At 42.2% G+C, this 115,343-nt stretch carries 113 protein-coding genes (1 of these 113 running past the window's edge); 72 read left to right on the top strand and 41 right to left on the bottom strand.

Going from position 1 to position 115,343, the window contains the following annotated elements; all coding sequences use genetic code 11:
- From ACFFGT_RS25645 to ACFFGT_RS25590, 12 genes are all read left to right on the top strand, one after another.
- On the top strand, positions 1-733 hold the 3' portion of the coding sequence (locus ACFFGT_RS25645; protein ID WP_377025367.1) for a sigma-54-dependent transcriptional regulator. It extends 614 nt beyond the left edge of the window; the window shows 733 of its 1,347 coding nt (coding positions 615-1,347); its start codon lies beyond the left edge, outside the window; the stop codon is at positions 731-733.
- A 546-nt stretch (positions 734-1,279) separates the two neighbouring features.
- On the top strand, positions 1,280-1,357 hold the full coding sequence (gene kdpF, locus ACFFGT_RS25640) for a K(+)-transporting ATPase subunit F (protein WP_373695595.1): 78 nt from the start codon (positions 1,280-1,282) through the stop codon (positions 1,355-1,357).
- Positions 1,358-1,366: 9 nt separating this feature from the next.
- Positions 1,367-3,082: a potassium-transporting ATPase subunit KdpA gene (gene kdpA, locus ACFFGT_RS25635; RefSeq protein ID WP_377025366.1), complete on the top strand. Its 1,716-nt coding sequence runs from the start codon at positions 1,367-1,369 to the stop codon at positions 3,080-3,082.
- A 92-nt stretch (positions 3,083-3,174) separates the two neighbouring features.
- Entirely contained in the window at positions 3,175-5,205 is a 2,031-nt protein-coding gene (gene kdpB / locus ACFFGT_RS25630) for a potassium-transporting ATPase subunit KdpB (RefSeq protein WP_377025365.1), read from the top strand.
- 108 nt (positions 5,206-5,313) lie between these two features.
- Entirely contained in the window at positions 5,314-5,880 is a 567-nt protein-coding gene (locus ACFFGT_RS25625; RefSeq protein ID WP_377025364.1) for a K(+)-transporting ATPase subunit C, read from the top strand.
- A 196-nt stretch (positions 5,881-6,076) separates the two neighbouring features.
- Positions 6,077-7,204 (top strand): sensor protein KdpD, encoded by a 1,128-nt coding sequence (locus tag ACFFGT_RS25620; RefSeq protein ID WP_377025363.1) that lies wholly within the window; start codon positions 6,077-6,079, stop codon positions 7,202-7,204.
- Positions 7,205-7,206: 2 nt separating this feature from the next.
- Positions 7,207-8,928 carry a HAMP domain-containing sensor histidine kinase gene (locus ACFFGT_RS25615; RefSeq protein WP_377025362.1) on the top strand — a complete coding sequence of 574 codons (1,722 nt, stop codon included), beginning with the start codon at positions 7,207-7,209 and terminating at the stop codon, positions 8,926-8,928.
- 205 nt (positions 8,929-9,133) lie between these two features.
- Positions 9,134-9,694, top strand: a complete 561-nt coding sequence (locus ACFFGT_RS25610; RefSeq protein ID WP_377025361.1) for an NUDIX domain-containing protein — start codon at positions 9,134-9,136, stop codon at positions 9,692-9,694.
- A 39-nt stretch (positions 9,695-9,733) separates the two neighbouring features.
- On the top strand, positions 9,734-10,465 hold the full coding sequence (locus ACFFGT_RS25605) for a lysophospholipid acyltransferase family protein (protein WP_377025360.1): 732 nt from the start codon (positions 9,734-9,736) through the stop codon (positions 10,463-10,465).
- Between the two features lie 800 nt (positions 10,466-11,265).
- Positions 11,266-11,739 (top strand): ribonuclease H-like YkuK family protein, encoded by a 474-nt coding sequence (locus ACFFGT_RS25600; protein ID WP_090533971.1) that lies wholly within the window; start codon positions 11,266-11,268, stop codon positions 11,737-11,739.
- Positions 11,740-11,798: 59 nt separating this feature from the next.
- The gene (locus ACFFGT_RS25595; RefSeq protein ID WP_377025359.1) at positions 11,799-12,635 is read left to right on the top strand and encodes a sulfurtransferase; all 837 of its coding nucleotides are present in this window, start codon (positions 11,799-11,801) and stop codon (positions 12,633-12,635) included.
- Between the two features lie 153 nt (positions 12,636-12,788).
- On the top strand, positions 12,789-13,256 hold the full coding sequence (locus ACFFGT_RS25590) for an SRPBCC family protein (protein WP_377025358.1): 468 nt from the start codon (positions 12,789-12,791) through the stop codon (positions 13,254-13,256).
- 56 nt (positions 13,257-13,312) lie between these two features.
- On the opposite strand, the gene ACFFGT_RS25585 is transcribed toward ACFFGT_RS25590, so the two are convergent.
- From ACFFGT_RS25585 to mnmL, 4 genes are all read right to left on the bottom strand, one after another.
- The gene (locus tag ACFFGT_RS25585; protein ID WP_377025357.1) at positions 13,313-14,161 is read right to left on the bottom strand and encodes a hypothetical protein; all 849 of its coding nucleotides are present in this window, start codon (positions 14,159-14,161) and stop codon (positions 13,313-13,315) included.
- Positions 14,162-14,180: 19 nt separating this feature from the next.
- Complete coding sequence (locus ACFFGT_RS25580) at positions 14,181-15,557, bottom strand: acetylxylan esterase (protein WP_377025356.1); 1,377 nt, start codon at positions 15,555-15,557, stop codon at positions 14,181-14,183.
- Positions 15,532-16,764: an acyltransferase family protein gene (locus ACFFGT_RS25575; protein ID WP_377025355.1), complete on the bottom strand. Its 1,233-nt coding sequence runs from the start codon at positions 16,762-16,764 to the stop codon at positions 15,532-15,534. Before ACFFGT_RS25575 ends, ACFFGT_RS25580 begins: the two co-directional genes overlap by 26 nt.
- Positions 16,765-17,154: 390 nt before the next feature.
- The gene (gene mnmL / locus ACFFGT_RS25570) at positions 17,155-18,111 is read right to left on the bottom strand and encodes a tRNA modification radical SAM protein MnmL/YtqA (RefSeq protein ID WP_377025354.1); all 957 of its coding nucleotides are present in this window, start codon (positions 18,109-18,111) and stop codon (positions 17,155-17,157) included.
- 270 nt (positions 18,112-18,381) lie between these two features.
- Between mnmL and ACFFGT_RS25565 the strand changes: the two genes are divergently transcribed.
- Positions 18,382-18,699, top strand: a complete 318-nt coding sequence (locus tag ACFFGT_RS25565; RefSeq protein WP_377025353.1) for a hypothetical protein — start codon at positions 18,382-18,384, stop codon at positions 18,697-18,699.
- Here the strand turns inward: ACFFGT_RS25565 and ACFFGT_RS25560 are convergent.
- The 4 genes from ACFFGT_RS25560 to ACFFGT_RS25545 form a co-directional block, all read right to left on the bottom strand.
- Positions 18,683-19,504 (bottom strand): DUF5995 family protein, encoded by an 822-nt coding sequence (locus tag ACFFGT_RS25560; RefSeq protein WP_377025352.1) that lies wholly within the window; start codon positions 19,502-19,504, stop codon positions 18,683-18,685. The two genes, ACFFGT_RS25565 and ACFFGT_RS25560, sit on opposite strands and share 17 nt — an antisense overlap.
- Before the next feature lie 67 nt (positions 19,505-19,571).
- On the bottom strand, positions 19,572-20,318 hold the full coding sequence (locus tag ACFFGT_RS25555) for a sulfite exporter TauE/SafE family protein (protein ID WP_377025351.1): 747 nt from the start codon (positions 20,316-20,318) through the stop codon (positions 19,572-19,574).
- A gap of 74 nt (positions 20,319-20,392) precedes the next feature.
- The gene (locus ACFFGT_RS25550; RefSeq protein ID WP_377025350.1) at positions 20,393-20,875 is read right to left on the bottom strand and encodes a DoxX family protein; all 483 of its coding nucleotides are present in this window, start codon (positions 20,873-20,875) and stop codon (positions 20,393-20,395) included.
- A 205-nt stretch (positions 20,876-21,080) separates the two neighbouring features.
- Positions 21,081-21,473, bottom strand: coding sequence for a hypothetical protein (locus ACFFGT_RS25545; protein WP_377025349.1), 393 nt, complete (start codon positions 21,471-21,473; stop codon positions 21,081-21,083).
- 210 nt (positions 21,474-21,683) lie between these two features.
- Here ACFFGT_RS25545 and ACFFGT_RS25540 point away from each other — a divergent pair, with 210 nt between their 5' ends.
- The 5 genes from ACFFGT_RS25540 to ACFFGT_RS25520 all read left to right on the top strand — a co-directional run bounded on the left by ACFFGT_RS25540 (position 21,684) and on the right by ACFFGT_RS25520 (position 26,804).
- Positions 21,684-22,448, top strand: coding sequence for a hypothetical protein (locus ACFFGT_RS25540; RefSeq protein WP_377025348.1), 765 nt, complete (start codon positions 21,684-21,686; stop codon positions 22,446-22,448).
- A gap of 620 nt (positions 22,449-23,068) precedes the next feature.
- Positions 23,069-23,998 carry a hypothetical protein gene (locus ACFFGT_RS25535; RefSeq protein ID WP_377025347.1) on the top strand — a complete coding sequence of 310 codons (930 nt, stop codon included), beginning with the start codon at positions 23,069-23,071 and terminating at the stop codon, positions 23,996-23,998.
- Positions 23,999-24,184: 186 nt separating this feature from the next.
- On the top strand, positions 24,185-24,760 hold the full coding sequence (locus ACFFGT_RS25530; protein WP_377025346.1) for a hypothetical protein: 576 nt from the start codon (positions 24,185-24,187) through the stop codon (positions 24,758-24,760).
- 222 nt (positions 24,761-24,982) lie between these two features.
- Entirely contained in the window at positions 24,983-25,900 is a 918-nt protein-coding gene (locus ACFFGT_RS25525; RefSeq protein ID WP_377025345.1) for a bacteriophage abortive infection AbiH family protein, read from the top strand.
- A gap of 253 nt (positions 25,901-26,153) precedes the next feature.
- Positions 26,154-26,804 (top strand): hypothetical protein, encoded by a 651-nt coding sequence (locus ACFFGT_RS25520; protein ID WP_377025344.1) that lies wholly within the window; start codon positions 26,154-26,156, stop codon positions 26,802-26,804.
- Positions 26,805-27,177: 373 nt separating this feature from the next.
- On the opposite strand, the gene ACFFGT_RS25515 is transcribed toward ACFFGT_RS25520, so the two are convergent.
- The gene (locus tag ACFFGT_RS25515; protein ID WP_377025343.1) at positions 27,178-27,696 is read right to left on the bottom strand and encodes a hypothetical protein; all 519 of its coding nucleotides are present in this window, start codon (positions 27,694-27,696) and stop codon (positions 27,178-27,180) included.
- Between the two features lie 442 nt (positions 27,697-28,138).
- Positions 28,139-29,389, bottom strand: a complete 1,251-nt coding sequence (metK, locus tag ACFFGT_RS25510) for a methionine adenosyltransferase (RefSeq protein ID WP_377025342.1) — start codon at positions 29,387-29,389, stop codon at positions 28,139-28,141.
- A gap of 216 nt (positions 29,390-29,605) precedes the next feature.
- Here metK and ACFFGT_RS25505 point away from each other — a divergent pair, with 216 nt between their 5' ends.
- From ACFFGT_RS25505 to ACFFGT_RS25355, 31 genes are all read left to right on the top strand, one after another.
- Positions 29,606-30,493, top strand: a complete 888-nt coding sequence (locus tag ACFFGT_RS25505) for a diacylglycerol/lipid kinase family protein (RefSeq protein ID WP_377025341.1) — start codon at positions 29,606-29,608, stop codon at positions 30,491-30,493.
- Positions 30,494-30,498: 5 nt separating this feature from the next.
- The gene (locus tag ACFFGT_RS25500) at positions 30,499-30,834 is read left to right on the top strand and encodes a translation initiation factor (RefSeq protein ID WP_377025340.1); all 336 of its coding nucleotides are present in this window, start codon (positions 30,499-30,501) and stop codon (positions 30,832-30,834) included.
- Between the two features lie 429 nt (positions 30,835-31,263).
- On the top strand, positions 31,264-32,100 hold the full coding sequence (locus ACFFGT_RS25495; RefSeq protein WP_377025339.1) for a MotA/TolQ/ExbB proton channel family protein: 837 nt from the start codon (positions 31,264-31,266) through the stop codon (positions 32,098-32,100).
- A gap of 92 nt (positions 32,101-32,192) precedes the next feature.
- Entirely contained in the window at positions 32,193-32,804 is a 612-nt protein-coding gene (locus ACFFGT_RS25490) for an ExbD/TolR family protein (protein WP_377025338.1), read from the top strand.
- 6 nt (positions 32,805-32,810) lie between these two features.
- Positions 32,811-33,356, top strand: coding sequence for an ExbD/TolR family protein (locus ACFFGT_RS25485; protein WP_377025337.1), 546 nt, complete (start codon positions 32,811-32,813; stop codon positions 33,354-33,356).
- Positions 33,357-33,396: 40 nt separating this feature from the next.
- Complete coding sequence (locus ACFFGT_RS25480) at positions 33,397-34,227, top strand: energy transducer TonB (protein ID WP_377025336.1); 831 nt, start codon at positions 33,397-33,399, stop codon at positions 34,225-34,227.
- 223 nt (positions 34,228-34,450) lie between these two features.
- Complete coding sequence (locus ACFFGT_RS25475) at positions 34,451-35,377, top strand: PstS family phosphate ABC transporter substrate-binding protein (RefSeq protein ID WP_377025335.1); 927 nt, start codon at positions 34,451-34,453, stop codon at positions 35,375-35,377.
- Positions 35,378-35,387: 10 nt separating this feature from the next.
- Positions 35,388-37,082: a tetratricopeptide repeat protein gene (locus ACFFGT_RS25470; RefSeq protein ID WP_377025334.1), complete on the top strand. Its 1,695-nt coding sequence runs from the start codon at positions 35,388-35,390 to the stop codon at positions 37,080-37,082.
- A 176-nt stretch (positions 37,083-37,258) separates the two neighbouring features.
- The gene (locus ACFFGT_RS25465) at positions 37,259-37,630 is read left to right on the top strand and encodes an NADH-quinone oxidoreductase subunit A (RefSeq protein ID WP_090533920.1); all 372 of its coding nucleotides are present in this window, start codon (positions 37,259-37,261) and stop codon (positions 37,628-37,630) included.
- 123 nt (positions 37,631-37,753) lie between these two features.
- Positions 37,754-38,296 carry an NADH-quinone oxidoreductase subunit B gene (locus tag ACFFGT_RS25460; RefSeq protein WP_091175781.1) on the top strand — a complete coding sequence of 181 codons (543 nt, stop codon included), beginning with the start codon at positions 37,754-37,756 and terminating at the stop codon, positions 38,294-38,296.
- Complete coding sequence (locus ACFFGT_RS25455; protein ID WP_377025333.1) at positions 38,296-38,799, top strand: NADH-quinone oxidoreductase subunit C; 504 nt, start codon at positions 38,296-38,298, stop codon at positions 38,797-38,799. The genes ACFFGT_RS25460 and ACFFGT_RS25455 overlap by 1 nt, the downstream gene beginning before the upstream one ends.
- Positions 38,800-38,917: 118 nt before the next feature.
- Positions 38,918-40,129: an NADH-quinone oxidoreductase subunit D gene (locus ACFFGT_RS25450; RefSeq protein WP_208644902.1), complete on the top strand. Its 1,212-nt coding sequence runs from the start codon at positions 38,918-38,920 to the stop codon at positions 40,127-40,129.
- Entirely contained in the window at positions 40,122-40,646 is a 525-nt protein-coding gene (locus ACFFGT_RS25445) for an NADH-quinone oxidoreductase subunit NuoE family protein (RefSeq protein WP_377025332.1), read from the top strand. The genes ACFFGT_RS25450 and ACFFGT_RS25445 overlap by 8 nt, the downstream gene beginning before the upstream one ends.
- 3 nt (positions 40,647-40,649) lie before the next feature.
- Positions 40,650-42,008 (top strand): NADH-quinone oxidoreductase subunit NuoF, encoded by a 1,359-nt coding sequence (gene nuoF / locus ACFFGT_RS25440; RefSeq protein WP_377025331.1) that lies wholly within the window; start codon positions 40,650-40,652, stop codon positions 42,006-42,008.
- A 168-nt stretch (positions 42,009-42,176) separates the two neighbouring features.
- Positions 42,177-43,166: an NADH-quinone oxidoreductase subunit G gene (locus tag ACFFGT_RS25435; RefSeq protein ID WP_377025330.1), complete on the top strand. Its 990-nt coding sequence runs from the start codon at positions 42,177-42,179 to the stop codon at positions 43,164-43,166.
- Positions 43,166-44,209, top strand: a complete 1,044-nt coding sequence (gene nuoH / locus ACFFGT_RS25430) for an NADH-quinone oxidoreductase subunit NuoH (protein ID WP_377025329.1) — start codon at positions 43,166-43,168, stop codon at positions 44,207-44,209. The genes ACFFGT_RS25435 and nuoH overlap by 1 nt, the downstream gene beginning before the upstream one ends.
- Positions 44,210-44,213: 4 nt before the next feature.
- Entirely contained in the window at positions 44,214-44,711 is a 498-nt protein-coding gene (locus ACFFGT_RS25425; protein WP_112575919.1) for a NuoI/complex I 23 kDa subunit family protein, read from the top strand.
- 57 nt (positions 44,712-44,768) lie between these two features.
- Positions 44,769-45,272: an NADH-quinone oxidoreductase subunit J family protein gene (locus ACFFGT_RS25420; RefSeq protein ID WP_377025328.1), complete on the top strand. Its 504-nt coding sequence runs from the start codon at positions 44,769-44,771 to the stop codon at positions 45,270-45,272.
- The gene (gene nuoK, locus ACFFGT_RS25415; RefSeq protein WP_377025327.1) at positions 45,272-45,601 is read left to right on the top strand and encodes an NADH-quinone oxidoreductase subunit NuoK; all 330 of its coding nucleotides are present in this window, start codon (positions 45,272-45,274) and stop codon (positions 45,599-45,601) included. The genes ACFFGT_RS25420 and nuoK overlap by 1 nt, the downstream gene beginning before the upstream one ends.
- A 192-nt stretch (positions 45,602-45,793) precedes the next feature.
- The gene (nuoL, locus tag ACFFGT_RS25410; protein ID WP_377025326.1) at positions 45,794-47,707 is read left to right on the top strand and encodes an NADH-quinone oxidoreductase subunit L; all 1,914 of its coding nucleotides are present in this window, start codon (positions 45,794-45,796) and stop codon (positions 47,705-47,707) included.
- Between the two features lie 25 nt (positions 47,708-47,732).
- Positions 47,733-49,208, top strand: a complete 1,476-nt coding sequence (locus tag ACFFGT_RS25405) for a complex I subunit 4 family protein (RefSeq protein WP_377025325.1) — start codon at positions 47,733-47,735, stop codon at positions 49,206-49,208.
- Positions 49,209-49,230: 22 nt separating this feature from the next.
- Positions 49,231-50,613 carry an NADH-quinone oxidoreductase subunit N gene (locus tag ACFFGT_RS25400; RefSeq protein ID WP_377025324.1) on the top strand — a complete coding sequence of 461 codons (1,383 nt, stop codon included), beginning with the start codon at positions 49,231-49,233 and terminating at the stop codon, positions 50,611-50,613.
- Between the two features lie 55 nt (positions 50,614-50,668).
- Positions 50,669-51,313, top strand: a complete 645-nt coding sequence (locus ACFFGT_RS25395; RefSeq protein WP_377025323.1) for a DedA family protein — start codon at positions 50,669-50,671, stop codon at positions 51,311-51,313.
- A 32-nt stretch (positions 51,314-51,345) separates the two neighbouring features.
- A complete protein-coding gene (locus ACFFGT_RS25390) occupies positions 51,346-51,894 on the top strand; it encodes an inorganic diphosphatase (RefSeq protein WP_112575925.1) in 549 nt (182 codons plus the stop codon).
- Between the two features lie 4 nt (positions 51,895-51,898).
- A complete protein-coding gene (locus ACFFGT_RS25385) occupies positions 51,899-53,239 on the top strand; it encodes a hemolysin family protein (protein WP_377025322.1) in 1,341 nt (446 codons plus the stop codon).
- Between the two features lie 14 nt (positions 53,240-53,253).
- On the top strand, positions 53,254-53,964 hold the full coding sequence (locus ACFFGT_RS25380; protein WP_377025321.1) for a 16S rRNA (uracil(1498)-N(3))-methyltransferase: 711 nt from the start codon (positions 53,254-53,256) through the stop codon (positions 53,962-53,964).
- Complete coding sequence (locus ACFFGT_RS25375; RefSeq protein WP_377025320.1) at positions 53,961-54,623, top strand: DUF4159 domain-containing protein; 663 nt, start codon at positions 53,961-53,963, stop codon at positions 54,621-54,623. The genes ACFFGT_RS25380 and ACFFGT_RS25375 overlap by 4 nt, the downstream gene beginning before the upstream one ends.
- Positions 54,624-55,034: 411 nt before the next feature.
- The gene (locus tag ACFFGT_RS25370; RefSeq protein WP_377025319.1) at positions 55,035-55,196 is read left to right on the top strand and encodes a biotin/lipoyl attachment domain-containing protein; all 162 of its coding nucleotides are present in this window, start codon (positions 55,035-55,037) and stop codon (positions 55,194-55,196) included.
- A gap of 191 nt (positions 55,197-55,387) precedes the next feature.
- Positions 55,388-58,444: a SusC/RagA family TonB-linked outer membrane protein gene (locus tag ACFFGT_RS25365; protein ID WP_377025318.1), complete on the top strand. Its 3,057-nt coding sequence runs from the start codon at positions 55,388-55,390 to the stop codon at positions 58,442-58,444.
- Positions 58,445-58,459: 15 nt separating this feature from the next.
- Entirely contained in the window at positions 58,460-59,866 is a 1,407-nt protein-coding gene (locus ACFFGT_RS25360) for a RagB/SusD family nutrient uptake outer membrane protein (protein WP_377025317.1), read from the top strand.
- 163 nt (positions 59,867-60,029) lie between these two features.
- On the top strand, positions 60,030-60,413 hold the full coding sequence (locus ACFFGT_RS25355) for a nuclear transport factor 2-like protein (RefSeq protein ID WP_377025316.1): 384 nt from the start codon (positions 60,030-60,032) through the stop codon (positions 60,411-60,413).
- A 473-nt stretch (positions 60,414-60,886) separates the two neighbouring features.
- On the opposite strand, the gene ACFFGT_RS25350 is transcribed toward ACFFGT_RS25355, so the two are convergent.
- On the bottom strand, positions 60,887-62,545 hold the full coding sequence (locus ACFFGT_RS25350; RefSeq protein ID WP_377025315.1) for an SUMF1/EgtB/PvdO family nonheme iron enzyme: 1,659 nt from the start codon (positions 62,543-62,545) through the stop codon (positions 60,887-60,889).
- 241 nt (positions 62,546-62,786) lie between these two features.
- On the opposite strand from ACFFGT_RS25350, the gene porV reads away from it, so the two are divergent.
- The 4 genes from porV to ACFFGT_RS25330 all read left to right on the top strand — a co-directional run bounded on the left by porV (position 62,787) and on the right by ACFFGT_RS25330 (position 69,056).
- Positions 62,787-63,956, top strand: coding sequence for a type IX secretion system outer membrane channel protein PorV (gene porV / locus ACFFGT_RS25345; protein WP_377025314.1), 1,170 nt, complete (start codon positions 62,787-62,789; stop codon positions 63,954-63,956).
- Positions 63,956-64,438 carry a 2-C-methyl-D-erythritol 2,4-cyclodiphosphate synthase gene (gene ispF, locus ACFFGT_RS25340; RefSeq protein ID WP_377025313.1) on the top strand — a complete coding sequence of 161 codons (483 nt, stop codon included), beginning with the start codon at positions 63,956-63,958 and terminating at the stop codon, positions 64,436-64,438. The genes porV and ispF overlap by 1 nt, the downstream gene beginning before the upstream one ends.
- Positions 64,439-65,046: 608 nt before the next feature.
- Complete coding sequence (locus tag ACFFGT_RS25335) at positions 65,047-68,826, top strand: T9SS type A sorting domain-containing protein (RefSeq protein ID WP_377025312.1); 3,780 nt, start codon at positions 65,047-65,049, stop codon at positions 68,824-68,826.
- Positions 68,827-68,831: 5 nt separating this feature from the next.
- Entirely contained in the window at positions 68,832-69,056 is a 225-nt protein-coding gene (locus ACFFGT_RS25330) for an Fjoh_0651 family PID-CTERM protein (protein WP_377025311.1), read from the top strand.
- A gap of 81 nt (positions 69,057-69,137) precedes the next feature.
- On the opposite strand, the gene ACFFGT_RS25325 is transcribed toward ACFFGT_RS25330, so the two are convergent.
- From ACFFGT_RS25325 to ACFFGT_RS25290, 8 genes are all read right to left on the bottom strand, one after another.
- Positions 69,138-69,296, bottom strand: coding sequence for a hypothetical protein (locus tag ACFFGT_RS25325; RefSeq protein ID WP_377025310.1), 159 nt, complete (start codon positions 69,294-69,296; stop codon positions 69,138-69,140).
- Positions 69,297-69,429: 133 nt separating this feature from the next.
- Entirely contained in the window at positions 69,430-72,885 is a 3,456-nt protein-coding gene (locus ACFFGT_RS25320) for a trifunctional glycoside hydrolase family 18/polysaccharide deacetylase/glycosyltransferase family 2 protein (protein WP_377025309.1), read from the bottom strand.
- A 65-nt stretch (positions 72,886-72,950) separates the two neighbouring features.
- The gene (locus ACFFGT_RS25315; RefSeq protein WP_377025308.1) at positions 72,951-73,112 is read right to left on the bottom strand and encodes a FeoB-associated Cys-rich membrane protein; all 162 of its coding nucleotides are present in this window, start codon (positions 73,110-73,112) and stop codon (positions 72,951-72,953) included.
- Positions 73,113-73,171: 59 nt separating this feature from the next.
- Entirely contained in the window at positions 73,172-74,365 is a 1,194-nt protein-coding gene (locus ACFFGT_RS25310; RefSeq protein WP_377025307.1) for a hypothetical protein, read from the bottom strand.
- A 118-nt stretch (positions 74,366-74,483) separates the two neighbouring features.
- The gene (locus ACFFGT_RS25305) at positions 74,484-75,311 is read right to left on the bottom strand and encodes a type 1 glutamine amidotransferase (RefSeq protein WP_377025306.1); all 828 of its coding nucleotides are present in this window, start codon (positions 75,309-75,311) and stop codon (positions 74,484-74,486) included.
- Positions 75,312-75,427: 116 nt separating this feature from the next.
- Positions 75,428-76,525, bottom strand: a complete 1,098-nt coding sequence (locus ACFFGT_RS25300; RefSeq protein ID WP_377025305.1) for a carboxylate-amine ligase — start codon at positions 76,523-76,525, stop codon at positions 75,428-75,430.
- A gap of 140 nt (positions 76,526-76,665) precedes the next feature.
- Positions 76,666-77,847, bottom strand: a complete 1,182-nt coding sequence (locus ACFFGT_RS25295) for an ATP-grasp domain-containing protein (protein ID WP_377025304.1) — start codon at positions 77,845-77,847, stop codon at positions 76,666-76,668.
- Positions 77,848-77,926: 79 nt separating this feature from the next.
- Positions 77,927-78,634 carry an esterase family protein gene (locus tag ACFFGT_RS25290; protein WP_377025303.1) on the bottom strand — a complete coding sequence of 236 codons (708 nt, stop codon included), beginning with the start codon at positions 78,632-78,634 and terminating at the stop codon, positions 77,927-77,929.
- A 164-nt stretch (positions 78,635-78,798) separates the two neighbouring features.
- On the opposite strand from ACFFGT_RS25290, the gene ACFFGT_RS25285 reads away from it, so the two are divergent.
- On the top strand, positions 78,799-79,587 hold the full coding sequence (locus ACFFGT_RS25285; RefSeq protein WP_377025302.1) for an alpha/beta hydrolase: 789 nt from the start codon (positions 78,799-78,801) through the stop codon (positions 79,585-79,587).
- Positions 79,588-79,595: 8 nt separating this feature from the next.
- Here ACFFGT_RS25285 and ACFFGT_RS25280 read toward each other — a convergent pair whose 3' ends face one another.
- Positions 79,596-80,102, bottom strand: a complete 507-nt coding sequence (locus tag ACFFGT_RS25280) for a hypothetical protein (RefSeq protein WP_377025301.1) — start codon at positions 80,100-80,102, stop codon at positions 79,596-79,598.
- A gap of 208 nt (positions 80,103-80,310) precedes the next feature.
- Here ACFFGT_RS25280 and typA point away from each other — a divergent pair, with 208 nt between their 5' ends.
- From typA to ACFFGT_RS25265, 3 genes are all read left to right on the top strand, one after another.
- Entirely contained in the window at positions 80,311-82,122 is a 1,812-nt protein-coding gene (typA, locus tag ACFFGT_RS25275) for a translational GTPase TypA (RefSeq protein ID WP_377025300.1), read from the top strand.
- A 499-nt stretch (positions 82,123-82,621) separates the two neighbouring features.
- Positions 82,622-83,233: a YdeI/OmpD-associated family protein gene (locus ACFFGT_RS25270; RefSeq protein WP_377025299.1), complete on the top strand. Its 612-nt coding sequence runs from the start codon at positions 82,622-82,624 to the stop codon at positions 83,231-83,233.
- Positions 83,234-83,300: 67 nt separating this feature from the next.
- Positions 83,301-83,594, top strand: a complete 294-nt coding sequence (locus ACFFGT_RS25265) for a YciI family protein (protein ID WP_377025298.1) — start codon at positions 83,301-83,303, stop codon at positions 83,592-83,594.
- Positions 83,595-83,597: 3 nt separating this feature from the next.
- On the opposite strand, the gene ACFFGT_RS25260 is transcribed toward ACFFGT_RS25265, so the two are convergent.
- Positions 83,598-84,683 carry an alpha/beta hydrolase gene (locus tag ACFFGT_RS25260; RefSeq protein WP_377025297.1) on the bottom strand — a complete coding sequence of 362 codons (1,086 nt, stop codon included), beginning with the start codon at positions 84,681-84,683 and terminating at the stop codon, positions 83,598-83,600.
- A 410-nt stretch (positions 84,684-85,093) separates the two neighbouring features.
- Here ACFFGT_RS25260 and msrA point away from each other — a divergent pair, with 410 nt between their 5' ends.
- A complete protein-coding gene (gene msrA / locus ACFFGT_RS25255; RefSeq protein WP_377025296.1) occupies positions 85,094-85,585 on the top strand; it encodes a peptide-methionine (S)-S-oxide reductase MsrA in 492 nt (163 codons plus the stop codon).
- 239 nt (positions 85,586-85,824) lie between these two features.
- On the opposite strand, the gene mtgA is transcribed toward msrA, so the two are convergent.
- The 4 genes from mtgA to rpsF form a co-directional block, all read right to left on the bottom strand.
- Positions 85,825-86,586 (bottom strand): monofunctional biosynthetic peptidoglycan transglycosylase, encoded by a 762-nt coding sequence (gene mtgA / locus ACFFGT_RS25250; protein WP_377025295.1) that lies wholly within the window; start codon positions 86,584-86,586, stop codon positions 85,825-85,827.
- Positions 86,587-86,705: 119 nt separating this feature from the next.
- Complete coding sequence (gene rplI, locus ACFFGT_RS25245) at positions 86,706-87,149, bottom strand: 50S ribosomal protein L9 (RefSeq protein WP_377025294.1); 444 nt, start codon at positions 87,147-87,149, stop codon at positions 86,706-86,708.
- 15 nt (positions 87,150-87,164) lie between these two features.
- On the bottom strand, positions 87,165-87,428 hold the full coding sequence (gene rpsR / locus ACFFGT_RS25240) for a 30S ribosomal protein S18 (protein ID WP_022833472.1): 264 nt from the start codon (positions 87,426-87,428) through the stop codon (positions 87,165-87,167).
- On the bottom strand, positions 87,428-87,796 hold the full coding sequence (gene rpsF / locus ACFFGT_RS25235) for a 30S ribosomal protein S6 (protein ID WP_377025293.1): 369 nt from the start codon (positions 87,794-87,796) through the stop codon (positions 87,428-87,430). Before rpsF ends, rpsR begins: the two co-directional genes overlap by 1 nt.
- Positions 87,797-87,955: 159 nt before the next feature.
- On the opposite strand from rpsF, the gene ACFFGT_RS25230 reads away from it, so the two are divergent.
- From ACFFGT_RS25230 to ACFFGT_RS25220, 3 genes are all read left to right on the top strand, one after another.
- Entirely contained in the window at positions 87,956-88,195 is a 240-nt protein-coding gene (locus ACFFGT_RS25230) for a hypothetical protein (protein WP_377025292.1), read from the top strand.
- 410 nt (positions 88,196-88,605) lie between these two features.
- Positions 88,606-90,060: a capsule assembly Wzi family protein gene (locus ACFFGT_RS25225; protein ID WP_377025291.1), complete on the top strand. Its 1,455-nt coding sequence runs from the start codon at positions 88,606-88,608 to the stop codon at positions 90,058-90,060.
- Between the two features lie 108 nt (positions 90,061-90,168).
- On the top strand, positions 90,169-91,959 hold the full coding sequence (locus ACFFGT_RS25220) for a DNA polymerase III subunit gamma/tau (RefSeq protein ID WP_377025290.1): 1,791 nt from the start codon (positions 90,169-90,171) through the stop codon (positions 91,957-91,959).
- A gap of 60 nt (positions 91,960-92,019) precedes the next feature.
- Here ACFFGT_RS25220 and ACFFGT_RS25215 read toward each other — a convergent pair whose 3' ends face one another.
- Both ACFFGT_RS25215 and ACFFGT_RS25210 read right to left on the bottom strand, forming a co-directional pair.
- Positions 92,020-92,454, bottom strand: coding sequence for a hypothetical protein (locus tag ACFFGT_RS25215; RefSeq protein WP_377025289.1), 435 nt, complete (start codon positions 92,452-92,454; stop codon positions 92,020-92,022).
- 86 nt (positions 92,455-92,540) lie between these two features.
- Complete coding sequence (locus tag ACFFGT_RS25210; protein WP_377025288.1) at positions 92,541-93,251, bottom strand: hypothetical protein; 711 nt, start codon at positions 93,249-93,251, stop codon at positions 92,541-92,543.
- Between the two features lie 213 nt (positions 93,252-93,464).
- Between ACFFGT_RS25210 and ACFFGT_RS25205 the strand changes: the two genes are divergently transcribed.
- From ACFFGT_RS25205 to ACFFGT_RS25185, 5 genes are all read left to right on the top strand, one after another.
- Positions 93,465-94,694 carry an NADP-dependent isocitrate dehydrogenase gene (locus ACFFGT_RS25205; protein ID WP_377025287.1) on the top strand — a complete coding sequence of 410 codons (1,230 nt, stop codon included), beginning with the start codon at positions 93,465-93,467 and terminating at the stop codon, positions 94,692-94,694.
- Between the two features lie 80 nt (positions 94,695-94,774).
- Positions 94,775-94,990, top strand: a complete 216-nt coding sequence (locus ACFFGT_RS25200) for a type II toxin-antitoxin system HicB family antitoxin (protein ID WP_377025286.1) — start codon at positions 94,775-94,777, stop codon at positions 94,988-94,990.
- Complete coding sequence (locus ACFFGT_RS25195; RefSeq protein WP_377025285.1) at positions 94,990-95,178, top strand: type II toxin-antitoxin system HicA family toxin; 189 nt, start codon at positions 94,990-94,992, stop codon at positions 95,176-95,178. Before ACFFGT_RS25200 ends, ACFFGT_RS25195 begins: the two co-directional genes overlap by 1 nt.
- A 168-nt stretch (positions 95,179-95,346) precedes the next feature.
- On the top strand, positions 95,347-96,327 hold the full coding sequence (locus ACFFGT_RS25190; RefSeq protein WP_377025284.1) for a type I phosphomannose isomerase catalytic subunit: 981 nt from the start codon (positions 95,347-95,349) through the stop codon (positions 96,325-96,327).
- 23 nt (positions 96,328-96,350) lie between these two features.
- On the top strand, positions 96,351-96,824 hold the full coding sequence (locus ACFFGT_RS25185; RefSeq protein WP_377025283.1) for a hypothetical protein: 474 nt from the start codon (positions 96,351-96,353) through the stop codon (positions 96,822-96,824).
- A gap of 20 nt (positions 96,825-96,844) precedes the next feature.
- On the opposite strand, the gene ACFFGT_RS25180 is transcribed toward ACFFGT_RS25185, so the two are convergent.
- From ACFFGT_RS25180 to ACFFGT_RS25145, 8 genes are all read right to left on the bottom strand, one after another.
- Positions 96,845-97,288: a response regulator gene (locus tag ACFFGT_RS25180; RefSeq protein WP_377025282.1), complete on the bottom strand. Its 444-nt coding sequence runs from the start codon at positions 97,286-97,288 to the stop codon at positions 96,845-96,847.
- Between the two features lie 16 nt (positions 97,289-97,304).
- Positions 97,305-98,786 carry a PAS domain-containing sensor histidine kinase gene (locus tag ACFFGT_RS25175; RefSeq protein ID WP_377025281.1) on the bottom strand — a complete coding sequence of 494 codons (1,482 nt, stop codon included), beginning with the start codon at positions 98,784-98,786 and terminating at the stop codon, positions 97,305-97,307.
- A 448-nt stretch (positions 98,787-99,234) separates the two neighbouring features.
- Positions 99,235-99,891: a DNA alkylation repair protein gene (locus tag ACFFGT_RS25170; protein ID WP_377025280.1), complete on the bottom strand. Its 657-nt coding sequence runs from the start codon at positions 99,889-99,891 to the stop codon at positions 99,235-99,237.
- Positions 99,892-100,350 carry a YciI family protein gene (locus ACFFGT_RS25165; protein ID WP_377025279.1) on the bottom strand — a complete coding sequence of 153 codons (459 nt, stop codon included), beginning with the start codon at positions 100,348-100,350 and terminating at the stop codon, positions 99,892-99,894. It abuts the gene before it with no gap.
- Positions 100,351-100,386: 36 nt separating this feature from the next.
- Complete coding sequence (locus tag ACFFGT_RS25160) at positions 100,387-100,686, bottom strand: type II toxin-antitoxin system RelE/ParE family toxin (RefSeq protein WP_377025278.1); 300 nt, start codon at positions 100,684-100,686, stop codon at positions 100,387-100,389.
- Positions 100,671-100,910, bottom strand: a complete 240-nt coding sequence (locus tag ACFFGT_RS25155) for a hypothetical protein (RefSeq protein WP_377025277.1) — start codon at positions 100,908-100,910, stop codon at positions 100,671-100,673. Before ACFFGT_RS25155 ends, ACFFGT_RS25160 begins: the two co-directional genes overlap by 16 nt.
- A 128-nt stretch (positions 100,911-101,038) precedes the next feature.
- The gene (gene hppD / locus ACFFGT_RS25150; protein WP_377025276.1) at positions 101,039-102,163 is read right to left on the bottom strand and encodes a 4-hydroxyphenylpyruvate dioxygenase; all 1,125 of its coding nucleotides are present in this window, start codon (positions 102,161-102,163) and stop codon (positions 101,039-101,041) included.
- 141 nt (positions 102,164-102,304) lie between these two features.
- Entirely contained in the window at positions 102,305-103,462 is a 1,158-nt protein-coding gene (locus ACFFGT_RS25145) for a homogentisate 1,2-dioxygenase (protein WP_377025275.1), read from the bottom strand.
- Positions 103,463-104,043: 581 nt separating this feature from the next.
- On the opposite strand from ACFFGT_RS25145, the gene ACFFGT_RS25140 reads away from it, so the two are divergent.
- Both ACFFGT_RS25140 and ACFFGT_RS25135 read left to right on the top strand, forming a co-directional pair.
- Positions 104,044-105,039 (top strand): fumarylacetoacetate hydrolase family protein, encoded by a 996-nt coding sequence (locus tag ACFFGT_RS25140; protein ID WP_377025274.1) that lies wholly within the window; start codon positions 104,044-104,046, stop codon positions 105,037-105,039.
- Positions 105,040-105,161: 122 nt separating this feature from the next.
- Positions 105,162-106,052, top strand: coding sequence for a flavin reductase family protein (locus ACFFGT_RS25135; RefSeq protein WP_377025273.1), 891 nt, complete (start codon positions 105,162-105,164; stop codon positions 106,050-106,052).
- A gap of 261 nt (positions 106,053-106,313) precedes the next feature.
- On the opposite strand, the gene ACFFGT_RS25130 is transcribed toward ACFFGT_RS25135, so the two are convergent.
- From ACFFGT_RS25130 to ACFFGT_RS25110, 5 genes are all read right to left on the bottom strand, one after another.
- Positions 106,314-107,012 carry a L,D-transpeptidase family protein gene (locus ACFFGT_RS25130; protein ID WP_377025272.1) on the bottom strand — a complete coding sequence of 233 codons (699 nt, stop codon included), beginning with the start codon at positions 107,010-107,012 and terminating at the stop codon, positions 106,314-106,316.
- 325 nt (positions 107,013-107,337) lie between these two features.
- Positions 107,338-108,084: a LytR/AlgR family response regulator transcription factor gene (locus ACFFGT_RS25125; protein WP_377025271.1), complete on the bottom strand. Its 747-nt coding sequence runs from the start codon at positions 108,082-108,084 to the stop codon at positions 107,338-107,340.
- The gene (locus ACFFGT_RS25120) at positions 108,081-109,115 is read right to left on the bottom strand and encodes a sensor histidine kinase (RefSeq protein WP_377025270.1); all 1,035 of its coding nucleotides are present in this window, start codon (positions 109,113-109,115) and stop codon (positions 108,081-108,083) included. The genes ACFFGT_RS25125 and ACFFGT_RS25120 overlap by 4 nt, the downstream gene beginning before the upstream one ends.
- A 26-nt stretch (positions 109,116-109,141) precedes the next feature.
- The gene (locus ACFFGT_RS25115) at positions 109,142-109,477 is read right to left on the bottom strand and encodes a DUF4288 domain-containing protein (RefSeq protein ID WP_110583047.1); all 336 of its coding nucleotides are present in this window, start codon (positions 109,475-109,477) and stop codon (positions 109,142-109,144) included.
- A 33-nt stretch (positions 109,478-109,510) separates the two neighbouring features.
- A complete protein-coding gene (locus ACFFGT_RS25110) occupies positions 109,511-110,365 on the bottom strand; it encodes a LiaF transmembrane domain-containing protein (RefSeq protein WP_377025269.1) in 855 nt (284 codons plus the stop codon).
- Positions 110,366-110,415: 50 nt separating this feature from the next.
- Between ACFFGT_RS25110 and ACFFGT_RS25105 the strand changes: the two genes are divergently transcribed.
- The 4 genes from ACFFGT_RS25105 to ACFFGT_RS25090 are packed head-to-tail and all read left to right on the top strand — an operon-like array spanning position 110,416 to position 114,130.
- Positions 110,416-110,628 (top strand): hypothetical protein, encoded by a 213-nt coding sequence (locus ACFFGT_RS25105; RefSeq protein WP_377025268.1) that lies wholly within the window; start codon positions 110,416-110,418, stop codon positions 110,626-110,628.
- Positions 110,585-111,733, top strand: a complete 1,149-nt coding sequence (locus ACFFGT_RS25100) for a hypothetical protein (RefSeq protein WP_377025267.1) — start codon at positions 110,585-110,587, stop codon at positions 111,731-111,733. The genes ACFFGT_RS25105 and ACFFGT_RS25100 overlap by 44 nt, the downstream gene beginning before the upstream one ends.
- A gap of 32 nt (positions 111,734-111,765) precedes the next feature.
- A complete protein-coding gene (locus ACFFGT_RS25095; RefSeq protein WP_377025266.1) occupies positions 111,766-112,908 on the top strand; it encodes a hypothetical protein in 1,143 nt (380 codons plus the stop codon).
- Positions 112,909-112,924: 16 nt separating this feature from the next.
- A complete protein-coding gene (locus ACFFGT_RS25090; protein WP_377025265.1) occupies positions 112,925-114,130 on the top strand; it encodes a hypothetical protein in 1,206 nt (401 codons plus the stop codon).
- Positions 114,131-114,487: 357 nt separating this feature from the next.
- On the opposite strand, the gene ACFFGT_RS25085 is transcribed toward ACFFGT_RS25090, so the two are convergent.
- The gene (locus ACFFGT_RS25085; RefSeq protein WP_377025264.1) at positions 114,488-114,895 is read right to left on the bottom strand and encodes a LiaF transmembrane domain-containing protein; all 408 of its coding nucleotides are present in this window, start codon (positions 114,893-114,895) and stop codon (positions 114,488-114,490) included.
- Positions 114,896-115,343 lie beyond the last annotated feature (448 nt).

The following is a 115,343-nucleotide window of genomic DNA, read 5'->3' as shown; positions in this document are numbered from 1 at the left end:
CAAAGAATTGCTGGAAAGTGAATTGTTTGGCCATAAAGCAGGTTCATTTACCGGTGCTATAAAAGATAAAAAAGGACTTTTTGAAGAAGCCAACGGCGGTACCATATTTTTAGATGAGATAGGGGAGCTCGACCACGATCTGCAAGCCAAATTACTCCGCGTACTTGAATCGCAGCAGTTCATCAAAATAGGAGATACCAAACCCACACAGGTTAATGTACGCATCCTGGCTGCTACCAACCGCAATTTACTGAACGAGATTAACGACGGTCATTTCCGGTCGGATCTGTATTATCGCCTTTCTGTTTTCCAGATCACCCTGCCTGCCCTGCGCGAGCGTAAAAAAGATATCAAGCTACTGGCCGAGTACTTTATGCAGCACTTTGCCCTTAAAGTTAAAAAGCAGGTAAATATTTTGGGCGATACATTTGTTGAAAAGTTGGAAGCCTACAATTGGCCCGGCAACATCCGTGAACTTAAAAATATCATTGAGCGTGCCGTGATCCTTACCGATAGCAATGTGCTCGACGAAAGCCTGCTGCCTTATGAAATTCAACAGCAACAGGTAAAAAGCGGCGCACCTATTTCGGCGTTCGATCTTTCATCTGTTGAAAAGCTGCATATTCAACGTGTGCTTAACCACACCCATGGCAACCGTGCCGAAGCTGCCCATTTGCTTAATATAGGTGTGGCTACGCTGTACAGGAAGTTGAAGGAGTACGGACTGGAATAGATTGATTTCGGATTTCGGAATTTCGATTTCGGATTTTTCTGAAAAACTTCGCCGACGCCTGGCTCCTGCCGGGTATCGACTATCAAGCGGCCTTTGGCCCACGAAGCTTATAACCTCATTTCTCCATTATGTCATTGCGAGCGATAGCGCGGCAATCTCGTAGCTCTACAGGGCGGATTTGCATAGTTCGCGATTGCCACGTCGCCCCACGCTCAAATCTCCACAGCTCCTCAATGACATGCAAAAATAAATTCCGACCAGTGGAAGACATTGCGCTAAAATTCCCAATTCCACTTTGATAATCACCTATCAAAATGATAGTTCAATTCCCCCTTAATAAATAAATCAATAATTCTAAATCTATATAAATTATTGATAATCATTTATTTATATAAATAATTGATTTCTTGGCATCCGCTTAGCAAAGCCCTTTGCAAAAACATAATAAAATGGATGCTTTACTCACAATCGCTTACCTGGCCACATTTGTAGTGGTATTCTGGGTGTTTTTCAAATCTGTAAACTATTTCGAAAAAATCTAACATCATGGCAGCATTATTCATTGTGGCAGTGGCCGTGTTCATTTACATGGTATACGTACTGCTTAAACCCGAAAAATTTTAAAATTAAACTATGAACACTGAACTTACGGGTGTAATTTTCACCTACCTGCTCACCTTAGCCATTGCCATTCCCCTTGGCCGTTATATGGCTAAAGTTTTTAAGGGCGAAAAAAACTGGCTCGACTTTCTGGCCCCGCTTGATCGCCTGATCTTCCGCTTCAGCGGTATTGATACCAAACGCGAAATGAACTGGAAACAGCACCTGCTGGCCCTGCTTACCATCAACAGCGTTTGGCTGATATATGCCTTTGTTTGCCTCATGGCACAAGGCCATTTGCCGCTTAACCCCGATGCAAACCCGGGCCAGTCGCCTGATACGGCTTTTAATACAGCCATCAGCTTTTTGGTGAACTGTAACCTGCAGCACTACTCGGGCGAAAGCGGCGCTACCTACTTTACACAGCATTTTGTATTCATGTTCCTGCACTTTGTATCTGCCGCAACCGGTATCGCCGCGCTGGTAGTTGTTTTCAAGGCCATGAAAGATAAGGTTACTGATAAACTGGGTAACTTTTGGGAGTATTTTGTAAAATCAATCACCCGCGTGTTGTTGCCTATCTCATTTGTTATAGCCATCATCTTCGCGTTTAACGGCATGACCACCAGTTACGCAGGTAAAGATACTTTTATCAGCATGCAGGGCGATACCGTTCACGTTTCCCGCGGACCGGTTGCACCACTGGTTGCTATCAAACATTTGGGTACCAACGGTGGCGGCTGGTTTGGCGCCAACTCCGCTCACCCTATCGAAAACCCTAACTATTTAACCAATACTGTTGAACTGGTAGCACAGCTGATCATTCCAATCGCGTTGGTATTTGCATTAGGTTTTTACCTCAATAAAAAGAAATTTGCTTACGTAATTTTTGGGGTGATGACGCTTGGGATGCTTTTACTGATGATCCCGACCATCAATGCCGAGCTTAACGGTAACCCGGCCATTGCCCACATGGGTATCAGTCAGCCAACTGGCGCTATGGAAGGTAAGGAAGTACGTTTCGGCCCGCTTAACTCGGCTTACTGGAGTGTTATGACAACCATTACCTCTACAGGTTCGGTAAACTCCATGCATGACAGCGCTATGCCGGTGTCGGGTTTGTCAATGCTTTTAGGCATGATGATCAACTGTTTTTACGGCGGCTGCGGGGTCGGTTTCCTTAACTTCTACATATTTATCATTGTCGCCGTATTTATTTCGGGGCTGATGGTTGGCCGTACCCCCGAGTTTTTGGGCCGTAAGATTGAGGCACGAGAAATGAAGATCGCCTCATTGATTGCCTTGCTGCACCCTTTCATCATATTGGTTGGTCTTGCCATTTCATCATACTTTGTTGTACACGTGGCCGGTGCCGATTGGGCTGTTAAACCATCGACATGGTTAAACAACCCCGGCAACCACGGTTTTTCCGAAATGCTGTATGAGTATTCATCATCGGCAGCCAACAACGGCTCAGGTTTTGAAGGTTTGGGCGATGGTAATATCTTTTGGAACTATACAACCGGTTTGGTGATGATATTGGGCAGGTTCCTGCCAATTATTGGTCCGCTGGCTATTGCAGGTTTACTGGCAAATAAGAAGAACATCCCCGAATCGGCCGGAACGCTTAAAAGCGATACCTCTACTTTCGGACTGATGATCTTCGCGGTGATCGTAATTATCGCTGCCCTGTCATTCTTCCCGGCATTAGCTTTAGGTCCGATTGCTGAACATTTTTCATTAAAATAAGCCCCCTCTAAATCTCCCCCGGTAGGGGAGACTTTTTAAAGCCCTCCCTTCCGGGGAGGGTTTGGGTGGGGCTGGCTTATAAAAATAAAATCATGAACTCAAATCAAAATACATTGTTCCAGGGCGATCAGATGAAGGAGGCTTTCAAACAATCCTTCATCAAGCTAAATCCACGCGTCCTGTTCCGTAACCCGGTGATGTTCACCGTAGAGATTGGTACGGTTGTAATGCTCATTGTGAGCATATTTTCGCTGGCAAATAAAGGTCAGGGCAGTTTTGCCTACAACTTTACAGTATTTATCATATTGCTGTTAACTGTACTGTTTGCCAACTTTGCCGAGGCTATTGCCGAAGCACGCGGTAAAGCCCAGGCCGAAAGCCTCCGCAAAACCCGTGAAGAAACACCTGCCCGCCTGCTGGTTAACGGCAAGGAAGAAAGGGTGATGTCGTCACAATTGAAAAAAGGCGATGTTTTCATTTGCGAAACCGGCGATAATATCCCTACCGACGGCGAGATCATCGAAGGTATTGCTACCATTGATGAGTCGGCCATAACCGGCGAATCTGCCCCGGTGATCCGCGAGGCTGGTGGTGATAAATCATCAGTGACAGGCGGTACCAAGGTATTATCCGACAAGATTAAAGTACTGGTTACCACCCAGCCTGGTGAAAGCTTCCTGGATAAGATGATTGCCCTGGTTGAAGGTGCTTCACGCCAAAAAACACCAAACGAAATAGCATTGACCATCCTGCTGGCAGGTTTTACACTGATCTTCGTTATTGTATGCGTTACGCTGAAACCTTTTGGTGATTACTCCAACACGCCCATCACTATAGCTGCTTTTATATCGTTGTTTGTTTGTTTGATCCCTACCACTATCGGTGGCCTTTTATCGGCCATCGGTATTGCCGGGATGGACAGGGCCTTACGTGCCAACGTAATCACCAAAAGTGGTAAAGCAGTTGAAACTGCAGGCGATTTGGATACCTTATTGCTTGACAAAACAGGTACCATTACTATAGGTAACCGTAAGGCAACCAGCTTTTACCCAACAGCAGGTGTAAACGAACAGGATTTTGTAATGGCATGTGTATTAAGCTCACTGGCCGACGAAACCCCCGAAGGTAAATCGATAGTGGAGCTTGCCGAGCAAGGCCCTAATAAACTAAAGATCTACGCCCCTAAAGATTCGGTATTTATCAAATTCACTGCCGAAACCCGTTCAAGCGGTTTGGATACGCCTGATGGCTTACGTATCCGTAAAGGTGCTTTTGATTCTATCCGTAACATTGCTTTAAAAGCCGGCAACCCGTTTCCAGCCGATGTGGAGGAGAATGTTAAAAAGATCTCCTCAAACGGTGGTACCCCATTGGTGGTATCGCAAAATGAAAAGATCATGGGTGTGATCGAGTTGCAGGATATCATTAAAACCGGTATTGCTGAACGTTTTGAACGCCTCCGCAAAATGGGTGTTAAAACCGTAATGGTGACTGGTGATAACCCGCTCACCGCCAAATTTATTGCCGAGAAAGCCGGTGTGGATGATTTTATTGCCGAGGCTAAGCCCGAGGATAAAATGAACTACATTAAAAAAGAGCAGCAGGGCGGTAAACTGGTAGCCATGATGGGCGACGGTACAAACGATGCCCCGGCACTTGCCCAGGCCGATGTTGGTGTAGCCATGAACAGCGGTACACAAGCTGCCAAAGAAGCTGGTAACATGGTGGATCTGGATAACGACCCAACCAAGCTAATCGAGATCGTAGAAATAGGCAAGCAGTTATTGATGACCCGTGGTACGCTAACTACTTTCAGTATAGCTAACGACGTGGCTAAATACTTCGCCATTGTTCCTGCCTTGTTCATGGTATCAATGCCTGCTTTAAAAGCATTGAACATTATGGACCTGCACAGTCCGCAATCGGCTATCCTTTCGGCAGTGATCTTTAACGCTATTATTATACCTATGCTGATACCATTGGCTTTAAGAGGCGTTGAATACAAACCGATTGGTGCAAGCGCCCTGTTGCGCCGTAACCTCCTGATCTATGGTCTGGGCGGTATCATTATACCATTTATAGGTATTAAACTGATTGATTTAGTTGTTGCATTGTTCATATAAATTAAATGAGCGGGAGGCGTGGGGCATGGGTTTAAGGCGACAGATAAGCTTTAACTGCCATCCGTAAAAACCTCACGCTTCCAAACTCATCTTTAAACATTAAATAAAATGAAAACATATTTGTTGCCATCTATCAAGCTAACTTTAATACTCATTGTATTAACAGCAGGCATATATCCTTTAGCTATAGCAGGTATTGGTAAATTTACCCCTGGCAAAGGCGATGGTGAAACCATCAGTTACAAAGGCCGTGTAGTTGGTTATGCCAACATAGGTCAAAAATTCACTAAAGACGAATATTTCTGGGGCCGTCCATCGGCAGTTGATTATAATGCTGCCGGTTCGGGAGGTTCAAACAAAGGCCCTTCAAACCCCGATTACCTGAAACAGGTTGAAGGCCGTATTGAAGATTTCCTGAAACATAACCCCGGCGTAACCCGCTCACAGATCCCTGCCGAACTGGTTACTGCCTCAGGCAGTGGTTTGGATCCTGATCTTTCGCCGGCTGGTGCAAAAGTACAGGTAGCACGTGTAGCCAAAGTTCGCGGTTTATCGGCCGATGTTTTGAATAAACTGGTTGATGAGCATACCGAACAACCTTTGTTAGGTTTGTTTGGCCCGGCTAAGGTGAATGTATTGAAATTGAATGTGGCGCTTGATGGGTTGAAAAAGTAAAAAATAAACTGCCGCGAGTTTAGTGCAGCGTAACTCGTGGTGAACTATGATGTAAGTTTTTAACTTACATCCCTTCAGTTGAAAACTGAAACTATGGCACACCACGAGTTGCGCTGCACTAAACCCGCGGCAGAGAATAAATAAATTAATAAATTTAAAGTCCCGCTGCCAATTGGCGGAGAGACTTACAGGGGGTATGGAAGACACCAAAGAACAATCGGTAGAGCATTTCCTGGAGCTGATCAAAAAATCGCGCAAGGGGAAGTTCAAGGTATATATAGGCATGAGCGCCGGGGTAGGCAAAACCTACCGCATGCTGTTGGAGGCCCAGGCTTTGATGCGTAACGGTATTGATGTGAAAATCGGTTACATTGAAACCCATAACCGCAAAGAAACCCATGCCCTGCTGGAAGGCCTGCCCATAATACCGCGCCGCAAACTGTTTTACAAGGGGAAGGAACTGGAGGAGATGGATTTAAAAGCCATCATTAGCCTACGGCCCGAGGTTGTTATAGTTGATGAACTGGCCCATACCAATATTGAGGGCAGCAGTAACGAAAAACGCTGGCAGGATGTGCTGGAGATCCTGAACGCGGGCATTAATGTGATCAGCGCGGTGAACATACAACACATGGAAAGCCTTAACGAAGAAGTGGAACGGATAACCGGCGCCACTATCAACGAGCGGGTGCCGGACAAAGTTTTGCAACTGGCCGATGAAGTGGTGAACATTGACCTTACTGCCGATGAGTTAATCGACCGGCTTAAAGAAGGTAAGATCTATGATCAGAAAAAGGTACCAACGGCGCTGAATAACTTTTTCCAGGTAGAGCGGATCCTGCAATTGCGTGAGCTGGCCCTGCGTGAGGTAGCCCACCAGGTAGAGCGGAAGATTGACATTGAAGTACCTAAAACCATTAAGCTGAGGCCCGAGCTGTTTTTGGCCTGTATCAGTACCAATGATGAGTCGGCTAAGATCATTATCCGTAAAACAGCAAGGTTGTCGTCATATTATCGCTCCAAATGGTATTTGTTGTACGTACAAACCTCGCGCGAAAGCAGCGATAAAATTAACTTAGCCGCGCAAAGGCACCTCATCAATAACATGAAGCTGGCCACACAACTGGGCGGCGAGGTGTTGAAGGTAAAAGACGATCATGTGGCCCGCACCATTTGGGAAACGGCCGAAAAATATGATATCACCACGATTTGCATTGGCAAGCCGCGGTTTAAATTTTACCAGCTTATCATGAAAACAGCCGTGTTTACACAGCTACTGAATAAAATGTCGAAAACTGATATTGATCTTGTAATACTTTCATAACCATGACTATAAAAAACAAACTCCGTTCAGGCATCGGTTTCCTGTTTGTACTGGCATTAATTTGCTGCGGAATGTCGATATATTTTCTTAACCGGTTATCTGCCGATGCGGGTGCCATATTGAAGGATAATTATAAAAGCGTGCAGTATGCGCAAAGTGTGCTAACCACATTAGATTCGCATACAGGTAGTTTTACCCCAGAGCAGGTAAAAGCAATTGATCAAAATATGGTCTTGCAGCAGCGCAATGTTACCGAAGCAGGCGAACAGCAGCTTACCGATTCGGCAAGCGCCACCTATGAAAAACTTAAACAGCCCAATAACACCGAAGCTGTACAAAATCAGCTGCGGAGCAGGTTACATCAGCACCTATATGGCATCATGAAGCTTAATATGGATGCCATATCACGCAAAAATGATGTGGCTAACGCTACTTCAAAACGTGGTTCACTATTGGTGGCGTTTTTAGGCGCGTTTTTGTTTTTGGTGGCATTCAGCTTCGCGGTTAATTTTCCGGGATATATTGCCAATCCTATCAAGGAGCTTACGGCCAGGATTAAAGAAGTATCCAACAAAAACTATCACCAGCAGATCCATTTTGAATCGGATGATGAATTTGGTGAGCTTGGGCAGGCTTTTAACACCATGACCCGCAAGCTTGATGAATTTGAGAACAGTAACCTGGCCAGCATCCTGTTTGAGAAAAAACGGATCGAAACCATTATTAACTCCATGCAGGATGCTATTATAGGTTTGGATGAAAAAGGTATTATCATATTTGCCAACCAGGTAGCCTGTAACCTCATCGGCATGAAGGCCGATCAGCTTAATGGTAAATATGCACCTGATATTGCGATAGAGAATGACCTGATGCGCAAGCTGCTGGTGAACGATCAGGCTAAGCTCCGCATTTTTGCCGATGAGCGTGAAGGTTTTTACTCGCGCGAATCCTTATCGGTAAGCAGCAGGGATAAAGTAATAGGTAAAGTGATCATCCTGAAAAATATTACTGAGTACCAGCAGTTAGACGAGGCCAAAACCAACTTCATCGCCACCATATCGCACGAATTAAAAACGCCGATCTCATCCATAAAAATGAGCCTGAAGCTATTGGAAGATGAGCGCATTGGTGAGGTAAACCCCGAACAACGCCAGTTGATCACCAATATTGACGAGGATACCCGCAGGTTGCTGCTGATCACTGGTGAACTGCTGGACATGGCCCAGGTTGAAACCGGTAAACTGCAATTAAACTTTGGCAGCACACACCCTCAAAATATTGTGGATTATGCAGTGAAGGCCATTAAGTTTATTGCCGATCAAAAGCAGGTAGACATTAAAGTGAAATGCGATGAAAGCTTGCCTAAAGTACATGCCGACCTGGATAAAACTACCTGGGTACTCATCAACCTGCTCTCGAACGCCATAAAATACAGTCACGAAAAATCGACCGTTGAGCTGGTAGTTAAGAAGCATAAAAATGATGAGATCGAGTTTTCAGTAACTGATCATGGCAAGGGTATTGAAGACCAATACCTGCCCCGTTTGTTCGAGCGTTATTTTAAAGTACCAAATGCCACATCTGAGCAAAGCGGCACAGGACTGGGGCTTGCCATTGCCAAGGATTTTATTGAGGCCCAGGCAGGCAAGATCAACGTGGAAAGTGAAATAGGTTCGGGCAGTACATTTTATTTCACGCTGAAAAGGGCGATAGCCGCGGCGTAAGATACTAACTAACATCTTCACCGTCATTGCGAGGCACGAAGCAATCGCGAACTATACAGAGTGACTTGCTTAGCCGCTCTGCTAATCGGGGATTGCTTCGTGCCTCGCAATGACGATTTTAATTATTATAAGCGATGGGTTGACGGGAAAAAACAAAAAACTAATTTATTTCTCCAATCAAATGCCAATGCCTTATTTTTAGGCCATGCATCACCCCGAAGACAATCCCTGGAAAATAACATCCGAAAAAAATATCTATGATAACCCCTGGATTGGCCTTACCGAATACCAGGTTATTAACCCGGCAGGCAATCCGGGCATATACGGAAAGGTGCATTATAAAAATTTGGCTATCGGCGTTTTGCCCTTAGATGATGAGCTGAATACTTATCTTGTTGGTCAGTACCGTTTTCCATTAAACCAGTATAGCTGGGAAATGCCCGAAGGCGGCGGCCCTGAAGGTACCGATCCGCTTGAATCGGCCAAACGCGAATTACTGGAAGAAACGGGTTTAAAAGCCTCACAGTGGACAGAGATCCAGCGTCTGCACCTCAGCAATTCGGTAAGCGATGAATTGAGCATATTGTACCTGGCCCAAGGGCTTGAGCAGTTTGAGGCCGAGCCTGAAGAAACCGAGCAGCTGATCATCAAAAAAGTACCTTTTGCCGAAATGTACCGCATGGTTTGCGATGGCACAATTACCGATGCCATGACCGTTGCAGCAGTGCTTAAGGTACAGCTGCTGCTTACAGAAAACCGTTTGTAAATTACCGCTTTACTGAAAAAAATATAACTTTGCCCATTGATGAAAAAGTTATTAGGCTATATTTTAACACCGTTTACCGCTATCGCATTTTCTTTGTTCCTGGTTATATTTCATCCTATCCAGTGGATCTGTTTTCGCGTGTTTGGCTACTCGGCGCATAAAAAGGTTGTTGATGTATTAAATTTATGCCTGTTAAGCACTTTTTATATACTGGGCGATACTGTAACTTTTATTAATGAACGGGATTTGCCGCTTGACCGGCCTATTATATTTTTGTCCAATCACCAGAGCCTGCTTGATATACCCCCGCTTATCTATTATCTGCGCAGATATCACGCCAAGTTTGTTTCTAAAATTGAGCTTACCAAAAATATTCCCTCCATCAGCTATAACCTTAAACATGGCGGAGGTGCTAATATCGACAGGAAAGACTCCCGCCAGTCTATGACTGAACTGATGAAATTAGGTGAGCGTATGAAGGCAAATAACTGGTCAGCTGTGATTTTCCCCGAAGGCACACGTTCAAAGGATGGCGCGGTTAAAGCATTTCACTCGGCCGGTATTGCTGCTATTCTTAAAAAATGTCCTGATGCATTGCTTGTTCCTATTGCAATTAATAATGCCTGGAAGGTTATGAAATATGGCTATTATCCCCTTAACACTTTTACACCAGTAACCTGGACCGTGCTTGAACCCATTGAACCAGGTAAAACTCCCGTAGCCGAACTGGTGCTTGAAGCCGAAAACAGGATTAAGGCGTTTTTAGCCTGATTTGGTTAAAAAACATGTCATTGCGAGCGCAGCGTGGCAATCGCACGGTAGCGTGGCCGCTCTGTATAGTATGCGATAGCTTCGTCGTTTCTCCTCGCAGTGACATTTTTTGTATTCTCCGTCCCATCAGGGGTCTCTAACAGAGGACCCTGATGTTCTACACCATGCCAGCTGCAATAATTATGGGATCTTAAGAGCATCGTAGACCTCAGGGTCGTCTGCGAGTTTAAGTTAACCCACAAAATTGCTTGTCGTTTAAACAGCAAGGCGCTGTGTTTTGCCCCTCTGGGGCAAAGGATATTCCTATTTTATCAGCTACAAACCTTTTGCACCTCTGGTGCATCTGTCCTTGGGCAATTATAAAAATCCCCAGAGGGGGAAAAGGTTTGTAGGAAAAAAACGTCCCATCCCTTACCCGAGCCCCAGAGGGGCTCAACTCACGCATTTTACCCAATTTGACTATTGATTTTGTGGGTTAACTTAAATCTGCGAGAGCCCCTAAGGGGACGAAAGCTTAACTGTACTATTCAACTTTTCATCCTCGTAAGCAGAATGCTTGCCCAGTTTTAGGTCGAAGTTATGCTATCGCTAAACTTCGACCAGTGATCGCAAAACTCCCGCGTTAGAAAAAATCTGATATCGAAATTCCCAAATTCGATATCCAAAATGCAATTAACCTGTTAATAATCAGTTAAATGTTAACAAATAAATCACACGTTATTTACGTTAATATGAAATGAAATCGCTTATTTTTATAGACCCATAAAAAGGTCGCCTAAAATTTACCTAAAATAATTTTTATGACCTGGAGAAAATTCAGCGGCGAAGTAATCCAATCGCCCATTATGGAAGAGGTTGAAAAGGCAATTGAACGCGAAGCCCTCCTCGGTAACAAGCTCAAAGTATGTATCGGCACCGACTCACAAGTTAAAGGATCTGTAACAGATTTTGCAACAGTGATTGTTTTTCTGCGCGAAAAACGCGGCGCATTTATGTTCATACACCAGGAGCGTACTTCGCAAAAAATGAGCATTAAAGAAAGGATGCTGAGCGAAGTTCAAAAGTCTATCGACATTGCTTACAAGCTTTGCGATTTACTTGACCTTTATGATGTGGAGCTTGAGGTACACGCCGACATTAACACCAACCCTATGTTTAAAAGTAACGCTGCCTTACATGAGGCTATGGGTTACATCCTGAGCATGGGTTTTGTGTTTAAGGCCAAACCCGAGGCTTTTGCAAGTTCATACTGCGCCAATAAAATAGTGCAGTAAATTTGCCGAAACTAAAAGCGTGTATCTATATTTGATATTAAAATATATCAGATATACCTATGTCGCCACTTATTGAAACCAACGACCCGGCTTTAGCCGCACAGGATACTATTCTTATTGATGCCCGCGGAGGGCAGGACTCTTACCAGCGTTACCTGGCAGGCCATTTAAACCACGCCATATACGCCGACCTTGATCAGCACCTTACCACTAAACCCGATGACCCCGCCTTTGGCGGCAGGCACCCGCTGCCCAATATACAGGAGTTTGCTGTATTGCTGGGTAACTGGGGCATTACGCCCGGGAGCCATGTGGTGGTTTATGATGATAAATCAGGCGCATTCAGTGCATCGCGTTTATGGTGGATGCTGCGGGCAATCGGACATGAAAATGTACAGGTACTGAATGGGGGCTTACAGGCCGCTAAGGATGCCGGTATAACCTTAAGCACCGAAGCTTATACACCTGCCGCGGTTGATCCGTATCCGGTAACGCACGAGTATGCAAACACTGTTGAGATAGCGGAAGCCGGCGAAGCTGCACAGGATCCTTCACGATTGGTAATTGATGTGCGTGAAACGCCACGTTATTTGGGTCAAACAGAACCTTTAGATCTAATTGCCGGTCATATTCCCGGCGCTTTAAACCTGCCTTATATCAACAACCTTGGCGCTGATGGTAAGTATTTACCTGCCGATGAGCTGCGCAAGGCCTACGATGCCGCCATTGGCGATGTAGCGCATAACGAGGTGATTGTTCACTGCGGATCGGGTGTTACAGCCTGCCATACCCTGCTGGGTATGGATTATGCAGGTATCAGCGGTCCTAAGCTTTATGTTGGCTCCTGGAGCGAATGGTCAAGAAGGGATTTGCCGATAGGGAAGGAAGAGCGGTAGAAATAGATACTATGTCATTGCGAGGCACGAAGCAATCGCACGGATGCAGGGCCGCCCTGTAGAGCATGCGATTGCCACGCTGCGTTCGCAATGACATTATTTTAGATGGCTGTCTTCATCGAAACACTTACCCTCACCCCTTGTTACCCCATTGTGAAAACATACGTTTTAAAAAGAGAACAATCTATTCCCATCAGCATTGATCAGGCTTGGGATTTTTTCTCATCGCCATTAAATCTCGCTAAGATCACGCCAAATGACATAAGTTTTGTGGTAACGTCTGATTATACCGAGACAACCAGGATATATGCCGGGATGATCATTACCTATAAAATATCACCGCTGGCGGGCTTCAAAATGAACTGGATGACGGAGATCACTCATGTTGATGATAAAAAGTATTTTGTTGATGAGCAGCGTTTCGGCCCTTATGCTTTATGGCACCATCAGCACCATTTTAAAATAATTGAAGGCGGCGTACACATGACTGATCTTTTGCATTATGCTATTCCTTATGGAGTAATGGGCAGGTTGGCAAATACTGTTTTTGTTAAAAGCAAGGTGGAGCAGATATTTGATTATCGCATCAAGGCTATTGAAGATTTGTTTGGGAAGTTGTAACATCTGCTACAGAGTCACCTCCATGTCATTGAGAGCGATAGCGTGGCAGCGCGAAATTATTTCGTATCTATCCGGTAATTAAGCGATGCCGAAAAGCTGGTACCCGCACCGGTATTACGCCCGGTAACAAATGAACCGCCGGTTAAAAACAACGAGAGGCTTTTAGCAAACGCATGCCCATAACTTAATGATACCTGGTTAAAGGCAAAGTTTTTACTGGCGCTTGGGTTCACATTAAAATCCTTATTGATACTGGTGGCATAAAAACCGCCAACACTTAGTGAGATCTGCTCACGGAATTTTTTGTCGAGCGTTAAACCGTATGTGGCGTTGTACCTGTCCTGGAAAACGCTTTCATAACCAAAGTATTCGCGTACACCGTTTTCCAGGATGAAGAATGAGTTTTTACCAAATAAATGCCCGCTTCCTGCGAAGGCCAGTTTAAGCTCTGCACCTTTTTGGTTGTAGCCCAAAGCTGTGTTGGTGTACATGGGTAAAATGGCCGTGCCCTGTAAGCTGAAGTAATATTTATAATTAATGTTGGCAAGATAGTACCTGATGCCTACCTCCAGGTCCTGAAAACCCGAACTTTTGCTGGTTCCAAGATCTGTACTAAAAGTGTTCATTACATAAGGTGCTAATACCGATAGGGTAAACTTACGGCTTAAACCAACTTCTGAATATAAAGAATAACTCCATGAGCTGAACTTGCCGTTATTGGCAAAGGCGCCTTTATGGCTGTCGGCATCCCAGGCTTTATTGGCAAAAAAGTACGTTGACGATGGTGATAGCGAGATCCTGCCTGGCCTTACCGGGAAGCCACCGGCATAACTTTTACCTGTAGCTATGGCAAGCAACACTATCCCTGCAAACAAGCATTTTGATAAAGTATTTTTCAAGGTCATGTGTGTAGGTTTTAATAGTTTAAAATAAACCGAATGTATCGCGCATCCAACGGCCCTCATAATCCTTGTACACCTGGCTAACCTCGTGTGCAAGGTTTTTAAATACCATTAAGTGTTTATCGGTATGCATGGAATTAAATACTGCATAACCATTATTGGGCGGTACATAAGGGTCCAGAAGGCCTAAGCCTAAAATTGTTGGGCATTTTATAGTTGTTGCAAAGTTTTTGGTATCATAATAGTCAAGGTTACTTAGTACCTGGTCAAAAGTTACACCGGGTTTGCTTAAAACATATTTTTTAATGTCGTTAATAGGCCACTCAGCAGAGCCAACCAAATTACGGATGTCGCTCATGATAGGGTTTTGTGCCGAGCAAATTGTAACGCGATGATCAAGACCTGCAAGTGCCAGGGATAAATAACCGCCCATACTGCCGCCGGTTGCCAAAATCTGATCATGCCTTAAATTGGGCTGCGCATAAATAAAATCAACGGCGCGCACACAGTCCATAATTACGCCGCGCATTACGTATTTGTTTTTATCCTCGATATGATAGGAGATAAAAGCATCGCGCTCGGTATGGATCACATCGCGGCTGGTACCTTGTCCGCGGGTATTCAGGGTGATGATCACCAGGTCGGGGTCGAGGCCTACTATAGGGTATAGCTTTACCTGGTAACCGGGCAAGCCAAGCAGTACCGAAAATTTCTTGTCTTTATTTTTGCTGATAGGTACCGTCATGTAACCCCGGATGGTAAGGTTATCCAATGATTTCATTTCTATTTCGTAAACCTTGCGGTTTTCGGTGTTCATGGATGGGAGCTCGGTAATTTTGTAGTTAGGTTTCACCTTTGCCAGTTCATCCTTAGCCGTTTGCCAAAACTGGTCAAAATCGGCTGGCCTGGCATATTGCGATCTGATTTCATCCGGCCTGATGCCAAAAGCACGACGGGTAGTATCGTCATAATCGCTTACATTAATCATCATGTTAAGCTTGTAAAAACCCGTTTTTAAAGCAGGCACGTCAAAATCATATTTAGAGGTGCTTTTTTTAGCAAGGCTTACCGGTTTCGACAGGGTTTTAATAATTTGTCCCTTATCTGTAGTGATGTTGTACGATATGGTGCCCTGCTGGTTGGTGTTGTAAGTGTTTTTAATTTCGAAACTGAACGAGGCGGTAGAGCTAAATACGCCTTCCTTATTGTTGATGGTTAATACTGTTGACACTTCATCGTCACCGCCGCTTTTATCGTTAGTTTCGGCCGCTTCTTTTTCGGTCTCCTGGGCTATGGCGGGCCTGGCGGCAAGCATTACCAATAAAGCGAAAGCCATGATCAGTAATTTATTAGCATTTTTTACCATGTTATAGTTAGACTTTAATCCTGGCTGATTCATTTTCGGGATTACGTGTTTTATTCCTGATCAGAAAATCAGACTTGCGGATATAATGATTAAGGGGCTCTTCTATTAATTTAAACAGCGTTATGGAAATGATATTTAAAACGATGAACGCGTATAAAAGGTTTAAACTATCGTACTCAAACGGCGAATGCCAATCAAGTCCCCATTTGTCATAAAGCTCAAAAACGTAATCGTTAAGATGGTTGGTGCCCTCAAGAATAACGTTATAAATATAGCCTAAGTGAATGAGGTAAAATATGTACGAGCTTTTGCCCAGGAGCTCAATAAAGGGGTGTGCTAAAAACTTTTTAAGCAGGGTGGTTTCGGTAAGCAGACCGTAAAAGAAAATGGCAATTGCCGTAGCCAGCAAATAATTATTGGTTACAATGCCCCAGGGATTATGTAAGCCGGCTTCGTACCCTTTTGGGATGGTTAAGGTGGACATGATCCACACGCAAAAAAATATCAGGAAAAAGCCCAGGTAAGTGAACTTCTTTTTGCTTGTACCATCCTGTTTTTGTTTGCGGACTATGAGTGCCAGCTGAATACCGGCAAAAAACTCAAAGCACCTGCCTAAAAAGGTGTAGAGCATCATAAACGTAAAGTTGCCGAAAAAACCAAACCAGTTGACATGACTAAAGATCAATACGAGTACAACGCCTAAGCCGGTAACCGCAATAGGCTGGATATAAAATTTTTTGTATTTGGTAGCTATCAGGAAAATAAAAGGGGCCGAAAAGTAAAAGCATTCTTCAACCGTGAGCGACCAGCCTTGAGCTATGCCTGTAAACTTAAACTGGTCAAAAAAACCGCGCACAAAAACGATGTTCATGAAAAACATAACCACCGGGTTTTGCCCCGCTGTTACGGTTTGATTTTGAGTAAAATGAAAAGCTATAAATGCGCCAATGGTAAGCAACGCGTACATAGGGTAAATGCGCGCCACCCGGTTTTTGAGATATTGCAGAAACCACTCTTTAGTTAATTTAAAACTATCAAAATACCTGAAGGCTATCAAAAAACCCGAAAGCACAAAGAAGATAGTAACCCCGATATGAAACTCGTTAAAGAAGCGTTGCACAGAGTGGGGAAATTTTTCATCAAATATATACGCAAAATGCGAGATGAAAACCAGGTAGGCGGCCATGGCCCTTACACCGGTTAACGCTGGAATATAATTGGATTGCGCTCTTTGTGACAAAACAGACGTATTTTAACTTTTAGATCAATTTATTTATACGTAATTGTTTGCAAAAGGGATACCAAGTTAAACAGGTAACGGCTGATGAATGGCAGTATTAAGCAGCAGTAGCAGTTTTTAATGGCAGCGGGGAAGGAAATGATTTGCTTATTCGTTAAACCAGAACCAGGATTTGGGGGGATTTTTAGAATTGATGGATCTTGTTGACTCGTAAGTTTTCCAAGCGTTTTTATAACATCGTCATTGCGAGGTACGAAGCAATCGCGAACTGTACAGATGAACTTGCATAGCCGCTCTGCCTATTGGGGATTGCTTCGTACCTCGCAATGACGCGTGGCTATTTTAGCGCCGTTTTTGGTATGGTATAAAAATCCCGTTAATCCTAAAATCCTATAAATCCAGGTTCAGACCACTTCCCTGCACCACACCTTTGCTCAAAATCCTTTGATCAATATAATACTGGATCTCTGATTTTTTCAATCCCCAGTTGGGGGCGATAAGCAGTTCGCGGTCGCTGAGGCCGAAGAGGCGTTGGATCACGATATCCGGGCGAACGAGAGGTAACAGTTCGCACAGGAAATCGGCATATTCGTCAATGCCGAATAGGTGGAACGGTTCGCGTTTGTATTTTACGCCCATTACCGAACCTTCAACAATGTGCAGGTGATGGAATTTTACAAACCTGATCTGTTTAAAACGGTTAATCTCATCGGCGTATTTTAACATCATCTCTTTAGTTTCCCATGGGAAACCGAAAATGGTATGCACACAAATATCAAGTTTTGAATTTTCGACCAGGCTCAGGGCTTTCACCAGTTCTTCATGGCTGCAGCCGCGGTTAATCTGGTTAAGGGTATCGTTGTAGATACTTTCCATCCCCATTTCAAGGTCGACATCAAAACGGTCGGTATAACTTTCCAACAAGGCTATTTTTTCAGCGTCGATACAATCAGGGCGGGTACCTACCGAAAGACCAACAATATCTTCAGTACCATAACTCAGGGCCTCGTCATACATCATTTTAAGGTAGTGCGCCGGGGCGTAGGTATTGGTATTAGGCTGAAAGTAAATGATAAACTTATCGGCCTTGTTGCCTTTACGGGCACGCTCCATACCTTCCTCAACCTGTTGCCTCACAGTGGGTGCATTGCGGCTAACCGATGGGGTAAAGGAATCAACGTTACAATAGGTGCAACCACCATAGCCTTTTGAGCCATCACGGTTGGGACAGGTAAAACCGCCATCAACAATTACTTTAAATACGCGGTGGCCTTTGTATTTCTCTTTGAGCCAGGGCCCGTAATTGTTATAGCCTTTTTCCCAGGTTGTTATTGTTTGCTGTTCCACTTTGCTTTTTTATTTGATGATTCCTCTGATTGACAGTTGATTTCACCGATCAGGTGGCAAAGATAGTGATTTTTGATGATGAGGGATTTACATCCAAAATCCTTACCATTAATATAATCGTTTACCATTTTATAAATGATTAGCTTTGACACAACACGTTCTTTAATTAAAAAGCATATGAGCCTAAAAAAGCCAGGAGATACTCCTGTTACCAGGAAATCCATTCCCTCCATCGCTCCAATTATTCACCCCAATTTAAATATTAAGTAGATGGCCGCTAAATCATCAGAAATGCAGGCCCGTGAGTTTGTATATGACCTTGACAATTGCGCCAGCGAATATGGCTTTGGTAAGGAAGACTTTTGGCAGGTACACCTTGTTACCGAAAAAGACAAACTAAAACTTGCAAAGATCTACTATCCGCTTATGTCGGTGCCAATGGCTGCAGAAACTGTTCCCACAATCCTTTCCCTTGTGCAGGGCAAGCTTGTTAAATTTAATGGTATGGAACTGCCGGCAGGTAAATCTGTAGTTATTAAAGATACCCAACAATACCTGGTGGCTTATAATATCAAACGAACGTTTTGATTGTAGTCTTAATTTGATTCACCTTTAAATAGGTCTTTTTATAAGTGCTCAGGATCTGGGTTATTTTTGACGGATCACGTTTTTCAAACAGGTGGATTACCCATACGGTAAAGCGCAGCATGCCCACAGGGTTAACAATCCCCAGCCCCAGTTTATTTATATCATTATCACGACTAACTATCTGTTTCGGATAATCCTCCCCGGTGCGGGTAAACAGATCTTCGGCAAAGCACCAGGCACCATCACGGGCATTGCCAAGGGCAAACTGGATCAGTATAGAATTATTTTGTGCGTGCAGACCAGCCAGCGACAGCAGCGGGGAGATCTGGTTCAATTCGCTGATCACCTCGTAAGTAAGCGCCGAAAGAATGGTGTTGATGGAGTTAAAATCGTTATGAACTTCGGTTAAGGGCTGGTTAAGTTTCCGCGCTAATTCAACAACGGCAATGCCCAGATCAAGGTTGATATGTGCGTTCATACCAATGAGCAGGTGCTGCAATACCAGTCTTGACGGTTTGCTAAAAATACTGAAAGCCAGCTGCCATGAATTGGAACAAGGCTGTTTTTGCTGCCAGGATCGGTAGGCTGTGATATACCTGTTGGCGAAGATCACGTCCAGTTGTTCCATGCGGGCGGGGTTTTCAAACTCACCGTTTTGGATGCCTTCCCTCACCTTGCAGGTAACTTTATGATAAAGGGCCGCAAAATACCCGGCCCGGCTATCGGTTTTTATAGCATCGGCAATAATGGCTTCCAGTTGTTCAATGATCTGGTTAATAGTTTGAGCTTGTGCAATAGGTTCCATAACAGGCAGATAGGTTTCAGGCAATTTGGTTGCTTTAAAGATATGGTTTTTGTTGATGGCTTGTACATCAGGTTTTTATGCCAGACAGGCAAAACACAATTAAAAAGATCCCGATGAGCAATAAGCCCCAATATACGTACCTGAAAAATGTCGCGTTGTTAAGTTTATGGTTCAGGTATCTGCCTAAAAATATCGCAGGGAAAACAGCGGGCAGCGATACCATGAAATACTTCAATACTTCGGCGGTAATTAACCCTTTGAAAATATAGCCTGTTACCCCAATTAAGCTTGCCGGCAAAAAGTAGCCCTGGAGTGTTGCTCTGAAATCTTTAGCGTTCCATTTTCGCATATTACCATAAACAACCAGTGGCGGTCCGTTAACGCCATAAGCTCCACCCAAAACACCCGAAAGAAAGCCGCAGATAAACAGCCAGAACTTATTGTCGTTATCCAGCCGGAACGTGTTTTTGCCAAACATGGCGTATAAGGAGTACAGGATGATCAGAGCGCCAAGCCCTGTCTTTACCCAAAACTCGTTACCGTATATCAGTATCAGTAAACCGATGGGGATGCCCGGGATAGCAAAAAGGATAAGCCATTTAGCACTGTTTAACTGAATTTTGCTATGGTCCTGTATCACAACTACCAATGCAACTAAAACGGAAATGAGTACCGAAAGCGGAACGGCCACGCCGATGGGGATAAAGATACTAAGTAAAGGTACAGCTACCAGCGATTCGCCGAAGCCAAAGGTCGACCGTACCAGTGTTGCTATAAAGCTTATGATAAAAATGTAAATGAAAACAGTATCCATATTGATGTTTAATAGAAACTATTGATCATTTACCCCAGAGAGTTAATGATCAATAGTTTGTTAGTTATTATTTATTACGATTTAAGCTGTCGACGTTTTGCCATTAACATAGAGTCTGCTGAAAACCTGCCGCCTCCCGAAATGAGCAATGCGATAAGTCCGGCGATGTAAATTAAATTGATCTCATAACCTGGCGGACCGAAGACTGGTCCTGCGGGTGTTAAGCCTATGGTTTTTACCGAACTGAAACCATAATGAATTTGAATGCCGAACATGGCAACAAGCATAATGCCGATAAGCGGCACAGCGGTTATGCTTACAAATAACCCGATAAAAATGGTCAGGCCGCCAGCGAGTTCAGTTAACGTAGAGATCCATGCCATAACATGAGGGAAAGGTACATGGATCTGGGCCAGCAGGTTTCCGAAAGCTTCGGGGCCTTTGGTTAGTTTTGCCCAGCCATGGGCCATAAAGCCGAAACCGATAGCCATGCGTAAAAGCAGGGGTGCCGGTTGTTGGTAGTTTTTTCCGGCTATAGAAAAAATATTGTTTATCATGATTGAAAAAATAATTGATATACCATAATTATTGGGGTCCGCCGTTTATGCTTGTCGCTGCGAATGGCAGGGACAATGACAGGCTAAACCAAATAACTACGAAAATTTGTGAATACAGATAGCCTTAAAGGCTAATCAGAAATACTTTATTAAACCGGAAGGCAAAAGCCTGCAGAGCAATAAGCATAAAAAGGGTAGGGGGTGTTCAGATCAGGAGGGCCCTGTTTGCAAGGTAAAGTGGGATGGGGCTTAAACTGCGGGTAGCAATGTTGCGGTATAAAACAGAAACCTTTTTTAACAGACCGATACCCACAAAAAACACCGCCGCTACAATAATTGCCAAAAGCAAAGGAACTGCTGTTTTTGAGGCGGCTTCCTGGTAAGGGATTATTTTATCGCCGCTATTGTACGCGTTACATACTTCATCAACAACAGCCTTTATATCGCGCGGTGCTTTTTGCTCCTTGCTTTGGGGCGAATGATTGGCAATTGAGCATAAAGTATTCCTTACCGGGCAATAGCCAAGCACCAGGAAAATCACCATCATCATCAGGCTTAGTGATGAACGTATGGATTTGATGCTTTTTCCGTGTGTCATGATTGTTTTGGAGGCAATGTTTAATGCTGTATTACAAAGATAACATGTTTTAAAGAAGGGTTTTGTAACAAGATGATGAAGGAGGGGAGATTGTATGAAAACTGCTCTTAACCGCGGATTAATAATGAATTAATAAAATGTACCGCGTTATTAATTAATGGGTTATATTTATATTGAGTTTTGTTGATGCCCTCAATTTAACCTACACCTATGACTGCAGAACAACTGACAAAAGAGATAGACGATCTGAAAAAAGAGCTTGCCGGACTCAAAGAAACTTCAGACGAGGATAAGAAAAAGGATTTCTGGCTTAAGTTTTTTTCGTCAATCTTTTTGCCGCTGGCTATTACCGCATCAGGCTATTGGTTTTCGCAGGCCATTAAGAAGCAGGATATGGAACAATCGCGAGATCATGATGTGCTTGCCAATCAGCAATATCAGCAGCAAATGCAGCTATCCATACAAAACCAGCGACTGGAAACCTATAAATTTGTTACCCCACTGCTGGATATTATGGTGAACAACCCCGATCCGCAAAAACGTGTTTATGCAGCTAAAGTAATTACAGAGGTATTGCCGAATGATGCCCCGGAGCTTTTAAAAACGGCCATTGCTTCAGATCCTGCAAATACCAAAAAATATCAAAGCGCATATGACAGTACCCAGGTTAAATTGGTTGCAGGCTTGTTTTCTGATAACAGCTCTACCCGTACAAACAGCGCCAATGATATTATGGTGAACTGGTATAAAACCGCAAGCATTGTACCACCATTGATTGATTATGCTTTACGAAACATGAACAACGCCAACGGCATTTTTAATACAGTGGTTGTGCTGCAAAACATGCACGGCAATGTTTTAAAAGTTAATAAAGCTAAAATCCAGGATTTTTTACAAAAGGTGATGAAACTGGACAATATGCATAATACCGTTGCCAATGCAACAGACCTTTATAAAGCTTTGAATACACTGTAACTTATAGCGTAATAAATATTATTTCCCGCTAAAGTATTACCCATTTCCGGTGCAGTTCCTGTTAGTTGAAAGGGCATTAAGCTAAATTTTGGCTCATGGAAGGAATAATTGGATAAAATTGATTTGAATTTTATTGCAGGTTTGCCCATAATACTAATAAACTTTTAATATTCTCACCTTGATGTAATGATAATTGTAAAAGTGCCTCTATGATACTAAAAAGCAGCTATTTAGTAAAACTATAGTGAATTTTATTCGTACTATTATAGTATTAATTAATTATTCACCTAAAGATTCGACACCATGATAACTTTATTAATAGCACTAAGTGCAAGCGCAATATGTGGTTTTTTCGTCGCTAACAGTACCGATGAAAATGAATGTTAAATGTAACAGGTTAAACGGGGTAATTATGTGAAAAGGCTAATCAGAAATGGTTAGCCTTTTTTGTTGACGATACACCTTAAAATATGTGATTACGCTACCGCAAGGCTGTGCCTTGTGGTAATCATGCTAAGTGTTGAATTTGCTTGTGGTTGCAGCGGCAAAGAAGATATACAATAATAGATTTTGCAAATACTATTTGTAAAGGGAATAGTAAAATATTTAGCTTTGGGCATATGGCTAAAAATAACCGTCGAGGTGCCGGTGAGGCAACTGATAAAACCCGGCCTAAAAGTACTAAGGCTGTAGCCCGGAAAAAGCCCGGTAATGCCGCAGTACCTGCCGCCGCTCCTCAAAGTATCCAAAGCACTGAAACAACAGCTTTGGCCTCTTCCTCAAATCCGGAACATCCTTCAATACAAAACGAAATGGAAGTACATCACCATCCCCAGTTGGAGCATAAGCCTAAACCCTGGAAAGAATACCTGCTTGAAGGCTTTATGATATTTGTAGCGGTAATGATGGGTTTTATTGCCGAAAATATAAGGGAGAGCATAACCAACAGCGAGCACGTAAAAGAACTTACCGCGCAGCTTGCACAGGATATTAAAGCCGACACAACCCAGTTAAACGAAATTTACCGGGAGGAGCTGAAAATAAGTAAAGCTAACGATACGCTGGTTAGCTTGTTACAACAGCCTTTTAAAAAGGAGGAGATCGGGCATATTCAAAAGCTTGTAGTTGCATCACATAGTATGTGGCCCTTTCATCAATCGGCGGGGGCAATTAATGCCATCAAATATGAACTCCATTTAAAGCAGTTTTCCAGCTCAAAAATTATAAGTTACATTTCGGAGTACGAAAAACATGTTGAGCTGAGACATACGGTTCAGGATATTACCCTGCAATACCAGCGAAGTTTCATCGACCCTTTTTTACTTAAGCATTTTACCGGCGCCTCGCTGGATGCCGCTTTTAAAAAACATCCGCAGGCAAGCCCCCAACCCCGAAATTTATCGCAGGAGGATATCGACCAGTTAAGTGCTGATATGATATTGATCAGGATCAACACCGAGGAGCTGCTTGCCGACAACCTGAGGGTAAAGAACGACGCCATTAAGCTGCTTGATTACTTGAAAAAACAGTTTGATATTGAAGAAGATTAGGGGATAGCAAGCCCTTTGGTAATGTTTTACATACGCTTTCGCCGGTGCACGCGCGCCACGTGTAACCTATAAGCCATTTCATAAAAAAAATTACTTGCGATAGCAGGGCGGCGGATTTTTGTTTTGGTTCATGTATCGCCCGGTTAAACAAAATAAGTATCTTTCGGCACCAAAATCTTAAAGCACGTGTCCGAAAAAATTATAACTATCCCTTTTAATTACGATCATTTTTTACAAAGTCGCCGCATTTACCAGGATTATTACGCTAAGAAGTTTTATGGCCGTAATGTATGGTTCACCATTTTTGGTATTGTATGTTTTTTAATGGTGTGGGCTTTAAATGATCACAAGGAAATAACCGGACTTGCGTTAACGGGTGCTTATTTAATTTATATCCTGCTGGTTTGGATGGGCTTTTTTGAGCGCCGCTTTAAATTTTCAAGGCGGAGCAAAGCGCAGGCCAAGTTACTGAAGGCCACCGAAAATGTTGTAGCTATTTACACGTTTACTCCCGATAGGTTAACCTATAACGATCATGAAAAAGCATATAGCTTTAACTGGCAGCTTTTTAAACCTTTTGAGGTTTACAAAAATCATATCCTGCTAAGTTTGAAAGAAAACGATAGTTTACTTTTCATACTGGGCCGCCAGGAACTTGGCGATGATGATTACTTTGCAGTACAGGAGATCCTGAAAGAAAAAACCGGCGATTTGCTGATGAGCATGAGTGATGCTAAAAAGCAGATGGAAGATAGAAGTTAATGGAGGTTGTAAGGTGCCTTGTAGTTGTGATGGAATTACTAAGCATGCGGGGCATACGTGCCGCCAGCGATGGGTAAATATGCTGAGTGTTGAATTTGCTTGTGGTAGCAGGATATTCCAACTGGCTACTGCCGAAAATAAATATGTCATGCTTTATTGATCGGCCAATTTTTAACTACTTATGCAATGAATAAGTACTATTTTTGTTAAAATTAATATAATATGAGTAAAAAAATACTTCACATAATAGGAAACGGATTTGACTTGGCTCACGGGATCAAATCAAGTTATTGGAACTTCGGAGAGTTTGTTGAAGAAAACAACAAAGAACTCTTCGATACACTTGAAAGGTATTTCGATTCAGAAATGTTATGGTCGGATTTTGAGGCTGCACTCGCCGAGCTGAACACAGATGATATGGTGGAAGATGCGATGGCTTATTTACAGGATTACGGTGCGGAGAACTGGAGTGAGTCCGGAAATCACGATTACCAGTATGAACTTGGAAAGAACATTGATCGGATCACGAAGGAACTTAAAGAGGCTTTCACCCAATGGATATTGCAGATTGAGATCCCACCCACTGCTGGAGATAATCGGTTAGGTATCCAAATTCATGAACTATTCTTGACCTTTAATTATACGCCTACTCTGGAGCGTGTTTATCATGTTGACCATGTAGATATCAAATACATCCACAATAAAGCTATTGATAAGGATTCGCAACTCATCTTGGGCCACAGCAGAAATACAGAAGGTACATCATTTAATAATACCTCTGATCTTGAAGGCATCGATGTTCGTATTTATGAGGGAAACCAGTTGTTGGACGAATATTTTAAAGTAACTTATAAGCCTACAGAAAAAATCATTGAGGATAATGCAGAGTTTTTCGATTCATTAACATTGATTGAAGAGATTCATGTGATCGGCCATTCCATGTCTGAGGTCGATTATGGGTACTTTGAAAAGATCGTTGCCAAAACAGATGCAGATAAAGTAAGGTGGCGAATCAGTTACCATGATAATAAAGATCTGATTAAACATCAGAAGGCAGCAGATGATCTTGGGCTGAATCCGGCAAAAACCGAACATATATTAGCAAGGGATTTTTACACCATTCAGCCGAAGTTATTTTAAGCGAGATTAATCGGATTAAGTAAGTCGAAAAGTTGATTAAGGCATCACCTTTTGAGACATGGCATCTGAAAGTCTCGAATGCCCTCATATCTCACCCCCAACCCCTACATATTCGCACCAGAATGTGTCCTCTGAGGTACAGGCATAAGCAAAGCTATAAGCTACCAAAGATGGATAAAGAGTGCTTATGATTCAATGATAGGAGAAATTATGCTTGTATTTTCTTTAGCTTTATCACTAATTGATTCAAATCATGTTCAATCATTTACTAATAGAGCAAAGCTTTCCGACACCGATAGGAATCGTTAAATGCGGTATCAGTAGTACATATAGCACACTTATCTTGATGGGACACAACACTTACGAAAATGGGAGATCTGTTATCTACAGAACCTTGTCTCATATCGTAGAAGTCATAACGTTCAAGCGAAGGCTGCCACTATACAATGGAGAATCAGTTAAGGATTGCCAAGGATGGATATGGAGAATAACTAAAGAAAGCGGGGAAGTTGAACATTTACAATTAAATTGTCTAATAAGTGATATAGCTACAGATGTAATATTGCTTGGCAGTGATCCTGGTGAGCATTTGGATTCTTTTGCTGCTAATAATGATAGTTGGATAACCCATATTGGATCTGAAGATGGTGAGGTAATGCATTATAGGGCTTTAAATGATGACTGGATGCCTTCAAGATATAAAGACGCTTTAGATTTTACCACATCTTTTACAAGTATTCAATCAAATGGTTTATCAACCTTAGTACCAGATCTCAGGGAAGGAGAAAGAATCCATTTTCATTATTTAGCGGCGTATGATGAGTACAGCGAAATACGAGTCAACACGTGGTTCGCTGTGGATGAAACTAAGCGTAACTTAGAGAACTGGATAGGAATTTGGTAAATCTCTCTCGAATAGTTTACCGAGCGACAGGCATAAACAGAGCTGTCTTCATCTAAGCAACAAATGAAGGTAGCGAGAGCTTATGTGTATTCATTTATTCACAAGCGTATATATACGTACAAATTTTTCTTTATAGTTATTTCTATCTCCCCGCAACCACCAACACCCTGTTCGCCGCCGACAAACTCATCTCCAACCGCCCGGCAACAAGTATTAAAAATTACTCCCAAAAGGTTTAATGGCTGATAATCAAATATTAACAATGTTTCACCGTAAATGTTAAACTACTGATTTTTAATGTGTTTCAGAAAATACCTGTTCCACGTTTCGGCTCTCAAAAAATGGGACAACTACGTTTTTTTAAAAAGAGGGATCAGGAAATTTCAATTTTTTTCGGGGAATCAAAAAAATGGGACACCTCATTTTTCACAAGCCCCGGGTGCAAACCGAATACCACTTTAACCTGCACTATCACGCTTATGATCAGGCAAACCATCCACACGGCAAACCATTTAAGCGATAGTTTGGTATTCATAACCGCCTTAAAAAAGAATATGGTCATTACCAACAAGGCTAAAGCCATGGCATAGGTAAACTGCTGCCAGCTGCTAACCGGCAAAAACCTGAACGCATAGGTTGAATACATAGCGCAGCTGCCCGCCAGGCTGGCAAATGCTATACGCCGTATAAAAATCCATTTGTTACCTTTAAGCAGTACCATGGCTGCTATAACCATTATCACCCATTTAATGGCTGCAACAATGTTAGATAATAATATAACATCGGGTGTGGCTACATAACCAAACTTTTGTTCAATGAACCAGGCTGTTATTATAACTGATACAGCAAAATAAAGGATAGCGGTTACGGCGTTCCGGGTGTTATCGGGCATTTAAATTAGGTTCGGGGATTTTGGGTGATAAATGTATGGATTTATAATTTAATAAGGAAAGCGAGAGTCAACTAACTTATGTTGTAATAACATCATCGGCCCGCTCAATCGCCGCGGGTAGGCTTTGTTCTTTTTCTTGACAAAAAGAACCAAAAGTCAAGTCAGCAGAAAGGTTTCTTTGCCGCACAGGGCCTTTGCCCTGCAAACCGGGCAGAACCACGGGCTGCAATTATTTTGCCCTGCTTCGCCCGCTCTTAGCCCCGCTTCTGCAAAAACTTGCTATGCTCTTTCCTGCGCACAAAGCCACCATCGTTCTGCCCGCTTTCGTCCGAAACTTATCTGCTGACGGGGGAGGAGAATAGAATTTATAATTTTTCTCTAAAACAACAATAGCGACAGGTACCCCCGTCGCTATTGCCTTATATTATATAGGTGTAGCTAATTACAACCCGAAAGCTGCTTTAACCTGGTCAACATAATCAAGCTTTTCCCAGGTAAACAGTTCAACCTCGCGTTCAAGCTTGCTGCCGTCGTGGCCAACAAAAGTTTTGATAACGGTTTCGTTAGGCCTGCCGAAGTGTCCGTAAGCTGCGGTTTCGCTATAGATAGGGTTACGCAGTTTAAAACGGGTTTCAATGGCGTATGGGGTCATGTTAAAAATGCCTTCCACTTTTTTGGCAATGTCGCCGTCGTGCAGGTCAACTTTGGCAGTACCGTAAGTGTTTACATAGATGCCCATTGGCTGTGCAACACCGATAGCGTATGATACCTGTACCAGTACCTCATCGCACAAACCGGCGGCAACCAGGTTTTTAGCAATATGACGGGTAGCATAAGCCGCCGAGCGGTCAACCTTTGAAGGATCTTTGCCCGAGAAGGCACCACCACCGTGTGCACCTTTACCACCATAAGTATCCACAATAATTTTACGACCGGTTAAGCCGGTATCGCCATGCGGTCCGCCGATAACAAATTTACCGGTAGGGTTAATGTGGTATTTAATATCGTCGTTAAAGAAGTGAGCGTATTTAGGGTATTTAGCTTTAACACGCGGAATCAGGATGCTGATGATATCGGCGCTGATCTTGGCAAGCATGGTTTGCTCTTCGTCAAAGTCATCATGCTGGGTTGATATAACGATGGCGTCGATACGTTGCGGCTTGTTATCATCGCTGTACTCCAAAGTAACCTGTGATTTTGCATCCGGGCGAAGATATTTGATCTCATTGTTTTCGCGGCGGATAACTGCAAGCTCAATTAATAAGGCGTGGGCGATATCAAGGGCAAGCGGCATATAGTTGTCGGTTTCAACGGTTGCATAACCAAACATCATACCCTGGTCGCCGGCACCCTGCTCTTCTTTGGCGGTGCGGTCAACCCCCTGGTTAATATCAGGCGATTGTTCGTGGATGGCCGATAGCACACCGCATGAACTGCCGTCAAACATATATTCGCCTTTGGTGTACCCGATCTTGTTGATCACCTCGCGGGCAATCTTCTGTACATCCAGATAGGCTTTTGATTTTACTTCGCCGGCTAAAATAACCTGGCCTGTGGTTACCAGGGTTTCGCAGGCAACTTTCGATTCGGCATCAAATGCTAAAAAATGATCAATCAGCGCGTCCGAGATCTGATCAGCTACTTTATCCGGGTGACCTTCCGATACGGACTCTGAAGTAAATAAATATGACATAAAATTTAAATAAGTAAAGTAAAAATCGACTGGGAGGGTTTTAAGACGGATCGAGCGGTAAAAAGAAGCATGGTTTTAGCACTTTTTTACGTGGTTGCAATCCGGCCCCATCGTAAAAGGAGCATTAAATCAGTCCACATTCGGGCGGTAAAAATAAAACAAATTTCACAAAGCCGAAAATACATTTACTTTTGACGATTGAAATAATATATATAGTTGAAACGGAAAGCGTTATTTATAATAAACCCAATTTCGGGCGGGAAGAAGAAGGACGGGGTGCCTGAACTGATTAAAGATACTGTTGATGCAGCTATAATGGAACCGGTTATAGCTTTTAGCGATGGCGTAGCGCATGCAAGGGTTATCGCATCTGAAGCTGTTGGCAAATTTGATATGGTGGTGGCCGTTGGCGGCGATGGTACGGTTAACGAAGTGGCATCGGCCATTGTTGATACCGGCACGGCGCTTGGGATAGTGCCTTTTGGCTCGGGTAACGGGCTTTCGCGTTTTTTGGGGATTCCGATGGATACAAAGGCTGCTATTAAAAACCTTGAATCCGGTCGTACCGAAATTATCGACTCGGCCAGGATTAACGGGCAGGCGTTTTTTAACATGGCGGGCATGGGTTTTGACGCCCACATCAGCGAGATCTTTTCGCACGGTAAAAAACGTGGTTTTATTAGTTATATAAAATCGTCGGTACAAGAGGTGGTGGGTTATCAGCCGCAAAATTATCACCTGGATATCGACGGAAAGAAATATGATTATAAAGCATTTATGCTCAGCATAGCCAATTCCTCGCAATATGGCAACAATGTGCACATATCTCCCAAAGCAAGCCTGCAGGATGGTTTGCTGGATGTTTGCGTGATAAAGCCTTTTCCGCTGTGGAGGTTTCCGGAAATGAGCGTGCGCATGCTCATTAAGGCAACCGAAGGTTCAAAATACGTGGAAATTATCCGCGGAAAGCAGATCCTGGTAAAAAGAGAGCATACAGGCCCTATCCATCTTGATGGCGAGCCCCAGATGGCAGGCACCGGCATTGATATTAATATATTGCCAAATTCATTAAAAGTTATAGTTGGCCCATCATTTAAAAATTGATCAATATGGCTAAGAAAAATTTTACAGGCGTAGTTTACTCAACCGATCCGGAATTTCAATACCAGGAAAACGGGGGAGGGGAGTCCGAAACTTTGCCGCCACAGCAGCAAAACCTTAAAATATATCTTGATCGTAAAGGCGGCAGTAAACTGGTTACCCGTATTACCGGCTTTATTGGTACCGATGCCGATTTGGAAGCGGTAGGAAAAAAACTAAAATCAAAATGCGGAGTTGGTGGTTCTGTCAAAGATGGCGAGGTACTGATCCAGGGCGATTTCAGGGATAAAGTATTAATTTTATTGCAAACCGACGGATATAAGGCTAAAAAAGCCGGTGGATAGCATTAAATAAACAATTATAAACCGTAGTTTAACAGAATTATTTTAAAGGTGCAATTTAAACAAAATGCACAACTATGTGTTACTGAGCATGCATCGTAGTTAAATGTTACACGCATCTTTTATAAACTTTTAAAAAAAAACGGGCAATTTTAACTTGGTAACACAAATTTTATATGTTATCACTTGCTATTTTTAAAAAAAATGGTTTTCATTGCAAATAATTGTGTTGGTAACACACAATAAAATTGTAATGTTGCGTTTATATTCACCAACAATACACAGAATGATATTCTGTATTAAAAAATTGTAAAGAATAACATAAATGGTTTTTTTAATTCAATAAAATTCTATTTTTGTTATTCCCAACAAACAGCGCATTTTAACTAACTTATAAAATAAACAAAAACAAAAACTAAAAATTCAAAAGTAATGGCAAACGCACCAACAAAACCAACTACTCCTGTTAAGAAAGAAAGCTCAAGTGCATCGGGCATGTTTGCTTCTTTAACTATTCCGATCTGTCTAATTGTTACAACTTGTATCTTTATATTCATTTTAGGTGATCCAAGCCATTTCAAAGGTGGTGATGTAGAGCACGGTTATCCATCAGACATTTTCGGTACTGTCCATAGTGGTGGTGTTATCGTACCTGTGATCATGGGTTTCTTATTAATGGTTATCGTTTTCTCTATCGAGCGTTTCATCGTTATCAACAAAGCATCAGGTACTGGTAGCGTTGATGGTTTCGTAAGGAAAATCCAGGCTCTTTTAAACGCTGGTAACATTGCCGGTGCTTCTGCTGAGTGCGACAAACAAAAAGGTTCTGTTGCTAACGTTATCAAATCGGCATTGAAAAAATATGGCGAAATGGAAGCTGAGCCAAACCTTGACGTTGACCAAAAAACTTTAGCTATCCAAAAGGATATCGAAGAAGCTACAGCTTTGGAAATGCCAATGCTTGAGCAAAACTTAACTATCATTGCTACATTGGTATCTATCGGTACATTAACCGGTCTGTTAGGTACGGTTGTGGGTATGATCAAAGCGTTCTCTTCATTAGCAACTGCAGGTGTACCTAACCAGGTTGAACTATCTTCTCACATCTCTGAAGCCTTGATCAACACTGCATTCGGTATCAGTACTTCTGCTATCTCTATTGTTATGTACAACGTGTTCACTTCAAAAATTGATAAATTGACCTACGCTATTGACGAAACCGGCTTTAGCATCGTTCAAACATTTGCTTCATCACACAAAAACAAATAAGAATATTAGTTGCTAATGCCTTAATGCACAATAAGTAAAGGCAGAAATAGTTAAATACTAATCACTAATATTTTTAAGAGGAAAAAATTGATATGGCAAGGATAAAAGTTCCAAGGAAGAGTACAGCAATTGACATGACCGCGATGTGTGACGTGGCGTTCCTTTTGCTTACGTTCTTCATCATGACCGCAAAAGTAAAAACCGAAGATCCGGTACCTATTGATATACCAAAATCTTCAATCCAGCAGCCGGTACCGGAATCTGATTTTGCTACAGTATCTGTAGGTGCACAAAAAGCATTTTTTGGTGTAGAAGGTGTTGATATTCGCAGGGAAATGTTAACCCAAATGGGTTCAATATACCATATGACCTTCACACCTGACGAGCAAACCAGGTTTTCAACTATCACATCATTTGGTGTACCAATGAGCCAGTTGAAACAGTTTATAGCTTTATCTGCTGATCAGCAAAAGAAATATGCTCAGCCAGGTATTCCGAGAGACTCAGTTTCAGGTGAGCTTACTAACTGGATTCGCCAGGCCCGTATAGCGACCAAAGCTTTACACAATAAAGAGTTGCGTTTGGCTATTAAAGGCGACAGCAAAGAAGAGTATCCGGTTATTAAGGATGTTATCGGCATTTTGCAAAAGCAAAAAGTTAACAAATTTAGTTTAATAACGGATCTTGGTAGCAACAAAAAATAAGAAATCATGGCAGAATTAGATACCTCCGGGGGAGGCAAACACAAAGGCGGGAAGGTTCGCAGTAAGAAGCAATCAACCCGTATCGACTTAACCGCGATGGTTGACCTGGCTTTCTTGTTGATCACCTTCTTCATCATGACCACTACACTCGCTAAACCAAAAGCGATGGATTTGGCCATGCCTGATAAGGATGAACATACAAAGGATCAGATGGATATTGCCGCTTCACGTTCGATGACCATTTTATTGGGCAGCGACGACAAACTGGAGTGGTATATTGGCGAGCCAGGAAAATCAGCGCCAACAATTGACAATTTTGGTCCGGATGGACTACGTAAAACGTTAATTGAGAAAAGTAAAGAAGTACAGCAGAAAACAGGCAAATTTATGTTTGTTGTGATTAAGCCAAGCGATAAGTCAAAATATAAAAATATGGTGAGCACGCTTGACGAAATTAACATAGCCAATATTCAAAGCTACGGCATTGTTGATATATCACAGCCGGAGGTTGAATTGTTGAAGAAAGACGGCTTGTACAACGATAATAAATAGTATTAAATAACGTTATTAATTTCCATTAAAGCCTTAACAGATGTTAGGATCAAAATTAGACATACTAAAGCAGGAATGGATCGACGTTGTTTTTAGTAATCGTAATAAGGCCTATGGCGCTTACGAGTTAAGAAGAGATAATTCAAAAAATACAAGCAAGTCATTAGTCATTGCAATTGTAGTGTTTGTATTTATCGTTTCTTTGCCAACTATCATCAACAAGATCAAAGGTCTTATCCCAGAGAAAGACCAAAAAGTGAAGATAACAGACGTGGTTCTGTTACCTCCGCCACCGGTTGACCAAACCAAAAAACCACCTCCGCCGCCACCTGAACCACCAAAACCAAAGGTAGATCAGGTACGTTTCCCTCCTCCGGTTGTAAAACCAGATAACGAGGTTAAGGAGAAAGATCCGCCAACAGTAAAAGAATTAGCTGTTGCAGATCCGGGTCAAAAAGACCAGAAAGGTGATCCTAACGCCGACATCAGAATTGATGAGCCGGTAGGTAACTCAGACGTTAAACAAGTTGTGGAAGCCGATCCTAACCAGATCTTTACTTCAGTTGAGCAGGTTCCTGAATTTGCCGGCGGTTTAGAGAAATTTGGTCAGTACCTGAGCAAAAACATCAGGTACCCGGCTGTAGCACGTGAAAACAATACTCAAGGACGTGTAATTTGTACATTCGTTGTGGAAAAAGATGGTTCTTTAACCGATATTAAGGTTGTAAGGGGCATTGGCAGCGGTTGCGACGAAGAAGCAGTTCGTGTATTGAAAAATTCACCAAAATGGAAACCTGGTATACAAAACGGTCGTCCGGTTCGTGTACAGTACAGTGTTCCAATCAGCTTTACTTTAGCATCTGAAGAATAAGGAATGCCATTTAATTACAATAAAGAGCAAAAATCGCCCAAAAGGCGGTTTTTGCTTATTTTAGGAACCGCTGCATTTATTTGCTTTGTGGTTTTAGGTCTCATGATCATGTTCTGGGATGCGCTCCCGTTGCAGCTGCAACATTACCAACGTTTACTTTTCGGTGCGTTTATTATAGGTTACGCTATTTTGAGGTTTTCAAGATTGTTTAAGAAGGATCAGTATGAAGATTAAATTACAGGTTGTATATGTATTGGTTTTAGTTGTTTCAATGGCCGGTTTACAGGCCTGCAAGCAGAAACAAGTAAAATCTGTACCGACCGATGGCTTCAACACAGGAAGAGCAACCTTCGTAGCCGATGAATCCTTTTCGCCGATAGTAGCACAGGAAGAATATGTTTACAGAAGCCGGTACCCCAACGCCGACCCGGTATTTGTTTATAAAACAGAAAACCAGGCTGTAAATATGTTGTTAAACGATAGCGTAAGGGTTGCTATACTGTCACGTGACCTGGACACAGCAGAACGCAATATAATAACCCGCCGTTCATTGAATGTTGAAGTTGTACCTTTTGCGGTTGACGCAATTACGTTAATAGTTAATAAAGGCTCAAACGACACTACTATTACTGTTGGCCAATTAAAGAAAGAGCTTAACAATGAGGGGACCGGAAATAAAACTATAGTTTTTGATAACCCAAATTCAAGTTTGGTAAGGTATTTGAAGAACTTCTCTGGAAATAAGGAGTTTAAGCAAAAAAACATATACGCACTTAAGTCAAATATTGAGGTTATTAAGTACGTGAGCGAGCACCAGGATGCCTTAGGCATCATTGGTTTTAGCTGGCTTAATAACCCTGAGAAGGCTTATGCGGGCTATGTTGACGGAGTGAAAATTGTGGGGGTTAAAGATGAGGGGAATAAACAGTACCCCAATGAATATTTTAAACCTTCGCAGGAATCGCTTGTCTTAAAACAGTATCCTTTGAGCAGAACATTATATATGATCAATAGCTCAAGTAAGAATGGTTTAGCAGCCGGGTTTGTTACGTTCTTAGCGAGTGATGTGGGGCAGCGGATAATATTGAAATCGGGCTTATTGCCGGATTCGATTCCCCCAAGAGAGATAATTTTAAAAAGTAAACTATAACTAAATAAAGATGAAAATGATCAGTAAAATAGCTAAGGCTTCATTAGGACTGGTATTTTTAGGTTCATCATCAGTTTTTGCGCAAAGTCTTGCCGACGCCAAAAAAGCTATTGACGCCGAACAATATCAGAAAGCAGAGTCGATGCTCAAAACGCTTACCACTACTCAGCCAACTAAAGATGAAAATTTCTTTTACCTGGGTTGGGTGTACATTAAACAGGACTATTCTGACTCGGCGAAAGTCGTTTTCAATAAAGGGATTGCCGCAAATCCAAAATCAGCATTAAATTATGCAGGTTTAGGTGCTGTTGCCCGTTTAGACAAGGATAACTCCGGTGCTACAACTAATTTTAACCAGGCAGTTGCCCTGGCTGCTAAGGATACAAAACCTTACACTTATGTAGGTTTATCGTATTTACTGCCTACAACAGCTGATAAAAAAGTGGCACCTGCTGATGCAGATGCTGCAATAGCTGTACTTACCAAAGGAAAAGCTATTAACGCAAAAGATGTTGATTTGCTGATCGCCTTAGGTGATGCTTATCGCTCGGTATTAAAAAGCAACGAAGCGTACTCAAATTATTCTGATGCTGCTACGCTTGACCCTAAAAACCCTGCTGCTAAAGTTGCAACCGGTGTTTTATATAAATTTGCTAATAACTTTGATGGTTCAGAACAGCAGTTTAAGGATGCATTGGCTATCAACGCAAACTATGGCCCGGCTTACCGCGAATGGGCTGAAACTGATTTGCGCTGGTCATTAACCGATCCTAAAATGGCTTCAGCTAAAATTAAAGAAGCCGTTGATCATTACAAACAATACCTGAGCTTAACTGATCAGTCAGTAGAGTCTCAAATGCGTTATGCCGACTTCCTGATCCTTGCAGGTGATTATAAAACCTTACAGCAGGTAACAATGGAGCTGTCAAAATCGGCAAGTTCTAATGCAAGGGTTTACCGTTATTTAGCTTATGCTGCTTACGAGAACAAGGATTATCCTGCAGGTTTAACTGCAATCAATACCTGGTTCCAGAAAGCAGATCCAAAACGTATCATCCCTCGCGATTATTTATACCAGGGCCGTTTGCAGATGGCTTCAGGTCAGGATTCAATTGGTATCAATACTTTGAAAAAAGCCTTGGAGCTTGACAGCACTCAAACCGACGTTTATGGTGAAATAGCTAAAGCATTATATCACCAGAAAAAATACGAGCAGGCAGGTGATGCTTACCGCCAGGTTACTTTAAAAGCCGGCCGTAACGTAAAACTGACTGATTATTTTTACGAAGGTATCAGCTACTATTTTGGTTATGACGAAAAGAAACCAAATGCTGATTCATTGCTTGTAAGGGCCGATTCAGCATTTAGCTATGTAAATCAAAAAAGCCCAACTACTGCCGATGGTTATCTTTACCGTGCTTATGTTAACGATATGAAAGAAAAAGATCGTAATAACATAGCTGGTTTTGCTAAGCCGTTTTATGAAAAATACATTGAGCTTGTGCTTGCTAAAGGTACATTAGACGACAAAACTAAAAAGAGCCTTGCAAACGCTTATGTTTACTTAGGCACTTATTATGAGTTTAAAGAGAAAGATGATGCTAAAGCAACTGAAAACTTTACCAAAGCGAGGGAAAATGATCCTACCAACAAGCAGGCGGTAGCTTTCTTCCAACGCAAAGGCGGAGCCGGTAAAAGCAAATAATACAATCTGATTGATATAAAAGGCCTCTTGAAAAAGAGGCCTTTTTTGTTTCCCTGATTTCGGGGAATTGATTTATGGATGCAATTTGTTATCAAGACTGGTAATGAATTACGGAAATTATTGACAAGCTTATAAAACAGACTTTTTTATTATTAAGGCATTAGTATATTTGCAGCATGGAAGCACAAAGTTTACCGGTTAATTATTTGCCCATCATATTTCAAATGGTGGTGGCTTTAGGGTTTGTGGTAACAACAATGTTTGTAACTCATAAAATTGGTCCTAAAAGAAAAACTAAAGATAAACTTACCCCCTTTGAGTCGGGTATTGAGGTAGTGGGTAACGCCCGTACACCAATCTCCATTAAATATTTCCTTGTAGCCATTCTGTTTGTGCTGTTTGATGTGGAAGTTATTTTTATGTACCCCTGGGCTGTCAATTTCAAGGCACTGGGTACTACAGGCCTTATTGAAATGTTCATTTTCATGGCTACACTTCTGCTGGGTTTTATCTACGTAATAAAAAAGGGTGCTTTAGACTGGGATTAAGTTTAGATTGATTCTAAATATAATCCCTGTACGCCCGTAGTGTACATTTTACATCGTTATTATTGTAAATTTGCTTCCATTATCCGCATTTAGTGGATGGTGTTTCTCTATCAATTTAGTTCAATGAGTGATATTCAATTAGTTGATGCCCCTGCCGGAGTTGAAGGCGCCGGGTTTTTTGCTACCTCGCTTGATAAAGTAATAGGTATAGCACGCTCAAATTCATTATGGCCTTTACCATTTGCTACTTCATGCTGCGGTATCGAGTTTATGGCCACCATGGCATCTCACTATGATCTTTCGCGTTTTGGTGCCGAGCGTTTGAGCTTTTCGCCACGTCAGGCCGATTTATTGATGGTTATGGGTACTATAGCTAAAAAAATGGCTCCTGTACTGCGCCAGGTATACCTGCAGATGGCCGAGCCCCGTTGGGTAATGGCTGTTGGCGCCTGTGCTTCAAGCGGTGGTATATTTGATACTTACTCCGTTTTGCAAGGTATTGACGAGGTTATTCCGGTAGATGTTTATGTACCAGGTTGCCCGCCAAGGCCCGAAGCAATTATTGATGGTTTTATGAATATTCAGGAACTGGTAAAAACGGAATCCCTGCGCCGCAGAAACGAACCTAAATACCAGGAATTATTAGCTAAATACGGGATTCAATAATGGCTGCTATACCTAACGAAGATATAATAAAAGCAATAGGCGATAAGTTTGCTGATTTGGTGACCGTTATTGGCGAACCGTATGGCTTGCTTACGGTTGAGACCGGTCGCGAACAGATCATTGATCTGCTTACTTTTTTGAAAACAGATCCCACATTTAAGTTTACCTTTTTAACAGATATTACCGGCATCCACTACCCTGAGCAGGAAAAGCAAACAGGCGTTATTTATCACCTGCACAGCTTAACCACCAATACACGCATCAGGGTTAAGGTGTTTTTGACCGACGGTGATGTACATATCCCAACTGCTACTGTACTTTGGGATGGTGCTAACTGGATGGAGCGTGAAACGTATGACTTTTTCGGAGTTATATTTGATGGGCATCCTGACCTTCGCCGTATTTTAAATGTTGACGATATGACTGCTTTCCCAATGCGTAAAGAATTTCCTTTGGAAGACCCTAACCGTGTTGACAAGAAAGATTTCTATTTCGGAAGATAACGTAATATAGAATCAAGAAATTGAGAATTAAGAACCAGGAAATTAAGAATTAAGAAGTGAGAACAAGTCTTTATCTTGATTCTATACTTCATGATTCTTGACTCTAATAACAATACTGATGCAAAATCATCCTGTATATACAGATAACGATCCGCAAAGCGAGCTGTCAACCCTAAACCTGGGCCCAACGCACCCTGCCACCCATGGTGTGTTTCAAAATGTGCTTCAGCTGGATGGCGAGCGTATCGTTAGCGGTGTATCAACAATTGGTTATATCCACCGCGCATTTGAAAAAATTGCCGAACACAGGCCATTTTACCAGATCACTCCACTTACCGACCGTTTAAACTACTGCTCATCGCCTATCAATAACATGGGCTGGCACATGACGGTTGAAAAGCTTTTAAATATCCAAACTCCTAAACGCGTTGATTACCTGCGTGTAATTGTAATGGAGCTTGCCCGTATTGCCGATCACATTATCTGTAACGGTGTATTGGGGGTAGATACAGGCGCTTTTACCGGCTTCCTGTATATGATGGAGCACCGCGAGGCTATTTATGAAATATATGAAGAAGTTTGCGGTTCGCGCCTTACAACTAATATTGGCCGGATAGGTGGTTTTGAGCGTAACTTTAATAGCCGTGCCTTTGATAAGCTGCGTGCATTTTTAAAGAATTTCCCTAAAACGCTTAAAGAGTTTGAAAGCCTGTTTAACCGTAACCGCATCTTTGTTGACCGTACCAGGGATGTAGCTGCAGTTAGCGCCGAAACCGCTTTAAGCTATAGCTGGACTGGCCCGCTTTTGCGTGCAGCCGGTGTTGATTATGATGTAAGGGCCATGAACCCATACTCATCATATGAGGATTTTGATTTTGAAGTGCCTGTTGGCGATAATGGTGATGTTTACAGCCGCTTTTTGGTTCGTAACGAAGAAATGTGGCAGAGCTTAAGGATTATTGAGCAGGCATTGGCCAAGCTTGATAAAGAGCCGAGCGATATTTTCCACGCCGATGTACCTGAATTTTACCTGCCTCCAAAAGAGGAAGTATATAATAACATGGAAGCTTTGATCTATCACTTTAAAATTGTGATGGGCGAAATTCCAACACCAACTACCGAGGTTTATCATTCGGTTGAAGGTGCTAACGGTGAGCTGGGCTTTTACCTGGTTAATGATGGTGGCCGTTCGCCATATCGTTTGCATTTCCGCAGGCCAAGCTTTATTAATTACCAGATGTACGCGCCAATGAGCCGTGGTATGTTATTATCAGATGCTATTATTAACATGAGTAGTTTAAACGTTATAGCCGGAGAGTTAGATGCTTAGAGTTGACGAAGCTCAGGAACCGGTTGAATTTTCGCCGGAACTGATCAGCAAATTTGATGAGATAGTTAGCCGTTATCCGCAGGGAAAACAAAAATCAGGCTTATTACCGATCCTTCATGAGGTACAGGCCGTGTTTGGTTGGATAAGTGCACCTGCAATGGATAAGGTTGCCGAATATTTAAGCATCCTGCCTATTGAGGTTTATGAGGTTGCTACATTTTATACCATGTATTTTTTACGTCCGCAAGGCAAGTACGTACTGGAAGTTTGCCGTACAAGCGGTTGCTGCCTGGTAGGTGCCGAAAAGATCATGGATCATATTGAGGAAAGCCTTGGTGTAAAAGAAGGTGAAGTTACCCCCGACGGCTTATTTAGCTGGAGAGGAGTGGAGTGCCTTGCTGCCTGTGGTTATGGCCCGGTATTGCAAATAGGCCCTGAATATACTTTTTATGAAAACCTGACCAACGCGTCGGTTGATCAATTGATCAGGGATTTAAAAGCGAAAGCGAAGAATTAAATTATGGGACGGAAACTACTTTTAGAACATATAAACGTACCCGGCATCAATACATTTGATGTTTACCGCTCAAAAGGTGGCTATGCTTCTGTAGAGAAGGCATTAAAAACCATGTCGCCCGAAGCGATTGTTGAGGAGGTTAAAAAATCAGGCTTACGCGGCCGTGGTGGTGCAGGCTTCCCTACAGGTATGAAGTGGAGCTTTTTGGCTAAACCCGAAGGCGTAGCACGTTACCTGGTTTGCAATGGTGATGAATCGGAGCCCGGTACTTTTAAAGACCGTTATCTGATGACCTATATCCCTCACTTATTAATTGAGGGGATGATCGTATCGAGCTTTGCGCTTGGTGCCAATACATCATATATCTACCTGCGCGGTGAAATGATGCCCCAGGTAAGGGTCCTGGAAAGGGCTATCGCCGAAGCAAAAGCAAAAGGCTTTTTAGGTAAAAACATATTAGGCACCGGTTACGATCTTGAACTTTATGTTCAGCCGGGCGGTGGTGCTTATATCTGCGGTGAAGAAACTGCTTTGCTGGAGTCATTGGAAGGCAAACGTGGTAATCCGCGTATTAAACCACCATTCCCTGCAATCGCCGGTTTATATGGCTGCCCTACGGTAGTTAACAACGTTGAATCAATTGCTGCTGTTGTGCCTATCATTAATGAAGGCGGCGACGAGTATGCTAAAATAGGTATCGGCCGCAGTACAGGCACCAAGCTGATCTCGGCTGGTGGTAACCTTAAAAAACCGGGTGTTTATGAAATTGAACTCGGTGTGCCTGTTGAAGAATTTATTTATTCGGATGAGTATTGCGGTGGTATCGCCAATGGCAAACGCTTAAAAGCTGTTGTAGCAGGTGGTTCATCAGTGCCGATTTTACCGGCTAATCTGATCCTGAAAACCATCAATAACGAAGCCCGCTTGATGAGCTATGAGTCTCTGTCAGATGGTGGTTTCGTAAGTGGTACCATGTTAGGTTCGGGCGGTTTCATTGCTTATGATGAGGATGCCTGCATTGTACGTAATACCTGGAATTTTGCCCGTTTTTATCACCACGAAAGCTGCGGACAATGTTCGCCTTGCCGTGAAGGTACCGGCTGGATGGAAAAAGTATTACATCGCCTGGAGTATGGTCATGGCAAAATGAGTGACATGGACCTGCTGGTTGATGTATCTAAGAAAATAGAAGGAAATACCATTTGTCCGCTGGGAGATGCGGCAGCATGGCCGGTGGCCAGTGCTATCCGCCATTTCAGGGATGAATTTGAATGGCACGTAACTAACGCAAGTGAAGCAACTTCAAGAAATTACGGCATAGCACATTATGCTGATCCCTTGAAGGTTGTAGAGACTGCGTAAGCATATACGATATGTCATTGCGAGCAGAGCGTGGCAACCTCGTCGCTTGAAGAGCATAGCTACGAGATTGCTTCGTACCTCGCAATGACATAACGGTTGAGCTTTTAAGCTTTAATTTGAAAGCTAAGAAATTTAGAAATTAACAAACGACGTTATTATTAAATGTCAATGAAAGTAACAATAGACGGAATAACCGTTGATGTAGAACCCGGAACAAGCATCCTTAATGCCGCAAGGCAGATAGGGGGCGATATTGTTCCGCCTGCTATGTGCTATTACTCAAAGCTGGCAGGTAGTGGCGGTAAATGCCGTACCTGTTTGGTTAAGGTTACCAAAGGATCGGAAAAAGATCCGCGCCCTATGCCTAAACTGGTGGCTTCATGCCGTACCGGTGTTATGGATGGGATGGAGGTACAAAATATTACTTCGCCCGAGGTTGTTGAAGCCCGTAAAGGCGTGGTAGAAATGCTGCTGATCAACCATCCGCTTGATTGCCCTGTGTGCGACCAGGCCGGCGAATGCCACCTGCAGGACCTTGGCTTTGAGCATGGGGCTGCTAAAACCCGCTATGAGTTTGACCGCCGTACTTTTGAAAAAATTGATATAGGCGATAAAATTCAGCTGCACATGACCCGTTGCATCCTTTGCTACCGTTGTGTGTTCACTGCCGATCAAATCACCAATACCCGTTTACATGGCATCCTGAACAGGGGCGATCATTCTGAAATTTCAACTTACATCAGCAAAGCTGTTGATAACGATTTTTCGGGCAATATGATTGACGTTTGCCCGGTAGGCGCATTAACCGATAAAACTTTCCGCTTTAAAAACCGTGTTTGGTTCACCAAACCTGTTGAAGCTCACCGCGACTGCGATAAATGCTGTGGCAAGGTTACTTTATGGTACAAAGGTGAGGATGTGATCAGGGTAACCGGACGCAAGGATGTTTATGGCGAGGTTGAAGAGTTTATCTGCAATACCTGCCGTTTCGACCAAAAGAAAACTGCCGATTGGGTAATTGAAGGCCCGCGTAAGGTGTCGAATCAATCTGTTATCAGCTCTAACCATTACGAGTTTACACCGCTGCCGGTTGTTAAAACCAACCCGGTGCTGATGGAAGCCAATAAAGAACAATTTGAAAGGGAGACCCGCTTATAATGGAAACCGCCGATTTAATATTCAGGATCGTACTGATCGTAGTTATTTTCGCTATCAGCCTGGTTGTAGCCATGTACTCAACTTATGCCGAGCGTAAAGTTGCCGCATTTTTCCAGGATAGGATAGGCCCTAACCGTGCCGGTCCATGGGGTATTTTACAACCCCTTGCCGATGGTGGTAAAATGTTTTTGAAAGAAGAGATCATCCCTACCAATGCTACAGGCTTCCTGTTCATCGTTGGCCCTTCGCTGGCTATATTAACCGCCTGTATAGGTTCGGCTGTTATTCCATGGGGATCAGCTATTGCCATTGGCGGTCATACTTTTGATTTGCAGGTTACTGATATCAACGTAGGTGTACTTTACATTTTTGGTGTGGTATCATTAGGTGTTTACGGTATCATGATTGGTGGCTGGGCGTCAAACAACAAATACTCGTTGTTAGGTGCTATCCGTGCTGCATCACAAAATATCAGCTACGAAATTTCGATGGGCTTATCCATCATTGCCTTGCTGATGCTTACCGGTACATTAAGTCTTAAAGAAATTGCCGAGCAACAACATGGCTTTGCCTGGAACGTTTGGAGACAACCGCTTGGCTTTTTGCTGTTCATCGTTTGTGCCTTTGCCGAAACCAACCGCTCGCCGTTTGACTTGCCTGAGTGCGAAACCGAGCTTGTAGGCGGTTACCATACCGAATATTCATCCATGAAATTAGGTTTTTACCTTTTTGCCGAGTATATCAACATGTTCATCTCATCGGCAGTAATGGCTACCCTGTATTGGGGTGGTTATAACTATCCGGGTATGGATTGGGTTGCTGCTCATGCAGGTCCAACCATTGCGCCGCTAATTGGAGTGGTTGTATTATTTGGTAAAATTTTCTTCTCTATCTTCTTTTTCATGTGGGTGCGCTGGACAATCCCGCGTTTCCGTTATGACCAGTTGATGGACCTGGGCTGGAAAATATTAATACCATTGGCTATTGCCAATATAGTGCTTACCGGCGTGGGCAGCACATTACTTACACACTTTGGATATTAATCAAATGGAATCATTAAGCAATAAACGAAAAGTACTGGAAGTTAAGCCACTCAATTTTTTAGAGCGTGCTTACCTGCCGGCCATTGTGGGCGGTTTATCCACTACAATGAAACACTTTTTCAAAAAGCCGGTAACCATCAGCTATCCTGAAGAAAAGCGTGAGTTTTCGGAAAATTTCCGTGGCATGCACTCTTTAAAACGTGATGAAAACGGTAAAGAGCGTTGCACAGCCTGCGGCCTTTGCGCATTATCATGCCCTGCAGAAGCTATTACCATGACAGCTGCCGAGCGCCAGAAAGGCGAGGAGCACCTGTACCGCGAAGAAAAATATGCCGCTGTTTATGAAATAAACATGCTGCGCTGCATTTTCTGCGGTTTATGTGAAGAGGCCTGCCCTAAAGAAGCTATTTATCTTGACGGTGATATTGTACCTTCTGATTACCTGAGGAAGGATTTTATTTACGGTAAAGACAAATTAGTAGAAGCGCCCTTAAATCAATAAAGAAGTTTTATACCTTTGCCCTGCCTAAAAGGGTAAAGGTATTTTGTAAATAAAAACATGAGTACATTTTACTTCATCGCATTTTTGTCCATATTCTTTTCGATATTGGTAATCTCGGCCAAAAATCCGGTACATAGTATCCTATATCTGATCCTTACCTTTTTTACTTTCACCATACACTACATTTTGCTTAACGCGCAATTTTTGGCGATAGTGAACTTCATCGTTTACATGGGCGCTATATTGGTACTGTTCCTGTATACCCTTATGCTCATTAACCTTAATAAGGAGTCGGAGCCTGTTAAATCATGGGGCGTTAAAGTTGCAGGAGTAGTTGGGGGCGGAATATTGGCGGTTGCCGTAGTTGCATCATTAAAACTGATAGCTACATCGAACCCGGTAATACTTCAAAACCCGAACCTGGGCCTTGTAAAAAACTTAGGCAATGTATTGTTCCACGAATTTTTGTTGCCGTTTGAAGTGTCATCTGTATTGTTGCTATCAGCAATGGTAGGCGCGGTATTATTGGCCACTAAAGAAAAAGAACCTAAAGCATCGTAATGGAAAGTTTAACAAATACTATGCACGCCGTGCCGCTTAATCATTACATAATATTAAGCACAATCATTTTTGCTATAGGTGTAATGGGCGTATTGATCCGCCGTAATGCTATCGTGATCTTCATGTCGGTTGAGCTGATGCTTAACTCGGTTAACCTGCTGCTTACCGCCTTTTCGGTATACAGGGGTGATGCTACCGGGCAGGTGTTCGTGTTTTTTATCATGGCGCTGGCCGCTGCCGAAGTTGCAGTGGGATTGGCTATCATCGTGATGATTTATCGTAACACCAATTCAATTGATATCAACGTACTGAACAGGTTGAAATGGTAAGTTGTGATTTCGGATTTCTATTTCGAAATTAAATGATTGACTGAAATAAATAAAATATTAAACATCATTATAAGGTACGAAGCAATCCCCAACTATACAGAAATGTTTGACAGGGGATCACCTAATCCTGGTAATGAAGGATCTGATAATTTAAAACGTATAACGTAACACGTAAAACGTACAACATCGAACATGGATAAATATATCTGGCTTATTCCTATATTACCGTTAGCCGGTTTTGTTATAAACGGACTTGGCCGTAATTCGTTATCAAAAAGTGTAATTGGCTTTATTGGCAGTTTGCTGGTACTGGTATCATTTGGTTTAAGCCTTGCAGTTTTCTTCCAAATAAAATCAACCGGTGCAGCCATTAATGTTAACTACTTTACCTGGTTTGCAGTTGGCGCACTGAAATTCCCTTTCGCATTCCTGATCGATCAGCTAAGTTCAATTATGCTGCTGATCATTACAGGGGTTGGCTTTTTGATCCACCTTTATTCTATCGGTTACATGCATGACGACGAAGGTTTCGGAAAGTTTTTTGCTTATCTGAACCTGTTCGTGTTTTTCATGCTGCTGCTGGTTTTAGGCTCAAATTACCTCATCATGTTTATCGGATGGGAGGGTGTAGGCTTATGCTCATACCTGCTTATCGGCTTCTGGTATACCAATCCCGACTATGCGGATGCCGCCAAGAAAGCTTTCGTAATGAACCGTATCGGTGATCTTGGCTTTTTACTGGGCATATTTACTATGATTTTAGTTTTCAACAGTGTTCAGTTTGCCGAGATCTTTCCAAAGGCAGCTACAATGAAATCGGATAATGGACCGTTGTATGTTATTACTATTTTATTGTTTATAGGTGCCTGCGGTAAATCGGCACAGCTGCCACTATTTACCTGGTTGCCTGATGCAATGGCTGGCCCAACCCCGGTTTCAGCTTTGATTCACGCTGCTACGATGGTTACTGCGGGTATCTATATGATTGCGCGCTCAAACATTCTCTACACGTTGTCGCCTTTTACTATGGATATCATAGCTTATATAGGTTTGGCAACGGCACTCATTGCAGCGCTCATCGCGTTAACGCAAACAGATATAAAAAAGGTATTGGCTTATTCAACAGTATCGCAGTTAGGGTACATGTTTTTGGGCTTGGGTGTTGGCGCTTATACCGGTGCTTTCTTCCACGTGTTAACACATGCTTTCTTTAAAGCTTTATTATTCCTTGGTGCAGGTTCTGTGATCCACGCCATGAGTGGGGAGCAGGATATGCGCAAAATGGGTGGCTTAAAAGGAAAGATCAAAACTACTTTCACTACCATGATGATTGGTACCGTAGCTATTGCAGGTATTCCTCCGTTGGCGGGCTTCTTTTCCAAAGATGAAATATTAGCACATGCTTACGCGCATAGCCCTATATTTTGGGCTGTAGGTGTATTAACTGCCATGTTAACTTCGTTCTATATGTTCAGGATGATGTACCTTACTTTTTACGGAAAGTTCCGCGGTACGCATGACCAGGAGCATCATTTGCATGAGTCGCCTCCAACAATACTTGTTCCGCTTATTGTGTTAGCTATCCTTTCATTTTTTGGTGGTTTTATAGGTGTGCCGGAAGTATTACACGGACATCATGAACTGGCACATTTCCTTGAGCCTGTTTTCCATAAATCAAACGAGATTTTGGGCGAGCATCATTTATCTGAATCACTGGAGTATGCTTTAATGGGAACCTCGGTAGTGTTAGCTTTAGCTGCTATGGCCTATGCATATATGAAATATGCTAAAAACGGCAGTGTACCGGTTGCTGATACTGAAGAGCGCCCGGCACTTACAAGCCTGTCATACCACAAGTTTTATCTTGATGAGCTTTATGACCTGATAGTTCGTAAACCGCTCGACTGGCTTTCAACCTTCTTCTATAATGTAATAGACCGGTTGGGTATTGATGGTTTGGTGAACGGGATTGGTAAAGGAACAATTGAAACCAGTAAAGGCCTGCGCCTGTTGCAAACCGGTAATGTGGGTTTCTACATATTCATAATGGTACTGGGAATTATTGCAGTACTACTGTATAGCGTATTTGGATTAACTAAAATATAAACGATAAGCGTTTAGCAACATAAAAATGACCGTTAGTATATTACTTTTTTTGCCAATAGTTGCCGCCGTTATAGTTGCCCTGCTTAAAAACGGGATAGCGAAACATGCTGCATTATTTTTCTCTGTTGCCCAACTGGTAATAGCGCTTATATTTTTAAGCAAGTTTGTTCCGGATGCATCAACCCAGTTTGTTATTGATGTACCATGGATCAGCAGTTATGGTATTTACTTTAGTGCCGGTATAGATGGGATCAGTATGATCCTGGTTTTATTGACCACGGTGCTTGTACCATTAATTATTTTAACAACCTACCAGCATCAATACAAAAACGAAGGTGCTTTTTATGGCTTCATTTTGTTTATGCAGGCCGGTATGCTGGTTGTGTTCACCGCCCTCGACGGATTTTTATTTTACGTTGGATGGGAAGCGGCGCTGATCCCTATTTACTTTATATGTGCACTGTGGGGTGGCGAAAACCGCATCCGTATTACTATTAAGTTTTTCATTTACACATTTGCCGGTTCATTGTTCATGCTGGTAGGTATCATCTACCTGTACCTTCAATCGCCCGACAAAACCTTTGATATCCACAATTTTTACAAAATGACCCTGGATGTGAAACATCAGAGCTGGGTATTCTGGGCGTTTTTCCTGGCTTTTGCCATCAAAATGCCTTTGTTCCCTTTCCATACCTGGCAGCCGGATACTTATACCGAAGCTCCATCTGGCGGTACCATGATGCTATCGGGCATCATGCTTAAAATGGGTATTTATGGTGCCATCCGCTGGATGATCCCTAATGCCCCGCTTGGCTTTTACCACTTTCAGGTGATAGCTATCATCCTTGGGGTTGTAGGTGTTGTGTACGCTTCTATTATTGCCTTTAAACAAAAAGACGGTAAGCGCCTGGTGGCTTATTCTTCAATAGCGCACGTGGGCCTCATTGCTGCTGGTATATTTACATGGAGCATTGACGGTGTTCAGGGCGCTATGATCCAGATGCTTAACCACGGGATCAACGTTGTTGGTATGTTCTTTATCTGGGACATCATCAGCCGCAGGCTAAACACCCGCGAAATAAGCCAGCTTGGCGGTATAGCTAAGGTTGCTCCAAGGTTTGCAATTGGTTTCCTTATTATATTACTGGGCACGGTAGGTTTACCGCTTACCAATGGTTTTATCGGTGAATTTCTTTTGTTAAAAGGTGTATTTGATTTTGGGGCTACTCACTATGGAAATGTTATTCTTGGAGCGGTAGCTGGCCTCACCATTATTTTTGGAGCGGTTTATATGTTACGCCTTTACAAAAATGTAATGCAGGGCGAAACTAACGCGCTTACGGCTACCTTTACTGATGTTAGTGGTACTGAAAAGTTTACGTTGTGTTTTATTTGTGTCCTGGTAATTGTATTGGGCATTTATCCTCAGCCTATTCTTCATATATCTGAGGCTGCGGTAACGCAACTGGTAAATCAGATAGGTTCAAAGTTTACAATGTAGGTTTAAGATTTTAAAGAAAAGAATGAATACTATAATCATCATATCTGTTTTACCTATAGTGCTGCTGTATTTAGGGTTATATAAAGCGCAAAAGGCTTTACTGCCCGTTACTGTTATAGGCTTGCTGGCTGCTTTAGGTTTTGCAATTTGCGAATGGACTGCAAAAGATACAGCTCCGGCAATTTATACCGGCATGCTGCTGTTCAACAATTTTTCTGTTGTATTTTCAAGTGTTACTATTGTATCTACTATACTGATCCTGTTACTGTCAAAGGGGTATTTTGAACGGATCAGCAGGCACACTGCCGAGTATTATGCCATTATCCTGTTTTCACTGGCTGGTATCATTGTAATGGTGTCATTTAATAACCTCGTGATGCTGTTTATCGGCATCGAGATCATGTCTGTTAGTTTGTACATTTTAGCAGGTATTAAAAAGAGCGACTTTGCATCAAACGAAGCAGCTTTGAAATACTTTTTAATGGGTGCTTTTTCAACCGGCTTCCTGTTGTTTGGAATGGCTTTGTTATACGGATCATCAGGCTCATTCAACATTGATACTATCAGGGACTATGTGGTTAATCATCCTCATATCGACCCGATGTTTTATACCGGTATAGCCCTGATCATTGTAGGCCTGTGCTTTAAAGTAGGTGCGGCCCCGTTCCATTTCTGGACTCCGGACGTTTATGAAGGTTCACCTACGCTGATTACCGCGTTTATGTCTACAGTGGTTAAAACAGCAGGTTTCGCAGCCTTCCTGCGTTTGTTCTCTGCCTGTTTCCAGCCGCTATCTGATTTCTGGACACCAATACTGCTTGTTATTACTATCATCACCCTGTTTATAGGTAATATCACTGCCTTATACCAGCAAAGCTTTAAGCGGATGCTGGCATTTTCAAGTATCTCGCATGCCGGGTACCTGTTATTTGCTATCGTATCGTTGGGTGCTGCTTCGGGTAACTCGGTGTTAGTATATGCTACAGCCTACTCAATTGCTTCAATTATAGCATTTGGCTGTTTAATACTGGTACAGCAGCAAAGCGGAAGCGATAACTTTGAAAGCTTTAACGGCCTTGGTAAAAAGAACCCTTTCCTTGCATTTGTATTAACAGTGGCTATGCTTTCATTAGCGGGGATCCCGCTTACTGCAGGCTTTATCGGTAAGTTCTTCATGTTTTCGGGAGCGGTAAGCCGTTACCATATAGGTTTGGTTATTATAGCAGTAATTAACGCTATCATTAGTATTTTCTACTATTTCAGGGTTATTATAGCAATGTACTTCCGTACCGACGAACGCGCTGAACTTACAGTGCCGGTTTACTACAAAGTTGTATTTGCGCTTTCAGCCTTAGCTACAATCCTTATAGGTGTTTATCCCGATATTATAGCCCGTTTCATATAATCGGTATTGATAACTGCAAATTGATATAATATTTGTAGTTTTACAGATATAGTGAATGGAAAGTTTTTGGGAATACCTTCAAAATTTAACTGACGCTCAATCCATAATAAGCAGGGGTGGTTTTTATCTCTTGCTTATTGTTGTTTTTGCTGAAACCGGCTTATTTTTTGGTTTCTTTTTGCCCGGCGATTACCTGTTGTTTATGGCAGGTTTATTGTGTGCGGCAGGTAAAGTTGATGTATCAATATCCACGCTGGTATTATCGTTAATCGGGGCCGGCGTATTAGGGAATTTTACAGGTTATTGGTTTGGTTACCGAACGGGGCCGGTACTGTTCAATAAAAACGACTCGCTCTTTTTTAAGCGGCGCTATGTAGTGCTGGCCAGTGAATTTTACAACAAGCATGGGGGGATGGCACTTATTTTAGGGAGATTTTTCCCTATTGTTAGAACATTTGCTCCTATATTTGCAGGAGTTGTTAGGGTTGATATTAAGAGATTTTCGATTTTTAACCTTATTGGCAGCGTAGCCTGGGTATGTGTATTTACTTTAGGCGGCTTTTTTTTAGGGCGAAGGTTCCCTCAATTAAAGGATTACCTGCAGTATATTGTACTTGGATTGATTGTAGTTACAACAATTCCGCTGGTTATTGCTTACGTTAGGAAGAAATTTGCTGAAAAAAGCGAAAAAGTAGATTAGTTAATAATTTTATATACTATAAAAAAGAATAAATGAGTACTCAACATCCATGGCACCAGGTTTCTCCGGGTGATAATATTCCTGAAGTAGTAAATGCTATCATTGAAATCCCTAAAGGTTCAAAGGCAAAGTATGAAATTGATAAGGAATCGGGTTTGTTAAAGCTCGACCGCGTATTGTTTTCGTCTGTAATGTACCCGGCTAACTACGGTTTTATCCCTCAAACCTATTGCGATGATAAAGACCCTTTGGATATCCTTGTACTTTGTTCAATTGACGTATTCCCAATGTCGATCATAGAGGCAAAAGTGGTAGGCGTAATGCACATGGTTGATAATGGCGAACAGGATGATAAGATCATTGCTGTGGCTAAAAACGACATGTCGGTAAATTACATCAACGATTTAAATGAGCTGCCTCCGCATGCCATGACCGAAATTGTTCGCTTTTTTAAAGACTACAAAAAATTAGAAGGCAAAAACGTAACCATCGAACATTTGTTAGGTGTACGTTATGCCCATAAAGTGATAAACGAGAGTTTGGAGCTGTACAAGTCTACGTTCCCTGTGTATCAATCATAAATAAATGGACCCCGCACATTACGAGATTAGTTTATTTTACATTTTCGCTACCATATTTTTGGTTTTACTCAATGGCTTTTTTGTAGCCGCAGAGTTTGCCATGGTGAGGGTCCGGGGTTCGCAAATTGAAATTAAAGCCAAAGGCGGCAGCGGCGTGGCTAAAGTTGCCCGGGGCATACTGCATAATTTAGATGGTTACCTGGCTGCCACGCAGCTGGGTATTACCATTGCTTCACTGGCCCTTGGTGTGGTGGGTGAAGAAGTTGCCACTAATATCGTGATCCGCGCTTTCCTGAGTGTGGGCATAACCCTATCTCCCGGTTATATTACAGCGAGTCATATTTTAGCTTTCAGCTTTATTACCATTATGCATATTGTTTTTGGTGAGCTTGCGCCTAAATCAATAGCTATCCAAAAATCGGTTCGTACGGTAATGGCTGTTTCATTGCCGCTCAGGTTTTTCTTTGTGGTTTTCAGGCCGTTTATATGGGTGCTTAACAACTTTGCCAACTTTATTTTAAAAGTATTGGGCATAAGTTCTGTTGAAGGCGGCGAAACCCATCATAGCTCTGAAGAACTGCAATACTTACTGGAGCAGGGAAAAGAGACGGGCGCGCTCGACTCAAATGAGCATGAACTGATCCAGAACGTTTTTGACTTTAACGAGCGGGTAGTAAAAAATATCATGGTGCCGCGTACCAAGATCTCAGGTGTGGATATATCCTCAACCAAAGAGGAATTACTGGATATGATTATCAATGAAGGCTACTCGCGTATGCCGGTTTATGATGATGTGATAGATAAGATCATTGGTGTTGTGCACGCTAAGGATATTTTGCCCTTACTGGCCCGTAATGAAGAGATCGTACTGAAGGATATTATCCGCAAGCCATACTTCATCCCCGAAACAAAAAAGATCAACGATCTGATGGCCGAACTGCAGCAAAAACGGATACAGATAGCCATTGTGCTTGACGAATTTGGCGGCACTGCCGGTATGGTTACCCTGGAAGATATAGTAGAAGAGCTTGTTGGCGAAATCCAGGATGAGTATGATGAAGAAAAGCCTATTGTTGAAAAAGTAAATGAGCGGGAGTTTATAGTAAATGCCCTTGCATCCATTTATGATGTGAACGAGCATTTGCCTCATGATTTGCCCGAAGACGGCGATTTTGATACCGTATCGGGCTGGCTTGGAGATATCTTCGGGAAGATCCCTGACGTGGGTGAGCAGAAAGAATCGAACGGATATAATATCACTGTACTGAAAAAATCCGACCAGAATATTGAATCAGTTAAACTTGAGTTACTGATAAATGAAGAAGATGCAGTAGATTTACATTAATCTGCTTTTCCATAATGCAACTTTTTTATACGCCTGATATTGATGCCTCGCATCCGCAATACTTTCTTAGCGAAGAGGAAAGCAAACACGCCATACGTGTGCTGCGCCTTGAGGTTGGTAATGAAGTGCAGCTAATTGACGGCAGGGGAGGCTTTTATACAGCCTTGATCCATGATGCGCACCCCAAGCGTACTATTCTTAAAATAACATCGGTAATTGCCGAATTTGATAAACGCAACCATTACCTGCATATCGCCGTTGCGCCAACCAAAAACATCGAACGCCTGGAGTGGTTTCTGGAGAAAGCTACAGAGATAGGTATTGATGAAGTGTCATTAATCATTACTCAGCGCTCAGAGCGTAAGGAAGCCAAGGTTGAGCGTTTAAACAAAATTATTACGGCTGCTATCAAGCAATCCCTTAAAGCTTACCATCCTGTGTTGAATGAGCCGTTAACACTAAATCAACTGCTCGATAAGCCCTTTGAAGGACAAAAATTTATTGCCCACTGTGAGCCCGGAGAGAAATTTAACCTGAAAGACGAAATAACCCCACAGGGCCGTTATTTAATATTGATAGGCCCCGAAGGGGATTTTACCCCTGCTGAGATAGATAAGGCTTTGCATAACGGGTTTAAACCAATATCTTTAGGTACAAGCCGCCTGCGTACGGAAACCGCCGCGCTGGAGGCTTGTTTTGAGGTGAACTTTTTAAACAGGGTATGAAAAAGATCAGGTTAGCATTAATTGTTGTGTTTGCTGCTATAACAATGAGCAGCTTTAATGCCCCTGCGTATAAAATTGCCCGCCTCAAATACAGCGGTGGCGGCGACTGGTATGGTGACCGCACAGCGCTGCCCAACCTCATCAAATTTTGTAATGAAAATCTCAAAACCAATTTTGATGACGATGATGAGGTAGTTGAAGCAGGCAGTGCTTCGTTATTTAATTACCCCTTTACTTTTATGACAGGGCACGGCAATGTGATCTTCTCCGATCAGGAAGCCCGTAACCTGCGCAAATACCTTACCGGCGGAGGTTTTTTGCACATTGATGATAACTATGGTCTTGATCAATACATCCGCCCGCAAATGAAAAAGGTATTTCCCGAGCTTGATTTTGTTGAGTTGCCGGTTAATCACCCCATTTACCACCAAAAATATGACTTCCCCAATGGCTTGCCTAAAATTCATGAGCATGACGGCAAACGTGCCCAGGGCTTTGGTTTGATATATAAAGGCAGGCTGGTTTGTTTTTACACCTATGAGTGCGATTTAGGCAATGGTTGGGAGGATTATGGTACTTATGCCGGCGATACCCAGGAAGCCCGCCAAAAGGCCCTTAAAATGGGGGCAAATTTAATTCAGTACATTTTTACTCAGTAAGCGCCCGTTATTACCTGCGGTTATTCATGTAGCAGTTTTCTCCATACTGCCGGTTAAGGGTTGAGTTTGCCAATTATACCTTTGTGGTTAAAATTTATATGCTTAATTTTATAACAAAGCCGAAACTATTAAGGCATTAATCACGTATCACAAATTCTAAATCCTGTATACAAATCAAGTGTTAATCATCGCATAGGGTTGATGCGTAAAAAAACAATAATAACAGGTATGTTCGTTAACCGGATTAAAGGACTGTTGTTATGCTCTTAAATACAACCGTTTATTTAATTTCTTGATAGTTAATTTTAACCAAGGGGAAAAGTTATTTTAAATAAAGGTTAGTAATTATATCTGCATTGTGCTGCTAAAGATTTATTTGATATACTGGCCTATAAACCTGGACCTGGTAATTTGAATAGCGCCAAAATCAACGGAAAAGAAGAACCTAATCCATGTTTAGTGCAGAAAGTGTTTGTAAGTGAGGGGGATATTATAAAAAAAGATGATAACCACTTTATGCTTGAAGCCATGGAAATGGAAAACATTATTAAAGATCTGGAAGGGAAGCGGTAAAAAAGATATCGATAGGGCCGGAAGATAATTTGCTGAAGGGAAGATATTAATCTGTGTTTTAACTGATTGTTACAGTTTTAAATGTGCGATAATAACATTTTTGCAACGAACGCAACGTGATTTTGAGGTTTTTGTTGTTTCTACACATTTTTTTTACGAACTTACTTTTTTAATTAACAATATTAACTTTTATGAAGAAACATTTACTAACAATCCTGTTGTTATGTACTTGTATTGCCGTTGGTTTTGCTCAAAACCGGGTTATTACAGGTAAAGTAACAGATCAGAAAGATGGCTCGCCCTTACCTGGGGTAAGCGTAACCGTAAAGGGAGTTACCGGACTGGGCACCCAAACTGATATTAGTGGTGGGTACAAACTTAGTGTGCCTGCGACTGCAAAGGTTTTAACTTTTAGCTTTTTAGGGTATCTTCCTAAGGAGGTTGCTATAAGTGGAGCCACAGTTAATGCGCAGTTAGGTACCGATTCAAAAATACTTAACGAAGTTGTGGTTGTAGGGTATGGTACGCAAAGCAAACGTTCATTAACCGGTTCTGTTTCAAAAATTAAGGGTGCTGACATTGAAAATATCCCGGTACCAAGTTTGGAGTCGGCTATCCAGGGCCGTAGTCCTGGTGTTTATATTCAGGCGCAAAATGGTAAATTGGGCCAGGGTATCCAGGTGCGGATCCGCGGAGCGTCGTCAATATCAGCGGGTAGCCAGCCTTTATATGTAGTAGATGGTTTACCTATTACTGTTGATGACTTTTCAAGCAACGGGGCTTCAACCAATCCGCTTGTTGATTTGAACCAAAATGATATCGAATCAATCGAAATACTTAAAGATGCATCAGCTGCAGCTATCTACGGTTCAAGAGCCTCAAATGGTGTAGTTTTGGTAACTACCAAAAAAGGTAAAGCCGGTGCTACCAAGGTAACTTATAATCAATACTATGGTTTTAGCAAGCCAACAGGCGAACGCAAATTTCTTGACGCGCAGGAGTATGTTACTGCGCTAAGAGCAGCCGGCATAGCCGGCGGTTATTCAAGCGCCTCAATTGAAGCAAGGTTGCAAAGGTATGCTGCAGGCAGCGATGATTATAAAACTTATAAAGTAAATACCGATTGGCAGCAGCAGATCATACAGCATGCACCGGTGCAAAACTATAACCTGGTAATAGCGGGAGGTAATGAAAAAACTAAATTCTACATATCAGGCACTTATAATAATCAAAAAGGCTGGATATTAAAGAACTCTCTCAATCAATATAGCTTACGTACCAATATCGAAAACCAGGCAAACAATTGGTTAACGGTAGGAGCAAACTTAAGCGTATCGCGCACAGTGAACCAGCGTTTGGATAATGATGATGCATTTTCAACTCCTGAACAAATTGTTGCCTTATCTCCGATAACCCCGCTTATCGATCCGCGTACAGGGTTAACCAGCGGTGCACTTGATCCGAGTACAGGTTTACCTAATGGTAGTTTCCCGATTTATTTTAACCCCTTGTTAAATTCAATCAGCAGTCATTTTACAAGTACCGATTACAGAAACCTTGGGAATGTTTTTGGCCAGGTTAAAATATTGCCTTCATTAAGCTTCAGAACTGAGGTGGGAGTGGATATATTGAATAATACTGAAGATAACTATTCCGGAAGCCTTACACTGCGTAATACAGGTCCTTTAAATAACGTAGGCTTAAATACTTCAGTGACCTCACTGAACTTTAATACCAATAACTTTTTACATTTTCTAAAAGACATAGGCAAGCATAACATTGATGCAGTTGGTGGTATGACTTATCAGAGGCAACAAAATGATCTTAACTCAATTCAGGGCGATCAGTTTCCAAGTGATGCCTACAAAAAGCTGATTAGCTCGGCTGATATTACCAGTGGTTCGTCATCAAGTACTGCATACTCATTGTTATCATATTTTGCGAGGGCAAACTATAAATACGACGAAAAATATCTGCTATCGTTAAGCGGTCGTATTGATGGCTCATCGCGGTTTGGTGCAAACCATCGCTACGGTTTCTTCCCGGCAGGTTCAGTAGGCTGGGTAATTTCTGAAGAAGGCTTTATGAAAAAGCAGAAATTGATCTCTGAATTAAAAATCAGAGGAAGTTACGGTTTAACAGGTAACTCCGAAATAGGCAACTTCCCTTCAAGAGGCTTATTCCAGGAATTTGGTTACTCCGGTGTTGCAGGCGCAAGGCCAATACAATTGGCTAACCCCGATTTAAAATGGGAAACAACCGCAACCACAGATATAGGATTGAATATCGGCTTCTTTAACGGTCGTTTATCGGGCGAGTTTGATTATTATTTAAAGAAAACCAAAGACCTTTTATTAAATGTACAGGTTCCGGCTACTTCGGGCTTTACTACAATAGTACAAAACCTGGGTAAACTACAGAATAAAGGTTTTGAGTTACAGATAGACTCGAAAAATATAGTAGGTGTAGTAAACTGGTCAACAAGTGTCAATTTTTCAATTAACCGTAACAAGGTTACCGATTTGAAAGGACAAGTGATTTTGGGAGCCGGCGACCAGGTTAACCGTGCTATTGAAGGCCAGCCCTTAGGTGTATTTTATACCGCTGAATTTGCCGGAGCTGATCCTGCTAACGGTGATGCGCTGTATTACAAAAATACGGATCTGGGTAATGGAAAACGCGACAGGAGTACTACTAATGATTATAACCAGGCAGTACCGGTGGTTGTGGGCGATCCTAATCCTAAATACCTGGCAGGCTTAAATAACTCGGTAACCTATAAAGGTATTGAGTTTAGTTTCCTGTTACAACAGGTACACGGCAATAAGATCTATAACGGTGCCGGCCAATATATGTCGGTAGGTTTTAATAATGGTGCCGATAACCAAACTATTGATCAGTTAAACTCATGGAAAAAGCCCGGTCAGATCACTAACGTACCTGAAGCCCGTTTGTTTGGGGGTAATGGTGTTAATCCAAGTTCAAGATATTTAGACGACGGCTCATATGTGCGCTTAAAAAATATAGTGTTAGGCTACAATTTTCCGAAACAATGGCTTTCCAAAATCAAGTTATCAAGCCTGAGGGTTTACGCGCAAGCAACAAACCTGATCACCTGGACTAAGTATAAAGGCTGGGACCCTGAATTAAACTCAGATGCATTCTCGGGCAATATTACCCAGGGCTATGATTTTTATGCGGCCCCGCAGGCAAAAACAATAACTTTTGGATTAAACGTGGGATTTTAATTTAAGCTGAAGAAAATGAAGATAAATAAATATTCAATTATAGCACTAAGCATATTGGTTATGCTATACAGTTCGGGCTGTCAAAAACAGCTGGACATTAAGCCTCAGAACCAGGTAGAACAAGAGGATGCCATTAAAACATCAAAGGATGTGCAGGGGGTATTAATCGGGGCGTATACAGCAGCTACTTTAAGAGGATTGTATGGTGGCAGGTTTCAATCCACTTCTGATTTTTTGGCAGATGACGGCGATTTTTCATATTTCGGTACGTTTAACGAATACACCGAACTTAGTGACAAGGGGGTAACCATCGTAAATCAGTTTACCGAGGGCGTATGGGATACAGGTTACAACACAATTGGAGTATGTAATAATGTTTTGGCTCATATTGACCTTGTGGATGCCATTAATAAAAGTAGAGTTGAAGGAGAAGCCCGGTTTTTGCGGGGAATGGTATATTTTGATTTAGTACGTGTATTTGCCAAAGATTGGGGCGATGGCACACCATCATCTAACCCCGGGGTGCCTATCGTATTAACGCCTACCACATCTATTCCGGGTATTCAAAAAGTTACCCGTAATACTGTTGCTGAGGTTTATGCCCAGGCTATTGCTGACCTTAAAATTGCTGAAGCAAATTTAACTACCGGTAAATCCATATATGCAACGTCAGGCGCCGCATCATCAGTGTTAGCAAGAATTTACCTTCAGCAAAAAAATTACGCAGCAGCTGAAACAGAAGCAACGAAAGTGATAGCAAGTGGTACATACAGCCTTGTAGAACATTTTAAAGATGAGTTCCAGGCACCTGATCAGGCAACTCACGTTTTTAATACTTCGGAAGATATATTAGCTATGCAAATATCAAATCAGTCGGGCTTTAATGCACTTAATGAAGTTTATGCTGCTGTAGCTTACGGAGGGCGTGAAGAAACATATATAAATGATCAGCATTTTAACCGTTATGAAGAGGGGGATACGCGTGCTGATTTGTTTTTTGAAGATGATGGAGAATTTACCTCTAAATTCAATAACCTGTTTGGTAACGTAGTAGTGATCCGTCTGGCAGAGTTATATCTGATCAGGGCAGAGGCCAGGTCACAAAAAACCGGCCCCGATTACGCAGGCGCGGCTGCTGATTTAAATGTAGTACGTCATAGGGCTGGTTTGGGTAATATTACCGCTCCCACAAATGCAGCAGGCTGGATTACTGCGATCGAAAAAGAACGCCGTGTTGAACTTCCGTTTGAGGGTTTCAGGTTATTTGATCTTAAACGGTATCAAAAATCTACCAACTCTGTTGATGGTGATGGAAATGTAGTTGATACTTTTCCATGGAACTCACCTAAGCTGATCTTCCCGATCCCTAAACGTGAGCGTGATGCTAATCCTAACTTAACACAAAACGAAGGATATCAATAACAATAGCATTATTTAAAATGTTTATATCCCGGTGGTAGCTTATCACCGGGATTTTTTTATTAAAGTCTGCATTTTTCTCTGCCCAGGTTTGTATTCACTAATCAAATCGGGTTTATTCGTCATTTAATTAGTCTAACCAACCAATATTAAAAATTGAAACGCCATGGAAGATGAACAAATACTTGAAGCCCTGAACGCACACTGGCAGGCCTCGGCAGCCGGTGATATAAACACGGAACATGATATTTATGATGATGATGTTATCTGTGATTATCCCCAGTCGGGCGAACGGATTTTTGGGCGAAGCAATTTACAGGCTTTGCGGGGGCATCATCCGGGTAAGCCATCGGGTTTCCGTGTCAGGAGGATTCTTGGAAAAGCTGATATCTGGATCACGGAATACACTATCAATTACCAGGGACAGACTGCCTTTACAGTGAGTATTATGGAGTTTCGTGACAGGAAGGTAATCCACGAAACACAGTATTTCGCAGATCCCTTCGAGGCCCCTGCATGGCGAAGTCAATGGGTTGAGCCGATTGAATGAGGCTGCAATTAATAAAGCTGCTATGCTGTTTAGGTAGCCACCATAGGTGTTCGGAAGCTTTTTTAATTCCCTCCCTCGGGAGTTACTGTGTGTACACATCTTTTTAAGTAAAAGAAAATGTCATTTCGACTGAGCAGGGTGGGGCTGAGAGGTGGGGCGAAAGAGAAATCTTATATGACTTGTAGAGTCGTAAGCAAGGTTTAGAGCAGGATGTACAAGATTTTTCGCTATCGCTCAAGAGATAGTTTCTCCTCACCGCGGCCGCACATTCCCAAATTGGTTCGTCGAAATGACATTCGGTTTTATTGATTGATATTCATTGATAAGATGTGTACACACAGTAGCTCCCAGGGGAGGGAATCGCACAATCCCCCGCTCTTCTATTTCTTCCGAACACCTGTTTAGGTAGCCACCTAAAACAAACAAGGCCTCTCATTGCTGAAAGGCCTTGCCCGATATATCTGTTGTGAAAATTACCTTGCTTTAAATGGTTTTGCTTTTTTAACCGGGTAGTGAGGTTTACCATTAGGGTTAATTTCAGGAGCACCTACCAGGGTCATGGCGCAACGGAAACCAACTTCGGCACTTGCCTCATCCTGATCCATAAAACGACGGGTAGCAGGATTTAACCAAAAAGCCATATCATTCCATGACCCGCCTTTATATATTTTAGAGTGGTCATTAACGAGTGTTGTTGTGCCGTAAAGGGCTTTATTAACTTCGTCTTTTTCGCCCCTTGCATCAGGATTGTATGCCTTACCTGAGTTTTTAGGTAATAATGAATCAACCGGAAGCGAGCCTGTTTGTGTAGTTGAAAGTGGTGCATTTGGATTAGCACTTTGTGCAGCTGAACTTTGTTGCTGTAATGCCAGAAGCTCGCTGTATTTCAATTTTTTATTAGCATGTGCAGGATCCTTGATTGGTTTGCCATATTTATCTTTGGCATAAAGGCCTTTGCTTGGATCGGCAAGGCGTTTGTTTGTAAACTCGTTACCACGGAAAGGGTTAAAGTCTTCAAACTCCTCAAACGATGTTTGACGGTAGGTATCAGCAACCCATTCGTTAACGTTACCCGACATGTTGTATAAGCCAAAATCATTAGGGGCATATGAACGTACAGGTGCTGTAATATCGGCCTTATCGTTCAGGTAACCGCCAACACCGGCATTGTCGCCACTGCCGCGTTTAAAGTTAGCCATGATCAAACCACGTGTTTTGCTTTTTGCCGAACGTACTCCCAGGCCATTCCAGGTATACAGCTTACCATCATCAATATTTTCGAACTGAGTGTTGCCGGCAAGCGCTAATGCAGCATATTCCCATTCTGCTTCTGATGGCAGGCGGTAAGCTTGTTTTAAGATCCCGTCTTCCATACGTACCGGCCTAACGGCTTTGCCGCCTTTTCCGGTACCAGCCTGGGCATTGGGACTCAGGTTAGGCATCATTTTTTTACCGTCGATACCTGCACCGGTCATTTGACCATTCAGATAAATATCAGTGTTGAAGGGCTGCCCGTTTGCCGCTACACCGGCATCACCGCCACCGCCTTTTTTACCCTGATCTTTCCAGGCTACTAACTTACCTGTTTCACGTAAAATGTTTTCGTTGGTACGGTCGGTACGCCATGCGCAATAAGCCTGTGCCTGGTCCCAGGTTACACCTACAACCGGGTAATCCTGAAAAGCAGGGTGGCGCAGGTAGTTATCTACATAAGGCTCATTGTATGACAATGGTCTGCGCCAAACCAGTGTGTCAGGTACTGCGTTATAATATAATTCGCGGTCCTGCGGGAAAGTAATATTGATCCAGTGCAGGTAATCCAGCCAGTCCTGGTTTGATACTTCGGTTTCGTCCATATAAAAAGATGGTACGGTAACCCTGCGACGAACGTTGTTATAATCGTAAGTGATGTCCTGGTCGGCACTGCCGCCCATAACAAAGGTACCGCCCTCAATCGGTACTAATCCCGGTCCCGGAGATGGGTGGCTTTGCCTGAAACGCTCGTAACCGCCGTTGTTTTTATCGTTATAAGTTATACCGGTTTTTTGCGATTGCTCACGTTTACTGCAGCTACTCATCACGGCACCTAAAGCCAACAATCCCAGAGCAGTTTTAGTAAAAAGTATTTTCATATTTTTACAGTTATATTAAGTCGTAAATTTATAAAAAAATGGATACAGTGCTTATGTCTGTGAACCATTATTTAGAAATAAATAGTACAGTTATCAGGGGTTTTAACGAAAAATTGATGAAATTAGTTGCGTCGAATTAATTATTTGATTTAAATTTCAGCCAAAGGGATGTAACTTAAAATCTGTAAAGCACGTTACTATTCCATACTATCAATAAAATGTCACAACCTAACTCCTACAAATGAAGCTTTTTACATTTCGTGGCCTTGCTTTTATCACCCCCTTTTTATTACCGTTTGCTGCTGCTGCGCAAACAAACCCTAACGGGAGTAATATTAACGCAATTCCCACCGAAGTCCCTTTTTTAAATATTTCACCAGATTCACGTTCGGGGGCAATGGGGGATGCGGGCGTGGCTTTATCACCGGATGTAAATGCAAATTTCTGGAACCCGTCAAAGCTTGCATTTCTTGAAAGTAATGATGCCTTATCAGTATCATACAGCCCATGGTTAAGACACCTTGTGCCCGATATCAGCTTGTCATACCTGAGTTATGCCCATAAAATTGACGAGCGTAATAGCATAGGCGCTTCGCTCCGTTATTTTAATTATGGTTCCATACAGCTTACCGACGATAATACCAACGATCAGGGCACTTATACGCCTAATGAGTATTCGCTGGATGTTTCGTTTGCCCGTAAGTTTGGCGATAATTTTTCATTGGGCCTGACTGCGAGATATATTCATTCTAATATCTCAAGCATCTCATTTGCTACCGGCTCAAGTCAGGCGGCAAAAGCGGGCAATGCCTTTGCTGCCGATGTTTCGCTGTATTATACGGCACCTTACGGCGATGGTAACCTTTTTGCCTTCGGTACGCACATCTCAAACATTGGTACAAAAATCAGCTACAGTGATGTGGGTAATAAATACTTTTTACCGGCCAATCTTAAAATAGGGGTAGCTAACACCTGGCAACTGGACGATATCAATGAGTTTACTGCAACCTTTGATATTAACAAGCTGTTGGTGCCAACCCCGCCCCTGCGCGATCAGGATGGTAAGATCATAAAAGGCAAGGACGATAATGTATCAGTACCTGCGGGTATTTTTCAATCGTTTGGTGATGCACCAGGCGGCTTTAGTGAAGAGTTGAAAGAGATCAGCTTTTCGCCAGGCGTTGAATATTGGTACAATAAACAGTTTGCAGTAAGGGCAGGCTATTTTTACGAAAACCCGAACAAGGGCGACAGGCATTATGTTACCATGGGCATAGGTTTTAAATACAGCGTTTTTGATTTTGATTTTTCATACCTGGCAGCCAGCCAGCAAAATAGTGCCCTGGCCAATACTTTGCGTTTCACTTTGTCGGCAAATTTTGGCGGTACAACAAATGCTTCAAGAAGATAATGGGTAAAATTAAGGTAGGTTTTGGGTTTGATGTACACCAGTTAAAAGAAAATCATCCCTTTGTTTTAGGCGGAGTTAAACTTGAGCATCATTCAGGTGCCTATGGTCACTCGGATGCCGATGTGTTATTGCACGCAATTTGCGATGCCTTATTGGGTGCTGCAAACCTGCGAGATATAGGCTTTCATTTTTCCAATAAAGATGATCGCTGGAAAGGTATCAGCAGTTTGATCCTTTTACAGCACGTAGTAGCCCTGATCAAAGAAAAAGGCTTTGTTATTGGTAATATCGATGCCATGGTATGCCTTGAAGCACCAAAGATCAATCCGCATATCCCCGCAATGCAAACCTATATAGCCGAAGCCGCTGCTATCAGCGAGGAAGATATCTCTATCAAAGCTACAACCAATGAGCAGATGGGCTTTATTGGCCGCGAAGAAGGCGTTGTGGCTTATGCTGTTTGTTTGATTGAAAGGGAGTAGGGGCAGCCTGTAGTTACAAACTACAGGCATAGTCGTCCGAAGTCGGAGACAGCGGTGCGTTCCCGTATAGGTACCGTGCCATATTATTGGGCTGGAAAATGATTTCGCCATTCCCTGAAAATCTGTGAATATCCGGTAGTTTTAACAATAATATAATAAACTGACTATCAGATGTGTATTGTAAAGTCAACAAATCAGTTTTTGTATAAAATTATTTATATAATGAGCAACTAAAGCACTTGAAGAGTTTTTATATGTGTATTTCTTTACCAGTATCGGGCAAAAAAATACACGTTTTAAATTGAAGTTTTAGCTTACCCAATTTTCATAGCTACAGGCTTGATTCCTTGATCATATTAGCTTCTCGTTTATTATACATTTTCATCGACACTTAGACATTCGCATGAACACACGATATTTGAAATGTATCTGTAAAAACAACATTTAATAAGCTGCACGATAAATTAAGGACCGGGTACATCGAATTAAATCATTACGAAATTTTCCTTTCACGCTTTTTCCTTTCGCGCAATTTTCCACCACAGACATAATAAATAACAACCTGGCCATTAGCACCATCTTTGCAAATCTTAGGGAAAACCCTAAGCTTGAAACAATCCCTATTTAAATACTTATTCGTTTCTGTAATATTAATTAGCGCTTTTGTTAAAACACAAGCGGCCATAATAGCGACAGCAAACACCAATGGCTTAACTTCTCCGACTGATATATACGGTGGACAACGTATTGCGGTATTGGGTGTCACGCTGACCGACCCGACGGGTTCTGCATTAACATCATTGACATTCAATTGTAATCAGAATATTTTAAACTATTTCACTAAAACCAGCAGCAGTATGTCCCTGGTCAGAATAAATGGCCTAAATGCCACTTATGCTGCAGGTTCAGGTACTGTGGTGACCGGCACCCCGATCAGCTTCGTTGTTAGTGGCTCAGGTTCAAATATATTAACGATAAGTAATTTTAGCCAGGCTATAAATTCCACCCCGGCAAGTTTTTTCCTGGTGGTCACTTTTGATGTTGGAGGGAATGCGCCCACACCATCACCAATTAGCTTCAATTTTAATTTATCACAAATTAATAGCACGGTAATAACAACCATCACCGGGCCCACCTATACATGGACGAACCCCGCTATTGTAACCGTTACCGGAAATAACGTTCCCAAGGACAACGGTATTGAGGTAAATGATATTTACTATACGCAGCAGGGCATTTGTGTTTTTGGTTTTTCTATAACGGTTGCCAATAACAAGGCTTTGGTAACCCAGGTGGCGTTGTCAGCGGCGCTATCCGGAACTGCTGCGCCATTTTTTAGTACTTCAGATGTTTATGTGGTTGAGAACAACGGGACAGATTTTAATTCAGGCACAAATACTCCTGTGCCTACCACTAATGCTGTCGGCAGTAATTCCTCAACTATAAACCTCAATTTTAATACGCCGCTTGACTTTACACCGCCATCGGCAACAGGCAGCATTACGAGGAATTTTTTTGTATACATTAACTTTAACAGCAATTTTAAAAGCTATCCTAATGCAGTAACATTCTCCCTTAATCCACATGCGGTAGCTTATACCGAGATCTCAGGAGGGTCGGCAATTACTGCTCAAACGGTAAATCCGCCCCAGTCGGTTATCAATGGTTATCCTATCGCGTTTGCCACGCCTACAATTATGTTCACGGGCCAAAATATTGTAGGCTCAAGTGGTAATGGTATTTCACGTACCACTTTAACCTTAAACCAAACAAACATAGTTTTGTATGGCTTTTCATTGACCAATACGGGTAGTCAGACCGCGATCAGTAATATCCAACTGAATATGACAGCTATCAGCCCGGCTGCTTTCAGTAATTTCAGGGTTTACAGATCAACGTCCAGTACTTTTACAAGCGCCACAGCTGTCCCGGCAAACCTGGTTGGCGGCACGATGACTTTAACCACTAATGTGTTTAAGTTAGATCTGACCACACCATCTACCACTCCGCCCGAAACACTTCCATTTAACCAAACCACCTATTATTTCATCATGGCCGACTGGCTGACACCTGTTAGCAGTGCCACAACTTTTCAATTTACATATAAATCTATTGCCCTTAACTCCGGTGCTACAATAGGTACATCAAATACCGATGGCCAGCAATTCTCGCTTGGTGTGCCGATATATGATTGGACAGGAGCAACCAACAGCAACTGGACCGTTGTTACAAATTGGTTAAAAAATGGCGTGTCAACCTCGACCGCACCCGGCATTACCAGTAGCAGAGATAACGTACGGATAGGTTATATAAGTTACACCAATAATAACAATCCTATAAATAACAATACAGGTCCCAATATTACAATTGGTAACCTCGAGATAGGTAGTTTAGGTTCAACCAGTTCAGCCGCAAGTGCCGTGTTATTGGATCTTAACGGCAAAACTATTACGGTAAACAATGGTTTAAACGTCGATTCTGCAGCAGTGTTTACCTTAAACAGCAGTGTTGCTACCCCCGCAGTTGGTACCCTTAAGGTAAACGGTGGTTTATCAACCCTGGCCAGTACCGCGTCAATCCAATTTGGGTCGTCGAACCCGGTTACTTTTAATAATGCCGCCGGAACATTTACCCTGCTTTCTGATGCCAACGGAACAGGCTCAATTGGAAGTACCCCCGGCAATACTAAGTTAACCGGCACTTTTGTAGTGCAACGCTATTTTACGGGCGGCAGCATTGCCAACCGGGGATGGCGACTGATGAGCTCGCCGGTCAATAATAGCAGTACTCTTCCGGTATCCACAGCCGCAACATATAACTTTTCGAGTTTAAAAACCAATTTATTTATTACCGGAGCAGGTGGCAATGCTAACGGCTTTGATCAGCCTGCAAGCTATGGGGCCAATGGGCCAACCATATTATTTTACACTACTGCCACAGCTTTGTTTGCTCCGTTGACAACATTGATACCTGCTCCGTCTGTGAATGTTGGCTCAGGCTTTTATTTTTATTTCAGGGGCGATAACATCCATAACATTACCCAAAAACTGATCAGGTCACCGGCCACCAACACTTTTGCTATCCCCGAAAAAAATGTGGTTGGTTTGCAATCAGGCACGCTTAACCAGCAGGCGTTTACTTATACATTAGCTAATGCCGGTACTGGTTATAATTTAGTTGGCAACCCATACCCGTCTAATATTACGATACCTGCCACAGCTTTAGTGGGTACTACTCCCTTTGTTTACACTTTTGCACCGGGCGGTAATAGTATAGCCGCACAAGACCTATCTGCCGGAGTAACCATACAAACCGGGCAGGGATTTTACCTTAAATCTAACAGCAGTTCCAGTTCTATTGCATTTACAGAGAGCTTAAAAACAACTGCCCGGGGAACTATCGCATTTAAAGCGGAAGTGCCGAGGCCTGAAATAACGCTAAAAATGATACAGGATTCTGCCAATTATGATATTGCGCAGCTCCGGTTCTCCGACACCTATAGCAAGAACTACAAAGAGACCGAGGACGCCGATGATCTGAATGGAAACGGGCAGACTGCGTTATTTGGCGCCATGACCGCTGATGGTCACGAAGTATCTATTGCTTCGCAACCGCTTAACAAACAAAGGACCGCTGTATTTTTGAGCGTCAACGACAGCGCAAGCGGTGATTATAAGATAAATAAAGTGGATCTATCAGCCATACCCGAGTATTATGATGTATGGCTTCTTGACCATTTTCAAAACGATTCGCTGAACTTGCGTAATAACGATAGCTACCAGTTCAAACTCGACAAAAAGGTACCAGCCACTTATGGCAACAGCCGTTTTGAAATTGTTATCAATAAAAAGCCGTTGCTGCCATATGCATTGACCGCCTTTACTGGCCAGCGCAATATCAATTCAAATATTATAAAATGGAACACCATAAATGAATTCACCTATATCACTTTTGAAATACAATATAGTGTAGATGATAAAGATTTCAGGACGATAAGTACCATGCAATCGGCTGGTGCCGGTTCTTACAGTTTTGCTGATGCTACCGCTAAAACCGGCTACTACCGCTTAAAGCAAACAGATCTGGACGGGATTGTAAAATATTCAAATGTTGTGATCATTTCTGTGGATAGTAATGGGTTGGATGTTTTTACGGTGTATCCTAATCCTACATCAAATTATTTGCACTTCACAACAAACGAACCGGTAAAAACAACCTTTGGCATTGATATTTACAGCAGTATGGGGGCGCTTTTAAAAAGGGCTGCCTTTAATTCCAACACAGGCCAACTGGACGTTTCATCATTGCAGACAGGTTTTTACAGCATTCTGCTTATCGATAACAGCACTAAAAAGACCATCGCTTCGGCCAAATTCATCAAGCAATAAAAAGTATGATATACAAAGCGTATAAGGTTATTACGGTAACAGTTATTTTTCTTTTTAGTATTGCTACCGCGTTTGCGCAACAAGTACCCTGTTCCGGAGATCCGGACGATGATGATTATGATCCGAACGGTTGCCCGCTTGATACCTGGGTAATATTATTAGTAGCAATTGCCCTAATATTAACCGTTGTACATTTACACCGCAAGCGAAAAGCTGTTTTAGTGCCATAGATATAACAAGGCTTATTTTGACGCTACTTTTTGAATCAACCCAAAGACTAAAGCGTGAAGCTATTCTCCATGGCTATGCCTTTACAATGGATTTTTTTTTGCTAATACATTGTTTCTTAGCAGTTCGAAAAATTTTTCCAACTCTTTGACTTTATTCAAATTAACAATGCCTGATTTTTGATTATTTGTTGTAGTCAACTTCAAATCATTAAAATCGGTATAACGTTTTAGCTTTCCCATAACACTCTTTCTCACAAAGATATAAACAAATAGTAACGAACTGGAGACTTTAGTTCGTTACTATTTGCAACGTACTTACACAGCAAAATTCGGATTGTAGTATTCCAAGGCTGAGAGTACAGCACGTCTTTATTTAACTATAGTGCTTATAAAGCAAATATCCAATCACCGCAATTACCGCAACAGCAATTACAATATAAATCGGCTGCGTTTTTTTATTGCCTGTGCCGCCAACATTCACATTACCGGTACGCTTAAGTACACCCCATCCGCTTAGCTCACCTTTAAGGGCTTTGCGTAACGATTTAAATAGCACATAATACATCAGCTGCCGCCACATAAACCGTTGCGGGATAATGTAGATGAGTTTCTTGTAGTCCTCTTTTTCCATGCGGAAGGCGATGATGCCTACTATAAAATCAATCACCACAAATGCCACATAATAAAGCAACATCTTCTCTGGCTTTTCGCCAAACAGGGCTAATAGCATCATCAAATCTGCCAGCGGGGAGAACAGCGGTAATATGATCTGGAAAATAAGGATGTTAGGCATCCCCACCATTCCAAAAAACTTGTACTTTTTGTTAAACAGCGCATCCCGGTTTTTCCAGAAGCTTTGCATTACGCCAAAGCTCCAGCGGAAACGCTGTTTAAGCAGCATATTAATGCTTTCAGGTGCTTCAGTATAAGCAATGGCCTCAGCACAGTTTCGGACTACATAGCCTTGTTTAAGGATGCGCATAGTCAGGTCGCAATCCTCGGCAAGGGTGTCATAAGTGAACCCGCCTGCACGGAAAATAGCCGATTTGCGGAATGCGCCTATAGCCCCTGGCACAACAGTAATACTGTTGATGAGGTCAAATGCACGGCGGTCCATGTTTTGAGCGGTGATATACTCTATCGACTGCCAGCGTGTAATGATATTGGTTTCGTTCCCAACTTTAACAGTACCGGCTACTGCACCTATTTCCTCATCGGTAAAGTAGGTCATGAGCTGGTAAACAGCATCGGTTTTGAGCTGCGTATCGGCATCAATACAAACCACAAAATCATTTTGTGCATGGGTAATACCAAAGTTTAACGCTGATGCTTTACCTCCGTTTGGTTTGGTTAATATTTTGATCAGCGGGCTACCTTTATAGGCAGCCTCCACAACTTCAAATGTTTTATCTTTTGATCCGTCATCAATAAAAATAATTTCGAATGATGGATAATCGGTTTTGAGCAGGCTTTGAATGGTTGCTACCGCGTTAACCTCCTCGTTGTAAGCAGGCACAATAATGCTCACAGCAGGCATCGCATCGGTATTTCGATCAAGCTTTTTGGATTTTTTATCCACGCTTCGCTGCCTTACTGCTAAAATGCCGATAAGCACAATACGGCCGATAGCCAGGAATATGGCCGACAGGAATATATAGATCAGCGCCCAGTTAACATAGTAATAGCCATGAACAAAAACATCATAAGCCGGACCGAAAATGCCTGTGCTTGGATCCGGTTTAATCGGCGGCATCAGGTCATCTTTAGTTTTGCCCAGCACATCGGCAATAGTAGTAAACTGGTAGCCGTGTGATTTAAAGTAATGAATGATCTCGGGCAGGGCTTTAACAGTTTCTTCGCGGGTATCGCCACCGGCATCGTGCAGCAATATCATCGATCCGTTATCTTTTTGCCTTATGGTGCGGGCAATAATGCTATCGGCAGTTACGCCGGGTTGCCAGTCCCATGGGTCGATAGATTCACCAATAGTGATATAGCTTTGACGGCGGCTTTCAGCAACGGGGATTACCTCGGCAAGGGTTTGTGGTTCGGCATCGGCATTAAATGGTGGACGGAACAGGATAGTGCTTCGGCCGGTTACCGATTCAATAAGTTTACGGGTGGAGTTAAGCTCCAGGATCACCCTTTTTAAACTGATGGTTGAAATATCGGGATGAAAAAACGTGTGGTTACCTATTTCATAGCCTTCCTCATATTCGCGGCGGAGCAGCTGCATGTTTTTTTCGGCCATGGAGCCAACAACAAAGAACGCTGCCGGTACTTTTTCGGCTTTAAGGATATCTAAAATGCGGGGGGTAAAATCCGGATCGGGCCCATCGTCGAAAGTTAAAACAACTTTTTTAGGGGCATAGCCATACCTGCGGATCACGTATTTGGTAGGAAGCTTGATGTAATGCTGATCAAGAATGGTAAACGTGGAGGTATCCATTTTTACATTTATCTCGCCTGTGGTAGGTGTTGTGATGAGGTCAAGTACCTCGCCATCGCCATCATAATCAACATTTACCCGGTTGTTCAAACCTACAGATGTAAGTTTGCGCATGTCGATACCGGTTTTTTTCAAAGAGTCTATCGACAGGTTTTTCTGGAAAAAGGTCCAAAGGCGAGGGTCTTCTGCACCTAAACGCCATAAAGCCACGCCACCGGTCGCCCAGTCGTCGGCCATGCGGATCACATTAAAGTTCGTTGCGGCATCGGTAAAATATACAGTATGGTCAAGACTGTCTTTGTCCATATAAGTATAATGCAGGTTGGCCGAATTTGGGTCGAAGGTGATTTTGCTTTTTTGTTCATCGGCGGTACTGATTGCCTGCTGGTACCCCATTGTTTTACCTACGCTGCTTTCACGCCAGTCATAGGCGCCGCCTGCAAAAGTTAAAATTATTTTCTCTGATGGTACTTTTGAGCACACATCATCCAGGATCTGCTCAACCCAGCGCTGGTTGGAAAGATCGCCGGCATTGGTAGCTTCATAATGTTCATCAATAGCCATAATGAACAGGAAATCGTTCACATGCTGAAGCTTGGTGATATCAAACGTTTCATCTTCGGGCACTACGTTTTGCGTAACCAGGAAACCTTTGGCATGCAGGGTTTCATAAAGCTCTTTTTGAAAGGTGATATAATTTTTGCCGTTGCGGTCCCTTAGTTCATCAAAATCAACATTGATGCCCTTTAGCTTATTTTTAGTAAGCGAGTTAACTATGCTGTTAATGAAATTACTGCGGAGTGTTTTACTGTTAACAATGCGGTCAACATCTTTAGTGTCATAACCACCGTGAGCATTGTCATAGTTTACGTAGTTTGACAGCGATACAATAATAGGCTTGTTGTACTTTTTGTTAAGGTTCATCAGCCCGGTATCGAGCTTTGTTATTACGGTATCAACTTTTGGCGCTATAAAAAAACCTTCACTTACCACCATATCCAGGTGGCCAATGTTTACTACCAGCGAATTGTAAGCCTGCGGTTCCCATGCACGGTAAAAAGCAGCATTGATCCGGTCTTTATTGTTGGGTTGTTTAAGCTGGTGAAGTTTTTTTGCACGTTCAAGTGCTTCTATTTCAGATTTTTGTATTTTGAACGATTTGAACTTTGTTGACTTTTTTAACTGCTCAAGCTCCTCTTTGGTCATTTTTTTGGGAGCAGGATTAAGGTTAGGAAGCTCAGGATAGTAGGTTGAACGGATAGTAACAATTACGGCTATAATACCAATAACCAACACAGCCAGTAGTACACGGCTTAACCATTTAAAACGGTTCCACCTACCGGGATTATCAGCCTGAAAAACTTGCTTGCTTGATGACATTAAGAGAATTACTTTATTAAAAGTATAGGTTACTTATGAAGATTGTATGAAATGGGAATTTAGCATTATTTGGCGGTTTTTCCAGGTTCGATACCCGAAAAATCAACACCGCATTTGCAATTACCGCCACAGCTCTTTTTAGTGGTGAGGGTCCTATACATCATGCGGCCGATGTAAAAAACAGCAGCGGCAAAAAGTATCGCGATAATGATGATTTGCATATTCATAAAGACAAAATTAAACATTATTTAATATATACGTACAGACAGGGTAATTAGTACAAGGTTTAATGAGGCATAAAGGCAATTGTGCCGCCAACCCAGTTATAATCTTTGTTATAACGTACGCCTATCATTTTTCCCCGGCTTAACCGCGCAAGGTTAATAGCAAGCGTGGGTTTTTCATCGCCATCGGGCCAAAGATAAAGCAGCCTGATCTCGGCTTTTACGCCCCCTTCCGGCGATTGTACAACGGGTTCGTAATTTACCTTTTGCTGTAAGATCCAGTTTTCGGGATCGGTAATGGCCTCTATGTCATCCTTACTAATATCAATAATTACACCCTGGCCTGCAAAAGAAAACAACGGTTTAAGTACATAGTTTTCCAAATCGGCAGGGATTTGTGCTAACTGGTGTAAAAACTGTGTTTGGGGGATATAATCGCCCGTTAAAAAAGGCATGGTAAATTTGCTGACGCGGTAAAACCAGTTGGGATGGGTGATCCACTCAACCTCAAGTGGCTGCCTGATATCAGCCACTTTGGTGAAGATCTCCGGGTCGCCGGCTATTTCATCAAATATGAGGCGATTGTAGATGCGCTTAATTTCTTTCTTTTGGTTGCCCGCCATGTAATAAAGCTTTTTGCCATCCTGGATCAGATCGCTTAATGATACCACCGGCGTACCAATATATTTTTGGGTGAGATAAAAATCGACTGCTGTTTTTTGTTCCGGGGCATTTACATCCATCAATACAACTTCATCAGGCAGGTAAGGGCCGAGGATGGTTTTTTTAAGCAGATGGAGGTAGCTTTCCTTGTTTAAGCCCCCGAAAAAGATGGTTTCATCACCGGGGATACCGTAAACCCCGCGGTAAGTATCGCCCAAATGTACCTGGAAGCCATAAAGCGATGGGAAGCCCTGTAATTCAATTAGTTTGGGTACGATATTTCCCTGCTCATCTTTACAGATGCCAAAATCCAAAGCGATAAAATGAGGATGATCGTTTTCATTAGATACCCGCCACAAATCAGGAATGGCGCGTTCGGTCAGTTCCTTAAAATCGGGCCTGAGGATGGTATCAATGATATCATTCCCTGCAGTTATGAGCTTGTCACGGAAACCGGCAGTCAAAAAAACAGGCGTTTCTGCAACGCGAAAAGAAACAGGCTCTTTTAAGTCATTATTGAGCTCATCAAGAAATTGACTGTATTTCTCGTCGCTGAATTTTTCGTTAAATGTTTTTCTAACTGATGGGTTCATTATAATACTGCATATTATCCATGTCATTGCGAGCGTAGCGCGGCAACCGCACGTAGGCATAACCGCCCTGTAAAGCATGTGATTGCCGCGCTACGCTCGCAATGACATAGTGTTATAATTATACTACGCCCAATGCACTTTCTACCGCCATATCCAAAAAATTAGGGATAAGCGTATGCTGGGTATGCGTTATTTTATCCGGATCGTCAAGGCGTTCCAGCATCTCACGGTATTTAACTTCGCCGTGTTCGTTTATTACTTCGTCCTTTTTTTCTTCGCGAAGCAACATGCCTTTCATCCCTGCGGCATCGGCTTCGGGATGGAACTGCGTGGCAAAGAAATAGTCGTTATACCTGATAGCCATCATAGCCCTTGGCATATCCACATGCGGGCGTTCTTTTTCAATAGCCACCAATTGCATGCCCAGTTCTTTAAAACGTTTTTCATCCGGGTTGATCACCTGCCAGCTGCGCGAATCAACGGCGTAAAAAGGTTCGGCCAAACCTTCAAATAATGGCTCATTTAACCCGACATCGGTTTTATTTACCGGCAGTACTCCAAACGAAGGGGAGCGGCGCATATTGATATCGCCCAGTTTGTAATGACGGCACATTAACTGAAACGAGTGGCACACAAAGAATACATGTTTTTTGTTGCTGTTGTTTGACAGGTTATGATCTTCCAGCTTATTAACCAGGTTAAAGTATTTCTTTTCCCATTCGGTACCCTCGGTTTCCAAAGGATTACCCGGCCCGCCGCTTGAAAGGTAGATATCAAAATTGGTACCCGGCATTTCGCACTTGCGGCGCACATCAAAAATCTGGTAACTTAAATTCAAATCGTGCTCAGCTTTGTATCGCTTCAAAATATCCTGGAAACCGCGCATACCTTCGTTCGCTATCCCATCATACAAATCAAGTATGGCCACTTTTATTTCCGGTTTCATAAGCCCCCTCTAAATCTCCCCCTAATGGGTGAGACTTTTATTTTGTTTGTTATAAATAATTAATATCTCATGGCTTTTTAAAGCCCTCTCCCTTTAGGGGAGGGTTTGGGAGGGGCTTACAACCCCTTCAATGTTTGCGATGTAATATAATCCACCACATCGGCAAAGTTATTGTTTTGCTGGTAAATGGCCAGCTGCCTGTCGGCCCCTGTGCCATGCTCCAGTATACTGTGTACATATTGCAGGTCATCGCGCGAGCCAAGCTCATCAACCACATCGTCAACAAAATCAAGTAATTCCAAAATCAGCGAACGGGTGTTTACCTCCATTTCCTTGCCGAAATCAATCATTTTACCATCGATACCGTAACGGGCAGCACGCCATTTATTTTCATTAATGAGCGCGCGCGAATAGTTAATGAACGTCATGTTTTGCGCCCTGAGCTTATACAGCTTAGCGCACAAAGCCTGGAATAACGCGGTAAAAGCTATAGTTTCATCAACCAGCATAGGGCAATCGCAAATGCGGAACTCGATGGTTTCAAAGAATGGGTGTACGCGGATATCCCACCAGATCTTCTTGGCGTTATCAATACAGTTGGTTTTTACCAGCAGTTTAATATAGCGGTCGTACTCCTCAATACTGCTGAAGTAATCGGGTATGCCTGTACGCGGAAACTTGTCAAAAACCTTGGTGCGGAATGATTTGAAACCCGTATTTCGCCCTTCCCAAAAGGGCGAATTTGTTGATAATGCATAAATGTGCGGCAAAAAGTACCGTACCTGGTTGGCTATATGAATAGCCATATCCCGCGACTGGATGCCCACGTGCACATGCAAGCCAAAAATGAGGTTTGAACGGGCAGCCTCCTGCATTTCATCCACAATTTCAAAATATCGCGGATGATCGGTAATCAACTGGTGCTGCCAGTGCGAAAACGGGTGCGTGCCCGCGGCGCCAATGCGCAAACCTATATCGCCGGCCAGTTGGGCCACCGTAGTGCGGAGCTTGCTTACCTCCTTACGGGCCTCCTGTGTATTGCGGCAAATATGGGTACCCACCTCAACCACTGCCTGGTGCATTTCGGCCTTTACCTGGTCTTCATGGATCTTTTGCGCGCTATCCACAATTTTTTGCTCATGCGATTTTAGCTCCCGCGATACAGGATCAATCACCATAAATTCTTCTTCAACACCTAAGGTAAATTCGTTCATAATTGGTTAGGGTTTTACTCTTCTTCTTAAAAACTCCCCTCTCGAGAGGGGGCGCATAGGGTGGTGTGATAGAAGGGGTGTGTTTCTACTCGCGATAACACACCCCTACACCCCTCTCAAGAGGGGAATCGCACATGCCCTTATTTCTTAGCTGCCTTTTTAGGCTTAGCCGCTGCTTTTTCTTTCACAGCGGTTGCTTTTGCAACCGGTTCTTTCACAACGGCCGCTTTTACAACAGGTTCTTTTGCAACAGAAGCTTTTGCAGCAGGTGCTTTAATTGCTTTAGCTTTCTTCACTTTCCCCTCTGCTTCAATAGCATGGTCAGCCGCAGCTACTGTAACATCGGCTTTAACTTTTTTAACAGCCGCAACAAGCGGTGTTTTTGCTGCTGATGTTTTTACATACTCGCCCCAGGTAAGGTTGTCGATGCCCTCTTTTTGACTTTTGGCGCGTTCAATGGCATAATCGGCGGCGGTTTCAACAACCCATTCAAAGTTTTCCTGGCCTACACTGGTAACTTCGGCATCGGGGGCAGGGTTGCAAAAGTCAATAGCATAAGGAACGCCGTCGCGTACAGCAAACTCAACAGTATTAAAATCGTAACCTAAATATTGATTTAGTTTTATTACATAATCTTTAACAGTATCCAGTAATTTTTTTGATGCAGGTGCTTTGCCGTGCTCGTAACGCAGGTGGTGAGGGTTGCGTGGCTCATATTGCATAATGCGTACATGCTTGCCGCCAATGCAGTAGCAACGGAAGTAATCGTCAAAAACAACCTCTTCCTGCAGCATCATTACATATTGTTTGGTTTTGTTGTATTTGTCGAAAAAATCCTTTTCGTTTTCAATTTTGTAAACTTCTTTCCAGCCGCCGCCATCAAATGGTTTCATATAGGCCGGAAAACCTACATAATTGAAAATGCCGTTCCAATCCAATGGATAAGCCAGGTTACGGAACGATTTATTGGTAGTGTCATCGGGCAGTTCCTTTGATGGCAGGATCACCGTTTTGGGCACAGGCACCCCGATTTTTACGGCGAGGGCATTGTTGAAAAATTTTTCGTCGGCACTCCACCAAAAGGGGTTGTTGATTACCGCGGTACCGCAAATAGCGGCATTTTTTAAGGCTGCACGATAGTAAGGCACATCCTGCGAAATACGGTCGATGATCACGGCGTAATCAAGCGGTTCGGCCTGCATTACCTTATCAAGCCGTACAAACTCGGCACTGATGCCTTTTTCTGCTTTTTGGTTTACCCGATCCACAAATGCTTGCGGAAACGAATCTTCCTGTCCGAATAAGATGCCAATTTTTTTCATGGTAGTAGGTGTTTATATGTTTGTTTTTCTTTGGGTTTCTGATTCAATAATTCGCTAACTCATTAATTCAATAATTGATTTATTTAATGGTTGATAAATAATGCGGGAACATTTCGCGCCAGATGGGCCAGTCGTGATTGGCAAACGGGCGGATATCCAGCCAATGTTTAATGTTTTTTTGCTTTAAAATATTGGAGAGCTGGATATTATAACCTTTGCATATGTCATGCTCAGATGTACCAAGGATGATATTCATTTGCCAAAGGTTGTGATGGTTACTGCCCGGTAAAAAATCAACCGGGTTATTGTAAAAGATATTATCATCATAGTAACCATCGGTAAACATTTTGATATCAAATGCGCCGCCCATGCTAAACAGGTGCCTTACTTTTTCGGGATGCTTAAACGCAAAATTGGCGGCGTGATACCCCCCGAAACTGCATCCGGCAACAGCTACTTTGCCAACCCCTGTTTCGTGCATAGCCCAGGGAATAAGCTCGTTTAGCAGCATGCGGTCATACCCGGCGTAGGTTTTGGCCCTGTCGGCCGGGTGGATGCCTTTATTGTACCAGCTGCGGTCGTCGATGGTATCGGGGCAGTAGATCTTCACCAGGCCGTTGTCAACAAACCATTTTACGCTCTCGATCAGGCCGAAATCTTTGTTTTGATAATAGCGGCCTTTGGTAGTAGGGAAAACGATCACGGGGTAACCACGATCGCCGAATACCAGCATTTCGAGGTCGGTGTTAGTGTTGGGTGAGTGCCAGCGGTGAAATTTTTCGGTCAAAGCAGTGTAGTTTTTATAATGATTGTAAGTTAGGAGGTTTGTTTGAAAAAGGCAACAGCCTGATAATATTAATCCTTAGCCCCAAAAAGTAAAAAGTATAGCTTACTTTTGTGCCCTTAATTTTAATTTAGAAAGAGATGTACCCGGGCTGGCTTGATACTGAAATGACGATAACTGAACAAGATATAAATATAACCTCGACACTGCTTAGTAGGGAGGTAACTTTAACCATCCTGAAACCCGAGGATAGTGATATTGCAGAACCCCTGAACCTGCTGCTGCTTAACGACGGACAAGAACTGCAAAACCTGGGACTGAAAACCACGCTCGAAACGTTATATAACTCCAATCGCCTTAAGCCCGTATTGATTGTGGCTATACATGCGGGTGAAGACCGCCTGGATGAATACGGGATTGCCGGTAAGCCCGATTTTAAAGGCCGGGGAGCAAAAGCCGATGTGTATACACAATTTATAAAAGAAGAGTTGCTGCCCCAATTAGAGCAACTGACCGGTTTTAGTGAATTTGATACAACCGCATTTGCAGGTTTTTCGCTTGGCGGTCTATCTGCTTTTGATATTGTTTGGAACAACCCTTTATCGTTTGATAAAGCAGGCGTTTTTTCCGGCTCGTTTTGGTGGAGGGGAAAAGACCTTGCCAAAGGTTACACCGATGCCGACAGGCTGATGCACCAGGTAATAAGAGAAACAAAAGCTAAACCAGGTATCAGCGCCTGGCTGCAAACCGGCACCAAAGATGAAAGCAGCGACCGTAATAAAAACGGTATTATAGATGCCATTGATGATACCATCGACCTGATCAGGGAAATGGAAACCAAAGGGTTTAAACGCCCGGAGGAAATTCAATATGTTGAGTTAGTAGGAGGTACCCATGATACCGCTACCTGGGGCCGGGCAATGGCTAAGTTTTTGGTTTGGGCTTTTGGGAGATAAGGTATAGTTTAATTACTTATTTCTACAGTAGATACAAACTCATCTTTCTTTTTGATATCTGCATTGGGAGCTAAAATTGATGACACACTATAAAGCTTATTGCCAATGATGAACATAAATAAGAAGTATTTTTTGCTTTTATTGTCAACTCCTATACTGGTATAGCTGGTAAATCCTTTCCATGTCCCTATTTTAAAATCTTCGAGTTCAACAGTGGGAAGGCTTTTTAGTATACCTGCTTTTAGTTGGGATGCAAATTCTGGTGTCGTTTTATAAGGAGCAATTGCCGTTGAATCAATACCGGCAGTCGCTGCAAAATCAACAACGGTAAAAACGTAAGCTATCGATGTATCTTTGGATGTTGCAATGAAGGTACCTTTTATTCTTTCCACCGGCTCGGTAGGGAATTTAAGCGAAACACGATTGTCGGCTTTATGGGTTATCCAGTTAGTTTGGGCGTGGGTTATACTAACGGCAAATATTATCGTGAACAGAAGCGTGATAAGTTTTTTCATTTCGTTCTAAATTCAGCAAAAATTATAGAATTGTCAATAAAAATTGAAGAAAGAAGTGACAATCAAAGTCGTCAATCTGTCTTTAAGGTTTATCCTGCAAGCGTACTTTAGGTAAGCTTAATGTATTAATTATCAACTATAACTTGTAAACGCTTTAAAATCTCATATATTAAGTGTACCTTTGCGCCAAATTTTAGGGAGCATTTTCATGCAAAAAATAAGAAATATCGCGATTATAGCGCACGTTGACCACGGTAAAACTACTTTGGTTGATAAAATCCTGCACAGCTGTGCCATTTTCAGGGACAATGAGCAAACCGGAGAGTTAATCCTCGACAATAATGACCTTGAACGTGAGCGTGGTATCACCATCGTTTCAAAAAACGTATCTGTAAGGTATAAAGATGTTAAGATCAACATTATTGATACCCCTGGTCACGCCGATTTTGGTGGCGAGGTTGAGCGTGTATTGAAAATGGCCGATGGTGTATTGCTGCTTTGCGACGCTTTTGAAGGCGCCATGCCTCAAACCCGTTTCGTAACGCAAAAAGCTTTGGGTTTAGGCCTTAAGCCAATTGTAGTTGTAAACAAAGTTGATAAAGAGAACTGCCGCCCCGAAGAAGTTTACGAACAAATTTTTGAATTATTCTTCAACCTTGAAGCTACTGAAGATCAACTGGATTTCCCGGTTATCTACGGTTCATCAAAACAAGGCTGGATGAGCACCGACTGGAAGAAACCTACAGAGGATATCTTCCCGCTAATGGATGCTATATTAGAAAACATTCCTCCGGCACCTATTGCTGAAGGTACACTGCAAATGCAGATCACCTCGTTAGATTATTCATCTTTCGTAGGCCGTATCGCTATCGGCAGGGTTGCACGCGGTACTATCAAAGAAAACCAGCCGGTATCTTTGGTAAAACGCGATGGCACTATTCAAAAATCAAGGATCAAAGAACTTTATACATTTGAAGGCTTGGGTAAAGTACGTGCTACTGAAGTTAGCTCGGGCGATATCTGTGCTGTAGTAGGTATTGAAGGTTTTGATATTGGCGATACCATTGCCGATTTTGAAAAACCAGAACAACTGGAAGTAATTAAAATTGATGAGCCAACAATGAACATGTTGTTCACCATCAATACTTCACCTTTCTTTGGTAAAGAAGGTAAATTTGTTACTTCACGCCACCTGCGCGACCGTTTGTACAAAGAGATGGAAAAAAACCTGGCGCTTAGGGTTGTTGAAACCGAATCACCTGATTCATACCTGGTTTATGGTCGTGGTATCCTTCACTTATCGGTACTGATTGAAACTATGCGTCGTGAAGGTTACGAATTGCAGGTTGGTCAGCCACAGGTTATCGTTAAAGAAATTGATGGCGTTAAATGTGAGCCGGTTGAAACCCTTATAGTTGACGTACCGGGTGATGTTGCAGGTAAAGTAATTGAGCTGGTAACACAACGTAAAGGTGATTTGTTGATCATGGAGCCTAAAGGCGATTTACAACACCTTGAGTTTGATATCCCTGCTCGTGGTATCATCGGTTTACGTAACAACGTATTAACCGCAACAGGCGGCGAGGCTATCATGGCACACCGTTTCAAAGCATACGAACCATGGAAAGGTCAGATCCCGGGCCGTTTAAATGGTGTATTGGTATCAATGGATACCGGTAAAACTACTGCTTTCGCAATTGATAAATTACAGGATCGTGGCAGGTTCCACGTTGATCCGGGAGTTGATATTTACGAAGGCCAGGTTTTAGGCGAGCACATCCGCGATAACGATTTGGTTATTAACTTAACTAAAGGCAAGCAGTTAACCAACATGCGTGCATCTGGTAGCGATACCAACGTACGTATTGCTCCGGCTATTAAATTCTCGTTAGAAGAATCAATGGAGTATATCCAGGCCGATGAGTACATTGAGGTTACGCCGCAAAGCATCCGTTTACGTAAAATTTATCTTAACGAAAACGAACGTAAGATCAACGCTAAGAAATTTATCAGCCAATAATATTTGATAAATAAGCATATGAAGCCCTCCGGTTAACCGGAGGGCTTTTTTTGTTTGGTATATTATCAATAGCAGGCAGGAAGCACCTACGGAGCCAAATACAGCCTTTTATATTCTGCTATAAACACGTCACTCCTATGGAGTGTAAAACAATTATGAAGAATTACCCCAGAGGGCGTTGTCTTTATTTAAGGGAAATCCCCCAGAGGGGGAACAGGTTTGTAGCGACATAGATTCCCAAAATAACCGTGCCAGAGGTACGGAACACCGGAGTTGTGTACCTCTGGCACACTAAAAAATCATTTATTTTATTTTTTTCTACAAACCTTTTGCACCTATGGTGTATCCTGTCAATTCCTTAAATAATGACATTGCCCTACCGTGTTTATAGAAGAAAGCAAACCAATTTCAAGGCTCGGTAGGTGCCTCCTGTTATAATAGCGATGCTCTCCCCAAGGTTGCCATACTTAGATCTCCGTTGAAATTACTAACTTTAATTATGGAACATTACGATAGCCGGGTTGATGCCTACATCGAAAAATCGCCCGAATTTGCAAAACCAATTTTAAACTACATTAGGGCAGTAGTGCATGAAGCCGCGCCTATGATAACCGAAACCATGAAATGGAGCATGCCATTTTTTGATTATAAGGGCGTGGTTTGTAATATGGCCGCTTTTAAACAGCATTGCTCGTTTGGGTTTTGGAAAGCATCGTTATTGTACGATCCGCAAAATATATTGAGCCTGGCCGAGCAGGCGGCCGGTAGCTTTGGCCGGTTAACAAGTATTGATGACCTGCCGCCAAAAGAAGTGCTTATTGAATTTATACAGCAGGCCATAACCTTAAATGAGGATAATAAGGTAAGACCAGCCTCAGTGAAAAAGTCGCCTGCTCAACGGGATGAATTGGTGGTGCCGGATTATTTTGTGAAATTTTTAGAAGCCCATCCGCAAGCCTGGCTTAATCTGAACCAGTTTAGCTATTCACAGAAAAAGGAATATATAGAGTGGATAACTGAAGCCAAGACCGAAACCACCCGCCTCAAGCGCATGGAAACAGCTGCTGAATGGCTTACTGAAGGTAAATCAAGGCACTGGAAGTATAAATAAATTCAGTAATTTTAAATAGCGATTTATCCGGGTTAAAGCTTTGCCGAAATATTAAAACTTTGCGCTTATGTTTTTCATCGATCTTAATTATTTAGCCCCTTTTGAAGAGGTTAGTGTTTATATGGAAGTCCATTTAAACCACCTAAAAAAATATTATGATGAAAAGGTATTTGTTATGTGGGGGCCGAAAGTGCCGCGTACAGGTGGTGTTATTATGGCCTTTGCAAGCTCCCGTGAACAAATTGAGCAAATCATAACCGAGGATCCGTTTTATCAGCACAAGCTTGCTGAATTTACTATCACAGAGTTTTTAACGCCGGTTTATCATCCCGATTTAATGGCAATGCTATCTGCCGGATAAAGTTTAGTTTACTTTATCCAGCCGGGTTGGTTTTTCATGAAGCGGACTGTATAGTATATACATTTTGCCCGCTTCCGTGTGAAAAAAGACTTCATCCCTTTCATTTTCGTGCATAAAGAACGAATCTTTAGCAAACGGTACAAGCGTTATAGGAGGGTTATCATTGTTTGAAAAATGAAGCTTGTTATCGGCTACGTACAGTTTGAACTTATCTTTAGTATCGCCTGCTATGATATAAGTACCAGTATATTGCTGCAGATCTTTAGCAGGTATGGCTATCTCTTTATGCTTTTTACAATAGGCAAAAGCTATGGCATTTTGCATTACCTGGGCCAGGGCTGCTCCATGCCCGGCATTGGGAGTGATGGCTGTAGCTATATCCAAACCTTTGCAGTGCTGGTTTTCCATGTATTCCTTAAAATCTTCAATGTTTTTGGCAGTAGTGTGTTCAAAAGAACCAACGCCCAAAAATACCCGGCAGTTCAGGTCATGATTATTGGCGAAATATTTTTTTGCCGAAGGGATCAGCTCACTGCCGCCGTTGCCCGGCGCGCCTATAAAGATCATGTTAAACAGGTTGGGATGATCAAACAGTACCATAGTAGTGAACATGCCGCCGTATGAATAGCCGTATAGCGCTTTATTGTCGTTTACACGGTATTTACTTTGTATAAATGGGATTACCTCCTGCTCAATGAACGAAATGAATTTTGGTCCGCCGGTTGCGGGGTTAAGGTCGCGGCTTCTTTGGTTAGGGCGGCTGCCGTATCCGATACCTACAATGAGCGCTTCAGTGGTTTCATAATCCTGCCTGAGCATGTTGAAGCAGTTCATGGCTACGGTCATGTTCCAGTCGCCATCGGTCATGTATAGTACCGGGTATTTGGTTTTGGTAGTATCATAACCCGGCGGGAAATGTACATAGATGGTATAATCCTCGCCGATAACTTTTGAGCTGTAATCCCACTGCACCATGTCTTTATCGGTAAACGGAGTGGGGGAAGTGCTTTTAACCTGGGCGGTTACAATATTTGCAAAAAAGACAAAAGCGAAGAGAATTATGCCGGGCTTCAGGGTTTGTTTTAACATGACGGTATGATTATATAATTAAGATAGCGTTAATTTACAAAAGGTTACAGCGCTGTGGAAATAAATACTATCGCTAAACCTCGACCAAAGAGAAGATTATATTGATAGTGTTAACAGCATTAGGTGTTCATAAGATGAAGGCCGGTTGGAAATATTGGTTAAAAAACCTTGTCATACGAGAAGGAACAGCCTGTCCCGAACCTTTTTCGGGAACGAAGCAATCTCGTAGCTATACAGATCGGACATGCATTGGCTACGAGATTGCCACGCTACGCTTGCAATGACATACTTTTTAAAGATAATTTCATCTTTCGAATACCCATGGTTTTAACGGGAGCGAAGATATCATCCATCTATCTTTTGTCATTTACCCATTTGTGACCTACCTTTATGTTATAAATATAAGCCTTATGAATATAGAAAAAGCCATTTTGGCCGGCGGTTGCTTTTGGGGGGTAGAAGAATTGTTCAGACATTATCCTGGCGTTATTTCCACGGTAGTGGGATACACAGGCGGGGATGTGCGTAATGCAACTTATCGAAATCACGGAACACACGCCGAAGGGATTGAGATTGAATTTGATCCTGCTCAATTATCTTACCGTAAGCTCCTTGAATATTTTTTTCAGATACACGACCCTACTACCCGGAACAGGCAGGGGAATGATGTCGGCACTTCTTACCGTTCAGCTATTTTTTATTTGAATGAAAGCCAGCGTGAAGTAGCTAACGCGTTGATAGCGGAAATGGATGCCTCCGGAATATGGCCTGGAAAGATAGTTACTGAAGTAGTACCTGCAACTGATTTTTGGAACGCGGAGGCCGAACACCAGGATTATCTTCAGAAAAATCCATATGGTTATACTTGCCACTTTGAAAGGCCCGATTGGAAATTGAGCTGATAAGTAAAGAACACATTAAGTAAATCACGTATTCTTAAATAAAAGAAAATGTCATTTCGATTGAGCAGGGGGGCTGAGAGGTAGGGCGAAAGAGAAATCTTATACGCCCTGTAGAGCAGGATGCATAAGATTTCTCCTCACTGCGCCGCACATTGCCAAATTGGTTCGTCGAAATGACATTCGTTTTTATTGGTCGGTATTCCTTGACAAGATGCATACACCTTAGTAGCTTCAGGGGGCTAAAAATCCAGCGGCCCTAATCGTTTCATGTTTTTCATGATCAGATACTGCCGGTGCCTTAAATACTTTGTTGGGTTAGTGGCCGACCATTTTAAAGGGCTCGGGAAAATCACCGCTATGGCTGCAGCCTCCTGCCGGGTTAAATCAGATGCTGATTTGTGGAAATAAGCCTGTGAAGCGGCTTCAACACCATAAATGCCATCGCCCATTTCAATTTCGTTGAGGTAAACCTCCATGATGCGTTTTTTGCTCCAGAAGGTTTCTATCAATATAGTAAAATAGGCCTCGATACCCTTGCGAATTAACGAACGCCCTTCCCAAAGGAAAACGTTTTTGGCTACCTGCTGAGATATGGTACTGCCGCCGATAAGTTTTTTGCTGTGCGAGTTTTTTTCAATGGCTTTTTCAATGGCGTTAAAATCGAAGCCGTGGTGTTCTAAAAATGTTTGGTCTTCGGCGGCAACTGCGGCACGCTTCATATTGTCAGAGATGTCGTCAAAATCCTTCCACTTTTTGTCAATCTTCCAGTCTTTGCCTGCCGATTTGCGCTGAAATCCCCGCTCAATCATTAACCAGGTAAAAGGAGGGTTGATAAAACGGTAACCAATCACACCCAATAAGCTTAAACCAAAAAACAGAATGAATGCCAGTTTGAAAATTCTGAATATAAGTTTAGGGATACCGTAAAACTTTGAATCCGATTTGGAGTTCCGCTTATCCGACTTTGACTTCTGGTTGTTTTTGCTGAAAAACTTTAACACTGTTATAATATTGCCTTATAAAAGAAGAGGGTGCTTCGTCATTGACAAAACACCCTCTAAAATTCTAAATTTTTTCCAAAAATCCGAAATCGAAACTCCGAATTCCTGAATAAATATAATTACTCCGCTACTACTGCAAACGGAACCTGTACTTTAACTTCTTTGTGCAGGTTGATGTTGGCAACATACTCACCAACAAATTTTGGCTCCTGGTCAAAAGTGATCCTGCGACGGTCAACTTCAAAACCTTCTTTTTTCAATGCATCAGCAATTTGGATAGTGTTGATAGCACCGAAGATTTTGCCAGTTTCGCCGGCTTTAGCGCCGATGTTAAGTTTAATACCTTCTAAACGGGCTGCAATAGCATCAGCATCCTTACGGATTTTTTCTTGCTTAAATTGAGCTTGTTTAAGGTTTTCAGCTAAAACTTTACGTGCACTTTCAGTAGCTAATATGGCGTAGCCTTTTGGTAAAAGATAGTTACGGCCATAACCTGGTTTCACATTTACGATATCGTCTTTATCACCCAGGTTTTTTACATCTTGTTTTAAAATAACTTCCATTTCTTAAATCTCCTATTATTTTAATGAATCTGTAACGTAAGGTAATAAACCGATGTGACGAGCGCGTTTAACAGCTTGCGCCACTTTGCGCTGAAACTTTAATGAAGTACCGGTTAAACGACGTGGTAATACTTTACCCTGATCGTTAATGAACTTTAATAAAAAGTTTGCGTCTTTGTAATCGATATACTTAATACCGTTCTTTTTGAAACGGCAGTATTTTTTACGGTTATCCTCCACTTTTGGAGCGGTAACGTATTTAATTTGTTCGTTAGCCATTAGTTTGATGCCTCCTCTGCTTTAGCTGCTGGTTTTTTGTTAAAAGCACCGCTACGTTTTTTGTCATTGTAAGCAATGGCATGTTTATCCAAAGCAATGGTCAGGAAACGCAAAACACGCTCATCGCGCCTTAACTCTATCTCCAATTTGTTAATTAATTCACCCGGAGCCTTAAATTCAGTTAAGTGATAGTACCCTGTAGTTTTCTTTTGAATAGGGTACGCTAATTTTCTCAAACCCCAATTATCCTCCTGGACAATTTCGGCTCCGCCATCAGTCAGGACTTTGCTGTATTTGGCATTTGCCTCTTTAGCAGTCTCTTCTGAAAGCAACGGGGTTAGAACGATCACGATTTCGTACTGTTGCATTATACTTGATTTTTAATTATTTGCCCGCTATAACGGGGCTGCAAATGTACAAATAGTTTTGGAATTTTCAAATCAATGTTGATAGTGGTTAATAACTATTTACAGGCTTTTTTAAAACTTATAATATAATGTGCCGTTCTATCTAAAAAACTTAAAGCTATGCAGTTAGTAGCAAACCTTACCGGGGCTGAAAGCTCAAAAATACCTTCATTTGATGAAATCCTGATGTACAGTGGCGGGGACGATCCCCTTGAGGGCGACTGGAATGACCAGGAGGACGAAGATTTTGATGATATACTTGATGATAAGGAAGACCTGCATGAAATACAGGTTGATGATGATAGGGGTGAGCCCGACCCTGAAGATGATGATCATTTGCCCGATGATGACCTTCAATAAACACCGTTAGGTGTGAAGTTTTTGGCCCTTGATTACAGTATAGAGGCTTTATAATTTACGTATCCTATACACCCGCATATTGCCGTTTCAGGGCAATCAGGATAGTTATTTCCTAAACTGTCCTTAATTCATAAAAAATTATAAATAAAACGTAACGCCGGTTTCTTTCGCGTTAGATTTTGATTTCTTCAGGATTTAAATTTTTTCGACTTGATTTTCATATGGTTAAACGGATAGTTAAATTTAATCAATGGTTAAATTTAGAATTGTTTAATGGAATGCTTATATTGTGGTTGTTATGTGTATTTATTGATATTATAAATGAAATTTTAATAATAAAATAACATTATTATTAATAAAAATTCATTTTCAGTTATTTGAAATAAGTCGTTTGCCGAAACTGTCTATCTATGAAAAAACTATTTGTTCTATTGCCGGTACTTTTATCTTTTTTTTTAGCAAAAGCACAATATCAGGATGTGCATATTAGTTTGGAAGCCCAGGGTATAGCAACCACAAATAACGTGGTGCCGTTTTGGTTAAGGGCAAATCAGTTTGGCAGTGTTCCGCTGTCGGGAGGTTCGGGAAGTTTGATCGGGAAAATCCGAAAAGATTATGACACAACAAAAAACTATGGCTGGGGCTTTTCATTTGAAGGGCGTGGCAATGCGGGTAACGACAGCAGGTTTTTACTTATTGAAGGACTGATCAAAGCCCATGCAGGTATTTTTGAACTAAAAGCAGGCCGCTCAAAAGATATTATAGGGCTTGTTGATTCAAGCCTGTCGTCAGGCTCATTCGCCATATCGGGCAATGCTTTGGGGGTCCCTAAAGTAAGCATCAGTATACCTAACTATTATAGTTTGCCATTTTGGGATAAACTGTTTGCTATTAAAGGTGCCCTTGCAAATGGGTATGCCGGTACAATTTCATCAACGTACCGGAACCGGGATATGAATTTTAAGAGCTATTATTTTGAAAATTATCTTTATGTCAAAATAGGAAAGCCTTCCTGGAGGCTTAATTTTGAAGCCGGATATAATCACCAGGTATTATGGGGCGATGAAAGAAAAGTTTTAGGGCCAAGGTTTAACCTGTCTGGTCCGGAAACTTACTGGTATATATTTACCGGCAAGGTGTTTAATCAATCAAAAGTAGGTAACCATCTCGGCTCAGTAGATGTGGGGGCTGAGTATAAATTTGATGCATTTACACTGAAGCTTTATCGTCAAAATTTTTATGATAAAGGTGGTTTGTGGTCGCTTGCTAACATAAAGGATGGTTTAAACGGTATCAGTTTTACCAATAACCAGGCTGGGTCAGGTAATTTTGTTTGGAAAAAGCTATTGGTTGAGTTTTTGTATACGGCTAACCAGGCTGGTACTGCAGATTCTAAAATTACACATTCGGGCGCAGAGGATTACTATAATAATTACGAGTACGTAGAAGGCTGGTCATATAAAAATATTGCTTTAGGTTCTCCGTTTATTACAACTGCAGCAGATGCAAGGGCTGATGTGGGACGCGATCCGAAACAGTTTTTTATCAATAACAGGTTGTATGCCCTGCATGCTGCTGCACAGTTTTACGCATTTAAATGGAATTATACTGCTAAAGTTTCCTGGTCGCATAACCTGGGTACTTTTCAAACCGGTACCGAACCTTTCAGGTGGGTAAGCGGTAAATTAACCGAACCAAGTAATCCCGGTGCATTTGGCAAAATAAATCAGCTGTCACTTTATTTTGGAAGTTCGCGGTCATTACAAAATGGCTATAGTATTGGGTACGATCTGGCTTATGACCGTGGAGGCTTATTGTATAATTCCTTTGGTGTTATATTAAAAGTTTCAAAGGCGTTTATGTAGCAAAATGCCAGGTTTGCGGCTTTTATGAATAGGGTTAAATGGTGGATGTTCAAAATTTTAGCAAAAGCGCTCTTTCACTAAACCTAATTTCTCACTACCTTAGCACTTGTGGATAATTTCATTGTTTCGGCCCGTAAGTATCGCCCGGCTACTTTTGAAACCGTTGTTGGTCAGCAACATATAACCAATACGCTCAAAAATGCTATAAAAAATAACCAGCTGGCACAGGCATTTTTGTTCTGTGGCCCGCGTGGCGTGGGCAAAACTACCTGTGCACGGATCCTGGCAAAAACCATTAATTGCACCGATTTGCAGCCCAATGGCGAGGCCTGCGGCCAATGCCCATCATGCAAGGCTTTTGAAAACGGAAACTCCTTTAACGTACATGAGCTTGATGCTGCATCAAACAATTCTGTTGATGATATCCGCAGCCTGATAGAGCAGGTACGGATCCCTCCGCAGGCTGCCCGTTACAAGGTTTATATTATTGATGAGGTGCACATGCTATCGCAGGCCGCATTTAACGCGTTCCTGAAAACGCTGGAAGAGCCGCCTCATTATGCCATATTTATATTGGCCACTACCGAAAAGCATAAGATCCTGCCAACCATTCTTTCCCGTTGCCAGATCTTTGATTTTAACCGCATCAGGGTTGAGGATATGGCTGGTCACCTGGCATCAATTGCCGGTAAGGAAAACATCAGCTACGAACCCGATGGCCTGCATATTATAGCCCAGAAAGCCGATGGAGGTTTGCGCGATGCGTTATCGATGTTTGATCAGATCGTGAGCTTTTCGGGCGGCAAGGTAACCTATCGTTCGGTTATTGATAACCTGAACATACTTGATTACGATTACTACTTTAATATAACCGAAAGCCTGCTTAAGGAAGATACCGCAAAAGTATTGCTGTTTTTTGACGAGATCCTTTCGCGCGGGTTTGATGGCGCCCATTTTATTGCCGGTCTTTCTGAACACTTCAGAAACCTGCTGGTTGGGAAGGATCAATCAACGTTAAAGTTGCTTGAGGTGAGCGAAGGCATCAAAACAAAATACCTGCAGCAATCGCAGCAGGCATCGGTATCGTTTTTACTTTCGGCCATGAATATTGCCAACCAGTGCGATATCAGTTACAAGCTCAGTAAAAACCAGCGGTTGCAGGTTGAGCTGGCCTTACTCAAGATGTGCCATCTGCCATCGGTATTTAACCTGGCAACCACACCGCTTACAGTAACGCCCGCTACCGACGGGGGATTAAAAAAAAAACCTGATACCTCAGCAGTAACACCTGTTAATGGTTCATCGGCAAGTCCTGCTGTATCCGTGGTGAGCGAAGCCGCGCCTGTATACAGCGCTCCCCAAAAAGAGGTTGTAACGCCATCTGTACCGGTAAAAGAAACGCCCCCTCCGGCCGAAAAGCCTAAGGTGGTGATGCCTTTACGAAGCTCACAAACGCCTTCGTTAACCGGCGAGGTTAAAACGCAGGAAGCTTTACTTGAAGAAGAAGACCCTTATTTAAAAGGCGAGGATAAAGAAGATTTTACCATGGATGCCTTTTTGCAGTGCTGGAGCGATTTTGCTGCATATGTAAAAAAGGAAGGTAAAAAAACGCTGGTAACCATTTTTACAGCTAATGCCCCACGGATGTTAAGGCCTTATGTTTTTGAGGTAGTAGTAGGTAACATGGTGCAGGAAAATATGTTCAGGGATGAAAAGCCTGTTATGCTTAATTACCTGCGCAGCACCCTTAAAAATTTTACTATTGATGTAAATGCCCGGGTCGACGAACAAAAGGTAGTGCGCAAACCTTATACCACCCCCGAAAAGTTTCAGCATATGGCAGCCCGCAACCCGCAGTTGCTGGAGTTAAAGAGCAGGTTTAACCTTGATTTTGATTAAGCCGGGTTTAAATGCTGAACTGTGTGCTTAATTAAAACCCACAATTCAGCATTTGATAAATTATTTTAAGGGAGGCCTGTCGTTTTTGGGATATCCTTCTTCATCCAGGTCTTCGCGGTCATCTTCGGGGGTATGGGCAAGGGCCGCGTCAACGGGATCAACTTCCACGCTTTGGCCGTGGTCAATGTGCATTGCTAATTCATCCACATCGGTTTCAAGCGAACGGTCTTCGTCAAATTCGCCGTCAACATCATAGGGGTTTGCCTCATCATAGGTGGAGTTGATGTCCTCGCCGTTTTTTGCTGTAGTATGATACGGGTCGGGATGGTCATAATCCGGGTCATCGCTTTTAACATCGTATTCGTAGCTGTTAGCCTCCGGGTTATAGCTCAGGTTTTCCTTATCAATGGTTTCGCCCAACTCGTCTTTCAGTGTTTCGTCGCGATCAGGCAGATCGTCATTAAAACCTGCGTCGTCAATTTGATCGTTGTTCATAGGTCTGTGTTTTTATAGTATAAATATACACAGTAAAAACCCTGCCAAAAAAGCAAATCGACCAAAAAAAGGATTTTTACCTGAACTTAATAATGGATTTGTTTCCGGTACGAAGTAACACCGCCAATGGCAAATTTAAAGCCGATATTAAATTGCGAATATGCATCATTATGCTTACCCGCTATATAGCCGTCAAGCTCATCGCCCATAATAAAGTTGTATTGGTAGCCCAGATCAATTTTAACAGCCGGCTGGTTATAGCTGTTAAAAAGCTTAAATTCATAACCTAATCTTACCGGTATAAATATTTCATTTTTTTTAGGCTCGCCGGGCAATACCAGGCCCTTATCTAACAAAAGCACATCATCTGTTCTTACTACAACGTTGTTGTTAATGAGCCCTAAACCCGATGACAGGTAAAGGTTTTTAAAAGCATTGGCAATGGAGCTTTGCGAATAGTCAATTATTTCGCCCGCCTGTACCTGCACCCTGAACGAGTATGCGCTAAAGTGGTTTTCAAACTGCCTTTGTGTGGTTGTATTCGGCCCGCCTCCTTTTAAACGGCCTACTTCCACATCAAAAATATAATTTACATACGGGCTTTGATTGTAAGTAAAATTGAGGTGAATAGATGGTGTTGTTGTCAGCGTTTGAACATCGGCCGAGCTTGCCTGGTTGATCCCTGCGGCAAAACCAACTTCATATTGAGCATAATCAAACCCTATCTGGGCTTTTGCTAAAAATGATACAGAACACAACAGGATTATAATGGAAGTTTTTAGTATGGATTTTATCATAATAAACGGCGGCACCTGTTTAATAAGGAGCTTGTTTTATGGTAAGCGTTTTGTTTTAGTAAAAATAGCACCAAAGTTTATAAAAACAACAATACCGGGGTTAATAATTGTCATTATAACGAAATCTATAATTTTTCATTGCATTATTTGATAAAATTCATAAGGTCAATTTTATATATTTGGGGCCGTTGTATAACAAAAACCACATCAGGCATGTCAAAAATAAAAGTAGAGAATCCGGTAGTTGAACTGGATGGCGATGAAATGACCCGCATAATCTGGAAATTCATCAAAGACAAATTGATTACCCCGTACCTTGATCTTGATATCAAATACTACGATCTGGGTATCGAGTACCGCGACCAAACCGACGACCAGGTAACTATTGACGCAGCTAACGCTATCAAACAATATGGCGTTGGTATTAAATGCGCTACTATTACGCCCGACGAAGCAAGGGTTGCTGAGTTTGGGTTAAAACAAATGTGGAAATCACCAAACGGAACTATCCGTAACATACTGGATGGTACTGTTTTTCGTGAGCCTATTGTTATGAGCAATGTACCGCGCCTGGTACCAAACTGGACAGCGCCAATCTGTATCGGTCGTCATGCTTTTGGCGATCAGTACCGTGCTACCGATTTCTTAACCAAAGGTAAAGGCAAGCTTACTGTTAAGTTTACTCCTGAAGATGGCAGCCCTGAGCAGTCATTTGAAGTGTTTAACTTTAAAGGCGATGGTGTTGCATTAACCATGTACAATACCGACGAATCTATCAAAGGTTTTGCGCATGCCTGCTTTAACCAAGCTTTAATGAAAGGCTGGCCTTTATACCTTTCAACCAAAAATACCATTCTTAAAAAATACGATGGCCGCTTCAAAGATATTTTTGAAGAGATCTATCAAAACGATTACAAACAAAAGTTTGAAGCAGCAGGTATCACTTACGAGCACCGCTTAATTGATGACATGGTTGCATCGGCCCTGAAATGGAACGGTAACTTTGTTTGGGCTTGTAAAAACTATGATGGCGACGTACAGTCAGATACCGTAGCACAAGGCTTTGGTTCATTAGGCTTAATGACCTCAACCCTGGTTACTCCTGATGGTACTGTAATGGAAGCAGAAGCTGCCCACGGTACAGTAACCCGTCACTATCGTGACCACCAGGCTGGTAAACCAACCTCAACTAACCCAATTGCATCAATTTTTGCATGGACAAGAGGTTTGGAGTTCCGCGGTATCTTAGATAATAACCAGGAGCTGATTGATTTTTGCAAAGCTTTGGAAGAAGTTTGTATAGAAACAGTTGAAAGCGGCAAAATGACCAAAGATTTGGCCATCACTATTAAACCTAAAGTGGAGCACGGTACCGATTACCTGTACACCGAAGAGTTTTTAGCTGCAATTGACGAAAATTTGAAAGCGAAATTGGGCTTATAAGCTTTTTTGATAACTTTTTGAAAGTCCGCCTTTATATAAGGCGGACTTTTTTATGTGTTTAATTTTGAATATATTTGAGTATGAAATTTACGGCGATAATTGAACAGGGAGAAAATGGGTGGCTTGTCGGGCAAATAGAAGAGATACCTGCTGCTATGTCGCAAGGTGAAAGTATCGATGAATTAAAAGCTAATTTGCTTGACGCTTTAAAGCTTATATTGGATACCAACAAGGAAATTACCGAAAAGGAATACTTAGGTAGGGAAGTAATTAAAGAAGAGTTAGAGCTTTTTTAATGAAACGTTCGGCCCTGGTTAAGCATCTTGAAAAGCAAGGCTGCTACTTGTTACGTGAAGGTAGCAATCATGCCATTTATATAAATCCACTTAATCAAAAACAAACGGCCGTAGGCAGACATCAGGAACTTGATAATTTGCTTTGTAAAAAAATCTGTAAGCAGTTGGAGATCCCCCCGCTTTCATAAGCCCCTCTCAAATTTTAATGATCAGTCTGGCTTTTGCAGAGTCAGCCAATCTTTGAACAAACCTGCATCGGGTAGCGGCCTGTGTTGTTTTATAAGAATAAGTAAATCAATTTAGCATTTTCAATTATCTATTTAACTCCTAACTTAGCGGTCAAAATACACAACACTATGTCGGCATTATATCCATTAAAATTCAAAACCATATATAAAGACAAAATATGGGGCGGTCAAAAGATCAAAACCTATCTGCATAAAGATTTTGGAAGCTTACCTAATTGCGGCGAAACCTGGGAGATATCAGGTGTAAAATCTGATGTTTCGGTTGTAGCTTCAGGCGCCCTTGAAGGCGAATCATTGGCCGATTTGCTGGAGCAATACAAAGACGAGCTGGTTGGTAAAAAGGTTTATGACCACTTCGGTAACATCTTCCCTTTATTAGTGAAATTTATTGATGCCAATGATGATCTTTCGGTACAGGTGCACCCTGATGACAAACTGGCCAAAGAACGCCATAACTCATTTGGTAAAACCGAAATGTGGTATATTATCGAGGCCGACCCAGGCTCGACATTGATTACCGGCTTTAACCAGGAAATGACTGAAGAAAAATATGTTGACGCTTTAAACAGCGGCCATATTATGGATATCCTGAACAAGGAGACTGCTGTAGCCAATGATGTTTTCTTTTTACCGGCAGGCAGGGTACATACTATTGGTAAAGGATTATTACTTGCTGAAATTCAGCAAACATCAGATATTACTTACCGTATTTACGATTTTGACCGTGTTGACGATAAAGGCCAGAAACGTGAGCTGCATACCGAAGAGGCCCTTGCCGCTATTAATTACAAACATTATCCTGAATATAAAACAATATATCAGCCTAAAGAGAACGAAACTGTAAAGCTGGTAAGCTGTCCGTACTTTACCACCAACGTGCTTGATTTTGATGAAAGTACTTCAAAAGACTATTCGGCACTTGATTCATTTGTGATCCACGTTTGCGTTGAAGGCGGCTATACGGTTAAATACAACAACGAGGCATACGCCGTTAAAATGGGTGAATGCATCCTGTTACCAAAAAGCATCGATAAAATTGAGCTGGAAACAACAGGCGGCTTTAAAATCCTGGAAAGCTATATCGAATAATTAAGTGCCATACACCTGCAAGTATGAATAAACGAATAACCTTTTTAAGCCTTATCTTAACTGTATTTTTTGCCGGTAATAGCTGCAAAAAAGAAAACAACAATCCTAAAAGTGCATATGCCGGTAAGTATGTACTTGTATCCGAAACTAATGTGAACATGGACACAGGTGTTTCGGAAACATATACAAGTACAGCTTCTCCATGCATGAGCGATAACCAAACTACCCTTAAAGACGACGGAACATGGGCCGCGGCTTACGTAGGAGCAGAGGACTGTTACGTTTCAAGAACTCCTAATAGTATCACAATTATAGGATCGAAAGGTGAATCTACTGCAGGCAACTGGGCAATAAGTACTGGTAACAGAATAAAGTTTACCCTATCAGATCAAAGTACCTCGTATGGTCAACTGAATAATGTGGGCGGAAAGGTTCAGCTTACATTTAAGGATACCTCTCAAAATTATATATCTACATCAGTTTTGGTAAAGCAATAAAGAGAAATACGGAATATTTATTATGTTCCGTATTTCTTTATCCCTTCGTTTGCAGACCATTTTGTTTGAGCAAAAATTTCTGTAAGATGGCTGGCTTTTATCGGTTTAAAAATATAATCAGAAACTTCAGAAATATTTTTAGCCCGGTGCATATCATTAAGGTCAATTGATGAGCTTATGATATAAACAGTAATGTTTTTCCCTGTTTGTGGTTTTAATTTCGCAAATTCATTCAAAAAATCCCATCCGTCCATCACCGGCATATTGATATCCAGTAATATTACGTCGGGTAATTGGTGATCTTCTTTTGTTTTTTTTAGTGCATTAATGGCCTCCTGGCCGTTTAAAAAGTGGCTTAGCCGGGTATTTAGTTCCTTTTTACCTATTAATTTTTTTAGGCCGTAAACATAAATACTATCATCATCTACAATCCAGGTGTTAGCGGGATTTCGCTCTGCAATCATCTCTCCGAATTTTTAATTATGCCAATCTGATAGTAAATTTTGTGCCAACGTTTACAGCGCTGTCAACCTTGATACTGCCTCCCAATGCTTCAACCTGGTTGCGGGTTATAAACAAGCCAATTCCTTTAGCATCGCTGTTATTATGAAATGTTTTATACATGCCAAAAATCTTATCGCCATAACGTTCAAGATCGATCCCCAGGCCATTATCTTCAAAAATAAGGTAAATGTGGTTCCCTTCCTGTATTGTATAGCATTTGATAACAGGTGGCCTGTCGGGATGGCTGTATTTTAATGAGTTGGTAAGCAGGTTTTGTAAAATGCTTTCCATATAAGCCGGGATATAACTGATTTCGCCGCACTGCGTAAAATCCCATTCAACACGGGCATTTATGGATTCAATGTTGTTTTTTAGTGCCGAGCAAATGCTTTTGAACATCGGCTCTAACTCAACTATTTTTCGTTCTTTGGTAATTTCTGTTTGGATCTTTACTATTTCGTTAATATGTTCAATGGTAAGATCTAAACTATCGCTGATGGTTTTTATGTGCGAAAAGATCTCCTCCCGCTCTTCATTAGCATCGGTTTGTTCAAAAAGGTTTACCATAAATTGAAGGTTACCGGTATGTGAACGAAGATTATGAGATACTATGTATGCAAAGTTTTGCAGGCGGCGGTTTTGGTCGGTTAGCAAATTTATCGATTGCTCATGCTTTAGCAGCTTTCTTTTTTCACTGTCAATATCCTGAACAACGCCTTTAATTGCAGTGCATTTACCAAAATGGTTAATTACGGGCACTGCCTTTACTTTTAACCATAGCATATGGTTTTTGGCCGAGCGTAAAAGCAGATCTATATCAAAAGGCCGGCTATGATTAATGGTATTGTTAATAGCATTTTGTAAAACAGGCCGGTATGGAGGTTCAAAAAAACTGATAAATTCTTCAACACTCAGGTTTAAGTGGTTTTGAAGATCAAACAAATCATACACCTGTTTTGACAGCACAATGGTTTGTGCATTTTGAAGTTCAATTTCCCAAATACCTAAGCGCGCCGTTTTAAAGGCATCATCATTAATGATTTGATTGTGTGCCGATAATAAGTCGTTATATTTATAACGGTTGATGTTTATAAGCGAACCATAAGCGATGCTGCCATGCTCGTCGTCCAGTTTCCTGATGGTAGTTTCAAACCATTGGTAACCATTTTTTTTAGTTAAAAAACGTAATTGCAGCGGTGGTGTATTTTCAGTTATCCTGTTGTTGATGGCATTGGTAAAAGCCGGTTTATCGCCATGGTAAAGCAGGTGCTCAAAAAAGGTATTGGCAGTACATTCAATTTCATTGAGCTGATAGCCTAATACTGCATAAAAGCCTGTTGACCATTTTACCTCCCTTGTATTGAAATTATACTTCCAGATACCCGTATCCAGATCATTGATCAAAGGGGTAAGATGTATGTCATCGCCAGAAAGTTTACCCTTTTCCGAAAAACTCATATCAACAATCCGTTCACTAATTCAATTTGTTTTTTGACACGTGCTTATTATTAAAATATTGTGCCATGATTTTTAAATTTACAACCATTAGTTGTTTGGCTGTAAATTTCTTCTCAATCATTATTCCACATTTGCTCAGCCTCAAATATAATATTTTTGATACTTTATAATGTATTCTTTTACTGGTATTTACGGTTTTTAGAATATCCTGCTATATGTACTCCTAATTGAAGTGATATTTTGTAAAATATCCATCAAATAACCTATACTTTGTTTAAATACATTAAAAAGATGAAGATATCTTCAATAAAATACTTTGACGTAATTTGATTGTAAAAAATAGTGGGCACTAAGTTAGTGAATATGGGTGAACTATTATTGGGTATTATAATGTCCTATTTTACAGCCAGTTTAGCTATGTTTAATTTTATGGAAAAATATTATATTGTTATTTTCTTATTAGTTCATTAAGTGCATTATTAGCTATCCATTTGGCTGATTTGGAGGGCTGGTTATAAATATTTCGCGCAGTGTTAATGGCTTTAACTTTTAATATATTATTTCGTTTGCCTATTTGCCTTAAAGCCCAGTTAATGGCCTTTTTTACAAAATTCCGGTTATCCCAGGCTTCCCGCTCCATAATGGGGAACAGGCTGATAAAAACTTCATCAGGTGCGGTTTTGTTGTGCACGGCATATTCGGCCATTAAAACAAAACCGGCACGTTTTACAAATTCCTGTTCATGAGCGCTGTATTCAACAGCTTTATCAATGGCAAATGGGCTGCGGTCGAAAAGATTGCCGCAAACCTGGTCGCAAATGTCCCATGAATTAAAATCACCAGCCCAAATGTCCATTAATTCGGGGGTAATCTGTTTAGGGTCGGCTATCATGGAGGCCAGCATGCGGGCTTCATGTATTTGGGTATCCCAAAGCGTTAAGGCCAGCCCATGATCTTTTTTAATGGTTTTGGCCAGTTTACGGATCTCGGGTAATTTTACACCTAAAGCCCGGGAGGTGTCGATGCCAAAACGTACCATGCCCTGCAAATAAGTGGCATCGGCTTTTTCTTTGAGATGTTCAAGTACAAATTGTATATCATCCATTTAATTAGTCATACTTTTCTTTTGGAGCGTGTTGTGGATAGGTACAACCTGCATGAGTGCCGCGCTGCAATAAAAAGGGTGAAGCTCCATAACTAAAGCCCCTGCTTTGATAGCTGGATCGGTTTCGGTAAGTTTTTGTGCCTCTTCAACGGTTTCTACATTAAAAATAAAAATACCGCGCAATGGCTGGTTATCCAAAAACGGACCGGCAACAACCAGTTTCCCTTCGGCTGCAAGCCTGCCAATGTTTTTAAGGTGCGCCATCTGCAGCTGCATATTAGCCGCCGAATCTTTAAGCTGTGTTGGCCCTTCTTTTAAAAAAGCCATTACATATTTTTTCATGCCATAATCATCGGCCCCCAGTTTTTTGGCCAGGGCGGCATCATAAACAGGTTTACTTTGGGCAAAACAAGTAATGCTAAATGCAAAAGATGCAATAATGAGTAAAGCTTTTTTCATGGATTTAGAATTTATGTAATCGAAGGTGCAAACTGATTAGCTTTTGGGTTTTTTTATTGGATGTTGCCTATTGTCAAAAAAGGTTATCAGGACTATTTTATCTTCTTCAACTCTGTAGAATAAGGTGTTGTGTTTGGTTATAACAAAACCCCGTATTTGCTTTTCTTTGTTTTCTAAAGTCCCCATCTCGGGGTAATTTGCTATGAGCTCAATTATTTTGTAGGTGTTAATAACAAAATTCTTTGTAACGTTTTCGCCCCATTCCTGTTCTAAATATGCGATGATGGAGTTGAACTTATCACTGGCTTTGCGATTCCAAACTATTGTTTTAGCCATTTTTTATGCATCTGCTTTACCTGGTCATGTGATAAAAGATTTGCATCGTCAAAGCTTTCGTCGTAAGCTATTAGTAACTCCTGCTTTTCGGCTTCGTTAAGGTTATTCCAAAGATGGCCGGTTCGGTTAGCGTTTAATTGCTGAACCAGCTGATAGTAGCTTTTTAACAATTGCTCATCATCAATAGTATCTATCAAATGATGAAAATCTTCCTTAATGTTCATTGCCTGCCTTTTATTATAATGTCAAATTACTAATTTAATCATTAACAACAAAGCCGGGCATTCGCCCGGCTTCAAAACAAAATTTCTGCACATTTCAAATTCCGAAATCGAAATTCCGAAATCCGAAATCAAAGGTTTCCTCTTGCTTCCTGCTCCCGTTCAATGGCTTCAAACAGGGCTTTAAAATTGCCCGCGCCGAATGATTTAGCGCCTTTGCGCTGGATGATCTCGAAGAACAGCGTTGGCCTGTCCTCAACCGGTTTGGTGAAGATCTGTAACAGGTAGCCTTCGTCATCACGGTCAACCAAAATGCCTAAACGTTTTAAGGGTTCAAGGTCTTCATCAATATGGCCAACGCGACTGGTAAGGTCATCATAGTAGGTTGATGGTATCGTTAAAAACTCAACACCGCGGCTTTGCAGTTCGGTTACTGTAGCTACAATATCATGGGTTGCTAAAGCTAAATGTTGTACGCCTTCGTCCTCATAAAATTCCAGGTATTCTTCAATCTGCGATTTCTTTTTGCCCTCGGCCGGTTCATTGATCGGGAATTTAACATAGCCGTTCCCATTACTCATCACCTTACTCATCAAAGCCGAATACTCGGTCGAGATCATTTTATCATCAAAGGTGAGGATGTTACGGAAACCTAAAACCTCTTCATAAAAATTAACCCACTCGTTCATTTTGTGCCAGCCTACGTTGCCCACGCAATGGTCGACATATAGCAAACCGGCATCGGTTGGGTTGTAGGTGTTTTCCAGTTTCTTGTACCCGGGTAAAAACAAACCTTTATAGTTTTTACGTTCAATGAACATATGCACGGTTTCGCCATACAGCTTAATGCCGCTGGTGCGTACCTCGCCATATTCATCAGTCAGCGTTTGCGGTTGCTGGTATGCTTCGGCGCCGCGTTTGGTGGTTTGCTCAAAAGCATCATAGGCATCATCAACCCAAAGTGCCAATACCTTTACACCATCGCCATGTTTTTTAATATGCTCGGCTATAGGGTGATCAGAATGCAGAGGGGTAGTAAGCACTATCCTGATCTTACCCTGCTGCAAAACGTACGATGCCCTGTCGCGCACACCGGTTTCTGGCCCGGCATAGGCCATGTTTTGAAAACCGAAGGCGGTTTTATAGTAATGGGCCGCCTGCTTGGCATTGCCTACATAAAATTCAACATAATCTGTACCGTTAAGGGGCAGGAAATCGGTAGTGGTTGGTTGTTTATCTAAAGTTTGTGTGTTCATGATTAATTTGAAATAAATATGTTGTCATTGCAGGGAGGAACCACCTGTCCCGAATTTATTTCGGGAAGGAAGCAATCGCATGCAATACAGGGCGAATGTGCTTCCGTGCGGTTGCCACGCTACGCTCGCAATGACATAGTGTTAATATTGCCAGCTTTTATAGTAATTTTCATCCTCTATTTTAATAGCATCCTCCGTAAGCATCAGCGGGCGGAAAGGGTCGATCATCACAGCCAGTTCATCGGTTGATTCTTTGCCTATTGATTTTTCTACCGAGCCGGGGTGCGGGCCATGCGGGATCCCGCCCGGGTGCAGGGTGATCTGCCCTTTTACCACGCTTTTACGGCTCATGAAATCGCCATCTACATAATATAAAACCTCGTCGCTATCCACATTGCTATGGTTATAGGGAGCGGGGATCGAAAGCGGATGATAATCAAACTTGCGGGGCACAAACGAGCAGATCACAAAGTTGTTGCCCTCGAAAGTCTGGTGCACAGGCGGCGGTTGGTGCAGCCTGCCGGTTATCGGTTCAAAATCATGAATTGATAGTGCCCATGGATAATGAAAACCATCCCAGCCTATAAAATCAAAAGGATGGGTGCCATAGATATAAGGATAGATGAGGCCCTGTTTTTTAATCAGGATCTTAAAATCGCCATGCTCATCATAAGTTTTCAGATCGGCCGGGCGTTTGATATCCCGTTCGCAATAGGGCGAATGTTCCATCAACTGCCCGTATTGGTTGCGGTAACGCTTTGGTGGACGGATAGGGCTGAAGCTTTCTATAATAAAAAGCCGGTTAGCTGTGCCGTCAAACTCCATCTGGTAAATAGTGCCGCGGGGGATCACCAAATAATCGCCGTATTGAAATTTGATATTACCGAAACCTGTTTTTAAAGTACCGGTGCCTTCATGAATGAAAACTACCTCATCGGCCTGGCTGTTTTTATAAAAATAATCGGTCATGCTTTGGCGCGGCGCGGCCAGCGAAATATGCAGATCGCTGTTTACCAGCACAGGCTTGCGGCTTTGCAGGTAATCATCCTCCGGCTGCACGTTAAAACCTATCAGGCTGGTATGCTTCAGGTGTTTTTCGCGCGCTATTTTGGGCTCCACGCTGTAAGGCTCGCCAAGGGTTTTTACAATGGTGGGTGGGTAGGCATGGTATACCAGCGAATAAAGGCTCGAAAAGCCTTCGGTGGAAACCAGCTCTTCGGCATATAAACTACCATCGGGCTTACGGAATTGCGTATGCCGCTTAGGCGGAATTGATCCTAAACTATGATATAGAGGCATGGATTGGTTTAATTGGTTAACAATAAAACGTATAAAATGCTGATTTGTGTTCGGGCTTAAAAAGTCCGGACCGCATAGACTTAACCATTTTATAAACAATGGTTAAAAAGAATGAAGAAAATGGGAGAGGGAATTAGTATTGCGCCAGCACGATCTTGGCAAGCACAGCATCTCTGAACGATGAAGCATCGCTCATGGAGGTTAACCCCAATGAAAACAGGAAATGCATTTGTATCCGCAACATGATACTAAGTTAGGAGGATTATATTTAGGATGCAAATTTAGGTGAGTGGTTGATTAAGTTGATTGAGTGAGTGGTGAGTGGTTGATTAAGTTGATTAGGTGAGTGGTTGTATGGTTGATATTTTCGCCGCCGCTCGGCTCCAGCCGAGTGGCAATTATCCCCAGGCCTCTGGCCTGTATACGTCATGTCGGCGGCCAGAGGCCGTGAAATAGCTACCACTCGGCTGGAGCCGAGCGGCGGCGGGGAGGAGAATAAATCCCCATCACCTAATCAACTTAATCAACCAATCACGTAACAAAAAATCATTAGCTTTGATCATACCAATTATACTATCTCTATGAAATTAGTATCCTATAAAACCGAAGACCGCGAGCATTTGGGCATTTTTGTTAATGGCCATATCTACAATTTAAACTCCTGCGACAAGCTGATACCTGATAATATGAATGAGTTTTTATGGGGAGGGCCCGAACTGATGGATCATGCTGCAAGGGTTAATGAAGATATCAGGTCGGGAAAGATAGAAGCTAAAGAGGAATTGTTTTTCGAGTTGATGGCCCCGGTGCCTCACCCAACGTCATGCCGCGATGGTTACGCATTTCGTCAGCATGTGGCTGCAGCGAGGCGAAACCGTAAGCTGGATATGATACCGGAGTTTGACCAGTACCCTATATTTTATTTTACCAATCATAACGCAATACAAGGCCCCGGCGAAATTGAGTGCATGCCCGATCATTTCCAAAAGCTTGATTTTGAGCTGGAAGTGGCCGCTGTACTCAATAAAAAAGGACGTAATATTACAGCTGCCGAGGCTGATAGCTTTATTGCCGGTTATATGATCATGAATGATATGAGCGCCCGCACCCTGCAAATGGAAGAAATGCTGCTGAACCTTGGCCCGGCAAAGGGCAAGGATTTTTCGACAGTGATTGGTCCCTGGCTGGTAACGCCCGATGAGCTGGAACAATATAAAGTGCCTGCAAAACCCGGTCATACAGGTAAGGCCTATAACCTGGAGATGAAGTGCGTGGTGAACGGCAAACAGGTATCGGCAGGTAATATGGCCGATATGGACTGGACTTTTGCCGAGATCATTGAACGCTGTGCTTATGGCTGTGACGTGCTACCCGGTGATGTAATAGGCTCGGGTACCGTTGGCACCGGCTGTTTTCTTGAACTGAATGGTACAGGCGTACTTAACAATGCCGATTATGAGCCACAATGGTTAAATGACGGCGACCTGGTTGAAATGGAGATCACCGGACTGGGTATGCTGGGTAATATTATTAAAAAAGCTGATAGTGATTTTTCAATTTTGAAATTGAAGAAGTAAGAAAACTATGTCATTGCGAGCGAAGCGTGGCAATCTTGTAGCCAATGCATGTCCGATTTGGATAGCTACGTGATTGCTTCGTCGTACCTCCTCGCAATGACATTTTATAATGATACATAGTAATGCCCACCATTAACATATCCGATCTTTCGCCTGTTCAGCTTCAAAGCTACCTGCATTATGCAATAGCGCCCCGGCCAATATGCCTCGCATCTACTATCGATAAAGCGGGTAACGTGAACCTGAGCCCTTTCAGCTTTTTTAATTTTTTCAGCACAAACCCGCCGGTTTGTATTTTTTCGCCATCGCGCAGGGTGAGGGACAATACCACCAAACATACGCTCGAAAATGTAAGGGAGGTGCCCGAATGTGTGATCAATATTGTTAATTACAATATGGTGCAGCAAACCTCGCTGTCGAGCGTAGAGTATCCGCAGGGTGTTAACGAGTTTATAAAATCGGGGTTGACGCAATTACCATCACAATTGGTAAAGCCTCCACGTGTGGCCGAATCATATGTGCAACTGGAATGTGTGGTTAACGGGATAATTGAATTGGGGCAAAGCCATGGCGCAGGTAATCTGGTACTTGCCGAAATTAAGCTGATCCATATCAGCGATGCCGTTTTAGGCGCGGACGGTAAAATAGACCAGGAAAAAATGGACCTTGTAGCCCGCCTTGGCGGCGACTGGTATTGCCGCGTTACTAAAGATAACCTGTTTGAAGTAGCCAAGCCAAACATCAAAATAGGCATAGGTGTTGATGCACTGCCTTATGCCATCCGCAATTCAAGGATACTTACCGGTAATAACCTGGGGCAGCTGGGCAACCTGCAGGCCATACCCACCGATGAAGCTATCGAAGCCTTTGCGCTTAGTCCCGAGATAAAAGAAGTGCTTGACGCCACCATCGGCGATAGCCAAACCCGTGAATTGCAACTACATTTAAAAGCCAAACAATTGCTTGACGAGGAGAGGGTAGTGGAGGCTTTGATGGTGCTGTTGATGGATTGATAATTATGTGATACTAAAGCCTGTCGGGGTGACTTTTTATTCCCTCCCTTGGGAGGGGTGTGTTAGGATTGCGTGTTGGCAGGGAGGGGTTTATACGCCTTTTTAACGACAGACATCTCGCTGAAACCCCTCCCTACACCCTCCCAAGGGAGGGAATCGCACAATCCCTCGCTTTTTTCTTTCTTCCGAACACTTATTGTGGGGACACGGGCAAGAGGAGTAATAAAAGGCTTTATCAACGTAATCAAAAAAAATCAACGGTCAAAAAGCATAATCCTTTCCCTTAATATGATATTCAACCGGTACCTGCCGTTTTTCAAACAGATCATAACCCGGTTTAAGCGTTCGCCAAAAGGCATCCTGTTTGTAAGCGGCGTAAAATTTAAAACGGGCTTCCTCCATTCTGAAAGGAAAAATATCCACTCTGATTTTTTGCTGACCGGCGGCAAAGGCCTGGTAAACCAATGTGTAAATCTCTTCAATCCGCGCATCGGTCATGGCATAACAGCCGATGGATGCACAATGGCCGTGAACCATAATAGCATTGCCGGTATAGCCTTTTAGCTGCTCAACCTTGTTAGGGTAACCAACATTAATGGCCAGGTAATAATTACTTACAGGATTAAGCTGTTTAGGCTCAATGGTATAAAATCCCTCCGGGCTTTTGCCATCTCCATCGCGGGTTTTAGTGCCTAAGCCACCGGAGTACGTGCATACATCATAGCTCTTAAACAGCTCATACTTTTTACCCGATTGTACCCAAACCTCCAGCATGCTGATATCTTTAATAATACGGATATAAACAGAATTATAAGTCTTAAATCCTTTGTCCTTAAGTTCTTTCTGAAGCTTGGGCCATACTTTGGCGCGTACATCGCCGGCCAGTTTACTATCGGGGATTTCGGTTTTGTGAGGTGCTATCAACAGGAGTGACAGCAGCAGGGCAATCAGTTTAGGCATTGGTTGTTTAGGGTTTAACTATGATTATAGTTAACGTGGAGGCGGCAGATAAATTGTGCGCGGTTGTTTTTATTGATTGGAAAATATTCACCATCATCATTGTGAGGAATGAAATAATTGGGAACATAGTCACAAGTCATCCACCCTCCAGGCCAACCACACAAGACTTGCGCCATTGGAGGGGGAACGAAGCAATTGCGAATAAAGTCACAAGTCATCAACCCTCCTGGCCACTCACACAAGACTTGCGCCATTGGGGGAGGGTAACGTGCTATTCTCAACACGTCATTGCTTCGTACCTCGCAATGACGAAGGGAAAATACTATCAGATCCCCAGCACCTGTTTCAATTTCACATATCCTGTTTTGCTTACCGGGATCTTGGCGCCTGATTTCAGGATAGCGAGGTGTGCGTCTTTTTCGTACGGATCGATACGGGTGATCTGTGGTATGGCTACAATATATGAACGATGAACACGAACAAAATGATTTGGATCAAGTGTTTGTTCAAAAAAGCTCATTGTTTTGTTTTTGAGGTATGAGCCTTCTTTGGTGATCACACTTACATAATCATCGTCGGCCTGTAAGTAATCAACATCGGCCACGGGGATGATCTTTACTTTGGTGCCTGTTTTTACCACAATGCGCTCATGCTGAGCAGGCGATTGGGTAGCAGCGGTTTCCAACAATTCTTCGGTTTGTTTAGCCGCAGGTTTTGGGGCCGCCGAAGCAAGGAACTTTTCAACCGCTTTATTAAAGCGTTCTTTACTGAAGGGTTTTAATAAATAGTCAACCGCGTGGGCTTCAAAAGCTTTTATGGCATACTCATCAAATGCAGTGGCAAATATTACGGCAGGGGGCTGCTCAACCAGTTCAAGCATTTCAAAACCGGTAATTTTAGGCATCTGGATATCTAAAAAAACAAGGTCGGGCTGGTATTGCTGAATGGCTTTAAGGCCTTCAAAGCCATCGTTACATTCCTGTATCAGTTCAATGTCTTTAAAATCAAGCAGGTATTCCCTTACAACCATGCGGGCTAAAGGTTCATCGTCAATAATTAAAGCTCGCTTCATAGTTGCGGTATTTTTATAATGGTTGTGTACAGATCATCGCTCGCATGGGTTTCCATCAAATCGTTGCGGGCATACAGCAAATATAATCGCCGTTGCACTCCCCGCAAACCAAAACCTGTACCTTTTTTTGGTTTTGATGTTTGCGGGTCATAGGGGTTCTGTACCATTAAGTTCAGATAGCCATCTTCAATTTCACCGCGAATGCTCACGGTAACTTCGCCTATGGTATCGTACAAGCCAAATTTAATGGCATTTTCAACCAAAGGCTGTAACAGCATAGATGGCAGTATTGCGGATCCGCATTTAGGGTCGCAGCTTATTTCGGTTTGTAAACGGTGACCAAAGCGTACCTTTTCTATATCGAGGTATAAATTAAGGTGTGCCAGTTCTTCAGTAAGGCTAACCTGCAATTGATCGTCCTTTTTAAGTGTTCCGCGTAAAAAGTCGGATAGCTGATGAATCATCCTGCGGGCCTCATCGGGCTTAAAGCCAATAAGGGCATTAATGGAGTTAAGACTGTTAAACAGGAAGTGGGGCTGTAGTTGCTGCCGCAGGTTATACAGCTCGGCCTCACGGGCCAGTTGCTCGGCCTCGGTTTTGCGTTTCAGGGTTTCTTTTTGGTCGAGCTGTGAAAACCACAGTAAGCTGATCATGGCCATCCAGCCAATAGCCAAAAAGTCGGTAAAAAAGCGGATGGTTAATGATTGCGCAAGGAAACCGGTGTAAATCTGGTCGGTATTAATAAGCGGTAACAGGTAACGGCAGCCTGCAGTACAAATGCCGCCCAGCGCTACGCACCATATAAACAGGTTAATGTAGCTGCCCTTACCCGGCTGGTAATAGCGCAAGTTGTTGTTGATAAGCCAGCATGCACATGAAAGCAGTATGGAACTCAGCAAACCATCGGTTGCCGCGGTGAACCATAAAAAACCAAAACTATGGATGATATAAGTTTGTAATGCAGCCCATACCAGGCCGCATATTACAAATGCCGCGTATAGTTTTGATGTTTGTATTGATGGAACTTCCAAAACGGGTTGCTTTCTGTTTTTAAGGTTTAGTTTCTGATGCCCAATAAGGCCGATTTATGATGTGCCCAGGCAATATACAGGTCGGCATCGGGTGTTTCGTGTATGTTGTAATATAACTCGGTGCCGTCGGTAAGTTCGCCAAGCTGGTTAAGTTCGGCTACATCAATAAATTGCCATTTTACGGTTTGCTTTTCAATATTTTTAAAGCTATCCTGATTGGCGTGACCTATGCGGTTGGCTTTTTCATAAGCTACCAGCTCATTATCTGCACTGATCAATCTTAATTGCTCATCAAATTGCGCCTGATGGTCGCCATCTCCGCTTATCACCCTGAAAACTAATTTTGCTACGTACCAGTTCATGTTGTTTATGCTTATTGTTAATAGCTGCTTTAATTAATAACTGCGGATATCAACACCCGCAAATATGGATACACCTTTAAGTACCAGTACCTTTTCGCTGCCAACACTTGCGGTGCTCCTGATGCGTTTATCATCTACACTGGCAAAAACCGCTGCAAGGTCAGATACCACCTGCCAGTTTGATGGTACAATAATTTTGGTACCGCCAAAAATCTGGGTAATGTCAATGATAATGCGTCCGTTAATATCAGCCTGTGTAAAATCAAGCTCGGCGCCACCAAATATGTTAACGATATCGCCACCGCGGAATTGTTTGGAAAGAATGGTTTTGTTAACCCCACCAAAAATGGATACGGTATCGATATAATCATCACCCGAATATTTAGTGTTGTACTGCTGCTGTTTTTGAGCATAAGGATCAACCGACGGCACTTCGGTGCCTTCGTCTTTTACGGTGTAGTCAACAGTTTCGGTTTTTTCAAACTGAAATGGCTCTTTTTTATCCCAGCTGCCCCATTTGTCGCCTTTAAACTCGTTTTTCCATTGCTGCGGATCGAAGTGTTTGTTGCGCCTTAATATCAGCCACATACCAAAACCAATTACTGCTAAGGGCCCAACTATGCGGCCGGAGTCGTTAACATTTTGGGTTATCAGGAATATAATACCCAGGCCTACCAGCATAACCCACGATGCTTTTTTATAATTATGTTTAGCACCTACGTATACACCCCAGAAAATAAGCCATAAGGGCCACAGGGAGAGATGATCGGGTATGAAAAAAATTCGGAATTGCTGAAGCAGCAATATGCCGCCTACAGCAAGTAAAATGATCCCGGCAACAGATTTGCCTTTATTGGGATCTTTTGGATGTTCTATATCGTTGTTCATTGTATTATCTTCAAATTAAAATCATATCCAAAACTAAGGTAACATTATAGTTGAGCCAAACAAAAACTGGCGATGTATTTAAAGAAATCGGTAAAGGGGGATGTTTTGGCGGTGAAAAAGTTGTAGTTGATATTTTAACATGCGGCAAAAATAAAAATTTGTATGTTGCGACGGTTTTTTATCATCAAATAACTGTACTAAACTTATCATCTCAAAAAAATGGAACAGGAATTTGGCCTTGCCCGGGGCTGGAAAATATTTAGCTACGTAGCTTCGGTTTTATTTGTGATAGTAGCAATAGGCATGTCGTACGGAGTACTGGCTGATGGTAAACCGGTGTTACTTGCTTTTTCAATCCCCTTGTTTTTCGGTTCGGTTTATATGCTGATAAGTACCCGGAAGTATAAGCTCACCGTATCCGATAGCCAGATAGCCGAAACAGGCGTATTTACTACCATCGTGATCCAAAGGACCGATATTGAAGGTTTTAAAATAGATGGCAATATCCTCACGGTGCTGCCGCGGCAAAAGGGTCAAAAAAAAATCCGTATTAACGGTTACCAGTATCTTGAAAATAATCACCGCCTTATCAACTGGCTCAATTATCAGTTTGATGAACTTAATGAGCGGGCTTATGTAAAGGAAACGGAAGAGATTTTGAGCAATCCTGATTTTGGATTTACCGATCAGGAAAAGGCTGCCAGGTTTAAGCAGGCCAGGCTGGTGGCCCGCATATACAACATTATAAGCTTTGGTTTTTTAATAACGCCTTATATTGATGGCAGTATTGTGCTTAATACCATCATGCTGATTTATCCCTTTGCCGGCATACTGCTGTTGTTCCTGTACAATGGTATAATACGGATGGATACACGCGGCAAAACAAACTATCCGTATATCACCTTTGGGCTGATCATGCCTTCGTTATGCCTTACGATAATTGCTTTCAATACGTACGAAGTGCTTGGGTACGCTAACATATGGATCCCGGTATTGGTTATAGGTGCTGTTTTATTTGTACTGCTTAATGAAGCTAATAAAAAGGCCCTGGGCGAAAAGTACAAAAGCCAGTTTTTGCCCATTATTATGGTTATTGTATTTTACGTTTTCGGCGCTGCAGTAATTATCAATTGCGATTTTGACAGATCGGCCCCGGTAAGTACCACAGCCAAAGTGGTAAAGCAGTTTAAAACCACCGGGAAAATTGTTACCTATTCATTAACACTAAGCCCATGGGGCATCAGACAGCACAATGAAGATGTTAATATTCCTGGTTCGCTGTATCACAACATAGCGCCGGGCGATATTGTGCAGGTGAATGTTAAAAAAGGTTTTTTAAGAATCCCCTGGTTTTACATTAGTAAATAAATTGAAAGTTAAACCGATAAACAATTTTCAGAATGGAACAGGAATACACTATATCACTATACTGGCGGCTCTTTTATGGCGCAGTGGCAATAGCCGCAATTATTTTTTCATTTTTCCTGCTAACAAAAACTACTAATGGGCTTATTATACTCCCCATTGTATTTGGAACCGGTGGTGTAGCTATATTAATAAATCAGTTTAAAAGTAAGCTTACAATTACTGATTACAGCATAGTAAGGACTACTATATTTGGCACTAAAGAACTTTTACGTGCTGATATTAAGGGTTTCAGGATTATGGAAAAATCCATTGTTATTGAGCCTGTGCAAACGGGCTACAGTAAGATAAAAGTAAACGATTATTCAAGCATTGGTAACCTGGGTGAATTAACAAAATGGTTACGCGAAAACCTGAGGGATCTGAACAAAGAAGAATTGGAAAGCGAAAAAGATCAAATTTTGGCCGACCCTGATTTAGGTTATACCGGCGAAGAACGGACTGCGAGATTTAAAACCGCTGCACGTATATCAGGCATATACAATCTTTTGGCAATTGCACTTATGTTCGGCGCTTTATTCCTATTCATGGATAGTAATGCGGTTGACATAATCATATTGTTTTATCCTTTGGCCGGTATAGTTGTCATTTATCTGAGCAAGGGACTGACAACGTTAATTTCAAAGAAAAACAGTGCATATAACAACTTGCTGATGGGGTTATATATTGGGGTGCTGCTGCTTGTAATGAAGTCTTTCTTTTACTATCACATATTAAATTATAGCAATTTGTTAATCCCCAGTGTCGTTTTTGGCATAGTGTTCCTGGCGCCGCTGGTAGTTAAAGGCTTTAATAAAACATACAGCTCGCGGATTGGACAGCTATTGCTGATGATCATATTGGCAGGTGGTTATGGTTTAGGGGCGGCTGTTAGTATCAATTGCTATTTTGACCGGTCACAAGCCGGGGTATATCCTGCGATAGTAATGGACAGGCACATATCTCATAAAAAAACTACCAGCTATCATATTATGATAGATAGCTGGGGCGATCATCGCGAAATTGAAAACATTACGGTTTCTGAGTCTTTTTATTATGGTGCAGCGGTTGGCTCAACAATACATGTAGTGGAAAAACCAGGGCTTTTTAAAATCCCCTGGTTTTACATTAGTAAATAAATCTCTGAAAATAATCGTGAATAAGAAGTTTAACACCGAAACAGAACACACTATTAAAACAGGGTGGAAAATATTTCTGTGCCTTTTTGCCGGTGCAATAGCGGCCGGTGGGGTTTATTTGATTGGCCTTGGGGTAACCGGGAAAAATGAGTGGATATTATTGATCGTTGGCATTGCTTTAACCCTGTTTGGAGTTATTGTTTACCTTGATATCCGGGCAACAAAAATTATTATTTCCCAATATGGTATTGTAAGGAAAGGGATATTTAGCCGGAAAGAGTTGTTAATTACCGATATTGAAGGGTATGGAATGAAGCTTGGTAAGCTGTATTTAAAGCCCAAAAGTGAGTTGGGCAAAAAAGCCATTTATTTGAATGATGTCCCTTATTTTACTAATCCTGGCGGGATAAGCGACTGGCTGATGATGAATTGCAAAAATCTGGATGCCGGGCAACACCACGCAAGTGCGAATGAGGTATTTAATGATAGCTCTTTAGGTAATTCAAGTGATGAAGTATTAATTGCATTAAAGAAAGCAAAGCGGTTATGCTCCTGGCTTAATTATACCGGCGCAGCGATATGTATTTGGGTGTTTGTTTATCCCCGCCCTTATGATTATGCCATTTTAACCGGGATAATCTATCCTTTATTAATGGTAGTTGTATTTTTTTTAAAAAGAGATACAATAATTCTTGATAGTAAAAGGAGAAATGAGAGTTCTGTAAAACCATCTTTGTATCCATCTTTAAGTACAGCTCTTTTTATGCCCCTTGTTGGGCTTTCGGTAAGGGCTTTTGTAGATTACAAGTTAGTGCACCTTGGTGATGTGTTTTTACCCGCCCTAATAATGATCATAATTTTAGGTGTGGTTTTCTATTCGATATTGACGGGGGCAAAAGAAAAAATACGATCAAGCACAAGTACACGGGTTTATGCTACGATATTTGTGATAGCTTACTCGTTTATAGTTCCTGTAATAGTGAATTGTAATTTTGATTCCGGTGAACCAAAAGTATACCCTGCGAAGATTATCAGCCAGGCTATTTATGAAAACCCCAAGCCCATAATCTATAATTTAACGCTGACTAAATGGGGGCCATCAGAAGGCGGGGACATTGAAGTTTCCAAATCGCTTTATGAGCAGGTTAAGAAAGGAGATACCGTTCATGTTATTGTAAAGCCAGGTCTTTTTAAAATGCCCTGGTTTTATATAGCCCGGTAAGGTTTAGCTCAGTATCTACAAACCTTTTGCACCCCTGTGGCAGCTATTTGTTCAAATCTATTCCTGAGCACAAACCAGTGTTCCACTTTCAAAAAAACAGGGTGTTCAACTTTTGAAAAAGGGGTGTTCAGCTTTTTATTTTCATAAAAGTTAAGTTGCTGATTGTCAGTGTTAAGGTGTTCAAGTTTGATGAATTGAAAATAAACCAAAAAGTTAAGTTGCTGATTTTCAATATTGTTTATTTTTGAGAAAAACGAAAGTGTTTACACCTAAAAAAGTTGAACACCCGGAAATATCAACAAAAAGCCGGGGCTTTTTAAAAATGCCCCGGCTTTGATATATGATGGATGATTGAGTTTAAGCTTCTGTTTTAGGCTGCTCAAAATCGAAATGCTGTTTGGCTTTCTCGTTCTTTTCCCAAAACTCCCTGTCGGTTTGTTTGGCCGGCCTTATGGCTATCCATGCACCAAGTATGATAAGTGCAATTGGCCAGGTTATACGGTCGGCATCATAAACGTTATCATTGATCAGGAATATTATGCCTAACAGTATCATAAAGATCCATGATGGTTTCCTGAAGTCATGTTTGGCACCCATGTAAGCGCCCCAGGCTATGAACCACATTGGCCAGCTAAAAAGCCAATCGGGAATAAGTAAGGCGTCAAGCTGATCTATCAGAAATAAACCACCGGCTGCCAGTAAAATTATTCCTAACATGATCTTGCCATTTCTTTTGTTTTCGGTGTTTATTATATCGTTGTTCATCGCTTTAAGTTTTAATGTTACCCAAATCTACAGCGATGCGGCAGACAGGTCAATCAATACCTGGCGATGTAAGGGGAGATGTCGGTAAAGCAAGGGATAAAGGCGGTGAAAAAGAGACGGGAGGAGAGAGGCAAGAAGTCAAGATGCAAGAAACAAGACATAGAAGAGTCACGAAGTCAAGATGCGGGAAACAAGATAAGGGGATTCTTATAGCTAAAAATCAAATTGTCATTTCGACGAACGGGTAGGAGAAAGCGCGATGGAGTGAGGAGAAATCTTATACGCTCTGCTGTAAAGCATGTATGCGTGGCTATGCGTGTTGTATAAGATCGTATGCATGAAATAGTTAAAGAAGAGTTCTTGAAAGAAAGGTTGTAGATTAAAGTGAAAACTAAGAACAAACACTTTAAATCAAGAACTCATGAAACAAGTTACACAATTAGACTTT

Origin of the sequence: Mucilaginibacter angelicae (genome assembly GCF_042434235.1) — a bacterium.
GTDB lineage: Bacteria > Bacteroidota > Bacteroidia > Sphingobacteriales > Sphingobacteriaceae > Mucilaginibacter > Mucilaginibacter angelicae.
This window is presented reverse-complemented; position numbering and strand designations above follow the sequence as displayed.

Bases quoted from the DNA above. Each gene is read 5' to 3' on its own strand.
- kdpF (WP_373695595.1), top strand. From the start codon at position 1,280: ATGGCAGCATTATTCATTGTGGCAGTGGCCGTGTTCATTTACATGGTA.
- kdpA (WP_377025366.1), top strand. From the start codon at position 1,367: ATGAACACTGAACTTACGGGTGTAATTTTCACCTACCTGCTCACCTTA.
- kdpB (WP_377025365.1), top strand. From the start codon at position 3,175: ATGAACTCAAATCAAAATACATTGTTCCAGGGCGATCAGATGAAGGAG.
- ACFFGT_RS25625 (WP_377025364.1), top strand. From the start codon at position 5,314: ATGAAAACATATTTGTTGCCATCTATCAAGCTAACTTTAATACTCATT.
- ACFFGT_RS25620 (WP_377025363.1), top strand. From the start codon at position 6,077: ATGGAAGACACCAAAGAACAATCGGTAGAGCATTTCCTGGAGCTGATC.
- ACFFGT_RS25615 (WP_377025362.1), top strand. From the start codon at position 7,207: ATGACTATAAAAAACAAACTCCGTTCAGGCATCGGTTTCCTGTTTGTA.
- ACFFGT_RS25610 (WP_377025361.1), top strand. From the start codon at position 9,134: ATGCATCACCCCGAAGACAATCCCTGGAAAATAACATCCGAAAAAAAT.
- ACFFGT_RS25605 (WP_377025360.1), top strand. From the start codon at position 9,734: ATGAAAAAGTTATTAGGCTATATTTTAACACCGTTTACCGCTATCGCA.
- ACFFGT_RS25600 (WP_090533971.1), top strand. From the start codon at position 11,266: ATGACCTGGAGAAAATTCAGCGGCGAAGTAATCCAATCGCCCATTATG.
- ACFFGT_RS25595 (WP_377025359.1), top strand. From the start codon at position 11,799: ATGTCGCCACTTATTGAAACCAACGACCCGGCTTTAGCCGCACAGGAT.
- ACFFGT_RS25585 (WP_377025357.1), bottom strand. From the start codon at position 14,161: ATGACCTTGAAAAATACTTTATCAAAATGCTTGTTTGCAGGGATAGTG.
- ACFFGT_RS25580 (WP_377025356.1), bottom strand. From the start codon at position 15,557: ATGAATCAGCCAGGATTAAAGTCTAACTATAACATGGTAAAAAATGCT.
- ACFFGT_RS25565 (WP_377025353.1), top strand. From the start codon at position 18,382: ATGGCCGCTAAATCATCAGAAATGCAGGCCCGTGAGTTTGTATATGAC.
- ACFFGT_RS25560 (WP_377025352.1), bottom strand. From the start codon at position 19,504: ATGGAACCTATTGCACAAGCTCAAACTATTAACCAGATCATTGAACAA.
- ACFFGT_RS25555 (WP_377025351.1), bottom strand. From the start codon at position 20,318: ATGGATACTGTTTTCATTTACATTTTTATCATAAGCTTTATAGCAACA.
- ACFFGT_RS25550 (WP_377025350.1), bottom strand. From the start codon at position 20,875: ATGATAAACAATATTTTTTCTATAGCCGGAAAAAACTACCAACAACCG.
- ACFFGT_RS25545 (WP_377025349.1), bottom strand. From the start codon at position 21,473: ATGACACACGGAAAAAGCATCAAATCCATACGTTCATCACTAAGCCTG.
- ACFFGT_RS25540 (WP_377025348.1), top strand. From the start codon at position 21,684: ATGACTGCAGAACAACTGACAAAAGAGATAGACGATCTGAAAAAAGAG.
- ACFFGT_RS25535 (WP_377025347.1), top strand. From the start codon at position 23,069: ATGGCTAAAAATAACCGTCGAGGTGCCGGTGAGGCAACTGATAAAACC.
- ACFFGT_RS25525 (WP_377025345.1), top strand. From the start codon at position 24,983: ATGAGTAAAAAAATACTTCACATAATAGGAAACGGATTTGACTTGGCT.
- ACFFGT_RS25520 (WP_377025344.1), top strand. From the start codon at position 26,154: ATGTTCAATCATTTACTAATAGAGCAAAGCTTTCCGACACCGATAGGA.
- ACFFGT_RS25515 (WP_377025343.1), bottom strand. From the start codon at position 27,696: ATGCCCGATAACACCCGGAACGCCGTAACCGCTATCCTTTATTTTGCT.
- metK (WP_377025342.1), bottom strand. From the start codon at position 29,389: ATGTCATATTTATTTACTTCAGAGTCCGTATCGGAAGGTCACCCGGAT.
- ACFFGT_RS25500 (WP_377025340.1), top strand. From the start codon at position 30,499: ATGGCTAAGAAAAATTTTACAGGCGTAGTTTACTCAACCGATCCGGAA.
- ACFFGT_RS25495 (WP_377025339.1), top strand. From the start codon at position 31,264: ATGGCAAACGCACCAACAAAACCAACTACTCCTGTTAAGAAAGAAAGC.
- ACFFGT_RS25490 (WP_377025338.1), top strand. From the start codon at position 32,193: ATGGCAAGGATAAAAGTTCCAAGGAAGAGTACAGCAATTGACATGACC.
- ACFFGT_RS25485 (WP_377025337.1), top strand. From the start codon at position 32,811: ATGGCAGAATTAGATACCTCCGGGGGAGGCAAACACAAAGGCGGGAAG.
- ACFFGT_RS25480 (WP_377025336.1), top strand. From the start codon at position 33,397: ATGTTAGGATCAAAATTAGACATACTAAAGCAGGAATGGATCGACGTT.
- ACFFGT_RS25475 (WP_377025335.1), top strand. From the start codon at position 34,451: ATGAAGATTAAATTACAGGTTGTATATGTATTGGTTTTAGTTGTTTCA.
- ACFFGT_RS25470 (WP_377025334.1), top strand. From the start codon at position 35,388: ATGAAAATGATCAGTAAAATAGCTAAGGCTTCATTAGGACTGGTATTT.
- ACFFGT_RS25465 (WP_090533920.1), top strand. From the start codon at position 37,259: ATGGAAGCACAAAGTTTACCGGTTAATTATTTGCCCATCATATTTCAA.
- ACFFGT_RS25460 (WP_091175781.1), top strand. From the start codon at position 37,754: ATGAGTGATATTCAATTAGTTGATGCCCCTGCCGGAGTTGAAGGCGCC.
- ACFFGT_RS25455 (WP_377025333.1), top strand. From the start codon at position 38,296: ATGGCTGCTATACCTAACGAAGATATAATAAAAGCAATAGGCGATAAG.
- ACFFGT_RS25450 (WP_208644902.1), top strand. From the start codon at position 38,918: ATGCAAAATCATCCTGTATATACAGATAACGATCCGCAAAGCGAGCTG.
- ACFFGT_RS25445 (WP_377025332.1), top strand. From the start codon at position 40,122: ATGCTTAGAGTTGACGAAGCTCAGGAACCGGTTGAATTTTCGCCGGAA.
- nuoF (WP_377025331.1), top strand. From the start codon at position 40,650: ATGGGACGGAAACTACTTTTAGAACATATAAACGTACCCGGCATCAAT.
- ACFFGT_RS25435 (WP_377025330.1), top strand. From the start codon at position 42,177: ATGAAAGTAACAATAGACGGAATAACCGTTGATGTAGAACCCGGAACA.
- nuoH (WP_377025329.1), top strand. From the start codon at position 43,166: ATGGAAACCGCCGATTTAATATTCAGGATCGTACTGATCGTAGTTATT.
- ACFFGT_RS25425 (WP_112575919.1), top strand. From the start codon at position 44,214: ATGGAATCATTAAGCAATAAACGAAAAGTACTGGAAGTTAAGCCACTC.
- ACFFGT_RS25420 (WP_377025328.1), top strand. From the start codon at position 44,769: ATGAGTACATTTTACTTCATCGCATTTTTGTCCATATTCTTTTCGATA.
- nuoK (WP_377025327.1), top strand. From the start codon at position 45,272: ATGGAAAGTTTAACAAATACTATGCACGCCGTGCCGCTTAATCATTAC.
- nuoL (WP_377025326.1), top strand. From the start codon at position 45,794: ATGGATAAATATATCTGGCTTATTCCTATATTACCGTTAGCCGGTTTT.
- ACFFGT_RS25405 (WP_377025325.1), top strand. From the start codon at position 47,733: ATGACCGTTAGTATATTACTTTTTTTGCCAATAGTTGCCGCCGTTATA.
- ACFFGT_RS25400 (WP_377025324.1), top strand. From the start codon at position 49,231: ATGAATACTATAATCATCATATCTGTTTTACCTATAGTGCTGCTGTAT.
- ACFFGT_RS25395 (WP_377025323.1), top strand. From the start codon at position 50,669: ATGGAAAGTTTTTGGGAATACCTTCAAAATTTAACTGACGCTCAATCC.
- ACFFGT_RS25390 (WP_112575925.1), top strand. From the start codon at position 51,346: ATGAGTACTCAACATCCATGGCACCAGGTTTCTCCGGGTGATAATATT.
- ACFFGT_RS25385 (WP_377025322.1), top strand. From the start codon at position 51,899: ATGGACCCCGCACATTACGAGATTAGTTTATTTTACATTTTCGCTACC.
- ACFFGT_RS25380 (WP_377025321.1), top strand. From the start codon at position 53,254: ATGCAACTTTTTTATACGCCTGATATTGATGCCTCGCATCCGCAATAC.
- ACFFGT_RS25375 (WP_377025320.1), top strand. From the start codon at position 53,961: ATGAAAAAGATCAGGTTAGCATTAATTGTTGTGTTTGCTGCTATAACA.
- ACFFGT_RS25365 (WP_377025318.1), top strand. From the start codon at position 55,388: ATGAAGAAACATTTACTAACAATCCTGTTGTTATGTACTTGTATTGCC.
- ACFFGT_RS25360 (WP_377025317.1), top strand. From the start codon at position 58,460: ATGAAGATAAATAAATATTCAATTATAGCACTAAGCATATTGGTTATG.
- ACFFGT_RS25355 (WP_377025316.1), top strand. From the start codon at position 60,030: ATGGAAGATGAACAAATACTTGAAGCCCTGAACGCACACTGGCAGGCC.
- ACFFGT_RS25350 (WP_377025315.1), bottom strand. From the start codon at position 62,545: ATGAAAATACTTTTTACTAAAACTGCTCTGGGATTGTTGGCTTTAGGT.
- porV (WP_377025314.1), top strand. From the start codon at position 62,787: ATGAAGCTTTTTACATTTCGTGGCCTTGCTTTTATCACCCCCTTTTTA.
- ispF (WP_377025313.1), top strand. From the start codon at position 63,956: ATGGGTAAAATTAAGGTAGGTTTTGGGTTTGATGTACACCAGTTAAAA.
- ACFFGT_RS25330 (WP_377025311.1), top strand. From the start codon at position 68,832: ATGATATACAAAGCGTATAAGGTTATTACGGTAACAGTTATTTTTCTT.
- ACFFGT_RS25325 (WP_377025310.1), bottom strand. From the start codon at position 69,296: ATGGGAAAGCTAAAACGTTATACCGATTTTAATGATTTGAAGTTGACT.
- ACFFGT_RS25320 (WP_377025309.1), bottom strand. From the start codon at position 72,885: ATGTCATCAAGCAAGCAAGTTTTTCAGGCTGATAATCCCGGTAGGTGG.
- ACFFGT_RS25315 (WP_377025308.1), bottom strand. From the start codon at position 73,112: ATGAATATGCAAATCATCATTATCGCGATACTTTTTGCCGCTGCTGTT.
- ACFFGT_RS25310 (WP_377025307.1), bottom strand. From the start codon at position 74,365: ATGAACCCATCAGTTAGAAAAACATTTAACGAAAAATTCAGCGACGAG.
- ACFFGT_RS25305 (WP_377025306.1), bottom strand. From the start codon at position 75,311: ATGAAACCGGAAATAAAAGTGGCCATACTTGATTTGTATGATGGGATA.
- ACFFGT_RS25300 (WP_377025305.1), bottom strand. From the start codon at position 76,525: ATGAACGAATTTACCTTAGGTGTTGAAGAAGAATTTATGGTGATTGAT.
- ACFFGT_RS25295 (WP_377025304.1), bottom strand. From the start codon at position 77,847: ATGAAAAAAATTGGCATCTTATTCGGACAGGAAGATTCGTTTCCGCAA.
- ACFFGT_RS25285 (WP_377025302.1), top strand. From the start codon at position 78,799: ATGACGATAACTGAACAAGATATAAATATAACCTCGACACTGCTTAGT.
- ACFFGT_RS25280 (WP_377025301.1), bottom strand. From the start codon at position 80,102: ATGAAAAAACTTATCACGCTTCTGTTCACGATAATATTTGCCGTTAGT.
- typA (WP_377025300.1), top strand. From the start codon at position 80,311: ATGCAAAAAATAAGAAATATCGCGATTATAGCGCACGTTGACCACGGT.
- ACFFGT_RS25270 (WP_377025299.1), top strand. From the start codon at position 82,622: ATGGAACATTACGATAGCCGGGTTGATGCCTACATCGAAAAATCGCCC.
- ACFFGT_RS25265 (WP_377025298.1), top strand. From the start codon at position 83,301: ATGTTTTTCATCGATCTTAATTATTTAGCCCCTTTTGAAGAGGTTAGT.
- ACFFGT_RS25260 (WP_377025297.1), bottom strand. From the start codon at position 84,683: ATGTTAAAACAAACCCTGAAGCCCGGCATAATTCTCTTCGCTTTTGTC.
- msrA (WP_377025296.1), top strand. From the start codon at position 85,094: ATGAATATAGAAAAAGCCATTTTGGCCGGCGGTTGCTTTTGGGGGGTA.
- rplI (WP_377025294.1), bottom strand. From the start codon at position 87,149: ATGGAAGTTATTTTAAAACAAGATGTAAAAAACCTGGGTGATAAAGAC.
- rpsR (WP_022833472.1), bottom strand. From the start codon at position 87,428: ATGGCTAACGAACAAATTAAATACGTTACCGCTCCAAAAGTGGAGGAT.
- rpsF (WP_377025293.1), bottom strand. From the start codon at position 87,796: ATGCAACAGTACGAAATCGTGATCGTTCTAACCCCGTTGCTTTCAGAA.
- ACFFGT_RS25230 (WP_377025292.1), top strand. From the start codon at position 87,956: ATGCAGTTAGTAGCAAACCTTACCGGGGCTGAAAGCTCAAAAATACCT.
- ACFFGT_RS25225 (WP_377025291.1), top strand. From the start codon at position 88,606: ATGAAAAAACTATTTGTTCTATTGCCGGTACTTTTATCTTTTTTTTTA.
- ACFFGT_RS25215 (WP_377025289.1), bottom strand. From the start codon at position 92,454: ATGAACAACGATCAAATTGACGACGCAGGTTTTAATGACGATCTGCCT.
- ACFFGT_RS25210 (WP_377025288.1), bottom strand. From the start codon at position 93,251: ATGATAAAATCCATACTAAAAACTTCCATTATAATCCTGTTGTGTTCT.
- ACFFGT_RS25205 (WP_377025287.1), top strand. From the start codon at position 93,465: ATGTCAAAAATAAAAGTAGAGAATCCGGTAGTTGAACTGGATGGCGAT.
- ACFFGT_RS25200 (WP_377025286.1), top strand. From the start codon at position 94,775: ATGAAATTTACGGCGATAATTGAACAGGGAGAAAATGGGTGGCTTGTC.
- ACFFGT_RS25195 (WP_377025285.1), top strand. From the start codon at position 94,990: ATGAAACGTTCGGCCCTGGTTAAGCATCTTGAAAAGCAAGGCTGCTAC.
- ACFFGT_RS25190 (WP_377025284.1), top strand. From the start codon at position 95,347: ATGTCGGCATTATATCCATTAAAATTCAAAACCATATATAAAGACAAA.
- ACFFGT_RS25185 (WP_377025283.1), top strand. From the start codon at position 96,351: ATGAATAAACGAATAACCTTTTTAAGCCTTATCTTAACTGTATTTTTT.
- ACFFGT_RS25180 (WP_377025282.1), bottom strand. From the start codon at position 97,288: ATGATTGCAGAGCGAAATCCCGCTAACACCTGGATTGTAGATGATGAT.
- ACFFGT_RS25175 (WP_377025281.1), bottom strand. From the start codon at position 98,786: ATGAGTTTTTCGGAAAAGGGTAAACTTTCTGGCGATGACATACATCTT.
- ACFFGT_RS25170 (WP_377025280.1), bottom strand. From the start codon at position 99,891: ATGGATGATATACAATTTGTACTTGAACATCTCAAAGAAAAAGCCGAT.
- ACFFGT_RS25165 (WP_377025279.1), bottom strand. From the start codon at position 100,350: ATGAAAAAAGCTTTACTCATTATTGCATCTTTTGCATTTAGCATTACT.
- ACFFGT_RS25160 (WP_377025278.1), bottom strand. From the start codon at position 100,686: ATGGCTAAAACAATAGTTTGGAATCGCAAAGCCAGTGATAAGTTCAAC.
- ACFFGT_RS25155 (WP_377025277.1), bottom strand. From the start codon at position 100,910: ATGAACATTAAGGAAGATTTTCATCATTTGATAGATACTATTGATGAT.
- hppD (WP_377025276.1), bottom strand. From the start codon at position 102,163: ATGAACACACAAACTTTAGATAAACAACCAACCACTACCGATTTCCTG.
- ACFFGT_RS25145 (WP_377025275.1), bottom strand. From the start codon at position 103,462: ATGCCTCTATATCATAGTTTAGGATCAATTCCGCCTAAGCGGCATACG.
- ACFFGT_RS25140 (WP_377025274.1), top strand. From the start codon at position 104,044: ATGAAATTAGTATCCTATAAAACCGAAGACCGCGAGCATTTGGGCATT.
- ACFFGT_RS25135 (WP_377025273.1), top strand. From the start codon at position 105,162: ATGCCCACCATTAACATATCCGATCTTTCGCCTGTTCAGCTTCAAAGC.
- ACFFGT_RS25130 (WP_377025272.1), bottom strand. From the start codon at position 107,012: ATGCCTAAACTGATTGCCCTGCTGCTGTCACTCCTGTTGATAGCACCT.
- ACFFGT_RS25125 (WP_377025271.1), bottom strand. From the start codon at position 108,084: ATGAAGCGAGCTTTAATTATTGACGATGAACCTTTAGCCCGCATGGTT.
- ACFFGT_RS25115 (WP_110583047.1), bottom strand. From the start codon at position 109,477: ATGAACTGGTACGTAGCAAAATTAGTTTTCAGGGTGATAAGCGGAGAT.
- ACFFGT_RS25110 (WP_377025269.1), bottom strand. From the start codon at position 110,365: ATGAACAACGATATAGAACATCCAAAAGATCCCAATAAAGGCAAATCT.
- ACFFGT_RS25100 (WP_377025267.1), top strand. From the start codon at position 110,585: ATGGAACAGGAATTTGGCCTTGCCCGGGGCTGGAAAATATTTAGCTAC.
- ACFFGT_RS25095 (WP_377025266.1), top strand. From the start codon at position 111,766: ATGGAACAGGAATACACTATATCACTATACTGGCGGCTCTTTTATGGC.
- ACFFGT_RS25085 (WP_377025264.1), bottom strand. From the start codon at position 114,895: ATGAACAACGATATAATAAACACCGAAAACAAAAGAAATGGCAAGATC.